The 112,230-nt window shown below is 67.9% G+C and carries 109 protein-coding genes and 3 pseudogenes; 51 read left to right on the top strand and 61 right to left on the bottom strand.

Going from position 1 to position 112,230, the window contains the following annotated elements; all coding sequences use genetic code 11:
* The 3 genes from D2T30_RS05790 to D2T30_RS23025 all read left to right on the top strand — a co-directional run.
* Positions 1-346 (top strand): 4Fe-4S dicluster domain-containing protein (locus D2T30_RS05790; protein ID WP_206612872.1); only part of this gene is annotated, 346 nt, incomplete at its 5' end.
* Between the two features lie 453 nt (positions 347-799).
* Entirely contained in the window at positions 800-991 is a 192-nt protein-coding gene (locus tag D2T30_RS05795; protein WP_164884229.1) for a gluconate 2-dehydrogenase subunit 3 family protein, read from the top strand.
* A gap of 120 nt (positions 992-1,111) precedes the next feature.
* A complete protein-coding gene (locus tag D2T30_RS23025; RefSeq protein ID WP_164884230.1) occupies positions 1,112-1,315 on the top strand; it encodes a hypothetical protein in 204 nt (67 codons plus the stop codon).
* 45 nt (positions 1,316-1,360) lie between these two features.
* On the opposite strand, the gene D2T30_RS05800 is transcribed toward D2T30_RS23025, so the two are convergent.
* The gene (locus D2T30_RS05800) at positions 1,361-2,788 is read right to left on the bottom strand and encodes an FAD/NAD(P)-binding protein (protein ID WP_128208129.1); all 1,428 of its coding nucleotides are present in this window, start codon (positions 2,786-2,788) and stop codon (positions 1,361-1,363) included.
* A gap of 572 nt (positions 2,789-3,360) precedes the next feature.
* Between D2T30_RS05800 and D2T30_RS05805 the strand changes: the two genes are divergently transcribed.
* The 20 genes from D2T30_RS05805 to D2T30_RS05900 all read left to right on the top strand — a co-directional run bounded on the left by D2T30_RS05805 (position 3,361) and on the right by D2T30_RS05900 (position 26,103).
* On the top strand, positions 3,361-4,572 hold the full coding sequence (locus D2T30_RS05805) for an acyl-CoA dehydrogenase family protein (protein WP_241560622.1): 1,212 nt from the start codon (positions 3,361-3,363) through the stop codon (positions 4,570-4,572).
* A 10-nt stretch (positions 4,573-4,582) separates the two neighbouring features.
* On the top strand, positions 4,583-5,689 hold the full coding sequence (locus tag D2T30_RS05810) for an LLM class flavin-dependent oxidoreductase (protein ID WP_128208130.1): 1,107 nt from the start codon (positions 4,583-4,585) through the stop codon (positions 5,687-5,689).
* A gap of 46 nt (positions 5,690-5,735) precedes the next feature.
* Positions 5,736-6,761, top strand: coding sequence for an ABC transporter substrate-binding protein (locus tag D2T30_RS05815; RefSeq protein ID WP_128208131.1), 1,026 nt, complete (start codon positions 5,736-5,738; stop codon positions 6,759-6,761).
* 10 nt (positions 6,762-6,771) lie between these two features.
* Complete coding sequence (locus D2T30_RS05820; protein ID WP_128208132.1) at positions 6,772-7,758, top strand: ABC transporter permease; 987 nt, start codon at positions 6,772-6,774, stop codon at positions 7,756-7,758.
* Complete coding sequence (locus D2T30_RS05825; protein WP_206612873.1) at positions 7,752-8,543, top strand: ABC transporter ATP-binding protein; 792 nt, start codon at positions 7,752-7,754, stop codon at positions 8,541-8,543. The genes D2T30_RS05820 and D2T30_RS05825 overlap by 7 nt, the downstream gene beginning before the upstream one ends.
* Before the next feature lie 164 nt (positions 8,544-8,707).
* Entirely contained in the window at positions 8,708-9,148 is a 441-nt protein-coding gene (locus D2T30_RS05830) for a DUF1775 domain-containing protein (protein ID WP_128208133.1), read from the top strand.
* Positions 9,145-10,707 carry a copper resistance CopC/CopD family protein gene (locus D2T30_RS05835; protein WP_128208134.1) on the top strand — a complete coding sequence of 521 codons (1,563 nt, stop codon included), beginning with the start codon at positions 9,145-9,147 and terminating at the stop codon, positions 10,705-10,707. The genes D2T30_RS05830 and D2T30_RS05835 overlap by 4 nt, the downstream gene beginning before the upstream one ends.
* Positions 10,708-10,857: 150 nt before the next feature.
* On the top strand, positions 10,858-12,186 hold the full coding sequence (locus D2T30_RS05840) for an LLM class flavin-dependent oxidoreductase (RefSeq protein ID WP_128208135.1): 1,329 nt from the start codon (positions 10,858-10,860) through the stop codon (positions 12,184-12,186).
* An 11-nt stretch (positions 12,187-12,197) separates the two neighbouring features.
* Complete coding sequence (locus D2T30_RS05845; RefSeq protein ID WP_128208251.1) at positions 12,198-13,160, top strand: ABC transporter substrate-binding protein; 963 nt, start codon at positions 12,198-12,200, stop codon at positions 13,158-13,160.
* Entirely contained in the window at positions 13,157-14,023 is an 867-nt protein-coding gene (locus D2T30_RS05850) for an ABC transporter permease subunit (RefSeq protein ID WP_128208136.1), read from the top strand. The genes D2T30_RS05845 and D2T30_RS05850 overlap by 4 nt, the downstream gene beginning before the upstream one ends.
* Positions 13,996-14,781 carry an ABC transporter ATP-binding protein gene (locus D2T30_RS05855; RefSeq protein WP_128208137.1) on the top strand — a complete coding sequence of 262 codons (786 nt, stop codon included), beginning with the start codon at positions 13,996-13,998 and terminating at the stop codon, positions 14,779-14,781. Before D2T30_RS05850 ends, D2T30_RS05855 begins: the two co-directional genes overlap by 28 nt.
* Positions 14,778-16,316, top strand: coding sequence for an FAD-dependent oxidoreductase (locus D2T30_RS05860; protein ID WP_128208138.1), 1,539 nt, complete (start codon positions 14,778-14,780; stop codon positions 16,314-16,316). Before D2T30_RS05855 ends, D2T30_RS05860 begins: the two co-directional genes overlap by 4 nt.
* A complete protein-coding gene (locus tag D2T30_RS05865; RefSeq protein ID WP_128208139.1) occupies positions 16,313-16,708 on the top strand; it encodes a 4Fe-4S dicluster domain-containing protein in 396 nt (131 codons plus the stop codon). The genes D2T30_RS05860 and D2T30_RS05865 overlap by 4 nt, the downstream gene beginning before the upstream one ends.
* Positions 16,698-17,204 (top strand): cupin domain-containing protein, encoded by a 507-nt coding sequence (locus tag D2T30_RS05870; RefSeq protein ID WP_128208140.1) that lies wholly within the window; start codon positions 16,698-16,700, stop codon positions 17,202-17,204. Before D2T30_RS05865 ends, D2T30_RS05870 begins: the two co-directional genes overlap by 11 nt.
* A 12-nt stretch (positions 17,205-17,216) precedes the next feature.
* Complete coding sequence (locus D2T30_RS05875; protein ID WP_128208141.1) at positions 17,217-17,534, top strand: rhodanese-like domain-containing protein; 318 nt, start codon at positions 17,217-17,219, stop codon at positions 17,532-17,534.
* Positions 17,535-18,247: 713 nt separating this feature from the next.
* Positions 18,248-19,096: a DMT family transporter gene (locus D2T30_RS05880; RefSeq protein ID WP_128208142.1), complete on the top strand. Its 849-nt coding sequence runs from the start codon at positions 18,248-18,250 to the stop codon at positions 19,094-19,096.
* Positions 19,097-19,179: 83 nt separating this feature from the next.
* Positions 19,180-19,764 carry an ImuA family protein gene (locus D2T30_RS05885; protein WP_241651212.1) on the top strand — a complete coding sequence of 195 codons (585 nt, stop codon included), beginning with the start codon at positions 19,180-19,182 and terminating at the stop codon, positions 19,762-19,764.
* Positions 19,679-21,175: a Y-family DNA polymerase gene (locus D2T30_RS05890; RefSeq protein WP_128208144.1), complete on the top strand. Its 1,497-nt coding sequence runs from the start codon at positions 19,679-19,681 to the stop codon at positions 21,173-21,175. Before D2T30_RS05885 ends, D2T30_RS05890 begins: the two co-directional genes overlap by 86 nt.
* A complete protein-coding gene (locus tag D2T30_RS05895) occupies positions 21,172-24,489 on the top strand; it encodes an error-prone DNA polymerase (protein WP_241651213.1) in 3,318 nt (1,105 codons plus the stop codon). The genes D2T30_RS05890 and D2T30_RS05895 overlap by 4 nt, the downstream gene beginning before the upstream one ends.
* Positions 24,490-24,651: 162 nt before the next feature.
* Positions 24,652-26,103 carry a hypothetical protein gene (locus tag D2T30_RS05900; protein WP_128183292.1) on the top strand — a complete coding sequence of 484 codons (1,452 nt, stop codon included), beginning with the start codon at positions 24,652-24,654 and terminating at the stop codon, positions 26,101-26,103.
* 213 nt (positions 26,104-26,316) lie between these two features.
* Here the strand turns inward: D2T30_RS05900 and rpmB are convergent, their stop codons facing one another.
* Together rpmB and D2T30_RS05910 are read right to left on the bottom strand one after the other, a co-directional pair.
* Positions 26,317-26,604, bottom strand: a complete 288-nt coding sequence (gene rpmB / locus D2T30_RS05905; protein ID WP_128208145.1) for a 50S ribosomal protein L28 — start codon at positions 26,602-26,604, stop codon at positions 26,317-26,319.
* Positions 26,605-26,747: 143 nt separating this feature from the next.
* The gene (locus D2T30_RS05910) at positions 26,748-27,437 is read right to left on the bottom strand and encodes an NAD-dependent deacylase (RefSeq protein WP_128208146.1); all 690 of its coding nucleotides are present in this window, start codon (positions 27,435-27,437) and stop codon (positions 26,748-26,750) included.
* Between the two features lie 27 nt (positions 27,438-27,464).
* Here D2T30_RS05910 and D2T30_RS05915 point away from each other — a divergent pair, with 27 nt between their 5' ends.
* Entirely contained in the window at positions 27,465-27,914 is a 450-nt protein-coding gene (locus D2T30_RS05915; RefSeq protein WP_128183286.1) for a low molecular weight protein-tyrosine-phosphatase, read from the top strand.
* Here the strand turns inward: D2T30_RS05915 and D2T30_RS05920 are convergent.
* On the bottom strand, positions 27,899-28,204 hold the full coding sequence (locus D2T30_RS05920; RefSeq protein ID WP_241560617.1) for a hypothetical protein: 306 nt from the start codon (positions 28,202-28,204) through the stop codon (positions 27,899-27,901). The genes D2T30_RS05915 and D2T30_RS05920 overlap by 16 nt on opposite strands.
* A gap of 184 nt (positions 28,205-28,388) precedes the next feature.
* Positions 28,389-28,577, bottom strand: a complete 189-nt coding sequence (locus D2T30_RS05925; RefSeq protein ID WP_128208147.1) for a heavy-metal-associated domain-containing protein — start codon at positions 28,575-28,577, stop codon at positions 28,389-28,391.
* A gap of 153 nt (positions 28,578-28,730) precedes the next feature.
* Here D2T30_RS05925 and D2T30_RS05930 point away from each other — a divergent pair, with 153 nt between their 5' ends.
* The 5 genes from D2T30_RS05930 (at position 28,731) to D2T30_RS05950 (ending at position 33,034) form a co-directional block, all read left to right on the top strand.
* On the top strand, positions 28,731-29,429 hold the full coding sequence (locus D2T30_RS05930; protein WP_128208148.1) for an energy-coupling factor ABC transporter ATP-binding protein: 699 nt from the start codon (positions 28,731-28,733) through the stop codon (positions 29,427-29,429).
* Positions 29,423-30,040 carry an energy-coupling factor transporter transmembrane component T family protein gene (locus D2T30_RS05935; RefSeq protein WP_128208149.1) on the top strand — a complete coding sequence of 206 codons (618 nt, stop codon included), beginning with the start codon at positions 29,423-29,425 and terminating at the stop codon, positions 30,038-30,040. The genes D2T30_RS05930 and D2T30_RS05935 overlap by 7 nt, the downstream gene beginning before the upstream one ends.
* On the top strand, positions 30,041-30,589 hold the full coding sequence (locus D2T30_RS05940; RefSeq protein WP_128183278.1) for a biotin transporter BioY: 549 nt from the start codon (positions 30,041-30,043) through the stop codon (positions 30,587-30,589).
* Positions 30,590-30,668: 79 nt separating this feature from the next.
* Complete coding sequence (gene lepA, locus D2T30_RS05945) at positions 30,669-32,468, top strand: translation elongation factor 4 (RefSeq protein ID WP_128208150.1); 1,800 nt, start codon at positions 30,669-30,671, stop codon at positions 32,466-32,468.
* Between the two features lie 62 nt (positions 32,469-32,530).
* Positions 32,531-33,034, top strand: a complete 504-nt coding sequence (locus D2T30_RS05950; protein WP_164881738.1) for a pyridoxamine 5'-phosphate oxidase family protein — start codon at positions 32,531-32,533, stop codon at positions 33,032-33,034.
* Positions 33,035-33,383: 349 nt separating this feature from the next.
* Here the strand turns inward: D2T30_RS05950 and D2T30_RS05955 are convergent, their stop codons facing one another.
* The 8 genes from D2T30_RS05955 to D2T30_RS05990 form a co-directional block, all read right to left on the bottom strand.
* Complete coding sequence (locus D2T30_RS05955) at positions 33,384-33,521, bottom strand: entericidin A/B family lipoprotein (protein WP_128183272.1); 138 nt, start codon at positions 33,519-33,521, stop codon at positions 33,384-33,386.
* Positions 33,522-33,590: 69 nt separating this feature from the next.
* Positions 33,591-34,457: an aldose 1-epimerase family protein gene (locus tag D2T30_RS05960; RefSeq protein ID WP_128208152.1), complete on the bottom strand. Its 867-nt coding sequence runs from the start codon at positions 34,455-34,457 to the stop codon at positions 33,591-33,593.
* A 100-nt stretch (positions 34,458-34,557) separates the two neighbouring features.
* A complete protein-coding gene (gene ilvD, locus D2T30_RS05965) occupies positions 34,558-36,393 on the bottom strand; it encodes a dihydroxy-acid dehydratase (RefSeq protein WP_128208153.1) in 1,836 nt (611 codons plus the stop codon).
* A gap of 226 nt (positions 36,394-36,619) precedes the next feature.
* Positions 36,620-37,324 carry an energy-coupling factor ABC transporter ATP-binding protein gene (locus D2T30_RS05970; protein ID WP_128208154.1) on the bottom strand — a complete coding sequence of 235 codons (705 nt, stop codon included), beginning with the start codon at positions 37,322-37,324 and terminating at the stop codon, positions 36,620-36,622.
* Entirely contained in the window at positions 37,321-38,031 is a 711-nt protein-coding gene (cbiQ, locus tag D2T30_RS05975) for a cobalt ECF transporter T component CbiQ (protein WP_128208155.1), read from the bottom strand. The genes D2T30_RS05970 and cbiQ overlap by 4 nt, the downstream gene beginning before the upstream one ends.
* Positions 38,028-38,582, bottom strand: a complete 555-nt coding sequence (locus tag D2T30_RS05980) for a cobalamin biosynthesis protein CbiL (RefSeq protein ID WP_128208156.1) — start codon at positions 38,580-38,582, stop codon at positions 38,028-38,030. The genes cbiQ and D2T30_RS05980 overlap by 4 nt, the downstream gene beginning before the upstream one ends.
* Positions 38,579-39,193, bottom strand: a complete 615-nt coding sequence (gene cbiM / locus D2T30_RS05985) for a cobalt transporter CbiM (protein WP_128208157.1) — start codon at positions 39,191-39,193, stop codon at positions 38,579-38,581. Before cbiM ends, D2T30_RS05980 begins: the two co-directional genes overlap by 4 nt.
* On the bottom strand, positions 39,194-39,961 hold the full coding sequence (locus D2T30_RS05990) for a DUF4198 domain-containing protein (RefSeq protein WP_128208158.1): 768 nt from the start codon (positions 39,959-39,961) through the stop codon (positions 39,194-39,196).
* 102 nt (positions 39,962-40,063) lie between these two features.
* Here D2T30_RS05990 and nikR point away from each other — a divergent pair, with 102 nt between their 5' ends.
* The 3 genes and pseudogenes from nikR to D2T30_RS24090 all read left to right on the top strand — a co-directional run.
* Positions 40,064-40,549: a nickel-responsive transcriptional regulator NikR gene (gene nikR, locus D2T30_RS05995; protein ID WP_128208159.1), complete on the top strand. Its 486-nt coding sequence runs from the start codon at positions 40,064-40,066 to the stop codon at positions 40,547-40,549.
* Positions 40,546-40,755, top strand: a pseudogene (locus D2T30_RS24085) (tyrosine-protein phosphatase); the annotation flags it as partial. The gene nikR and the pseudogene D2T30_RS24085, both read left to right, overlap by 4 nt.
* A 35-nt stretch (positions 40,756-40,790) precedes the next feature.
* Positions 40,791-41,291, top strand: a pseudogene (locus D2T30_RS24090) (tyrosine-protein phosphatase); the annotation flags it as partial.
* Between the two features lie 154 nt (positions 41,292-41,445).
* Here D2T30_RS24090 and D2T30_RS06010 read toward each other — a convergent pair.
* The gene (locus tag D2T30_RS06010; RefSeq protein WP_128208162.1) at positions 41,446-43,623 is read right to left on the bottom strand and encodes a heavy metal translocating P-type ATPase; all 2,178 of its coding nucleotides are present in this window, start codon (positions 43,621-43,623) and stop codon (positions 41,446-41,448) included.
* Positions 43,624-43,699: 76 nt separating this feature from the next.
* On the opposite strand from D2T30_RS06010, the gene D2T30_RS06015 reads away from it, so the two are divergent.
* Positions 43,700-44,128: a MerR family transcriptional regulator gene (locus tag D2T30_RS06015; RefSeq protein WP_128208163.1), complete on the top strand. Its 429-nt coding sequence runs from the start codon at positions 43,700-43,702 to the stop codon at positions 44,126-44,128.
* A gap of 4 nt (positions 44,129-44,132) precedes the next feature.
* On the opposite strand, the gene mnhG is transcribed toward D2T30_RS06015, so the two are convergent.
* The 10 genes from mnhG to choX all read right to left on the bottom strand — a co-directional run bounded on the left by mnhG (position 44,133) and on the right by choX (position 57,372).
* Complete coding sequence (gene mnhG / locus D2T30_RS06020) at positions 44,133-44,486, bottom strand: monovalent cation/H(+) antiporter subunit G (protein ID WP_128208164.1); 354 nt, start codon at positions 44,484-44,486, stop codon at positions 44,133-44,135.
* The gene (locus D2T30_RS06025) at positions 44,483-44,764 is read right to left on the bottom strand and encodes a K+/H+ antiporter subunit F (RefSeq protein ID WP_128183246.1); all 282 of its coding nucleotides are present in this window, start codon (positions 44,762-44,764) and stop codon (positions 44,483-44,485) included. The genes mnhG and D2T30_RS06025 overlap by 4 nt, the downstream gene beginning before the upstream one ends.
* The gene (locus tag D2T30_RS06030; RefSeq protein ID WP_128208165.1) at positions 44,761-45,246 is read right to left on the bottom strand and encodes a Na+/H+ antiporter subunit E; all 486 of its coding nucleotides are present in this window, start codon (positions 45,244-45,246) and stop codon (positions 44,761-44,763) included. The genes D2T30_RS06025 and D2T30_RS06030 overlap by 4 nt, the downstream gene beginning before the upstream one ends.
* Positions 45,243-46,889, bottom strand: coding sequence for a monovalent cation/H+ antiporter subunit D (locus D2T30_RS06035; RefSeq protein ID WP_128208253.1), 1,647 nt, complete (start codon positions 46,887-46,889; stop codon positions 45,243-45,245). The genes D2T30_RS06030 and D2T30_RS06035 overlap by 4 nt, the downstream gene beginning before the upstream one ends.
* A 2-nt stretch (positions 46,890-46,891) precedes the next feature.
* A complete protein-coding gene (locus tag D2T30_RS06040; protein ID WP_128183242.1) occupies positions 46,892-47,233 on the bottom strand; it encodes a Na+/H+ antiporter subunit C in 342 nt (113 codons plus the stop codon).
* Complete coding sequence (locus D2T30_RS06045) at positions 47,233-50,121, bottom strand: monovalent cation/H+ antiporter subunit A (protein ID WP_128208166.1); 2,889 nt, start codon at positions 50,119-50,121, stop codon at positions 47,233-47,235. The genes D2T30_RS06040 and D2T30_RS06045 overlap by 1 nt, the downstream gene beginning before the upstream one ends.
* A 261-nt stretch (positions 50,122-50,382) precedes the next feature.
* Positions 50,383-53,502, bottom strand: coding sequence for a multidrug efflux RND transporter permease subunit (locus tag D2T30_RS06050; RefSeq protein WP_128183238.1), 3,120 nt, complete (start codon positions 53,500-53,502; stop codon positions 50,383-50,385).
* Between the two features lie 2 nt (positions 53,503-53,504).
* Positions 53,505-54,704 (bottom strand): efflux RND transporter periplasmic adaptor subunit, encoded by a 1,200-nt coding sequence (locus D2T30_RS06055; protein ID WP_128208167.1) that lies wholly within the window; start codon positions 54,702-54,704, stop codon positions 53,505-53,507.
* Between the two features lie 207 nt (positions 54,705-54,911).
* Positions 54,912-56,423: a choline-sulfatase gene (gene betC / locus D2T30_RS06060; RefSeq protein ID WP_128208168.1), complete on the bottom strand. Its 1,512-nt coding sequence runs from the start codon at positions 56,421-56,423 to the stop codon at positions 54,912-54,914.
* A 13-nt stretch (positions 56,424-56,436) separates the two neighbouring features.
* The gene (gene choX, locus D2T30_RS06065) at positions 56,437-57,372 is read right to left on the bottom strand and encodes a choline ABC transporter substrate-binding protein (protein WP_128208169.1); all 936 of its coding nucleotides are present in this window, start codon (positions 57,370-57,372) and stop codon (positions 56,437-56,439) included.
* Between the two features lie 101 nt (positions 57,373-57,473).
* On the opposite strand from choX, the gene D2T30_RS06070 reads away from it, so the two are divergent.
* A complete protein-coding gene (locus D2T30_RS06070) occupies positions 57,474-58,367 on the top strand; it encodes a LysR family transcriptional regulator (protein ID WP_128208170.1) in 894 nt (297 codons plus the stop codon).
* Between the two features lie 10 nt (positions 58,368-58,377).
* Here D2T30_RS06070 and D2T30_RS06075 read toward each other — a convergent pair whose 3' ends face one another.
* The 6 genes from D2T30_RS06075 to D2T30_RS06100 all read right to left on the bottom strand — a co-directional run bounded on the left by D2T30_RS06075 (position 58,378) and on the right by D2T30_RS06100 (position 62,845).
* On the bottom strand, positions 58,378-59,097 hold the full coding sequence (locus D2T30_RS06075) for a sulfate/molybdate ABC transporter ATP-binding protein (RefSeq protein ID WP_128183228.1): 720 nt from the start codon (positions 59,095-59,097) through the stop codon (positions 58,378-58,380).
* A gap of 8 nt (positions 59,098-59,105) precedes the next feature.
* Entirely contained in the window at positions 59,106-59,975 is an 870-nt protein-coding gene (gene cysW / locus D2T30_RS06080) for a sulfate ABC transporter permease subunit CysW (RefSeq protein WP_128183226.1), read from the bottom strand.
* On the bottom strand, positions 59,968-60,837 hold the full coding sequence (gene cysT, locus D2T30_RS06085) for a sulfate ABC transporter permease subunit CysT (RefSeq protein WP_128183224.1): 870 nt from the start codon (positions 60,835-60,837) through the stop codon (positions 59,968-59,970). Before cysT ends, cysW begins: the two co-directional genes overlap by 8 nt.
* A 15-nt stretch (positions 60,838-60,852) precedes the next feature.
* A complete protein-coding gene (locus tag D2T30_RS06090) occupies positions 60,853-61,860 on the bottom strand; it encodes a sulfate ABC transporter substrate-binding protein (protein WP_128183222.1) in 1,008 nt (335 codons plus the stop codon).
* Positions 61,861-61,910: 50 nt separating this feature from the next.
* Complete coding sequence (locus tag D2T30_RS06095) at positions 61,911-62,120, bottom strand: hypothetical protein (RefSeq protein WP_128183220.1); 210 nt, start codon at positions 62,118-62,120, stop codon at positions 61,911-61,913.
* Between the two features lie 272 nt (positions 62,121-62,392).
* The gene (locus D2T30_RS06100; protein WP_128183216.1) at positions 62,393-62,845 is read right to left on the bottom strand and encodes an Rrf2 family transcriptional regulator; all 453 of its coding nucleotides are present in this window, start codon (positions 62,843-62,845) and stop codon (positions 62,393-62,395) included.
* Positions 62,846-63,058: 213 nt separating this feature from the next.
* On the opposite strand from D2T30_RS06100, the gene D2T30_RS06105 reads away from it, so the two are divergent.
* The 5 genes from D2T30_RS06105 to D2T30_RS06125 all read left to right on the top strand — a co-directional run bounded on the left by D2T30_RS06105 (position 63,059) and on the right by D2T30_RS06125 (position 67,019).
* Entirely contained in the window at positions 63,059-63,532 is a 474-nt protein-coding gene (locus tag D2T30_RS06105; protein WP_128183214.1) for an Lrp/AsnC family transcriptional regulator, read from the top strand.
* 117 nt (positions 63,533-63,649) lie between these two features.
* Complete coding sequence (locus tag D2T30_RS06110) at positions 63,650-64,225, top strand: RBBP9/YdeN family alpha/beta hydrolase (RefSeq protein ID WP_128183212.1); 576 nt, start codon at positions 63,650-63,652, stop codon at positions 64,223-64,225.
* Positions 64,222-64,422 (top strand): hypothetical protein, encoded by a 201-nt coding sequence (locus D2T30_RS06115; protein ID WP_128183210.1) that lies wholly within the window; start codon positions 64,222-64,224, stop codon positions 64,420-64,422. Before D2T30_RS06110 ends, D2T30_RS06115 begins: the two co-directional genes overlap by 4 nt.
* Positions 64,423-64,691: 269 nt before the next feature.
* Positions 64,692-65,930 (top strand): aromatic ring-hydroxylating oxygenase subunit alpha, encoded by a 1,239-nt coding sequence (locus D2T30_RS06120; protein ID WP_128208171.1) that lies wholly within the window; start codon positions 64,692-64,694, stop codon positions 65,928-65,930.
* Between the two features lie 18 nt (positions 65,931-65,948).
* The gene (locus D2T30_RS06125) at positions 65,949-67,019 is read left to right on the top strand and encodes an FAD-binding oxidoreductase (protein ID WP_128208172.1); all 1,071 of its coding nucleotides are present in this window, start codon (positions 65,949-65,951) and stop codon (positions 67,017-67,019) included.
* 87 nt (positions 67,020-67,106) lie between these two features.
* Here D2T30_RS06125 and metH read toward each other — a convergent pair whose 3' ends face one another.
* The 3 genes from metH to D2T30_RS06140 form a co-directional block, all read right to left on the bottom strand.
* Positions 67,107-69,818 carry a methionine synthase gene (gene metH / locus D2T30_RS06130; RefSeq protein WP_128208173.1) on the bottom strand — a complete coding sequence of 904 codons (2,712 nt, stop codon included), beginning with the start codon at positions 69,816-69,818 and terminating at the stop codon, positions 67,107-67,109.
* A 7-nt stretch (positions 69,819-69,825) separates the two neighbouring features.
* Positions 69,826-70,857 (bottom strand): homocysteine S-methyltransferase family protein, encoded by a 1,032-nt coding sequence (locus D2T30_RS06135; RefSeq protein ID WP_128208174.1) that lies wholly within the window; start codon positions 70,855-70,857, stop codon positions 69,826-69,828.
* 111 nt (positions 70,858-70,968) lie between these two features.
* Positions 70,969-71,958 (bottom strand): GlxA family transcriptional regulator, encoded by a 990-nt coding sequence (locus D2T30_RS06140; RefSeq protein ID WP_241651214.1) that lies wholly within the window; start codon positions 71,956-71,958, stop codon positions 70,969-70,971.
* 133 nt (positions 71,959-72,091) lie between these two features.
* On the opposite strand from D2T30_RS06140, the pseudogene D2T30_RS06145 reads away from it, so the two are divergent.
* From D2T30_RS06145 to D2T30_RS06180, 8 genes and pseudogenes are all read left to right on the top strand, one after another.
* Positions 72,092-73,343: pseudogene (locus D2T30_RS06145) on the top strand (sarcosine oxidase subunit beta family protein).
* An 8-nt stretch (positions 73,344-73,351) separates the two neighbouring features.
* Positions 73,352-73,657 (top strand): sarcosine oxidase subunit delta, encoded by a 306-nt coding sequence (locus D2T30_RS06150; RefSeq protein WP_128208175.1) that lies wholly within the window; start codon positions 73,352-73,354, stop codon positions 73,655-73,657.
* Positions 73,633-76,566: a sarcosine oxidase subunit alpha family protein gene (locus D2T30_RS06155; RefSeq protein ID WP_128208176.1), complete on the top strand. Its 2,934-nt coding sequence runs from the start codon at positions 73,633-73,635 to the stop codon at positions 76,564-76,566. The genes D2T30_RS06150 and D2T30_RS06155 overlap by 25 nt, the downstream gene beginning before the upstream one ends.
* Positions 76,559-77,125 (top strand): sarcosine oxidase subunit gamma, encoded by a 567-nt coding sequence (locus D2T30_RS06160; RefSeq protein WP_206612874.1) that lies wholly within the window; start codon positions 76,559-76,561, stop codon positions 77,123-77,125. The genes D2T30_RS06155 and D2T30_RS06160 overlap by 8 nt, the downstream gene beginning before the upstream one ends.
* A complete protein-coding gene (folD, locus tag D2T30_RS06165) occupies positions 77,122-78,024 on the top strand; it encodes a bifunctional methylenetetrahydrofolate dehydrogenase/methenyltetrahydrofolate cyclohydrolase FolD (protein ID WP_128208177.1) in 903 nt (300 codons plus the stop codon). Before D2T30_RS06160 ends, folD begins: the two co-directional genes overlap by 4 nt.
* Before the next feature lie 70 nt (positions 78,025-78,094).
* Complete coding sequence (purU, locus tag D2T30_RS06170) at positions 78,095-78,979, top strand: formyltetrahydrofolate deformylase (RefSeq protein ID WP_128208178.1); 885 nt, start codon at positions 78,095-78,097, stop codon at positions 78,977-78,979.
* A 518-nt stretch (positions 78,980-79,497) separates the two neighbouring features.
* Complete coding sequence (locus D2T30_RS06175) at positions 79,498-79,911, top strand: Hsp20 family protein (RefSeq protein ID WP_128183188.1); 414 nt, start codon at positions 79,498-79,500, stop codon at positions 79,909-79,911.
* A 26-nt stretch (positions 79,912-79,937) separates the two neighbouring features.
* Positions 79,938-80,177 carry a DUF1150 family protein gene (locus tag D2T30_RS06180; protein WP_128183186.1) on the top strand — a complete coding sequence of 80 codons (240 nt, stop codon included), beginning with the start codon at positions 79,938-79,940 and terminating at the stop codon, positions 80,175-80,177.
* Positions 80,178-80,465: 288 nt separating this feature from the next.
* Here D2T30_RS06180 and trxB read toward each other — a convergent pair whose 3' ends face one another.
* The gene (gene trxB, locus D2T30_RS06185; RefSeq protein ID WP_128183184.1) at positions 80,466-81,413 is read right to left on the bottom strand and encodes a thioredoxin-disulfide reductase; all 948 of its coding nucleotides are present in this window, start codon (positions 81,411-81,413) and stop codon (positions 80,466-80,468) included.
* A gap of 188 nt (positions 81,414-81,601) precedes the next feature.
* Between trxB and D2T30_RS06190 the strand changes: the two genes are divergently transcribed.
* Positions 81,602-82,102 (top strand): Lrp/AsnC family transcriptional regulator, encoded by a 501-nt coding sequence (locus tag D2T30_RS06190; protein ID WP_128183182.1) that lies wholly within the window; start codon positions 81,602-81,604, stop codon positions 82,100-82,102.
* Between the two features lie 170 nt (positions 82,103-82,272).
* Here the strand turns inward: D2T30_RS06190 and D2T30_RS06195 are convergent, their stop codons facing one another.
* Together D2T30_RS06195 and D2T30_RS06200 are read right to left on the bottom strand one after the other, a co-directional pair.
* Positions 82,273-82,917, bottom strand: coding sequence for a hypothetical protein (locus tag D2T30_RS06195; RefSeq protein ID WP_128208179.1), 645 nt, complete (start codon positions 82,915-82,917; stop codon positions 82,273-82,275).
* Positions 82,918-83,067: 150 nt separating this feature from the next.
* Positions 83,068-83,250: a hypothetical protein gene (locus D2T30_RS06200; protein WP_128208180.1), complete on the bottom strand. Its 183-nt coding sequence runs from the start codon at positions 83,248-83,250 to the stop codon at positions 83,068-83,070.
* Positions 83,251-83,724: 474 nt separating this feature from the next.
* Here D2T30_RS06200 and D2T30_RS06205 point away from each other — a divergent pair, with 474 nt between their 5' ends.
* The 3 genes from D2T30_RS06205 to D2T30_RS06215 are packed head-to-tail and all read left to right on the top strand — an operon-like array spanning position 83,725 to position 87,651.
* The gene (locus D2T30_RS06205; protein WP_128208181.1) at positions 83,725-84,378 is read left to right on the top strand and encodes an ABC transporter ATP-binding protein; all 654 of its coding nucleotides are present in this window, start codon (positions 83,725-83,727) and stop codon (positions 84,376-84,378) included.
* Positions 84,372-86,633, top strand: a complete 2,262-nt coding sequence (locus tag D2T30_RS06210) for an FtsX-like permease family protein (protein WP_128208182.1) — start codon at positions 84,372-84,374, stop codon at positions 86,631-86,633. Before D2T30_RS06205 ends, D2T30_RS06210 begins: the two co-directional genes overlap by 7 nt.
* The gene (locus D2T30_RS06215; protein ID WP_128208183.1) at positions 86,623-87,651 is read left to right on the top strand and encodes a lipocalin-like domain-containing protein; all 1,029 of its coding nucleotides are present in this window, start codon (positions 86,623-86,625) and stop codon (positions 87,649-87,651) included. Before D2T30_RS06210 ends, D2T30_RS06215 begins: the two co-directional genes overlap by 11 nt.
* Before the next feature lie 87 nt (positions 87,652-87,738).
* Here the strand turns inward: D2T30_RS06215 and metB are convergent, their stop codons facing one another.
* The 25 genes from metB to truA all read right to left on the bottom strand — a co-directional run bounded on the left by metB (position 87,739) and on the right by truA (position 112,205).
* A complete protein-coding gene (gene metB, locus D2T30_RS06220) occupies positions 87,739-88,890 on the bottom strand; it encodes a cystathionine gamma-synthase (protein ID WP_128208184.1) in 1,152 nt (383 codons plus the stop codon).
* Between the two features lie 17 nt (positions 88,891-88,907).
* A complete protein-coding gene (locus D2T30_RS06225) occupies positions 88,908-89,861 on the bottom strand; it encodes an aldo/keto reductase (protein WP_128208185.1) in 954 nt (317 codons plus the stop codon).
* Between the two features lie 15 nt (positions 89,862-89,876).
* Positions 89,877-90,452 carry a peroxidase-related enzyme gene (locus tag D2T30_RS06230; protein WP_128183169.1) on the bottom strand — a complete coding sequence of 192 codons (576 nt, stop codon included), beginning with the start codon at positions 90,450-90,452 and terminating at the stop codon, positions 89,877-89,879.
* Positions 90,453-90,455: 3 nt separating this feature from the next.
* Positions 90,456-90,947 (bottom strand): carboxymuconolactone decarboxylase family protein, encoded by a 492-nt coding sequence (locus tag D2T30_RS06235; protein ID WP_164884233.1) that lies wholly within the window; start codon positions 90,945-90,947, stop codon positions 90,456-90,458.
* Between the two features lie 26 nt (positions 90,948-90,973).
* Positions 90,974-91,702: an ABC transporter ATP-binding protein gene (locus D2T30_RS06240; protein WP_128208187.1), complete on the bottom strand. Its 729-nt coding sequence runs from the start codon at positions 91,700-91,702 to the stop codon at positions 90,974-90,976.
* Entirely contained in the window at positions 91,699-92,562 is an 864-nt protein-coding gene (locus tag D2T30_RS06245; protein ID WP_128208188.1) for an ABC transporter ATP-binding protein, read from the bottom strand. Before D2T30_RS06245 ends, D2T30_RS06240 begins: the two co-directional genes overlap by 4 nt.
* Position 92,563: 1 nt before the next feature.
* Positions 92,564-94,396: an ABC transporter permease gene (locus D2T30_RS06250; RefSeq protein ID WP_128208189.1), complete on the bottom strand. Its 1,833-nt coding sequence runs from the start codon at positions 94,394-94,396 to the stop codon at positions 92,564-92,566.
* A 195-nt stretch (positions 94,397-94,591) separates the two neighbouring features.
* Entirely contained in the window at positions 94,592-95,740 is a 1,149-nt protein-coding gene (locus D2T30_RS06255) for an ABC transporter substrate-binding protein (RefSeq protein WP_128208190.1), read from the bottom strand.
* A gap of 33 nt (positions 95,741-95,773) precedes the next feature.
* Entirely contained in the window at positions 95,774-97,231 is a 1,458-nt protein-coding gene (locus D2T30_RS06260) for an FAD-dependent oxidoreductase (RefSeq protein ID WP_128208191.1), read from the bottom strand.
* A 263-nt stretch (positions 97,232-97,494) separates the two neighbouring features.
* Positions 97,495-97,890: a VOC family protein gene (locus D2T30_RS06265; protein WP_128208192.1), complete on the bottom strand. Its 396-nt coding sequence runs from the start codon at positions 97,888-97,890 to the stop codon at positions 97,495-97,497.
* 57 nt (positions 97,891-97,947) lie between these two features.
* Complete coding sequence (locus tag D2T30_RS06270; RefSeq protein ID WP_128208193.1) at positions 97,948-99,276, bottom strand: LLM class flavin-dependent oxidoreductase; 1,329 nt, start codon at positions 99,274-99,276, stop codon at positions 97,948-97,950.
* A gap of 472 nt (positions 99,277-99,748) precedes the next feature.
* Complete coding sequence (locus D2T30_RS06275; RefSeq protein ID WP_128208194.1) at positions 99,749-100,516, bottom strand: TIGR02186 family protein; 768 nt, start codon at positions 100,514-100,516, stop codon at positions 99,749-99,751.
* Positions 100,516-101,439 (bottom strand): sulfite exporter TauE/SafE family protein, encoded by a 924-nt coding sequence (locus tag D2T30_RS06280; RefSeq protein ID WP_128183149.1) that lies wholly within the window; start codon positions 101,437-101,439, stop codon positions 100,516-100,518. The genes D2T30_RS06275 and D2T30_RS06280 overlap by 1 nt, the downstream gene beginning before the upstream one ends.
* Before the next feature lie 119 nt (positions 101,440-101,558).
* Complete coding sequence (locus D2T30_RS06285) at positions 101,559-102,350, bottom strand: purine-nucleoside phosphorylase (RefSeq protein ID WP_128208195.1); 792 nt, start codon at positions 102,348-102,350, stop codon at positions 101,559-101,561.
* Position 102,351: 1 nt separating this feature from the next.
* Positions 102,352-103,320, bottom strand: a complete 969-nt coding sequence (locus D2T30_RS06290) for an ABC transporter permease (protein ID WP_128208196.1) — start codon at positions 103,318-103,320, stop codon at positions 102,352-102,354.
* A complete protein-coding gene (locus D2T30_RS06295) occupies positions 103,320-104,414 on the bottom strand; it encodes an ABC transporter permease (protein ID WP_128208197.1) in 1,095 nt (364 codons plus the stop codon). Before D2T30_RS06295 ends, D2T30_RS06290 begins: the two co-directional genes overlap by 1 nt.
* The gene (locus D2T30_RS06300) at positions 104,411-105,955 is read right to left on the bottom strand and encodes an ABC transporter ATP-binding protein (RefSeq protein ID WP_128208256.1); all 1,545 of its coding nucleotides are present in this window, start codon (positions 105,953-105,955) and stop codon (positions 104,411-104,413) included. The genes D2T30_RS06295 and D2T30_RS06300 overlap by 4 nt, the downstream gene beginning before the upstream one ends.
* A 49-nt stretch (positions 105,956-106,004) precedes the next feature.
* Complete coding sequence (locus D2T30_RS06305) at positions 106,005-106,994, bottom strand: BMP family lipoprotein (RefSeq protein WP_128208198.1); 990 nt, start codon at positions 106,992-106,994, stop codon at positions 106,005-106,007.
* Positions 106,995-107,142: 148 nt separating this feature from the next.
* Positions 107,143-107,568: a GNAT family N-acetyltransferase gene (locus tag D2T30_RS06310; protein ID WP_128208199.1), complete on the bottom strand. Its 426-nt coding sequence runs from the start codon at positions 107,566-107,568 to the stop codon at positions 107,143-107,145.
* Complete coding sequence (gene tsaB, locus D2T30_RS06315; protein WP_128208200.1) at positions 107,565-108,185, bottom strand: tRNA (adenosine(37)-N6)-threonylcarbamoyltransferase complex dimerization subunit type 1 TsaB; 621 nt, start codon at positions 108,183-108,185, stop codon at positions 107,565-107,567. The genes D2T30_RS06310 and tsaB overlap by 4 nt, the downstream gene beginning before the upstream one ends.
* Before the next feature lie 19 nt (positions 108,186-108,204).
* Positions 108,205-108,762: a NifU family protein gene (locus D2T30_RS06320; RefSeq protein WP_128208201.1), complete on the bottom strand. Its 558-nt coding sequence runs from the start codon at positions 108,760-108,762 to the stop codon at positions 108,205-108,207.
* Positions 108,763-108,886: 124 nt separating this feature from the next.
* Entirely contained in the window at positions 108,887-109,342 is a 456-nt protein-coding gene (locus D2T30_RS06325) for a universal stress protein (protein ID WP_128183133.1), read from the bottom strand.
* 76 nt (positions 109,343-109,418) lie between these two features.
* Positions 109,419-110,408, bottom strand: coding sequence for a hypothetical protein (locus D2T30_RS06330; RefSeq protein WP_128208202.1), 990 nt, complete (start codon positions 110,406-110,408; stop codon positions 109,419-109,421).
* 61 nt (positions 110,409-110,469) lie between these two features.
* Entirely contained in the window at positions 110,470-111,336 is an 867-nt protein-coding gene (locus tag D2T30_RS06335) for a branched-chain amino acid aminotransferase (protein WP_128183129.1), read from the bottom strand.
* 101 nt (positions 111,337-111,437) lie between these two features.
* Positions 111,438-112,205 carry a tRNA pseudouridine(38-40) synthase TruA gene (truA, locus tag D2T30_RS06340; protein WP_128208203.1) on the bottom strand — a complete coding sequence of 256 codons (768 nt, stop codon included), beginning with the start codon at positions 112,203-112,205 and terminating at the stop codon, positions 111,438-111,440.
* Positions 112,206-112,230: the final 25 nt, after the last annotated feature.

Raw genomic sequence — 112,230 nt, forward strand, 5'->3', positions numbered from 1 at the left:
TTTCAAGCCGATCGACTATCCGAAACCGGACGGGGTGATCAGCTTCGACCGGCTGACCAACGTGGCCTTCAGCTTCACCAACCACGAGGAATCGCAGCCCTGCCACCTGAAGCTGAAGGATCCGACGGTGCCGATCCGGGTGAACCTGCCCGACTACGCCGAGCCCGCGCAACGCTACTGCCCCGCCGGCGTCTACGAGGTGGTCGAGGACGAGGCCGGCCCGCGCTTCCAGATCAACTTCCAGAACTGCGTCCACTGCAAGACCTGCGACATCAAGGACCCCAGCCAGAACATCAACTGGACAACACCTCAGGGCGGCGACGGACCGAATTATCCGAATATGTGACGGGGGCCCATTGCGGGAAAGGCGGCTTGCCGTGGGCGGGTCTTCCTCTGCGATCGGTCGAATATGGCCGATCCGGATTGCGAGATGAACCTGACGGAGACTGGTGGTTCTTCAGGTCGGCCCAGGCGCGCACCATGGGCGCCATCGCCGCATGCCTGATCCCGCGGCGAATGTGTTGTCCCTCTCGGGCGGGAGGGGCCGAATTCATCGCGGACCAGTTGGCCGGCAGCTATGGCACGTCGGAGCGGCTTTACATGTGCGGCCCGTTCCGGAACGGCATGCCCGGGCAGAGCGACCCGCTTCCCCGGGTGATGCGGGACCGCTGCCGCATGGGGCTCGCCCCGCTGTCGCAATATTGCCTGACCATTTGTCAGGGGAATTCGCCGATCCCGGCCGGGATATGCAGATCGCCGTTAAAGGGCAGGGAGGCCGCTGAGCCCGATCCCCTCGAAGGTGCTGTTCACCCATATCCTCGACAATACGATGGAGGGGTTCGTCGCCGAACCTATCTCTGGCGGCAACCGGAACATGGCGTTTTGGCGCAAGACCGGCTTTCCGGCGGTGCACCACGATTGCCCCTGTGCGACCCGTTACAACGAAAAGCTGGATCTGGACCCCTTGTCCATTGCCGGTCGCGCGGCCTGATCGAAAGCGGAGGCCAACCGGCATGGCAGGCACGCCAACACGGCTGCCGCATATAGATGCGGCGGTGTTCGGGCTTGGCTGGGCCGCCGGCGGAGGCAAACGATCCAACCTCAATCATCCGTGCCGTGCTGGCTGGTGGTCGGGCAGGGTGGCGTCCGCCCGCCGACCGGCCCGGAGATGCCGGCCTTCGGCACGATCCTTGACGATGCGCGGGTGGCGGGGATGGCGGGGATGGCGGATTACATCCGCAGCGGTTGGGGAAATTTCGCGCCCGCAGTCGATCCGGGCGCTGTGAGGAAGGTCTGTGAAGAGCTGTCGAAATAAAAGGATAAAGAGCGTCGGAAAACCGGCGCCCTTTCGGATAGGGGATCAGCCCCGCGATACGCCCACGGGGTCCTGCGCCTCGATCGCATGCAGATGGCGCGCCAGTTCTGCGCATTGCACCCGGATGTCGGGGATGGCGGTGATTTCCCATGCCGCGCCGCGCGCGCAGGGGCCGATCGCGAACAGCCGCCGCGAGGGGCGCCCATCGGCCAGCAGCACCTGTGCCCATTCGTTGGTGTCGATGCCCAGCTTCAGCGGGTCGAGCCGGCTTTGCCCGCGCGCCAGCAGATCCTGAATCACCGGGGCGCTGTCCTTGGCCGGATCGCGGCGGATGCCGCGGCAGTCGACGGCGCGCCCCGCGGGCAGCACCCGCTCCCCGCCGGAGGTGCGGATGCGGACGGCGATCAGGCCGTCTTCGCCCATCGTGGCCTCCTCGAACCGGCCGCGCAGGATGCGCAACTGGCCGCGGTCGCGCGCCTCCTGCAGCCAGCGGGCGGAGTCGGGCGGGACGCGGTGGCGGTGCACCTCCCAGAAGCTGGCGGCATGGCGCAGGAAGCGGCGACGCTCGGCCTCGGGCCAGGCGCGCCAGATCGCCGAGACATGCGCCCGGATGCCGTCGACCGCATCGCGCCAGGTGCCGCCCTGCCGTTCCGCATCGGCGGCGAGCCCGCGCATCCAGTGCAGGATGGCGCTGACCGGCGCGCCAAGGGGAACGTGGCCGCGGCTGATCGCCAACGGCTTCGTCTCGGTATGGACCTGCGGCAGCAGCCCCCGGCGCGAGACGCAGGTGATCGTCCCGCGATGGCCGTTGCGCAGCAGCGTGATCAGGTGGTCGATCATCGACAGGCCGGTGCCGATGATGACGACGGGCTGGCCAGGATCGGCGGGCGGGGTGAAATCCCAGCCGCTGGTCAGCACCGCATGCGACTGCACCGGCACGGCATGGCCGGTTGCCAGAATGGCGCGGTCGCCCCGGATGCAGGTGCCGTCGCCCAGATGCGCGATCACCGCCTTCGGCGTTTCCTCGAGCCGCAGGCATTCGTCCTTGACGCAGCGCAGGCGCGAGACCTCGGGCAGGTCGCGTTCCCGCGCGATCAGGTCGTTGAGGTAGCGGCCGTAGATCTGCCGTCCGACGAAGCTTTCGTCCGTCGCGCCGGGGGCCATGCCCGATTGCCGCAGCCAGTCGCGGAAATGTTCCGGCCGGTCGGGATAGGCGCTCATGTTGTGGACGCGGGTGTTCAGCAGATGGCCCGGATCGGTGGTCGAATAGGCGATGCCGCAACCCAGAAGGGCGCTTTTCTCGATCACCGTGACCCGCATGTCGGGCGAGGCGTTCAGCAGGTGCAGGGCCATCAGCGTGCCGCTAGCCCCGCCGCCGATGATCAGCACGTGACAGGCGAAGCCCCGGTTTTCGTCGAGGGGGGCCTCGGCACGTGCGACGGATGTGAATTCTTGCGGCGGAAGGCTGGTCATTCACGTCTCCTGTTGCATCGACAGGACGGGAACGGGCTGCGCGACCTTCGGCCGTGCGACGGCCGGCGGGTCTTGCGACAGAGGGGAAGGGCGCGGTTCCGTTCCGTCATGTTCCTTTTCCGGATGATCCTCTGGTGCCCAACGCCGGCAGAGGCGAGATGGTTTCCCGGGGATCCTTATTCTGTGAAAAGTCTACCATGAGCGTCGTGATTTAAATTCTTTTGCGCGGCGGGGTCGGGGAATAATATTCCTGTTTGGCGGAAAACCGCGGACCGGGCGTTCGGGTTTCACCGGGGAGTGCCGCTGGGGGGGGCCCCGGGGGCCCGGCACCGGGCGCGCGGGCGGTGGGGGCGAAAGGGGGCCAGCCCCCTCGGCGCAAGCGCCTCACCCCCGGGATATTTAGGGAAGAATGAAGGGAGAAGAGTCTTTCGGCGGAAACCGCGGTGGAGGTGGCCGCCGGGCCGGTTGGGGGGCGGAAAGAAACATTGCACTGGCGCGCCGGGGGGCGGGAACCACCTTCTTCTCCTCCGGGCGGGAACATTGGAATGGGTCCTGGCGCCACTGCGCCTAAAATGTCGGTGCAGGATACGACATTGCCCGCGCTGCGCGGGCGCCATTCCGGACCGGACATGCTGATCTCTTCGCTGACACCCGTCGCCTCAGAACCCGAACGCGCCCGGGCGCTTGCCGATCTTTTCGCGGCGGATGCCGGGGCGCTGGATGCCGGGGGGCATTTTCCGCATGATCACATCGCGGCGCTGCGGCGCGCCGGGCTGCTGGCGCTGACGGTGCCGGTGCGGTTCGGCGGCGCGGGCCGGGGGCTGGCCGTCGCCGCCGAGGTGATCCGCGAGATCGGCCGGGGCGATCCCTCGACCGGGCTGGTGCTGGTGATGCAATACGCGCAGCTTGCAACGCTCCACCGCGGGCGCTGGCCCGCCGCGCTGGTCGCCCGTGTCGCCACCGGCGCCGCCGAGCGCGGCGAGTTGGTCAACGCCCTGCGGGTCGAGCCGGATCTGGGCACGCCGCTGCGGGGCGGCCTGCCCGCCACCACCGCGCGATGGGTTGAGGGCGGCTGGCGGCTGTCCGGCCGGAAGATCTATTCCACCGGCAGCGAGGGCCTGAGCTGGGGCATCGTCTGGGCCCGCACCGATGAGGAAACGCCCCGCGTGGGCCAGTTCCTCGTGCCGTTCTCGGCCGAAGGCGTGCGGATCGAGCGGAGCTGGGACACCCTTGGCCTGCGGTCCTCGTCCAGTCATGACGTGATCTTCGAGGATGTCGCGCTGCCCGCGGAATATGCCGCCGACCTGCGCCGGCCCGAGGAATGGGCGGGGCAGGGGGGCGACGCCTCGGCCTGGATCGGCCTGCTGATCGCCGCGCTCTATACCGGCGTGGCCGAGGCGGGGCGGGACTGGATCGCGGGTTTCCTGACCTCGCGGGTGCCTGCGAACCTCGGCAAGCCGCTGGCCGAACTGCCGCGCATGCAGGAAGCCCTTGGCGCGATCGAGGAACGGATCGCCGTGAACCGCCGGCTGATCGGCTCTGCCGCCGCCGAGGTGGATGCCGGGCATCCGCCCGCCGCCAGCGAAACCGGGCTGATCAAGCATGTCGCCACCGAAAACGCGATCGCGGCGGTCGAGGGCGCGGTCAGGCTGGCCGGCAACCATGCCATCGCCCGCCGCAATCCGCTGGAGCGGCACCTGCGCGACGTCCTGTGCGGCCGGATCCACAGCCCGCAGGAAGACACTGCCCTCATCACCGCCGGGCGCGCCGTGCTCGGGCTATAGGAGAAAACGCATGTCCGTGGAATTCATCGGCTTCATCGGCAATCACAACGCCTCCGAGATCATCCCCCGGCAGGGGCCGGTGATCGACCGCGCCTTCATCCGCGCCTCGGCGGCGATCCATGAACGGGGCGGCTTCGACCGGGTGCTGCTCGCCTTTCATTCCGCCACGCCCGACAGCCTGTTCGTCGGCCAGTATGTCGCGCAGGTGACGTCGCGGCTGAAACTGATGCTGGCGCATCGGCCGGGCTTCACCGCACCGACGCTCGCGGCGCGGCAGCTTGCCACGCTCGACCATCTGACGGACGGGCGCGTCGCCGTGCATATCATCACCGGCGGCAACGACCGCGAGCTGGCGCAGGACGGCGACTGGCTGACCAAGGACGAACGCTATGCCCGGACGCAGGAATATCTGGACATCGTGCGGCAGGAATGGACGCGGCGCGAGCCCTTTGACTACAAGGGCGAATTCTATCGGGTCTCGGGCGCCTTCTCGGATGTGAAGCCGCAGGGGCCGGAAGGCATCCCGGTCTATTTCGGCGGCTCTTCGCCGGCGGCGATCGCGGTGGCGGGCAAGCATGCCGATGTCTACGCGCTCTGGGGCGAGACGCAGGCGCAGGTGGCCGAAACCATCGCCGCGGTGCGCGCCGCCGCCGCGCCGCATGGCCGCGCGCCGCGGTTCTCGCTCTCGCTGCGCCCGATCCTTGGCGCCACCGAGGAGGAGGCCTGGGCCAAGGCCGACCGCATCCTCGCGCAGGCCAGGGCGCTGCGCGCCGCCGGGGCCGAACAGCGGCTGGTGAATGCGACCGATCCCGACCGGCCGCAGAACGAGGGCTCGCGCCGCCTGCTGGCCGCCGCGGCGCAGGGCGCGCGGCTCGACAAGCGGCTGTGGACCGAACTCGCCCGGCTGACCGGCGCGAACGGCAATTCGACCTCGCTCGTCGGCACGCCCGATCAGGTGGCGGAGGCGATGCTTGATTATTACCGGCTGGGCATCTCGACCTTCCTGATCCGCGGCTTCGATCCGCTGGCCGACGCGCTGGAATACGGGCGCGACCTGATCCCGCGCGTGCGCGCGCTGGTAGCCGGGGAAACCGCCGGCAGCCGCGCCGCAGAATGACCGAACGCAGAATAACCGTCTCATGGACCGTGAAAGGATTTCCCGCATGACCCGCATCGCCTCTGGCCGACGACATCTTCTGAAGACCGCCCTTGGCGCGACGCTCGCCGCGCCGTTCCTTGGGGCGGGGATCGGCTCGCTCGCCCGCGCGCAGGGCGCCGGCGGGCTGAAACATATCAGGTTCGCCTCCAACGCCTCGTCCATCTGCCTCGCACCGGTCTTCGTCGCCATCGATCAGGGCATCTTCGCCAAGCATGGTCTGGATATCGAGATCGTCAATTTCGGCGCCTCGACCGAAACGCTGCTGGAGGCGATCGCCACCGGCAAGGCGGACGGCGGCGTCGGCATGGCGCTGCGCTGGCTCAAGGCGCTGGAACAGGGATTCGACGTCAAGGTGACGGCGGGCACGCATGGCGGCTGCATGCGGCTTTTGTCGCCGCAGTCGACCGGGATCACCGATCTTGCCGATCTCAAGGGCAAGAGCATCGGCGTCACCGATCTTGCGGCACCGGCGAAGAACTTCTTCTCGATCCAGCTGCACGATATCGGGCTCGACCCCGAAAAGGATGTGAAATGGCGGGCCTTCTCGGCCGAGGTTCTGGAACTCGCGGCGGAGCGGGGCGAGGTGGACGCCATCGCCGACGGCGATCCGAAGGCCTATTTCTGGCTGCACGACACGCCCGGCAAATATGTGCAGGTGGCCTCGAACCTCGACCATGGCTATGAAAACCGCGTCTGCTGCATCGTCGGCATCAGCGGCAATCTGGTGCGCAACGATCCCGAAACGTCGCGGGCGCTGACGCGCGCGCTGCTCGAGGCGCAGGACTGGACCGTGGCGAAGCCCGAGGACGCGGCGAAGGCCTTCCTGCCGAATGCGCCCAAAGGCCGCTCGATCGAGGATCTGGTGGCGGTGCTGGCCGATCAGACGCACGACCACCATCCGACCGGCGCCGACCTGCGCACGGAGATCGCGCAATATGCGTCGGAACTGCGCGAGATCAACATCTTCCGCCGCTCGACCGACCCGCAGGCCTTCGCCGACCGGGTCTATGCCGATGTGCTGAGCGCGTAGGGAGGGACCGATGGCTTCGATCGAATTGCCGCTGGAGGCGGGCCGCGCGCCGGCCCCGGTGCAGGGCTGGACGCTGCTTGCCGCGCTGCCGTGGTTCGCGGCGGTGGCGGTGCTGCTGCTGGTGCCGGACCTGACCTATCAGCCGCTCGGGCGGGAACTCGCGCTGATCTGGGGGGCGGTGGGCGGGGTGCTGACGCTCCTCGGTCTGTTCGGCAACCGGCTTGGCCGCGTCGGACGCTGGAGCGCGCTGCGCGGCCCGTGGCTCTTCGCCATCGGTGCGGCCTCGGTGCTCTGGACCGTGGTGACGGCAAAGACGGGATGGCTGCCGCAGCCCTTCTTCCCGACGCCGCAGGCGATGCTGGAGGTCTTTCTGTATGACTACGGCAAGATCCTGCACAGTGCGGCCTTTTCGATCTGGCTGCTGGCGAAGGGCTTTTTCTTCGGCGCGATCGCGGGGTTCCTGATCGGGGTCGGCATGGGCTGGTCGCGCGCGGTCAGCTACTGGGCGACGCCGCTGCTGCGCTATATCGGGCCGCTGCCGGCGACCGCGTGGCTGCCGCTGGCGTTCTTCATCTTTCCCAGCTCGGGTTCGGCCAGCGTCTTCCTGATCGCCTTTTCGACCGCCTTTCCGGTCGCGGTGCTGACCTGGTCGGGCATCGCCGCGGTCAACCGCGACTATTACGAAATCGCCCGCACGCTTGGCGCCTCGCCGCTGTTCCTGATCGTCAAGGTGGCGATCCCGTCGGCGCTGCCGCATGTCTTCGTCGGGCTGTTCATGGGGCTGTCGACCTCTTTCGCGGTGCTGGTCGTGGCCGAGATGCTGGGCGTCGAGGCCGGTCTTGGCTGGTATCTGCAATGGGCGCAGGGCTGGGCCGCCTATGCCAACATGTATGCGGCGCTTTTCGTGATGGCGGCGATGTGTTCGGGTCTCATCACGCTCCTGTTCCGCATCCGCGACCGGGTGCTTGTCTGGCAGAAGGGGGTTGTCCGGTGGTGACCGCGGCGTTGAAAGAGGACCTGCCGGGCGCGGGTCGGGAAATCTCGATCGAGGCGGTGTCGCACCGCTTCGACCTTGAAGGCGCGCCGCTGCCGGTGCTGGACGACGTGTCCTTCACCATCGAGCCGGGCTCCTTCGTGGCGCTTCTGGGGCCGTCGGGGTGCGGCAAGTCCACCCTGCTGCGGCTGATCGCGGGGCTTGACCATCCGGCCTCGGGCGCGATCCGCGTGGATGGGGCACAGGTCGGCGCCCCCGATCCCTCGCGGATTCTGGTGTTTCAGGATCCGACGCTGTTCCCCTGGCGGACGGTGCGGGCGAATGTCGCCCTTGGGCTCGAGGCGCAGGGCACGCTGAAGACCGAGGGCCACCGCATTGACGCGGCGATCAACCTGGTGGGGTTGCAGGGCTTCGACAAGGCCTATCCGCATCAGCTTTCGGGCGGGATGGCGCAGCGGGTCGCGCTGGCGCGGGCGCTGGTGAACCAGCCGAATGTGCTGCTGCTCGACGAACCGCTGGGCAAGCTCGACAGCCTGACGCGGCTGGCGATGCAGACCGAACTGGTGCGGCTGTGGCAGCAAAGCGGGCTGACCGCGGTGCTGGTGACCCATGATGTCGAGGAGGCGCTGTATCTCGCGCAGCGAGTGATCGTCTTCGGCCCGCGTCCGGCGCAGGTGGTGGCGGACCTGACCGTCGATCTGCCCTATCCCCGCCATCGCGGCCATCCCCGCATCGCCGAGCTGCGCCATGAGGCGCTGCGGCATCTTGGGCTTGAGGCGAGCTGGTAGCGCGGTCGGGTCGGGCCTTGCCGGGATCGTGGCGCGCGCGGATGGGGCGCAGGGGGCCAGCCCCCTCGGCCTGCGGCCTCACCCCCGGGATATTTATGGAAGAATGAAGGAGGAAGATGCGCTTGGGCGATTTTGAAGGCCGCTTTCAGACCGAAGGGAAGAGGATGATCCTGTTCCACCGCCTTGCCCTGCTGGCCGTCGCGGGGCTCGTGCCGCTGCCCGCGGCGGCGCATATCCATCTGCATCCGGACCGGGCGCAGCCCGGTCAGGTGCTGGACATCGGCCTGATCGTGGGCCACGGCTGCGCGGGCGCGGCGACGACCGGGCTGCGCGTCGCGATCCCCGAGGGGCTGGAGGCCGCGGTGCCCGTGCCGAAGGACGGATGGCAGGTTTCGGTGGCCGAGGGCGAGGTCGGCTGGCAGGGCGGTTCGCTGCCGGACGGCACGAAGGCCAGTTTCACCCTGCGCGCCACGGTTGCCGCCGGTGCGCCCGGGGCGATCGCGATCCCGGTGATCCAGATCTGCGGCGACCGCGAAACCCGCTGGATCGGGACGGCGGATGCTGACAGCCCGGCGCCGGTGCTGACGGTCCAGCCGGCGCGATGACCGCCGCCCTGCGGTGCCGCCGCGTGGCGGGCTGGTTTCTGGTGGGGTTTGCCGTGGCTCTGCTGTGGCTGGTTCCGGCGGGGCAGGCCGTTGCGCATGCGAGCCTCGTTTCCGCCGCGCCGCCCGACGGCGTGCTGCTTGAGGCCGCGCCGCGCGACATCACCCTGACCTTCAACGAAAGGGTGCGCCCGTTGGCGGCGCGGCTTTCGGCGCCGGACGGGCGCACGGTCCTGCTGCCCCCGCCGGAGATCGAGGGCCATTCCCTGCGCTTTGCCCTGCCCGAGGGGCTCGCGCGCGGCAGCCATCTGCTGTCATGGCGCGTGACCTCGGCCGACGGGCATCCGCTGGCGGGGGCGCAGCTGTTTTCCGTGGAGGTCGAGACGGCGATCGCCGAGGCGTCGGACGACGCGCCCCTTGCCACGCGCGCCGGGGTCTGGGCGCTGCGGGCGGCGCTGATCGGGGCGCTGCTGTGCGGTGTGGGCGGGGCGGTGTTTCAGGCTTTCGCCGGGCGGCAGGGGACGCGGTTTCCGCAGGCCGCGGCGGGCGCGGGTCTTGCGCTGCTGCTGCCGGTCGCGGGGTTTCAGGGGCTCGACCTGCTGGGCCTGCCGCCCGCCGCACTGCTGACGGGGGCCCCCTGGCGCGAGGGCGCGGCGGGGGCGCCGGGGCTGGCGCTGGCGCTTTCGGCGGGCGCGCTGATCGCGGCGCTGACGCGGCCGGGCCGGGTGATCGCGCTGGTCGGGCTCTTGGCGTGCGGGATGGCCGCGGCGGCGGCCGGGCATGCGGCCACCGCGCCGCCGCAGGCGGTGATGCGCCCGGCCGTCGCCGCCCATGTGATCGCCGCGGCGCTCTGGATCGGGGCGCTGGTGCCGCTGTCGGCGCAGCTCGCACGTGGAGGGGCCGGCGCGCTGGCGGGGTTTTCGCGCGCCATTCCATGGGGTGTCGCGGTGCTTGCCGGGTCCGGCGTGGCGATCGCGGTGGTCCAGCTGGGCGCCGATCCCACCGCCCTGTGGCGGACCGGTTACGGGCGGGTTCTGCTGGCAAAGCTCGCGCTGGTCGCGGTGCTGCTGGCGGTGGCGCTATTCAACCGGCTGCGCCTGACGCCCCGGGCCGAGCGGGGCGACACCCGCCCGCTGCGCCGCGCCATCGCGGTTGAAATCGTGCTGGCCGCCGCGATCATCGGGGTGATCGCGCTCTGGCGCTTTACCCCGCCGCCGCGCGCCATCGTGCCGGTGCCGCCGGCGCTGGCGCAGGAATTCCGCGCGGGCGGGCTGTCGGCGGTGGTGCATGTCGATCCGCCCCGCATGGGCATGGTGCGGGTCCGGGTGTCGGACCTGCGGCTGGACGGCGCGCCCTTCGTGCCGCAATCCGTCGCGATCGAATTCTCCAAGCCCTCCTACGGCCTTGGCCCCTTCCGGCATGAAATGCGGGGCGGCGAAGCCGATGCGGGCCGGTTCCTGCTGCCGCTCGACGGTTATTGGGTGGTGACGGTGACGGTGCTCATCTCCGATTTCCGGGCGGAGGAAATGCGCGACATCATCGAGATCCGGCCCGCGAACTGAACGTCGGGGCGGAATAATCCTGCTCCGCGGGGGGTGCCGGCCATGCGGATGTTCTCCGCCGGGGGCGATCTTTGGAATTCATCCGGGCGGCGGCGGGGGCGTAGATTGCCCGAAGGACCGATGCACGGAACATGGCGCACGGGGGGGAACATGGCCCAAAGACAGATGAAGCTCGGCTTCATGATGCATGGCAACGGCACCGGCTGGGGCGACTGGCGCCATCCCGACGCTCAGCCCGGCGCCTCGACCGATTTCGCCTATTACCGGCGGCAGGCGCAGATCGCCGAGGCGGCGCGCTTCGATTTCCTGTTCGTCGCGGACAGCGTCCACATCACCCCGAAATCGAGCCCGCATTACCTCAACCGTTTCGAGCCGCTGACGATCCTGTCGGCGCTGGCCGCGGTGACGGATCATATCGGCCTCGTCGGCACGCTGACGGTCAGCTACGCCGAGCCGTTCAACGTCGCGCGGCAGTTCGCCTCGCTCGACCAGCTCTCGGGCGGGCGGGCGGGATGGAACGTGGTGACCTCGTGGCTCGAAGGATCGGCGCGCAACTACAGCCGGGAAAAGCATTACGATCACGCGACGCGCTACCGGCTGGCGGCGGAACATCTGGATGTCGTGCAGGGGCTGTGGGATTCGTGGGAAGACGACGCCCTTGTGCATGACAAGGCTTCGGGCCGGTTCTTCGACCCGGACAAGCTGCACCGGCTCGACCACCGGGGCGATTTCTTTCAGGTCGAGGGGCCGCTGAACATCGCGCGCTCGCCGCAGGGGCAGCCGGTGATCTTTCAGGCCGGCGCCTCGGAGGACGGGCGCGACTTCGCCGCCGCGCGCTCGGACGCGATCTTCGTGCAGCCGGGAGATCTGGCGGGGGCGCAGGCCTATTACGCCGATGTCAAACGCCGCGCGGCCGGGTTCGGGCGCGACCCCGATACGCTGTTCGTGCTGCCCGGCCTGCGCCCGGTGATCGGCTCGACCGAGGCGGAGGCCGAACGCAAGTATCAGGCGTTCATCGGCCTGACCTCGATCGAGGACGCGCTGCTGATCATGGCGCGGTCGTTCAACGAACACGACTTTTCGCAATACGACCTCGACGCGCCCTTCCCGGATGTGGCGCATGTCGCGGCGAATTCGAACCGCTCCACCTCGGAGCGGATCATCGCTCTGGCGCGGGCGGAAAACCTGACGCTGCGGCAGACCGCGCAGCGTTTCGCCACGCCGCGCACCGATTTCATCGGCACGCCGGAACAGGTCGCCGACGCCTTCGGACGCTGGTTCACCGGGCGCGGGGCCGATGGCTTCGTCTTCAACAATTCGCTGCCGGACGAGCTTTCGGTCTTTGCCGATACGGTGGTGCCGATCCTGCAGGCGCGCGGCCTGTTCCGCACCGAATACGAAGGCACGACCTTCCGCGACTCTCTCGGGCTGGCGAAGCCCGCCAACCGGAACACCACGCGGCGCCTTGCCGCCGAATAGGGGATCAGATGATGAACGGAATTTCTCGCCGCACCTTCGGGGGATTGCTGGTGGCCGGGCTGGCGGCGACGCGGGTGAACGCGCAGGATCAGGTCGTGCTGCGCGTCGCGGATCAGGTGGGCGAACAGCGCGCCCGGCTGGAGGCCGCGGGGCTTCTGGACGATCTGCCCTACCGCATCGAATGGTCGGTCTATCCGGCCGCCGTCAACCTGCACGAGGCGCTGAAGGCCGATGCCGCCGATATCGGCATGTCCGCCGACAGCCCCGCCGTCAGCGCCATCGCCGGCGGATCGAAGGTGCGCCTCGCGGCGGTCTTTTCCAACGGCGGACTTGGCTCCTCGATCCTCGTGCCGAAGGGCAGCGGGATCGAAACGCTCGCCGATCTGCGCGGCAAGACGATCTCGCCAACGACGCGGGGATCGGTCGCGCATTACCTCGTGCTGGGCGCGCTTAAGAAGGCGGGGGTGGACCCGTCCGAGGTGAAGCTCGCCTTCCTGACGCCGGCCGATGCCTCGGCCGCGTTCCAGTCGGGGTCGATCGACGCCTGGGGCACCTGGGGCGTCTACAAGGCGCGCAGCGTGGGCGTTCTGGGCGCGCGCGAGCTGTTCGACGGGGTGGGCGTGAACACCGGCAACATCGTCTATGCGGTGACCGAAAGGACGCTGGCCGATCCCGCCAAGGTCGCCGCGATCGACGATTTCGTCGGCCGGATCGACAGGAGCTACGACTGGGCGCGGGCGAACCGCGAGGATTTCCTGACCTTCTACGAAGGCTTCAGCAAGCAGGACCGCGCCACGGTCGAACCGCTGTATCCCGAACAGTCGGGCTATCGGCGCAAGCCGGTCGATGACGCCTTCGTTGCCACCTTGCAGAATGTCCACGACACCTGGGTCGGGGCCGGGGTCCTGACTGGTCAGCTGAATCTGGCGGACTACGTTTACCGGGATCTGCCCGTGACGGTGACGAACGGATGAGCGTGACCGAAAGCCCCGGCACCTATGTGCCCCCGGCGCCCGCGCGCCGTGCCGCGCCCGCCGGTCGGGTGCGGCTGGTGCCCGCCCATGCGCGCGGCCGCGGCCTGCCGCGCTGGCTGCGCCGCACGAGCGGGCCGGTCGCGCTGGTGGCCTTGTGGCACATCGCCTCGGTCACCGGGGTTCTGCCGGCCGAGGTTCTGGCCGGGCCGGCGACGGTCGTGTCCAGCGCGGCGCGGCTGATCGCGACCGGCGAGCTGCAACAGGCGATCGTCGTGTCGCTCGGTCGGGCGATGGCGGGGCTGGCGCTTGGCGGGACGGTGGGGGTGCTGCTTGCGCTTGCCTCCGGGCTGACCCGGCTGGGCGAGGATCTGGTCGATGCGCCGATGCAGATGCTGCGCACCGTGCCGAACGTGGCGCTGATCCCGCTGCTGATCATCTGGTTCGGCATCGGCGAGGCGCCGAAGATCGCGCTGATCGCGCTGGCCACGGCCTTTCCGCTGTATCTGAACGTCTATGCGGGCATTCGCGGCGTCGACCAGACGCTGATCGAGGCGGGCCGGACCCTCGGCCTTGGCCGGGCGGGGCTGGTGCGCCATGTCGTGCTGCCCGGGGCGCTGCCCAATGCGCTGGTGGGGCTGCGCTATTCGCTGGGGATCGCCTGGCTCGCGCTGGTCTTCGGCGAACAGATCAACGCCACGGCGGGGGTCGGCTATCTGATGGCCAATGCCCGCGAATTCTTTCAGACCGACGTGATCGTCGTCTGCCTTGTCGTCTATGCGATCCTCGGCCTTGCGGTCGACATGGTCGTGCGCACCCTCGAAAGGATATTCCTCGCATGGCGACCGAGTTTCACCGGGGCGTGACGCCCTCCGCGGATGGCGATCCGGGCCGGGGCCTTGGCGGCCCCGCCGCGGTCGAGGTGCGCGGGCTCAGCCGCAGCTTCGGCGACCGGCGCGTCATCGACAACCTCGACCTGACGATCCGGCCGGGGGAATTCGTGGCGCTGCTGGGGGCCTCGGGCTGCGGCAAGTCCACGCTGCTGCGCATCCTCGGCGATCTCGACCCGGATTTCGAGGGCGAGGTGACACTGCCCCGCAAACGCGCCATCGCCTTTCAGGCGCCGCGGCTGATGCCGTGGAAGCGGGTCTGGCACAATGTCGTGCTGGGGCTGCCGGGCCGGCCGGATCGCGCGCGGGCCGGGCGCGCGCTGGCCGAGGTCGGCATCGGCCACCGCGCCGACGTCTGGCCCAAGGTCCTCTCGGGCGGCGAGGCGCAGCGCGCCGCGCTGGCCCGGGCGCTGGTGCGCGAACCCGATCTGCTGCTGCTGGACGAGCCCTTCGCCGCCCTCGACGCGCTGACGCGGATCAAGGCGCAGGGGCTGGTGGCCGAGCTGTGGGAGCGCCACGGCTGCGCCGTCCTTCTGGTGACGCATGACGTCGAAGAGGCGATCCTGCTGGCCGACCGGGTGCTGGTGATGAAGGACGGCGTCATCGCGCATGAACATGCGGTCGATCTGCCCCGGCCGCGCGATGTGGCGGACCCGAGGGTGGCGCGGGCGCGGGGCGTCCTGCTCGACTGGCTCGGCGTCCGGCACGAAATCCGGCACGGGGCCGAGGCATGAGCGGCGGCTTCCATATCACCACCGATGTGCTGGTCATCGGCGGCGGCATGGCCGGGGCCTGGGCGGCGATCGGCGCACGGCGGGCGGGCGCCTCGGTCGTGCTGGTGGAAAAGGGCTGGCTCGGCACCTCGGGGGTGACGGCGACGGCGGGGCCGGGGCATTGGTGGGTCGCGCCCGCCGACCGTCCGGCCGCGATCGCGCGCCGGCTGGCGCAGTCGGGCGGGTTGAACGAGGCCGACTGGATGGCGCGCATCCTCGACACCACCTGGAACAGCCTGCCCGGCCTGTCCGATGTCTACGATTTCCCCCGCGACGATGCCGGCGTGCCGCGCTACCGGGCGCTGCGCGGACCGGAATACATGCGCGCGCTGCGCCGCCGGCTGCAAGGGATCGGCGTCCGCATCATCGACCACGCGGCGGCGCAGCAGCTGTTGCGGCATGCCGACGGCGCGGTCGCGGGGGCAAGCGGCGTGCGCACCTCGGGCGGGGCCGGCTGGCAGGTGGATGCCGGGGCGGTGGTGCTGGCGACCGGGGGGACGGCGTTCCGCTCGCGCCTGCTCGGATCGTGGAACAATACGGGCGACGGCTACCTGATGGCGGCGGAGGCGGGCGCCGACCTGTCGGGGATGGAATTCACCGCCGTCTATTGCGTCGCGCCCGCCCGCACGACGCTGACGCGCTCGATGTCCTTCGCCTTCGCCACCTATTACGACGAAACGGGGCGGGTGCTGCCGGTCGGCGGGCCGGATATCACCCGGCCGCTGGCGCAGGCGCTGCTGCGCGGGCCGGTCTTTGCCGATCTGTCGCGCACGCCCGCCGATATTCGCGACCGCGTGCCCACCATCTCGCCGAATTTCGTGCTGCCGTTCCACCGCTGGGGGATCGACCCCTACCGGCAGCGGTTCGAGGTCACGCTGCATGGCGAGGGCACGATCCGCGGCATCGGCGGCATCGCGGTCGAGACCGCGGATTGCGCCACCGCCGTTCCGGGCCTGTTCGCGGCGGGCGACGCGGCGACGCGCGAACGGGTCGCGGGGGCGATCTCGGGCGGCGGCAACATCAATTCCGCCTGGGCGCTGTCCTCCGGCCTCTGGTCGGGGGAGGGGGCGGCCCGGATCGCGGCGCGCAGCCCGCGGCGCGGCGGCGGACGGCGCGTCGGACGGGCGGGGCTTGCCGGCGGGCGCGGCATCGACCGGGCGGCGATCCTCGCGCAGGTGCAGGACGCGATGCTGCGCTACGACAAGGTGCTGTTCCGCGAGGAAAAGGCCCTGCGCGCCAGCCTCGCCACGCTCGACACCGCATGGACGGCGGTCTGCGAGGCCGCGCCCGATCCCGCCACGCGCGAGCTGGCGGCGATGGTCGCCACGGCGCGCTGGACGCTGACCGCGGCCCTGGCACGGCGGGAAAGCCGCGGCATCCACCAGCGCACGGATTTCCCCGGCGCCGATCCGGCGCTGGCGCGGCGGATCCGGGTGCGGGGCCTCGACCGGCCGGAGGCCGCGCCCGAGGCGCTGCCGGCGGAGCAGACGGCATGATCGAATTCATCGCCGGGGATCTCTGCACCGCCTGCGGCACCTGCGTCGAGGTCTGCCCGACCGGGGTCTTTGCCGGCGCGCCCGGCACGGTGCCCCGGATCGCGCATCCCGAGGCGTGCCAGACCTGCTTCATGTGCGAACTCTATTGCCGGGCGGATGCGATCTTCGTCGGCCCGGATGCCGGCGGGGTCGAGGGCTTCGATCCGGCAACCACCCGCGCGGCCGGCCTGCTGGGCGAGATGCGCCGCCTGCACGGGTGGGACGAATGGGCGGCGGACCCGCGCTATCCGAACGATCACTGGCGGATGGAAACCGTGTTCGAGCGCGCCCGCAGCGTGATGAACCGCGGCCCCGCGCCGCAGACAGGGAAGGAAGACAGATATGCCTCATGACCACGGCCCCGGGGGCCACAGTCACGAAGATGCGCCGCGCTGGAAACATGACGGCATCCGGGTGATCCGGGGCGATCAGCTCGATGCCAATACGGCGCAGACGCCGGGGATGTTCCGGCAGGCGGCGATCAACCACGCGCGCGTCGGCGCGCAGCGGATCTGGGCCGGGACCGTGGCGATCGAACCCGACGCCAAGACCGGCGTGCATCACCACGGCCCGCTGGAAAGCGTGATCTATGTCGTGCGCGGCCGCGCCCGCCTGCGGTGGGGCGACCGGCTGGAATATGTGGCCGAGGCCGGGCCGGGCGATTTCATCTACGTCCCGCCCTATGTTCCCCACCAGGAAATCAACGCCGACCCGGGACAGGTGCTGGAATGCGTCCTCGTCCGCTCGGACAACGAGGCCGTGGTCGTCAACATCACCGATGTCGACCCGGTCGAGAAACCCGAGAATGTCTACTGGGTCGATCCGATCCATGCCGCTCCCGGCAACTGAAAGGAAGAGAAGATGTCCGTTACCCGTATCACCGCCGCCGACCTGCCCGCCGGTCTGGCCGGGGTCGACCTGCTGATCGACGTGCGCTCGCCCAAGGGCCGGGCCGAAAGCGGCGAGATCGCCTCGGCGATCATCGTGCCGAAGACGCAGGTGGAACCGGCCTTCACCGGCCCCCTCGCCGCCGTGCCGAAGGACGCGCGGATCGTGGTGTTCTGCGGCTCGGTCAAGGGCTCGGGGCCGGTGGTGGAAACACTGACCGGCCTTGGCTTCACCAATGTGGCCGATGTCGAGGGCGGATATGCCGCGCTGAAGGAACAGGGCATTTCCTGATCCCCGAAGGAATCCGCCCCGACCGCATCTCAAGGTGGCGGGGCGGCCTTGCCGGATCGGGCACCGCTTCCCGACCCCGTCCGCCCACGTCCACGCGCGCGCGGACCGCACGACGGTGATGGTTCCGCGACGGCAGATGTCTGCCCACGCGCGCGGACTGTGCTGTCGGACTTCTGACGATCAGTCCTCCGAATAGTGTCTGCCCACGCGCGCGCGGACTGCGCCGGCCACCGTGCCGCCGGAAATCGCCCGTCTGGTGTCTGCCCACGCGCGCGGACTGCGCTGTCGGACTTCCGGCGATCAGTCCTCCGGATAGTGTCCGCCCACACGCACGTGGACTGCGCTGCCGCAAGCCCAGATGCAGATCGCTTATTTGCTGTCTGCCCACACGCGCGGCGCGAGACGCACAGGCGGCACCCGGTCTGTCGGGTCTGCCCGCGCGCGCGGCTCGCGCGCCCTCCCGTCCCCTGAAAACGCAAAAACAGAAACACTTTATCCCTTTCGTGTTTCCATAAATATCCCGGGGGTGAGCCCGGAACGGGCGAGGGGGCTGGCCCCCTGCACCCCCTCCGCCCGCACCCCCCTCTCCGGAGTACGATCCCCCCGGTGAGGAAAAACCGGCTTCCGGCGATTGCCACCGGCGCCTTTCGCACCAGATAGTGTCCCCGCGAATGACGAAGCAGCGACCGGCCCTCCGGTCATCGAAGGTGCATATGTCCGGCTCAAGACTTGCGGCGATGGCGACCGCGATTCTCTGGGGGTTCACTTATCTTCTGACGACAGACATGCTGCCGCACCACCCGGCGCTGGTGGCGGCGGTGCGGGCGCTTGGCGGGGCGGTGTTCCTGCTGGCGATCGGGTGGGAGCTGCCGCCGCGTGACTGGCTCGGGCGGCTGTTCATCCTCGGCACGCTGAATACCGGGGTGTTCTTCGGGCTGTTCTTCATCGGCGTCATGCGCCTGCCCGGCGGCGTCGCCGCGATCTTTCAGGCGCTCGGCCCGATCGCGGTGCTGCTGCTGGCCTGGGGGATCCTGCGCAAGACCCCTTCGGCGATGCAGTTCCTCAGCGTGGCGATGGGCGTGGTGGGGGTGACGCTGGTCGTCCTGCGGGCCGGGGTGCGGATCGACGGGATCGGCGTCGCCGCGGCGCTGGCCAGCACGGTGTCGCTGTCGCTCGGCGGGGTGCTGATGAACCGCTGGGGCAAGGCGCCCATCGGCTTCGCCGCCTTCACCGGCTGGCAGTTGCTGGTCGGCGGGGTGGAGCTTGCGCTGGTGACGCTGCTGATCGGGGATTTCGGCGGCGGGATCACGGTGACGAATGTGGTGGCCTTCGCCATCCTCGCGGTGCTGCTGACGGGCATACCGTTCCTTTTGTGGTTCAAGGCCATCTCGCGGATCGGCGCGGTGAACGTGATGCCCTTCATCCTGCTGACGCCGGTGACGGCGCTGGTGCTCGACGCGGTGTTCAAGGGACTCATCCCGACCGCGATCCAGCTTCTTGGCGTGGCGATCGTGATGGCGGCGCTGGTGGTGAACTATCTGGCCAGCCGCGCGGTCGGGTAAGCGGTCAGATGTGATGTTCCTTGTTCGTTCTGCGTCTTCCCCGCCCGGTTCCGGCGCGGTATCCTGCGCGCATGACCAGCCCGATGCCCTTTCCCCTGCGCCCCGCCCGCGTCCATGAGGTCTGCGGCCCCTCCGCCACGGGTTTCGCCGCGATCTGCTGCGCCGGCACGGCGGGGCCGCTCCTGTGGGTGCGCGAAGGCTGGCAGGGCGACCGGCCCGACCCGTGGGGGCTGGCGGGGATCTTCGATCCCTCCCGCCTGCTGATCGCGCAAAGCCGGGACCAGACCGATACGCTCGCCATCGCGGAAGAGGCGCTGAAGGATGGCGTCCTCGCGCTGGTGGTGATCGGCGTCACCCATCCGCTGAACCTGCGCGAGGGGCGGCGCCTGCAGCTGGCCGCGAAGGAGGGGCGGACCACCGGCTTGTGCCTGATCCCCGAAGGCATGGGCAGCAACGCGGCCGAGACGCGCTGGCATTGCGGGCCCGTGTTCGACCCGCGGCCCTTTGATCCCGAGGGGCCGGACTCGACTCTCATGCGGTGGGAAATTATAAAGAACAAATCAGGAACAACGGGGGCGTGGCATGTTCGATGGAACACCAAGGCGCATCGTCTCGATATGGTTTCCCCGGCTGGCCTCGGACCGGGCGCTGCGGCTGTGCCCGGTTGAGGGGCCCTTCGCGCTGACCGGGCGGGCCGAGAATACCGAACGGATTTTTTGCCTGAACGCGCAGGCCGAGGCGCAGGGGCTGCACCGCGGCATGCCCTTTGCCGAGGCGCGCGCCTTCTGCCCCGACCTGCGCGCCCGGCCCGCCGATCCGGCCGGCGACGCCCGCCAGTTGGAGGGGCTGCGGCGGTGGTCGCTGCGCTATTGTCCCTGGGCGGGGCGCGAGGGGCCGGACGGGCTGGTGCTCGACATCACCGGCGCGGCGCATCTGGCGGGGGGCGAGGCGGCGCTGATCGCCGACATGCGCGCGCGGCTGACACGGGCGGGGTTCGGGGTGCGGCTCGGTCTGGGCGACACGCGCGGCGCCGCCTGGGCGCTGGCGCATCACGGGACGGGACTGGCGATCGCGCCGCCGGGGCAGGGGGCGGCGGTGCTGGCGCCGCTGCCGGTCGCGGCGCTGCGGCTGGACGACGATACCGTCACCGCGCTGCAACGGCTCGGCCTGCGCAGCATCGGCGCGGTGGCGCAGGCGGCGCGCGGGCCGCTTGCTCGCCGCTTCGGCCCGGATCTGCTGGCGCGGCTGGATCAGGCGCTTGGCCGCGCGCCCGAGGCGATCACGCCGCTCGCCGACCCGCCGCATTACGGGGTGCGCCTGACCCTGCCGGAACCGATCGGGCTGACCTCGGATGTGATGGCGGGGCTGGCGCGGCTGCTCGACCGGCTCTGCGTCCGGCTGCGCGCGCAGGAGGCGGGGGCCCGCACCCTGTGCCTGACGCTGCGCCGGGTGGACCGCGAAAGCCGGGAGGTCACGCTGCGGCTGGCCTCGGCGATGCGCGATCCGGCGCGGATCCTGCCGCTCTTCGCGCGTGGGGTGGAGGAGGTGGACGCGGGCTTCGGCATCGACCAGCTGCGGCTTGAGGCTGTGGGGGTGGAGCCGATGCCGGTCGCGCAGATCGGCCCGGCGGCGGAGGCGCCCGACCGGCTGGACAATCTGGTCACCCGCATCGGCACGCGGATCGGGCTGGACAATATCCTGCGCTTTCAGCCCGCCGACAGCCATATTCCGGAGCGGAGCTTCACCCTGATACCCGCCGCCGGGCTGGCCCCGGGCGACCCATGGCCGCACGCCCCCCGGCCGCGCCCAGTGCAGCTTTTCCCGCCCGAGCCGGTTTCCGTGCAGGGACCGACACAGGGACCGGCGCCCCCCGCCACCTTCCGCTGGCGCGGGATGCGGCTGAGCACCGCGCGGGCGACGGGGCCGGAACGCATCGCCCCGGAATGGTGGGTGCCGGATCCGGGCTGGCGGTCGGGCCTGCGCGACTACTGGCGGGTCGAGACCCGGCAGGGGCGCAGGCTGTGGCTGTTCCACACGCCGCAGATGGGGGGATGGTTCGTGCAGGGGGAATTCCTGTGACCGACTCCATCGCCCCGGATTATGCCGAACTCTGCGTGACCTCGAATTTCACCTTCCTCACCGGCGCCTCGCATCCCGAGGAACTGGTCCTGCGCGCCGCCGAACTGGGACTGGGCGCCATCGCCATCACCGACCGCAATTCGGTGGCCGGCGTGGTGCGGGCATGGTCGGCGCTGAGAACCCTGCGGCGCGAGGCCGAGGAGGATCTGCGCGTCCGCTCGACCATCCGCGTCGATACCTCGTCCCGGCAGGAGATGGGCGCCCCGCGCGACCTGCCCCATGCGCCGCAGCTCATTTTGCCGAAGCTGATCGTGGGCGCGCGGCTGGTGCTGCGCGACAGCCCGGTGGAATGGCTGGCGCTGCCCACGGACCGCGCCGCATGGCATCGGCTGTCGCGGCTGTTGACCTTGGGCAAGCGGCGGGCGGAAAAGGGCGACTGCATCCTGACGCAGGCGGATCTTCTGGACGGCTGCCGGGGAATGATCCTGATCGCGCTGCCGCCCGCGGATCTGGCGCTCGACCCCATCCGCAATCTGTCGCGGCGCTTTCCGGGCCATGTCTTCACCGGCGCCGCGCCGCGCTACGACGGATCGGATCAGGCGTGGTTCGACGCCTGCGCGCGGCTGGCGCTTGCGGCCTCGGCGCCGATGGTGGCGGTGGGGGATGTGCTGATGCACCGCGCCGCGCGCCGGCCGCTGGCCGATGTGCTGACCTGCATGCGCGAGGGGATCACCATCGACCGGATCGGCACCAGGGCGCTGCTGAACGGCGAAAAGCGGCTGAAGGGCGCGGGGGACATGGCGCGGCTGTTCCGCCGCCATCCGGCCGCCATCCGCCGCACGCTGGAAATCGCGGCGCGGTGCAGCTTCGACCTTGGCGAGCTCAGCTACGACTACCCCGACGAGGTTTCGGACGGCGAGCCGCCGCAGGCGCGGCTTGAACGGCTGGCGCGGGCGGGGCTGGAACGGCGCTGCCCCGAAGGCATTTCCGCGCGCAACCACGCCCTTTTGGAGAAAGAGATCGCCGTGGTGGGCGAGCTTGGCTATGCCGCCTATTTCCTGACCGTGCACGACATCGTGGCCTATGCGAAATCGCAGGGCATCCTGTGTCAGGGGCGCGGCTCGGCGGCGAATTCGATCATCTGCTGGGCGCTTGGCATCACCGATGTCTCCCCCGACATGATCGGCATGGTGTTCGAGCGTTTCATCTCGCGCCATCGGGGCGAGCCGCCCGACATCGACGTGGATTTCGAGCACGAGCGGCGCGAAGAGGTGATCCAGTGGATCTACGACCGCTACAGCCGCGACCGGGCCGGGCTCTGTGCGACGGTGATCCATTTCCGTTCCCGCGCCGCGATCCGCGAGGTGGGCAAGGTCATGGGGCTGAGCGCGGATGTCATCACCAGCCTGTCGGGGCAGATCTGGGGGCAGTCGAACGACGGCGCCGATCCCGAACAGGTCCGCGCCCTTGGCCTGAACCCCGAGGATGGGCGCCTCGCGCAGACCATCCGTCTGATCGGCGAGATCATCGGCTTTCCACGCCACCTGTCGCAGCATGTCGGCGGCTTCGTCATCACGCGCGGGCGGCTGGACGAGCTTTGCCCGATCGGCAATGCGGCGATGGAGGACCGCACCTCCATCGAATGGGACAAGGACGACATCGACGCGCTTGGCATCCTCAAGGTCGATGTGCTGAGCCTCGGCATGCTGACCTGCATCCGCAAGGCGTTCGATCTGCTGAAGGCGCATGAGGGGCAGGCGCTGACGCTCGCCACCGTCCCGCAGGACGATAAGCCGACCTATGACATGCTCTGTCGGGCGGATGCCATCGGGGTGTTTCAGGTCGAAAGCCGGGCGCAGATGAACTTCCTGCCCCGGATGAAGCCGCGCATCTTCTACGATCTGGTGATCGAGGTCGCCATCGTCCGCCCCGGCCCGATTCAGGGCGGCATGGTCAAGCCCTATATCCGCCGCCGTCAGGGGCTTGAGGAAAACGAGCCCTTTGGCCCCGCGCTGGAAGAGGTGACGCGGAAAACCCTTGGCGTGCCGCTGTTTCAGGAGCAGGCCCTGCAGATCGCGCAGATCGGCGCGGGATACAGTGCCGAGGATGCCGATCAGCTGCGCCGCTCGCTGGCCTCGTTCCGGCGCATGGGCACGATCGGGCTGCACCGGGACCGCTTCATCGCGGGGATGGTGGGCAACGGCTACAGCCCCGAGGTCGCCGCCCGCTGCTTCAGCCAGATCGAGGGCTTCGCCGATTACGGCTTTCCCGAAAGCCATGCGGCGGCCTTTGCCATGCTGACCTATGTGTCCTCCTGGCTGAAATGCCATCATCCGGCGGTCTTTGCCTGCGCGCTCTTGAACAGCCAGCCGATGGGGTTCTACGCTCCGGCGCAGATCGTGCGCGATGCCCGCGAACACGGGGTCGAGGTGCGGCCCGTCTGCGTCAACCAGTCCACCTGGAACAACCGGCTGGAACGGCGTGCCGACGGGCGGCTGGCGCTGCGTCTGGGGTTCCGGCAGATCCGCGGCTTTCGCGAGGCCGAGGCGGACCGGATCGCGGCGGCGCGCGGCAACGGCTATCCCGACCCCGAAAGCCTGTGGCTGCGCGCGGGGATCGCGCCCGCCGTGCTGGAACGTCTGGCCGAGGCGGATGCCTTCGCCGGGATGGGGCTGACGCGGCGCGACGCGCTGTGGGCGGTGCGGGCGATCCGCGCCCCCGCGCCGCTGCCGCTGTTTTCCGATCCGCTGGACGGGGAGGGGCTGCGCGAGCCCGCCGTCACCCTGCCCGCCATGCATCTGGGCGAGGAGGTGGTCGAGGATTACGTCGCCCTGCGCCTGACGCTGCGCGCCCATCCGATGGAGCTGCTGCGCCCCTCGATCCCCGGCCTGACGCCCCATGCGGAGCTGTGCCGCACGCCCGCGCGGCGCCTGACGGTCTGCGGTCTGGTCATCACCCGGCAACGTCCGGGAACGGCCTCCGGGGTGATTTTCCTGACGCTCGAGGATGAAACCGGCGTGTCGAACATCGTCGTCTGGCCGAAGGTCTACCAGCGTTTCCGCCGGATCGTCATGGGCGGGCGGCTGTTGCGCGTGACGGGGCGGCTGGAGCGCGAGGGCATCGTCACCCATCTGATCGCCGAGCGGATCGAGGATCTGTCCCACCGCCTCGCCGATCTGGGCCATCCGCTCGAAGGCATGGTCGGCCTGACCCGGCCCGAGGCCGACGACGCCCCCCGCCCCCGCCCCGCCCCCCGCGCCCGCCACCCGAGGGAACAGGCCAAGCGGCTGTTTCCGAGCCGGGATTTCCACTGATCCTTCCGCGCGGTTCCCCGGCGGCAGACCGCCACCGGAGTGATCCGTGATTGTCGCGCATGGGTGCAATTGCTATCCAAGACCGATTGGCCCCGGCGGGCCGTTGCACGGATCGTTTTCAGAAAGACTGCCTTCAGAAATATCACCTTCAGGGAGAAGCCGATGAACTGGTCGCGTTTTGATAAGGGATACTGGCTTCTGCTTCCCCTGTTCGTTTTCGTGGTGCTGACCATCGCCACGATCATCGAGAACCGCCCGATCGATTTCGTCCTCGACGACGCCTACATCACCATCGCCAACGCCGAGCTGTTGCTGCGCGGCGGGATGGACAGCTACGGAAACGCCGGACCGACCGGGGCGACGAGCCCGGTGCATCTGTTCCTCGTGGCGCTGCTGTCGTTTTTCCTCGATGTCCCGGTGGCGAGCTTCGTGTGGCTTTTCGTGCTGGCCGCGGTCTATGCGGCGGGGCTGTGGCGGCTCTTGATGGCGGTCGGGCGCAGTCCTTTCCTGGCCGCCTGCGGCACGCTCACCGGGCTGATCGCGGGGCTGGCCTGGGTGAACCTGATGAACGGGCTGGAAACCGGGATGGCGATGGCGGTGATCGCCTGGGCGGCCTGCTTCTCGCAGCAGCGGCGGGACATGCCTTTGGCGGTTCTGGCCGGGGTGATGCCTTTCGTGCGGCCCGAACTGGCGGTGCTGGCGCTGTTTCTGGCGCTGTCCACGGCATGGCGCCTGCGGGGCGAGCCGGCGCGCCTGATCCGTCTGGCGGTGGTGGCGGCGCTGGTCGCGGCGGTGCTGGCGGGGCTTGCATGGCATTTCACCGGCCATGTCTTTTCCCCCACCGCCGAGGCCAAGTCGGCCTATTTCGACGAGGCCCCCGCCAATTTCAAGAACCGGCTGGCGATGGCGTTTCATGCCCTCACGCTCAGCGGGATCGTCTGGCCTCTGGTCGGGCTCGCGCTGCTGCCGGCGCTGCGCGACGGCTGGGTCTATCTGGGCTATGTGCTGGCGTTCTTCGTCGCTTCGGCGATTTCCCTGCCGGTCGCGGTCTATCACAACGATTACCGCTATCTTTACCCGTTCCTGCCGCTGGGGATTGCCGGCTGGGTGGCTGTCGCGGCGCAGATCCGGCAGATCACACCGGTTCTGGCTCTGGGGACGCTGTGCTATGTCATCGCCTTTCCCACGGTCGACTGGCGCTACTATCGCAGCGCGGTCAAGTGGAACGCCGCGCAGGAACCGATCGCGCTTTGGGCCGAGCAGAACCTGCCCGATGGCGCGCGCATCCTGATCCATGATGCGGGCTATTTCGCCTGGCATTCGCGGTTCGTCGCCGATCCGCCGCGGGATTTCGTGCTGATCGACGCGGTGGGGCTCAAGACCCCGTCCGCAAGCCGGTTTCACGCGGAATTCACCGCGCCGTCGCGCGGGCGGGACCGCTGGAAGGCCGTCGACCAGATCGCGCGGGAGGGCAGGGCCGAATATGCGATCATCGCCAATGTCGGCTTCTGGGGCGATATCGAGACCTATCTGCGCGACGCCGGGTGGAGCGTCGAGCCGGTCTATCCCAATCCGGGCCGCTATCAGGTCTTTGCCCTGCAACCGCCGCAATGAGGGTGTTTGTCGGGCGAAGAAAGGGGGCCAGCCCCCTCTTTGCGCTGACGCGCAAATTCACCCCCGGGATATTTATGGAAGAATGATGGGCAACAAGGCTCCGCCGGAGCGGCGATGGGGGGCCGGGTCTGGAGGAGGGTGATCCGGAGTCCGGACATGAAAAAACGCCCCACCGAAGGGCGGGGCGTTTTCGATGATCGGGAACCTTCAGGCTCAGGCGGCGGCCTGGGCCTTGACGATCGCCTTCTTGATCTTCAGCGCGGTGGAGGAGAGTTCCTCGTCCGAAGCCTTCAGCAGATAGGCGTCAAGACCGCCGCGGTGGTCGACCGAACGCAGACCGGCGGCCGAGATGCGCAGCTTGAACGACTGGCCGAGCACGTCGGAGATCAGGGTCACTTCATTCAGGTTCGGCAGGAAGCGGCGACGCGTCTTGTTGTTCGCGTGGCTGATGTTGTTGCCCGACATCGGGCCCTTGCCGGTCAGTTCGCAGACGCGCGACATGGCGTTTATCCTTCGTTTCCTCGGGGCGCGTGTCCGCCCTATTCCAACACAACAGGCGCCGCATCCGGCGGCGCCCCGAAATCTGTTTGCGGGGCATAAGGGCAAAGCCACCCGGCGTCAAGCGATTCATGTGCCCTTGCGCGTCAGGGGCAGATCGACGCGACCCATTCGGGAACGATCCGCGTCGCCGGGCCATGCACCGCCCGGTCGAAGAAGCGCGAACCGACCGAGGGCTCGAGGTTCAGCTCCAGCGTCTCGATCCCGGCATGGCGGGCATCGGCGACGAAGCCCGCCGCCGGATAGACATTCCCCGAGGTGCCGATCGAGACGAACAGATCCGCGCGCCGCAGCGCCGCTTCGATCCGCTCCATGTGATGGGGCATCTCGCCGAACCAGACGATATCGGGCCGGCACGAGGCATGGCCGCAGTCGGGGCAGAGGTCGGTCGTGCGCATCACCATCGGCGCGGGCCAGCGATGGCGGCAGCGCGCGCAGAGCGCGCCGAACAGGCTGCCGTGCATGTGGATGACCTCCGGCGCCCCGGCGCGTTCGTGCAGGTCGTCGACGTTCTGGGTGACGAGCGTGACCTGATGGCGCCGGTCCGTCGCCAGCCGCGCCAGCGCCTTGTGGGCGGCATTGGGTTCGGCCGCCGCCGCCGCGGCCCGGCGTTCGTTGTAGAACTGCAGGACCAGCCCGGGATTGCGGTCATAGCCTTCGGGCGTCGCGACATCCTCGATCCGGTGATCCTCCCACAGCCCGTCGGCGGCGCGAAAGGTGCGCAGCCCGCTTTCGGCGGAAATCCCCGCTCCGGTCAGAATCACGATCCTCGTCATCGGCGCCCTCCGCTATAGAATGGTTTCATGCGTATCCTGTTTCTATGCCTTGGCAATATCTGCCGCTCGCCCGCCGCCGAAGGCGTTTTCCGTTCCCTTGCCGCCCGCGCGGATTTCCCGGCCGAAGCCGACAGTGCCGGCACCGGCAACTGGCATGTGGGGGCGCCGCCCTATGGACCGATGCAGGTCGCGGCGCGGGCGCGGGGATACGATCTGTCGGGGCTGCGCGCGCGGCAGATCACGCGGGATGACTTTCACCGCTTTGACCTGATTCTGGCAATGGACGGGCAGAACCTGCGCGATGCGGCGAACCTTACGCCCGAAGGCGCGCGGGCGCGGGTGGAAAAGTTCCTGACCGGGCAGGGCGGGGCCTCGGACGTGCCGGACCCCTATTACACCCGGGATTTCGACACCAGCCTCGACATCATCGAGACCGGCGTGCGCGATCTGCTGGCGCGGCTTCAGCGCGCGCAATAGGCCTCGGCGGTGGCGGCGAAATTCTTGTAGCGCGCCCAGAAATCGTTGTCCGCCTGCCGGTCCGACATGCGGATCTGCTGGGCCTTGTCCGGGTCCTTGAACAGCCCGGCGGCGCGGCGCTGGTCCGCACGGCTGAGCGTGCGGTCCGCGATCTGGTCGATGCAGCCGCAGACTGTCGTGCCCGCGTTGCGCCCCTTCATGCAGGCGCTGCCGATCGGGCCGGCCTGAACCGAACCGGCGAAAACCATGCCCGCACATGCGCAGGCGACCATCATCAGGGATGCTTTCATTCTGCTGCCTCTCGATGCGGGCGAAGTTCATGCCCCGCCCTGTCAATTCGAGGCATTTTTTACACGATCCCGTGCGTTTTCACAACGAAATGCGGCGGAAAGAGGGCATCTTCGGGACCACAACACATCGCGTCCGGCGGATGGCGCACCACCAGCCGTTGGCGCGGCCCGGAAGGGGGCGTTGTCAGGCGATGACCTCGGCCGTGAATCCCGCCGCCTTCAACGCCGCGAGGACGGTTGATTCGGGCAGGCCGTTGACCTCGATCTCGCGGTCTTCGAGGCTGACGATGGCGCGGCCGCCGACCTCGGTGATCGCGGCTTCGACGCTGGCCCTGCTTTGTTCGCAGGTCATGTCCGGAACGGAAAGGATCATGGGTTCCTCCTGATCATGCCGGATTCCCGTGTGCAGAATCCGCCACTCGCGGGGCAAGGTCAATGGTCCCTTTGGGGCGACCGGGGCGGGTTTCGTTTGACCTCGCCCGCGCGAAGCGGCAAGGCTCCGGCGGAAACATCCGGACGGGACGGCATGATCGAGATCGAGGACATCGTCTTCCGGCGCGACGGCGCCCCCGTTTTCGACGGGCTGCGGTTGCGGCTGGACGCGCCGCGGGTGGCGATCGTCGGACGCAACGGATCGGGCAAGTCGACGCTCTTGCGGCTGATCGCGGGGTTGGCCGAGCCGCAGGCGGGGCAGGTCCGGGTCGGCGGAGTCAAGGTGGCGAAGGACCGGGCCGGGGCGCTGGCGACGGTGGGCATCCTGTTCCAGAACCCCGATCATCAGATCATCTTCCCGACGGTGATCGAGGAAATCGCCTTCGGGCTGGAACAGCAGGGCCATCCGCGGGATGAGGCCCGCCGTCTGGCCGGGGCGGCGCTGGCGCGTGCGGGCCATCCCGACTGGGCGGAGCGGCTGTGCCATACGCTTTCGCAAGGCCAGCGGCAGATGGTCTGCCTGACGGCGATTCTGGCGATGGAGCCGCGCTGGATCCTGTTCGACGAGCCGTTCAACAGCCTCGACATCCCGTCGATCCTGCGGACCGAGGCGCGGATCGCCGCGCTGGCACAGAAGGTCGTGACGGTGACGCATGATCCGGCGCGGGTGCGCGACTACGACCGGGTGATCTGGCTGGAACAGGGCGCCGTCGCGGCGGATGGCGCGCCGGGCGAGGTCCTGCCCGCCTATGTCGCGGCGATGGAACGCCTTGCGCGCGAGGCCCCATGCTGAGCCTTGCGCTGCCGGGGACGAGCTGGGCGCACCGCCTGCCGGCCGGGGTGAAGTTCGGCGCGCTGGCGCTGGCGATGGCGGTGCTGGTCGCCTTCGACGACCCTTGGCCGCTGGCGGCGGCGGCGCTGATCGCGGTCGGGCTGCATGCGACGCTTGGCCCGCGCGGGCTGCGGGCGGGCGCGGTGGCGATGCGGCCCATCGCGTGGATCATCGGGCTGATCGTGGTCTGGCAACTGGTCACCGGCACCCCGCGCGAGGCGCTGGTGCTGGCGCTGCGGATCTTTTCCATGGTGGGGCTGGCGACCTTCGTGACGCTGACGACGCCCCTGCCGGACCTGATCGCGCTGGTGGAACGGCTGGCCGCGCCGCTTGCGCGTTTCGGCCTGTCGCCGCGGCTGCCGGCGCTGGCGGTGGCGATGGTGCTGCGCTTTATCCCCGTGCTGCGCGGAAGGATGGAGATGCTGGCCCTTGCATGGCGCGCCCGGTCGCGTAAACGTCCGGGGCCAAGACTGATCGTGCCGATGGTGCTGTCGCTGCTGGATGATTCGGACCATCTGGCCGAGGCGTTGCGGGCACGCGGCGGGCTGACGCCCCCTGTTCGGAGGAATTGAATGGAACGCAACTTTACGCTCGTCATCCTGTTCGCGGCGCTGATCTGCGCGCTCGGCTTCGTGCCGCCGGTGACGCTGGTGTCCGGCGTGCCGATTTCGGCGCAGTCGCTTGGCGTGATGCTGGCGGGGGCGGTGCTGGGCGCGTCGCGCGGGGCGCTGGCCGTGGTGGTGGTGATCGGGCTGGTGGCGCTTGGCCTGCCGGTGCTGGCGGGCGGACGCGGCGGGCTTGGCGTGTTCGCCGGGCCGACGGTGGGCTTCCTGCTCGGCTGGATCCCGGCCGCATGGGTGACGGGCGCGGTCGTGTCGCGGCTGAACACCCGCTATGTGGGGATCGCGGCGGGGATTGCCTCGGTCATCGGGGGGATCGGCGTGCTGTATCTGTGCGGCACGATCGGCATGATGATCGTGCTGAAGAAGACCTTTGCCGAGGCGCTGCTGCTGTCGCTTCCGTTCATTCCGGGCGATCTGATCAAGGCGGTTGTCGCCGGCTGGATCACCACGATGATCGCGCGCTACCGGCCCGGCGCGCTCCTGTCCCGCGCGGGCTGAACCGCGGCCTTCGACGCTGCCGGGCAGGGGCTCGCGAAAGCCCTTCCCGGCCCTTGTTTTTACGGATATACGCGCCGCCATGACCGACCTTGATCACATCCGCAATTTCTCCATCGTGGCGCATATCGACCACGGCAAATCCACGCTGGCCGATCGCCTGATCCAGCTGACGGGCACGGTGGCCGCGCGCGACATGAAGGCGCAGATGCTCGACAGCATGGATATCGAGCGCGAGCGCGGCATCACCATCAAGGCGAACACCGTGCGGATCGAATATCCGGCGAAGGACGGCCAGACCTATATCCTGAACCTGATCGACACGCCCGGCCATGTCGACTTCGCCTATGAGGTCAGCCGGTCGATGCGCGCGGTCGAAGGCTCGCTTCTGGTCGTCGACGCCTCGCAGGGTGTCGAGGCGCAGACGCTCGCCAACGTCTATCAGGCGATCGACGCGGGCCATGAAATCGTGCCGGTGCTGAACAAGATCGACCTGCCCGCCGCCGACCCGGACGCGGTGAAGGCGAATATCGAGGATGTGATCGGCATCGACGCCTCGGACGCGATCCCGATCTCGGCCAAGACCGGCCTTGGCATTCCCGAGGTGCTGGAGGCCATCGTCCACCGCCTGCCGCCGCCCAAGGGCGACCGCAACGCACCGCTCAAGGCGATGCTGGTGGATTCGTGGTATGACCCCTATCTGGGCGTCGTCGTGATGATCCGCGTCATGGACGGCATCGTCCGCAAGGGCGACCGGATCAAGATGATGCAGACCGGCGCCGTCTACGGGATCGACAAGCTCGCCGTGCTGAAACCGCAGATGGTGGATATCCCCGAACTCGGCCCGGGCGAGATCGGCGTCTTCACCGCCTCGATCAAGCAGGTGCGCGATACCCGCGTGGGCGACACGATCACGCATGAGAAGAAGCCCTGCGCCGCCCCCCTGCCGGGGTTCAAGCCGGCGCAGCCGGTGGTGTTCTGCGGCCTCTTCCCCGTCGATGCGGCGGATTTCGAGGCCCTGCGCGACGCGATCGAGAAGCTGGCGCTGAACGACGCCTCGTTCAGCTATGAAATGGAAACCTCGGCCGCGCTCGGCTTCGGCTTCCGCTGCGGCTTCCTCGGGCTTTTGCACCTCGAGGTCGTGCGCGACCGGCTGGAACGGGAATACGACCTCGACCTGATCACCACGGCGCCCTCGGTCGTGTTCAAGATCTACATGCGGGATGGCGAGGTGCGCGAGCTGCACAACCCCGCCGACATGCCCGACCTGACCTATGTCGATCACATCGAGGAACCGCGCATCAAGGCGACGATCATGGTGCCGGACGACTATCTGGGCGATGTGCTGAAGCTGTGTCAGGACCGGCGCGGCATCCAGCTTGACCTGACCTATGCCGGCAGCCGGGCGATGGTGGTCTACGACCTGCCGCTGGCCGAAGTCGTCTTCGACTTCTACGACCGGCTGAAATCGGTGACCAAGGGCTATGCCTCGTTCGACTACCAGCTGAGCGAATACCGCGAGGACCGGCTGGTCAAGATGTCGATTCTGGTGAACGACGAACCCGTGGATGCGCTGTCGATCATGGTCCATGCCGACCGGGCGGAAACGCGCGGCCGCGCCATGGTGGAAAAGCTCAAGGAGCTGATCCCGCGTCACATGTTCAAGATCCCGATCCAGGCGGCGATCGGCGGCCGCGTCATCGCGCGCGAAACGCTGTCGGCGATGCGCAAGGACGTGACGGCGAAATGCTACGGCGGCGACGCCACGCGGAAGAAAAAGCTGCTGGAAAAGCAGAAGGCCGGCAAGAAGAAGATGCGCCAGTTCGGCAAGGTGGAGATCCCGCAATCCGCCTTCATCTCGGCGCTGAAAATGGACGAATGACGACAGGCGGGGCGGATCTTTCCGCCCCGTTTCATGTTATAAGGCGACAGGAGGATCATCCGATGAATGAAACCGATGAAACACTGAATCGCACGCTCTGGGGCCTCGTGACATCCGAACGCACGGTGATGTTGTCGCTGAATGCGGCGGATGCGCTGCCGCGGCCGATGACCGCGCTGATCGAGCCGGGGACCGACGAAAAGGTGAACCCCGTGGCCTGGTTCTATGCCGGGCAGAACGATCCGCTGGTGACCGAACTGCGCCAGAGCGGCGCGGCGAACGCGCCCGCCTTCTTCACCTTCACCTCGCGCGACCATCACCTGTTCGCCACCGTGCGCGGGGCGATTGCCGTTTCCGACGATGCGGCGATCCGCAAACGCTTCAGCACGCCCGAGGCGATGTCATGGTTCCCGGATCCGCAGGAGCCGCCGGTGCTGCTGCGTTTCGATCCGGCGGACGCGGAAATCTGGAACGCGGATTTTTCCTTTGTCGACGGGGTGAAGCTGTTGCTGGGCGCCAAGGCCGAGGATACGCTGGCCGCGAAAGTGGCGAAGATCGCCTATTGATCAGGGATTTCCGGGCGGAGAGGGAGCAGGGGGCCAGCCCCCTCTTTGCGCATTCGCGCAAATTCACCCCCGGGATATTTATGGAAAAACGACGGGCAGTCTCGCGTTCCGGCGTGGGAATGACCGGTCCTTGACAGGCTGCTGAAAAGGATCTTGAGCAGGTATCATTGTGAAAATCGTTTCGTATCTGGCGAAGATCGGGCTGAAATCCAGACATTTCCGGCCAGTTCAAGACAGATTTCCCGGTTTTCGGCCAAACCTGTCCTGTCATACGGGCTTTTTCAGCAGACTGTTAAACAATAAGACCGCGCGGCGATCCGCGCGGTCCGAAGTTCCGTGAGTTGACGGATTACATCTGCGCCTGCGTATGCGCCGCTTCGCGCGAGACGACGGCGCCGCCGGCCTGAATATCCTGCCCCGCACCCTTGACGGTTTCACAGGCGCCAAGCGCCAACAGCAGCAGTGCCGGGATCAGAACCTTATGCATTTGGGTCTCCTTCACAGTTTGAAACAATGCTTTCCAGCCCTCAATGCGCAGGCAGGGCCTTCGGTTCCGTCAGTCGATCACGATTTTGAGACTGAATTTCACGCTGTCACCGGGGGCGAGCGTCAGGCTGTAGGGGCGGTCCGCGATCTGCGGCCCGGCGCCGGCGATCGCGGCCATCCCGTGCCATGGCTCGATACAGATGAACGGCGCGCCGGGTTTTTGCCAGATCGCCAGATTCGGCAGGTTCTCGAAGGAAAACCGCAGTTTCGGCCCGTCCTCGGGGCCATAGCTCAGCCCCGCGCCCGCACCTTCGGGAAAGACCATCGCATCCTTCAGGAACTGGCTCTGATCCAGCACCAGTCTGCCCTTGACGAAGGGGGAGGGGCGCCGTTCCTCCGTCAGCTGTCCACCAGACAGCCGGGCCAGCAGCGGTTCGGCGCCATTGTCGAGTTGGATCACATGCGGCGCATCTTCATGGCCGGGCAGGGGCCAGAGAAACGCCGGATGGAAGCCGAGGCCGAAGGGCATGGGCGCGGTATCGAGGTTCTCGACCCCGGCTGTGATGGTCAGCGTCTTGCCGTCCAGCGCGTGGGTCAGGGTCAGGCGGAAGTCGAAGGGGTAGATGGCGCGCGTCGCCTCGGTCGCCGTCAGTTCGTGGCGGACCCGCGTGGGTTCCGCCGCGACGCGCCGGAACAGGCTGCGGCGGGCGAAGCCGTGGGACTTCATCTCGGCGGTGAAATCGCCGACGGCGATCAGGTCGCCCTCGGCCCGGCCGACGATGGGGAACAGGATCGGGGACCGCCCGGTCCACCACGCGCCGTCGCCGTGCCACAGCAGCGGGCTGCCGTTCGTGGTCAGGGATTGCAGTTCCGCCCCCAGATCGCTGACCACGGCGGTCAGGTGGTCATTGGCAAGGGTGACGATCGGATCTGTCATGGCGCCTCCGGCATGGGTTTGGCCGCATGGAAGCGCAGAATGACGGCGGGGTAAAGCGAAGGCCGCCTCCGGGCGCGGGAAAACGCCGGGAGGCGCCGCATCACTCGGGAATGATCCGCACCCCGCCCTTCGCCGCGGAGGACGCCAGCATCGCATAGGCCCGCAGCGCGGTGGACACCTGACGCGGGCGCGGCGCGGCGGGTTTCCACGGCAGCGGCCCCTTGGCCTTGCGCCGCGCGGCCAGCGTGGCTTCGTCCACGGCAAGGTTGATGGTGCGGTTCGGAATGTCGATCTCGATCCGGTCGCCGGTTTCCACCAGCCCGATCAGCCCGCCTTCCTCGGCCTCCGGCGACACATGCCCGATCGACAGCCCCGAGGTCCCGCCCGAGAACCGCCCGTCCGTCAGCAGCGCGCATTTCTTGCCCAGCCCCTTCGATTTCAGGTAGCTGGTGGGGTAGAGCATTTCCTGCATGCCGGGGCCGCCGCGCGGCCCTTCGAAGCGGATCACCACCACCTCGCCTTCCTGCACCTTGCCGGTGAGGATGCCGGACACCGCATCGTCCTGCGATTCATAGACCTTGGCGAGGCCCGCGAATTTCAGGATCGAATCGTCCACCCCCGCCGTCTTCACGATGCAGCCGTTCAGCGCGATATTCCCGAACAGCACCGCCAGCCCGCCGTCCTTGGAAAACGCATGGTCGGCCGAGCGGATCACGCCCTTGGCGCGGTCGCGGTCGATCTCGCGGTAGCGGTTCTCGGTCGAGAACGCCTGCGTCGTGCGCACGCCCCCCGGCGCGGCGCGGTAGAAGCGGTCCACATCCGGGTCGTTCGCGGTCATCACGTCCCATTTGGCGATCGCCTCGCCAAGCGTGGCGGCATGGACCGTGGACACATCGGTATGGAGCAGCCCGGCGCGGCTCATCTCGCCCAGAATGCCCATGATGCCGCCGGCGCGGTGGACGTCCTCCATATGCACATTGGCGATGGCGGGCGCGACCTTGCACAGCACCGGCACCTTGCGCGACAGCTTGTCGATGTCGTCCATGGTGAAATCGACCTTGCCCTCATAGGCGATGGCGAGCAGGTGCAGCACCGTGTTGGTGGACCCGCCCATCGCGATATCAAGGCTCATGGCATTCTCGAACGCCTCGAAGGTGGCGATGTCGCGCGGCAGCAGGCCCGCTTCCTCGCCCTCGTAATGGCGCTTGGTGATGTCGACGATCCTGCGCCCGGCTTCGAGGAACAGCTCCCGCCGGTCGGCATGCGTGGCCAGCATCGAGCCATTGCCCGGCAGCGCCAGCCCCAGGGCTTCGGCCAGACAGTTCATCGAATTCGCCGTGAACATGCCGGAACAGGATCCGCAGGTCGGGCAGGCGTTCTTTTCGAACTCATCCACCTGCGCGTCGGTGTAATGGTCGTCGGCGGCCACCACCATCGCGTCGACCAGATCGACCGCATGTTCCAGATCGTTCACCGTGACCTTGCCGGCCTCCATAGGGCCGCCGGAGACGAAGATCACCGGGATGTTCAGCCGCATCGCCGCCATCATCATGCCGGGGGTGATCTTGTCGCAGTTGGAAATGCACACCATCGCATCGGCGCAATGCGCATTGACCATGTATTCGACCGAATCCGCGATCACCTCGCGCGAGGGCAGGGAATACAGCATCCCGTCATGCCCCATCGCGATGCCGTCATCGACCGCGATGGTGTTGAACTCCTTCGCGACGCCGCCCGCCTTCTCGATCTCCCGCGCGACCATCTGGCCGAGATCCTTGAGATGGACATGCCCCGGCACGAACTGCGTGAAGGAATTGACGACGGCTATGATCGGCTTGCCGAAATCGCCATCCTTCATGCCGGTCGCACGCCAAAGGCCGCGCGCGCCGGCCATGTTGCGGCCATGCGTGGATTTGCGGGAACGGTAATAGGGCATCGTGGCTCCTCCGGGACTCCGCCCGAGTGGCGGTTTCCGGCCCTCTTACGCGGCAGGCCGGAAAATGCCAAGTTTCATTGGGTCAACAGCCTTGTCCTAAGGACCGCGCCGAAACCGCCCGCCCCCCTTCTTCCCATTCATCTTTCCATAAATATCCCGGGGGTGAATTTGCGCGTCAGCGCAAAGAGGGGGCTGGCCCCCTGCCTCGCCCACCGTTCCGCGCGCCCTAACCTTTCGGATGCAGATGCGGATGGCTGTGCAGATGCGGATGGTCGTGGATTTCCGCCTCGACCAGCGCGCCGTCGCGCATCAGCATCGCGCGGGTGGCAAGCCCGGCGACGAAGCCCGCGTCATGCGACACAAGGATCATCGCCCCGTCGAACGCCTCCAGCGCAGCGCGCAGCCGCGCCATGTTTTCCGCGTCGATGCCGTTCGTCGGTTCATCGAGCAGCAGTACCTCGGGCCGCATCGCCAGCAGCCCGGCCAGACAGACGAGCCGCTTTTCCCCGCCCGAAAGCCGGTGCGTGACCCGTTCCGCCAGATGCGCGATGCCAAGCGCCTCCAGCGCCTCCAGCGCGCGGGCGCGCGCCCCGGCCGCCGTCGCGCCGGTGTTGAGCGGGCCGAAGGCCACATCCTCGGCCACGGTCGGGCAGAACAACTGATCGTCGCTGTCCTGAAACAGAAAGCCGATCCGCGGGCGGAAGGGGCGGAAGTCCCTTTCGCCACCGCAGGCGTTGCCGAACAGCGCGATCCGCCCCGCGACGGGTCGTTCCAGCCCGACGACGCACCGCAAAAGCGTGGTCTTCCCCGCCCCGTTCGGCCCGACGATCGCCAGCCGCTCGCGCGTCCCCAGCCGCAGCGACAGCCCGCGCAGCACCGCCGCACCGCCGCGCGTCACCGTCAGGTCCGACAGGGCGACGACCGGGATCATCCGCGATCCGCCAGCACAAGCACGACGCCCAGCCCCGCCGTCAGCACCACCCCGCGCCAGTCCCGCAGGCCCGGCCGGGGCAGGGCGGCATGGGGAAAGCGGCCGGTGAACCCCCGGCAGCGCATCGCCTCGTCCACCCGGCGGGCGCGGTCCAGCGCGCGCAGGATCACCATCCCGATCAGGTTGCCGTAGCTGCGCCAGCTGTGCCGGTTCGTGCCGGGGCGAAAGCCGCGCGCCCGCATCGCCTCGCGCAGGCGGCGGATCTCGTCGCGGATCAGCGCCAGATAGCGCGGCGTCAGGGCAAAGATCCGCACCAGCGGCTCGGGCAGGCGCAGGGCATGCAGCGCGGCGCCCAGCCGGGCGGGCTCCACCGCGCCCAGAAACGCCAGCAGCACCAGCGCCGAGGCCAGCACCTTGCACGCCAGCAGCGCCGCCCGCGCCAGCCCCTCGCGGCTCATCTCCAGCGGGCCGAGGGTCAGCAGCGGCGTTCCCGGCAGGGTGAAGGGCAGCATGACGAACAGCAGCAGAACGAACCCCTCGACATGGCGCAACCGGCGCAGGGGAACGCGCCCAAGGCTCGCCACCGCCAGCACCGCCAGCGCGGCACCGGCCACCGGCAGGTGGCTCAGTTGCGACAGACACGCCACCAGCACGAAGGCCGCGATCAGCCGCAGCCGCAGATCCCCGGGCACCAGCCGCGCGATCACCGCCGCCCCCGCAGGTAAAGCCCCATCCCCGCCAGCCCGACGATCAGAAACAGGCCCGACAGGACATCGGTGATCCGCATCCGCGAATCCATCGCCTCGATCCGTTCGAGAAGGGGCGCGATCTGGCGTTGCACAGCACGCTCCACGGCTTCGGTGTCGGGTGCGGGCGCGGCGCTCCTCCCGCCGTCGGCCAGCGAGGCCGGGGCAGGCGCCACCGGCGCCACCGGGGGGGCGCCGAACCTCTCGGCTTTCACCACCGCCTCGGCCATATGGCCATCGTGGGTGTCGATCCGCACGGCGATGTCGTCGGTGACTGGATCGGGCGCAGTAAAGCGATAGCGTCCCTCGCCATCCGTCCGGCCCTGCGTGATACGGGCACCACCCGCATCCTGCGCCCACCAGTCCGCTCCCTGCGCTCGCCCGCCGCCGACGAAGAAGGCGTAGCCCGTCACGTCCCCTCCCTCCACCGTCGCGAACAGCCGCAGCTTGTGCGCCTCGGCGGGCAGGGCGAGCGACAGGAACAGGATCAGCGGCAGGATCAGGCGGGTCATCGCACCTCCGGCGCAAGCGCCTCGGGTTCCACCCGCGCAAGGAAGCCGATCACCGTCGCGGTGATCGCCGCTTCGGCCAGCGCCAGCGGCAGGTAAGTCGCCAGCATCACCCGCGCGATGGGCATGTAATCCGAGGACGACAGCCACAGGCACAGCGCCACCATGCCGCCCGTCGCCAGCACCGATCCGCCGCCCGCCAGCGCGGCCAGCGCCGCCCGCTGCCCGGGCCGCACCGCGCGGCGGATCGGCGGACCCAGCACCATTCCCGCGATCACCCCCGGCAGCGCGATGTTCACCGTATTCACCCCCAGCGTCGTCAGCCCGCCGAACCCGAACAGCACCACCTGCAGCACCAGCCCGACCAGCACCGCGACAAAGGCACCGCTGCCCAGCATGATCCCCATCAGCCCGGACAGCAGCAGATGCACGCTCGACGGCCCCATCGGCACCGAAATCAGCGACCCGGCGAAGAAGGCCGCCGACAAGAGCGCCGTGCGCAGGATCGCCCGGTCGTCCAGCCGCCGCAGCGCCAGTCCGATCCCCGCCGCCGCGATCGCCGCCCCGCCGATCAGCACCGGCGCCGCCAGGATGCCGTCCGGGATATGCGCCATCTACTCGGCCCTCATGTCGGTGGCCTTCACCCAGATCAGCCCGCCCTCCTCGACGGGCACCTCGCGCCCGTCGGGGGCGGTCATGGTCCGCTCCGCCTCGGTCAGCGCGGCAAAGCCCCACCATCCGGCGCGCGGCATCGCATAGCTGAAGGTGCCGTTCGCGTCGGCCTTGATGACCTGCGTGATGAAATCGTCGTTCGGCGGGATGACGGAGCCGTCGTTGATGAACTCCACCTCGATCTCGGCAAAGGGCACGGGCGCGCCGTCCCTGCGCACGATGCCGGTGAACAGGTTCCCGGTCCACAGCCCGTTCGGCCGGCTCAGCGGCTCGATCTCCACCGGCAGGCCGACGAGCGCATCCCACCCCTCGCCCGAGGCGAAGCCATCCACCACCACCTTGGCGTAATGCACGATCATCTTGCCCTCGGCCGGTTCCCAATAGGGCTGCGGGGCGACGAAGAAGATCGCGGCGCCGGGCTCGGTCAGGTCGGTGGTCGCGGTCCAGGCCTGCACCCCGTCGATCGGCGCGGGGGTCAGCGCGGGCAGCAGGTCACGCACCGCGCCCTGCGCCAGCATCCCGAACCGCGCGGGGCGCGCCATCTCCATCACCGGGCCGCGCTCGACCGGATGGGTGAAGGTCAGGTCGATCGTCACCGGCCCGCCATCGGCCAGCACATCCGCCAGCGGGATGATCTGCTGGAAATGCGCCTGCGCGGGCAGGGCGGCAAGACAGGCGATCGCCAGTCCGGCGGGCGGCAGAAGGCGCATGGGGACTCCGTATGAATAATTCTCGGATTATTCATACATCGGGGGCGCCCCCGCGCAACCCTTTCGCTTCTCAAGCCCGCGAGCGGCTGCTAGGCTCGCGCCATGCAACGCACGACGATCACGCTCGATGACGATCTCGCCGCCGAACTGGAGGCCTATCTCGCGCGCAACGGCGGGCAGAGCCGGTCCGAGGCGATCCGCGACCTGATCCGCCGCGGTCTTGGCCAAAGCGCCCCGCCGCCCGGGGGCGCGGGCTGCTATGGCATCGTCAGCTATGTGGTCGATCAGTCGGTGCGCAATCTGGCGGCGCGGCTGCCGCAGGGGCGGCTCGACCGGCACGACCAGACGGTGGCGGCGCTGTCGGTGCCGCTCGATCACAGCCATGCGGTCGAGATCTCGGTGATGCGCGGCGCGGCGCGGGACGTTTCGGCCTATGCCGAGGCGCTGTTTCTGGAACGCGGCGTGATGCACGGCGCGCTCGGCCTGATCCCGGTGGCCGAGGATACGGTCTGGCATGTCCACAACGACGGGTCGAGCCATGCCCACAGCCATCCGCGGGTTCTGGCAGGCTTCAGGGGCACCGAATGACACAGACGATCGAAACACAGACCATCGAAACAAGGACCATCGACCTGCCGGGCGTCGCGAACCTGCGCGATCTGGGCGACCTGCCGTCCCCGGGCGGCATGACCCGGCGCGGCAGGCTTTTGCGCTCGGACAGCCTGCACCGGCTCGATGCGGCGGGACAGGGGCGGCTGCGCGACCTCGGCCTGACCACGGTGATCGACCTGCGCGCGGCGAGCGGGCCGCCCGCGCCCCCAACCCCTTCGCCACGATGCCGGGGATCGCCTATCACAACATCTCGCTCTTCGAGGGGATCCTGCCGCGCGCGGAGGCCCCGGATGTCCTGCAGGACATGTATCTGCGGGCGCTGGAGGCGCGCGGCGCGGCCTTCGCGCAGGTCATGACCCTGATCGCCGAAGCACCCGAGGGCGCGGTCCTGTTCCATTGCGCGGCGGGCAAGGATCGGACGGGGATGACGGCGGCGCTGGCCCTGACGATGGCGGGCGTGGCCGAAGAGGCGGTGGTCGCCGATTACGCGCTGACGGCGGACCGGCTGGCGCCGATCCGCGAAACCCTGATCGCCCATGCCGTGGCCGAGGGCTACAGCGCCGAAAGCTTCCGCCCGCTGCTCGCCTGCGCGCCCGAAACCATGGCGGCCACCCTCGCCGCCCTGCGCGCGCGCTTCGGCTCGGTCCCCGACTATCTCGCGGGCATCGGCCTCGGTCGGGCGGCGCTTGCCCGGCTCGAACGGCGCCTGACGGCCTGATCCCGCGAATATCCCGCAAGACAGGCCATCCGGCCTTCCGGGAAAGGGCGCGCCCCGCCGATCACGCGACCCCTTCTCCTTCATTCTTCCCTAAATATCCCGGGGGTGAGCCCGGAACGGGCGAGGGGGCTGGCCCCCTGCGACCTCACCGCCACTACTCCCGCTCCGGATCTACGCGCAACAGCCGCAGCGCGTTCAGCGTGACCAGAACCGTCGCCCCGGTATCCGCGAGGATCGCCAGCCACAGCCCCGTCACCCCAAGGATCGAGGTCAGCAGGAACACCCCCTTCAGTCCAAGCGCCAGCGCGATGTTCTGCCGGATATTCGCCATCGTCCGGCGCGCGAGCAGGATCTGCGCCGCGACATCCGTCACACGGTCGCGCAGGATCGCGGCATCGGCGGTCTCCAGCGCCACGTCGGTGCCCGATCCCATCGCCACGCCCACATCCGCCTGCTTCAGCGCCGGGGCGTCGTTGATGCCGTCGCCGACCATCATCACCCCGCCGGTTGCAGACAATTCGCGGATCGCGGCCAGCTTGTCCTCGGGCAGCATTCCGGCGCGGTAATCCATGCCCAGCCCGCCCGCGATCGCCGCCGCCGTGCGGGGATTGTCGCCGGTCAGGATCGTCGCCCCCAGACCCATCGCCTTCAGCTGCCGCATCGCCTCGGGCGCGTCGTCGCGGGGTTCGTCGCGCAGCGCGATCAGGCCAAGCGCCCGGTCCCCGCGCCAGACCACCACCGTGGTCTTGCCCTGATGTTCGAGCTGCGTGGCTGCCTCGAACCCGGCATCCGACAGCAGACCCGCCTCGCGCGCATGTCGCGGCGAGCAGACGCCGGCGGGGATGCCGTCGACCTCGGCCTCGACCCCCCGGCCGGGGATGGCGCGGGCCGCGCGCGCGGGCAGGGCAGGCGCACCCTGCGCCGCAGCATGAGCCGCAACCGCCACGGCCAGCGGATGGCTGGATCCCGCCTCGACCGCGGCGGCGGCGGCCAGCATCCCGGCTACCGTCGCACCGTCCAGCGCCACCACATCGGTCACCGCCGGGCGGCCGTGGGTCAGCGTGCCGGTCTTGTCGAAGGCGACATGGCGCACCTTTGCCGCCGCCTCGATCACCGCGCCGCCCTTCATCAGCAACCCGCGCCGCGCCCCCGCCGACAGGGCCGAGGCGATCGACGCGGGGACCGAGATCACCAGCGCGCAGGGGCAGCCGATCAGCAGAAGCGCCAGCCCGCGATAGAGCCATGTCCCCCAGTCGGCGCCGAAGGCCAGCGGCGGCACCAGCACCACCAGCGCCGCGAGGCCGGTGATCGCGGGCATGTACCAGCGGCTGAAACGGTCGATGAAACGCTCGGTGGGGGCGCGGGCTTCCTCAGCCTCCTCGACCAGCCGGACGATGCGGGAAATGGTGTTGTCGGCGGCGGCCCTGTCGACGGTGACACGCAGCGCGGCCTCGGTGTTCACCGAACCGGCAAAAACCTTTTCGCCCGGGCCCCGCGTGCGGGGGATGCTCTCGCCGGTGACCGGGCTTTCATCGACGCCCGAGATCCCGTCGAGCACCGTTCCGTCCGCCGGGATCCGCGCGCCCGGGCGCACCAGCACGACCTGCCCGGGCCGCAGGCTGTCGGCCGCGACTTCGTGCACACCGTCGCCGGTTTCCAGCAGCGCGCTGCGCGGCACGAGGCCCGCCAGCGCCCGGATGCCCGCGCGTGCCTTGCCCGCCGCGACGCCTTCCAGCACCTCGCCCACCGCGAAGAGGAAGACGACCAGCGCCGCCTCCGCCGCCGCGCCGATGAACAGCGCGCCGATGGCGGCGATCGTCATCAGGCTTTCGATGGTGAAGGGCTGGCCCATGCGCAGCGCGGCAAAGGCCCGCCGCGCGATGGGGGTGAGCCCGATCAGACAGGCGCCGGCAAAGGCCCATTCGCCCGCCGCCCCGCCGAAAACCCAGCGGACCGCCCAGGCGATCAGCAAGAGCCCCCCGGTGAGCAGCACCAGACGCCCCCCCGCCGTGCGATACCACGACAGGTCGCGGTCGGCCGGATCGCCGTGGGAATGGTGATCGTGGGCAACGTGGCCGGGCGGCGCATCCTTTGCCGCGATCCTGTAGCCAAGCGCCCGCACCGTCGCCTCGACCGCCCGACGCGGGGTCGCGGTTTCGTCGAGCGTCAGCCGCAGCCGTTCCGACATCAGCGCGAGATCCACCCCGGACACGCCGGGCAGCCTGCCGACGGCGTTGCGGACCTTGGCCGCGCAGCCCGCGCAATCCATGCCCGTCACGGTCCATTCGCAGGTTTCCGGGGCGCTTTGCGGCTGTGCGGTGTCTTTCGCCATGATCCTCTCCGTCCGGGCTTGTCTCCGTCGAAGGGGAACCTAATCTCTCTAGTAACTATAGCTTCAAGAGGCCGCGATGCTGACGATCGGAAAACTTGCGCAGGACACGGGCGTGAAGGTGCCCACGATCCGCTATTACGAACAGATCGGGCTGCTGCCCGAACCGGGGCGCAGCGCGGGGAACCAGCGGCTTTACGGACAGGGGCAGCTGGAACGGCTGCGCTTCATCCGCCATGCCCGCGATCTGGGCTTTCCGCTGGAGGCGATCCGGGACCTGCTGTCGCTGTCCGACCGGCCGGACCAGCCCTGTGCGGCGGCGGACGGGATCGCGCGGGCGCAGCTTGACGCCGTGCGGGCGCGGATCCGGCGGCTGAAGGCGCTGGAGGGGGAGCTGGAACGCATGGTCGCGCAATGCGCGCACGGCACGATCCGCGATTGCCGGGTGATCGAGGTGCTGGGCGATCACGCGCTTTGCGCGCAGGACCATCCCGCCGCCGCCGGGTGACGGGTCACTCGGGCTTGTCGGACTGGTTGCCGCCGGGCAGGTCGGGCGTTCCCTCGGCCTGATCGCGCTGCACCGCCGCGCGGGACAGCAGCAGCATCGTCACCGGCGTGGTGATCATGATGAAGATGCCGATGATGATGTCATGCAGCACCGGCTTGCCCGACAGGCCGCTGTAGAACAGCATCGAGGCCAGCACGACCGACCCCGTGCCCCAGCTGGTGATCATCGAGGGCGCGTGCATCCGCTGATAGAAGCTGCCGAGCCGCACCACGCCGCTGGCCCCGATCAGCGACAGCGTCCCGCCGATCACCAGAAGCACCGCCGCCGGAATGGCCAGCCAGAGGGGAATGTCGTTCATTCGATCACCTCGCCGCGGAACAGGAATTTCGCCAGCGCCACCGAGGTCACGAACCCCAGCACCGCCATGATGACCGCCGCCTCGAAAAAGAAGCTGGTGCCCATCCGCATGCCCGAAACCATCACCAGCAGCATGGTCGAGGCGTAAAGCGTATCGAGCGCCATCACCCGGTCCTGCGCGCGCGGACCGCGTATCAGGCGCCAGCAGCACAGGCAGGCGGCGATGGCGATGGCCGTCTGCGCATAGGCAAGGGCATAGGACAGGATCGTGGCGCTCATGCGAAGATCTCCATCAGGGCGGCCTCGTAACGGTCGCGGATGAGGGCGTGCCAGTCGATCCCGCCGCGTTCGAGCACATGCAGCAGCAGCTCGCCCGTATCGGGATCGTAGTTGATCCAGACGCTGCCCGGTGTCGCGGTGACGATCAGCGACAGGATGGCCAGCGGCGCCGGATCGCGCATCCGCAACGGCACGGTGAGGAAGCCGGGGCCTTCGGGTCCCGTCAGCGGCTTGCGCAGGATCACCTTGGCCACGTCGACGTTGCTTTTCGCGATGTCGTAGCCGACGATGAAGAACAGCCGGACCACCTTCCACGGCTTTTTCAGCTTCGGTCCCTCGGGCTCGATCGCGCCAAAGGCCCAGCCGGCGAAAAGCGCGACGATCGTGCCGAGCAGCAGCTGCCCGACCGAAAAGCTGGTCAGCAGCAGCCACATCAGGATCAGCGACAGGGTAATCAGCGGGTGGGGGAGCAGCCGTTTCATTCGGCGGGAACCTCCTCTTGCTGGGCGGCCTCTTCCTCGACCGAGGGGGCGGTCAGCACGCCGTTCGCGTAGATCGTCGGATTGAGCAGCGACTGGGCCGTATCCTCCATGTAGCGCAGGGTGTCCTGCCCCTTGATCGTCATCAGGCAGATCATCCCGATCAGGATCAGCACCGGCGCGAATTCCAGCGCCAGCACCTTGGGGGGCGGGCCCTCGGTCGCCCAGAAGGTCTGGATCCCGATCCGCACGAGGCCGATCAGCGTGGCGAAACCGGAAAACAGCAGCAGCGCCAGGAATCCCCAGCCAAGCGATGGCGTCAGCGCGGTGCTGTCCAGCAGCCCCGACAGGATCGCCACTTTGCCGATGAAGCCGGTCAGCGGCGGCAGGCCCGCGAGCACCAGCACGCAGGCGGCGAAGCTGAGGCCAAGCACGGTCAGCGTCGCGGGGATCGCAAGACCCATTTCCGGCGCGCTGTCATCCTCGGGCTGGTCGAGGCCATAGGCGTCGGCGGTCAGCGCGAGGATCGCGGCGATGCCGCCTTCGCCCCGGCTCAGCGGTTCGACCAGCAGGAACAGCGCCCCCGTCGCAAGGGTGGAACTGACGAGGTAGAACAGCGCCCCGCCCAGCATCTTTTCGCCCCCGCCCATCAGCGCGAAGCCGATCACCGTCAGCAGCGTGCCGGAGGAGACGAGCACCTGATAGGCCGTCATCCGGCCAAGCCCCTGCGACGCCATCGTGCCGAGCACGCCGAAGATCACCGTGGCGAAACCGGCGGCGACCAGCACCTCGGCCCCGAAGCCGGCGGATGGCCCGGCCGCGACCCCGAAGGTCAGCATCGACAGCCGCAGGATCACGTAGATCCCCACCTTGGTCATGAGCGAGAACAGCGCCCCCACCGGCGCCGAGGCCGCCGAATAGGTGCCCGGCAACCAGAAGGACAGCGGCCAGATCCCCGCCTTGACCAGAAACGCCAGCCCCAGCAGCGCCGCCCCGGTGCGGAACAGCGGCAGCTCGCTTTCCGGCAGCATCGGCACCAGTTTCGACAGATGCGCCATGCTCAGCGTGCCGGTGATCCCGTAGATCATGCTGACGCCGATCAGGAACAAGAGCGAGGCGGCAAGGTTGATCGCGATGTAATGCAGCCCGTTGCGCACCCGCACCTGACCAGAGCCATGCAGCACGAGGCCATAGGAGGCGGCCAGCAGCACCTCGAAAAACACGAAGAGGTTGAACAGGTCGCCGGTCAGGAAGGCGCCGTTCAGCCCCATCAGCATGAACTGGAACAGCGCGTGGAAATGCTGCCCCTGCTTGTGCCAGCCGGCGGCGGAATAGATCAGCGCCGGAATGGCCAGCAGCGCCGTCAGCATCAGCATCATCGCCGCCAGCCGGTCCAGCACCAGCGTGATCCCGAAAGGCGCGGTCCAGTCGCCCAGCAGGTAGAAGGCGATCTCGCCCCCCTGTCCGGTCAGACCGGAGCCCTTGGTGCGGCTCATCAGGTCGATCGAGATGATGAGCAGCAGCACCGTCGACACGAGGCTGAGGCCAAGCTTCGCCCGCCGCTGCCGTTCGTCATACAGCAGCGTCAGCGCCCCGGTGATGAACGGGATGACGACCGGCGCAATGATTAGGTGTTGGGCCGCGATCATCAGTCCTTGTCCTTCCCGTCGACGTGGTCGGTGCCGGTCATCCCGCGCGAGGCCATCATGACCACGAGGAACAGCGCCGTTGTGGCAAAGCTGATGACGATCGCCGTCAGCACCAGCGCCTGCGGCAGCGGGTCCGCATAGCGCGTCGGATCAACGAAGCCGCCCTTGGGCATGATCGGCGGCTGGCCCACGGTCAGCCGCCCCATCGAGAAGATGAACAGGTTGACCGCATAGGACAGTAGCGCCAGCCCGATGATCACCTGGAAGGTGCGCGGCCGCAGCAGAAGCCAGATCCCCGAGGCGGACAGGATGCCGATCGCGGCCGACAGGATCAGTTCCATCAGGCGGTCTCCTTCTTTTTCTCGGCCTCTTCCTCGGCCTCGCGCATACGGGCGGCGCGGAGCGACTGGTGCGCGATGGCGATGAGCATCAGCACCGTGGCGCCGACGACCAGCGAGAACACACCTAGGTCGAAGATCAGCGCCGTGGCGGCGGGCGTCTTGCCGATTAGCGGCAGGTCGATATAGCGCGCATGCGCCGTCAGGAACGGATAGCCAAAGGCCCATGCGCCGATGCCGGTGGCCCCGGCGATCAGCAGGCCGAAGCCCATCCAGCGGATCGGCAGCACGGTGATCCGCGCCTCGATCCAGCGCACGTTCGTCGCCAGATATTGCAGCAGCAGCGCCGTCGCGATCGTCACCCCGGCCGAGAAGCCGCCCCCCGGCAGGTCATGGCCGCGGAAGAACAGGTCCGCCGCCACCACGATCAGCACCGGGAACATGTATTTCATGATCATCGAGGCGATGAGCAGGTAGTTGCCCAGCATCTTCGGTGTCGATCCCCGCTGTTGCGCGGGGGCGGCGATGCTTTCCGGGGCAGGGCGGAAGCGGCGCAGCAGCGCGAAGACGGTCAGCCCGACGATCGCCAGAACGGTGATCTCGCCAAACGTATCGAAGGCGCGGAAGTCGACGAGGATGACATTGACCGTATTGGTGCCGCCGCCTTCATAATAGGCATTGCGCAGGAACCAGTCGCCGATATTGGGTACCAGCGGCCGGGTCATCACCGCATAGGCCATCGCGGCCAGACCCGCCCCGGCGACCGAGGCGATCACCAGATCCCATATGCGCCGGATCCGCGCGGGCAGCAGCCTGTCGGCGGCGATTTCCGACCGGCGCCGCGGCAGCCAGCGCAGACCGAGCAGCAGCAACACCGTCGTCACCAGCTCGACCAGCAACTGCGTCACTGCAAGGTCGGGCGCAGAGAACCAGGCGAAGGTCAGGCAGGTGATCGTGCCCGCGCCCCCCAGCAGCACCAGCGCCGCGAAGCGGTGGTATTTCGCCTGCCAGGCCGCCGCGATGGCGCAGGACGCGCCGACCACCCACATCAGCCCGAAGGCCAGATTGGGCGTGTTCCATTTGGCTATCGGCCCGATGAAGCCCGAATTCCACAGCGCCGCGAATCCCACCGCCAGCGCCAGCAGCACCATGATCCGCAACTGCAGCTGCAGCTTTTCGGTGCCGACGAAGCCGTGGATCATCCGCGGCCATTTCCAGCTCAGCCGCAGCATCAGCCATTCGTAGATCTTCTGGCCGCGGATCATGTGGAAGAAGGGCGGGCCCTCGGGCCCGCGCGCCACCCAGCGTCCGGTCAGCGCATACAGAAGCCCCCCCGCGGCAAGGGCAAGAAGGCTCATCATCAACGGCTCGTTGAACCCGTGCCAGAGCGCGATGTCGTAATGTTCCGTCCCGCGCCCCATCACCGAGGCCAGCGCCGCGTTCAGCACCGCGCCAAGCGTCTGGCCCGGCAGGATGCCGACGATCAGGCAGATCAGCACCAAAAGCTCGACCGGGCGGCGCATCCAGTGCGGCGGCTCATGCGGTTTCTTGGGCAGGTCGGTGGCCAGCGGCCCGAAGAAGACCGAGCCGATGAACCGCGCCGAATAGGCCACGGCGAAGATGCTGGCGACGGTGGCAAGCCAGGGCAGCGCATTGTCGAGCCATGTGCCGTTGTGCCAGCCGACCGCCTCGGCCAGGAACATCTCCTTGGAGATGAAGCCGTTGAGCAGCGGCACCCCGGCCATGGCCCCCGCCGCGACGATGGCCAGCGCCCCGGTGATCGGCATCACCCGGATCAGCCCCGACAGGCGGCGCATGTCGCGCGTGCCGGTTTCGTGGTCGATGATCCCCGCCGCCATGAACAGCGAGGCCTTGAACACCGCATGGTTCACGATGTGGAAGATCGCGGCAAGGATGGCGGCCGAGCCGCCGATCCCCGCCAGCGCGGTGATCAGGCCAAGGTGGGAAATGGTCGAATAGGCCAGCAGCCCCTTGAGGTCATGGCGGAACAGCGCGATCACCGCCCCCATGATCAGCGTGATCATGCCGGTGCCGGTGACGACGTAGAACCACGTATCCGTGCCGCCAAGCGCCGGCGAAAAGCGGATCAGCAGGAACACCCCCGCCTTCACCATCGTCGCCGAATGCAGGAAGGCCGAAACCGGCGTCGGCGCGGCCATCGCGCCCGGCAACCAGAAGTGGAACGGGAACTGCGCCGATTTGGTGAAGGCGCCGATCAGGAACAGCACCATCACCGGCAGATACAGCGGATGCGCGCGGATGATGTCGCCCGAATTCAGGATCCGGTCGAGCTGATAGCTGCCGACGATCTGACCCAGCAGCAGCATCGCGGCCAGCAGGCACACTCCGCCGCCCGCGGTGATGACCAGCGCCGTGCGCGCCCCGTCGCGGGCATTCGGATTGCCGTGCCAGTAGCCGATCAGCAGGAAGGAAAAGATCGAGGTCAGTTCCCAGAACACCACCAGCATCAGGGCGTTGCCGGACAGCAGGATGCCCAGCATCGCGCCGGTGAAGGCCATCAGGAAGGAATAGAACCGTGGCACCGGATCGGTCTTGGACAGGTAGTAGCGCGCGTAGAGCACGACCAGAATCCCGATCGACAGCACCAGCGTCACGAAGAGCCATGCGAAGCCGTCCAGCCGGAAGCTGAGGTTCAGCCCGATCGCCGGCACCCATTGCACCGTGCCCCGGATCACCAGCCCCTGCGAGACCGGATCGTAGAACCCGGCAAGGATCGCCAGACCGCCCGCCATCGTCAGACCCGACAGCCATGCCGCCGCACTATGCGCGTTTACCGGAAGGGTCGCCGCCGCGACGGCCCCGACGAAAGGCAGCAGCACGAGGATCAGCAGAAGATTTTGTTCGATCATCGTGCGGCGGACCTTCTCCTTCGTGGTGGTGCGGCGCTTATGGCACGACGAATCAGGAGGCGCAAAGGCATGGATTCCACGCCGCCTGGATGAATCGGACTGCCGTGCAGGAGAGCCACGCTGAAAATGCCCCAATTGCGGGGGCAAGATCAACCGCCCGCAGCCGGAATTTTATGGTTCTTTCGGCATTTATCCGAAGATTTCGGAAACGTGATCACAGTGGGCGCGCGGGACCCGGGCCGCGTGCGGCCCGGGCGCGGATCATTCCGCCGGAACCGCCTGCGACCGGCGCCGGCGCGGGAACCGGCCCACGACGGTCATGACCGCGACATAGAGCACCGGCACCATCACGATGCCGAACAGCGCCGAGAAGGTGATCCCCCCCAGCATGCCGATGCCGATCGAATGCTGTGCCGCCGCGCCCGCGCCGGTGGCGATGGCCAGCGGCAGCACGCCGAGCGCGAAGGCGAAGGTGGTCATCAGGATCGGCCGCAGCCGCAGCCGCCCCGCCATCACCGTCGCCTTGGCGAGGCTGTGGCCCTCTTTCCGCAGGGCTTCGGCAAACTCGACGATCAGGATGGCGTTGCGCGCCGCAAGGCCGATGGTCGTCAGCATGCCCACCTTGAAATAGACATCGTTCGACTGGCCGAAGATCTTGGCCGCGATCATCGCCCCAAGGATCCCCACCGGCACCGACAGCATGACGGAAAACGGCACCGACCAGCTTTCGTAAAGCGCGGCGAGGCACAGGAACACGACCAGCGCCGAAAGGGCATACAGGATCGGCTCCTGCGCGCCGGCGATCCGTTCCTGCAAGGACAGGCCGACCCAGGCGACGCCGTAGTTGCCGGGCAGCTCGCGCACCAGTTCCTCCATCTTCGCCATCGCCTCGCCGGACGAAACGCCCTCGGCGGAATCGCCGGTGATCTCGATCGCGTTGGTGCCGCCGTAGCGCACCAGCCCCGAGGGCATCGGCTGCCAGCTTTGCGTCATCACCGCGGCGAAGGGCACCATCTCGCCCTGCGAATTGCGGGCATACCAGTTGAACACATCCTCTGGCTGCATCCGCCAGGGCGCGTCGCCCTGCACGATGACCTGGCGCAGCTTCTGGTTCAGGGTGAAATCGTTGACGTAATTGCCCGCGAAGATGGTCGAGAGCATCGAGTTCAGCGTCGACAGCGACAGCCCGAAGGCCTGCGCCTTCTGCAGGTCGATGTCGAGCTGCAGCGAGGGCGTGTTGGCCGCGCTGTTGCCGCGCAGCCCGGTGATGATGCCCGAGGCCTCGCCATTCGCGACCAGCGCGTCGGCGGCATCGTGCAGCGCATCGTTGCCGTTCCCCGCCGTGTCGATCAGATACATGGTGAAGCCCGAGGAACTGCCCATCCCCTGAATCGCCGGGGGCTGCATGAAGACCACCTGCCCGAGCCGGTTGTTGCGGTAATGCGCGCCGGCGATCTCGGCCAACTGGCCCGCCGACATATGCGGCCGTTCGGCGTAATCCTTCAGCCGGATGAAGATCTGCGCCCGGTTCTGCCCGGTGCCGCCGAAGCTGAACCCCACCGCCGCGAAGACCGAGGCGACGTAATCCTTCTGTTCCGTCAGCAGGTAGTTCTCGATGTCGCGCACGGCGGCTTCGGTCTGGTCGCGGGTGGCGTTGTCGGGGGTGGTGACCTGCGCCATCAGCGTGCCGCGATCCTCGGGCGGCACGAAGGAACTGGGCAGGTCGCGATAGACATACCAGATGCCGACCCCGACGGCGACGAGGACGAGCACCATCCGGAACGGCCGCCGGATCAGCCGCCCGACAAGGCCCGCATAGCCGTCGGTCAGCTTTGCGACGCCGCGGTTGAAGGCGCGGGCGGGGGGGAATTTCACCTCGCCGTGGTTCGGCTTCAGCAGGCTTGCGCACATCGCGGGCGTCAGGATCAGCGCGACGAACAGCGACAGCACCATGGCCGAGATGATGGTGACCGAGAATTGCCGGTAGATCACCCCGGTCGAGCCGCTCATGAAGGCCATCGGCAGGAACACCGCCGACAGCACCAGCACGATGCCCACAAGGGCCGAAGAAATCTCCCCCATCGACTTTTCCGTGGCGGCCACGGCGTCGAGCTTTTCCTCCTCCATCACGCGCTCGACGTTCTCGACCACGACGATGGCGTCATCGACCAAGAGCCCGATCGCCAGCACCAGCGCGAACATCGACAATGTGTTGATCGACATGCCGAAGACCGACAGCACCCCGAACGTGCCCAGCAGCACGATCGGCACCGCGATCGTCGGGATGATCGTCGCGCGCCAGCTTTGCAGGAAGACGAGGATGACGAGGAAGACCAGAACGACCGCCTCGGCCAGCGTGTGATAGACGCGGTTGATCGACTGTTCGACGAAGGGCGAGGTGTCGAACGGATAGACCACCGTCACCCCATCGGGCAGCGAGGGCTGGATCTGCGCGATGGTGGCGCGCACGTTTTCGGCCGTGCGCACGGCGTTCGCGCCCACCGCGAGGTTCACCCCGAACCCGGCCGAGGGCTGGCCGTTGAACCGCGAGGCGGAGCTGAGATCCTGCGAGTCGATCTCGATCCGCGCGACATCGCCCAGATAGATGGTCGAACCGTCCGCCGCCGTGCTCAACGCGATGCGCTGGAATTCCTCGATCGTCGAAAGCTGGGCGCGGGCGTTCATCGGCACGGTGATCTGCTGACCCCCGACCACCGGAAGCGAGCCGAGGTTGCCCACCGTCACGTTGCGGTTCTGGTCAGAGACCGCGCTGGTCACGTCATCGGGCGTCAGCGCGTATTTGTATAGCTTGGTCGGGTCGAGCCAGATCCGCATCGCATAGGGCGAGGAGAACTGGTTGATCGAACCCACGCCATCGGTGCGCTGGATCGGGTCCTTGATCGTGCGGTCCAGAAGGTCGCCCAGCTGTTGCTGGGTCATCATGCCGTTCTGGTCGATCAGCGCGCCGATCATCAGGATCGACGAGGTTGACCGGGTGACCGAAACCCCGCGCGCGGTCACCGCGCTTGGCAGGTTGCCCTGCACCAGTTGCAGCTTGTTCTGCACCGAGACCTGCGCCATGTCCGGATCGACGGTATTGTCGAAGACCAGCGTGATGCTCGACCGTCCCTGCGTGGAATTCGAGGTCATGTAGGTCAGGCCGTCGAGCCCGGTCAGCCCGTCCTCGATCACCGTGGTGACGGAATTCTGCACGGTCAGGGGGTTCGCCCCGGTATAGGTGGCGGAAATCCGCACCGTGGTGGGGGCGATCTGCGGATATTGCGAAATCGGCAGCGTGGTCAGCCCGAAGAAGCCCGCAAGCATGACGATGAACGCCAGGACCCACGCGAAGACCGGGCGATGGATGAAGAATTTCGCCATGCTCAGTTGACCCCGGTGGCGGGGGCGCTGTCATCGGGGGCGGGCGCGCCGTTCTGCACGAGGCCGAATTCATCGACATGCGCCTCGACGGGGATGACCGCGCGGCCGGCGGTCACGCTTTTGAGCGCGTCGAGAATGACCCGGTCGCCTTCCTGCAGGCCGGCGGTGACGATCCAGTTGTTGCGGTAGGTCCCGGTCGAGGTCAGCGTCACCTGCCGGGCCTTGTCCTCGTTGTCGACGATGAAGGCGGTCAGCTCGCCGGTCGAGGACCGCGCCGTCGCGCGCTGCGGCACGAGGAAGCCCTGCATCGTGCCAAGCGTGACGAAGCCGCGCAGGAACATGCCGGGCATGATCCGGTGATCGGGGTTTTCAAAGGCGAAGCGGACGGTGATCGTGCCGGTCGAGGTCGAGACCACCGCCGAGGGCGTCACCAGCTGGCCCGAACCCGTGTAGACCTCGCCGTTTTCCAGATAGAGCGTCGCCTCGGCCCGCTGGTTCGGGGTCAGGATGCCGTCGTCGATCCGGCGGCGGATGTCGAGGAACCGCATCGAGGGTTCCAGCATGTCGACATAGATCGGGTCGAGCCGCGTCACCGTGGTCATCGCCGTGGCCTGACCCGCGGTGACCAGATCGCCGACGGAGACGGACTGCACCTCGGGGATGCCCTCGATCGGGCTGGTGATCGTGGTCCAGGAAAGCTGCGTCTTCGCATAGTCGAGCGCGGCCCGCGCGGCATCGAGTTCGGCCTTGGCGGCGGCGAGTTCGTATTGCGCGGTTTCGACGTCCACCCGCGTGGCGCCCTGATTGACCAGCCGCGTGGCGCGGTCGAAGGCCGCCTGTTTCACCGGCACGTTGGCCTCGGCGGTGGCAAGCGTCGCCGCATCCGAGGCGACGGCCGCGACATAGGCCGCATCGTCAAGCTGGAACAGCGGCGTGCCCGCCGATACCGGCGTGCCGGGGGTATACAGGATCTTCGTCACGACACCGCCGACGCGGGGCCGCACGGCGACCTGTTCATAGGCGACGGCGCGGCCGGGCAGGTCGAAGCCCTGCGGCACGGGCTGGCGCTTCATCGCCATCACGCCGACCGAGACGGGCGCCTGCTTCCCCGCGGTCTGCGCCCCGGCGACGGGGGCGGAAAGCATCAGTCCCAGACAAAGGCTCGCGCCGATCCCGATCAGTTTTCGCGCCGCGTATGTCATGCCCGGATCCGCCTTGGGTGTTCTGCCACTGGTTGCGGGGAGTGTAACGGCGAACAGGTGCCGGACGTAAGCTGCCGATCGGCGAAATCACGCGAATTTTTCGTGTCCCGCCCTTCAAGCATCCGTGAACGGGATGAAGGATTGCGCGGTTGCCCGGCGGACGGGCAGGACGTGGCACGGGCCGGGCCGGCGCCACGTCTTGGCGGGTCATTCGCCCCGCGGGTAGCGCTGGTTTTCCTCCAGCACGTTCAGGTCCATGTGGTTGCGCATGTAACGCTCGGACGCCTTCTGCAACGGCTGGTAATCCCACGGGAAATAGGCGCCGTTGCGCAGCGCCTCATAGACCACCCGCCGGCGCGCCTGGCTTTCGCGCACGGCCAGATCGAAGGCTTCGAGGTTCCATCGCGCCTCGGCCTGCCGGCGCAGACCGGCGAAGATCCCGGCATGGTCGGGCGAGGCGGCAAGGTTGGTGCGTTCCTGCGGATCGGCCTCGAGATCGAACAGCATCGGCGGATCGGCCGCGCACAGGGTGAGCTTCCAGCGCCCGTCGCGCAGACCGACAAGCGGCGCGACCGAGCCTTCGGCCGCATATTCCATCGGCACCGGCCCGCGTGCGCCGCCCCGCGCCACCGGGGTCAGGTCCGTGCCGTCGGTCCAGCGCGCCAGCGTGCGGATGTCGAGCCCGGCCAGCGCCGCGAGCGTCGGCGTCACGTCGAGCGTCGAGACCGGCGTGTCCACCTTCGCGGGCACCCAGCCGGGGGCCGAGACCATCAGCGGCACCCGCGCCGAGCCCTCGTAGAAGCACATCTTGAACCACAGGCCCCGCTCGCCCAGCATGTCGCCGTGGTCCGAGACGAACAGGATGATCGTATCCTCATCCATCCGGCCGCGGTGCAGGACGTCGAGGATCTCGCCCACCTTTTCGTCGATGTAGGAGATGTTGGCGAAATAGCCCCGCCGCGCGCGACGGATATTCTCGGGCGTGATGTCGAAGGCGCGGAAGTCGCAGGCCTCCAGCAGGCGCTGCGCATGGGGATCCTGCTCCGCGAAGGGCAGGGCGGGGACGTCGGGATCCAGCGCCGGGCAGTCCTCATACAGATCCCAGAACCGGCGCCGCGCCACATAGGGGTCATGCGGATGGGTGAAGCTGACCGTCAGGCACCACGGCCGGTCATCGAGCCTGCGCGACAGGTCATACAGCTTGGCGGTGGCGTGATAGGCGACCTCGTCGTCATATTCCATCTGGTTGGTGATCTCGGCCACGCCCGCGCCGGTGACGGAGCCGAGGTTGTGATACCACCAGTCGATCCGCTCGCCGGGCTTGGTGTAATCGGGCGTCCAGCCGAAATCGGCGGGGTAGATGTCGGTCGTCAGCCGTTCCTCGAACCCGTGCAGCTGGTCCGGGCCGACGAAATGCATCTTGCCCGACAGCATGGTGCGATAGCCCGCCCGGCGCAGGTGATGCGCATAGGTCGGAATGTCCGAGGCGAATTCGGCCGCATTGTCATAGACCCGCGTCCGGCCGGGCAATTGCCCGGACATGAACGAGGCCCGCGCCGGGGCGCAGAGGGGACTTGCCGTATAGGTATTGGCGAAGCGCACGGAGCGCCTCGCCAGAGCCTTGAGATTCGGGGCATGGAGAAAATCGGCAGGGCCATCGGGGAACAGCGTCCCGTTGGCCTGATCCACCATCAGGATCAGGATATTCGGTCGTTTCATTTCGTGTGGTCGATCAAAGCCCGAGTGCCGCCTTCACCGCCGGTTCCGCCGGGGCGCCGTCAAACGTGGTCACGCCGGCAAGCCACGGGGTCAGCGCCTCGGGGTTGGCCTTGAGCCAGGCGGTGGCTGCGTCCTGCGCATCGGTGCCGGACAGGATTTCCCCCATCAGGGTGTTTTCCATGCCGATCTCGAAGGTCATCTGACGCAGCAGCGTCGCCGCATTCGGGCAGGCCTCGGGCCAGCCCTTGCGGGCGAGGGTGTAGACCTCGGCCCCGCCGTAATCCGGGCCGAAATAATCGTCGCCGCCCGCCAGATATTCGATCTGGAACTGCTCGTTCATCGGATGCGGCGCCCATGCAAGGAAGACGATCCCCTGTTTGGCCTTTTCGGCGCGGTCGACCTGCGCGAGCATCGCCTGTTCGCCGGATTCCACCAGCTCCCACCCCGTCAGGCCGAAATCGGGCGACTCGATGATCTTCTGGATGTTCTGGTTGGCGGGCGCGCCGGGCTCGATCCCATAGATCTTGCGGCCGAAATCATCGCCATGGGCGGCAAGGTCGGCAAAGCTGTGGACGCCCTTCTCGGCCATGTAGGCGGGCACGGCGAGGGTGAATTTCGCCCCCGTCAGGTTCTTGTTCAGCACCTCGATCGCATCGGCCTTGGTCAGATCGTCGATGAAGGCCGATTGCGCGGGCATCCAGTTGCCGAGGAAGGCGTCGATCTCGCCGCTTTTCATCGCCTCGTAGCCGATCGGGACGGAGAGGGTCCGCACATCCGCCGTATAGCCAAGCGCATCCAGCACCACCGAGGCGACGCCATTCGTTGCCGTGATGTCGGTCCAGCCGGGATCGGACAGGCGCACGGTCTTGCAGGCGGCATCCTCGGCATGGGCGGCGGTGCCAAGCACGACAAGGGCAAGCGTGCCGCCCAGCATGGTTGCGAATTTCATCGAAAGCTCCCTGTGCCATATTCGATTCTTATGAGAAGATGGCAGATGATCGCTGTAAAGCGCCATTCTCTTCATGCCAACCCAAAAGGATATTTATACCATTGCGCAAGGTCGACCTGGGCTGGACACGCATCTTCGTCGAGGCCGCGCGCTGTGGCAGCCTGTCCGAGGCGGCGGCGCGGCTGAACATCACGCAACCCGCCGTCAGCTATCAGATCCGCCGGGCCGAGGCGGAATTCGGCACGCCGCTTCTGCGCCGGCTGCACCGGGGGGTGGAGCTGACGGATGCGGGGCGGCGGGTGTTCGACATTCTCGCGCGCGAGGTGGATCAGATCGACCGGCTGGCCGAAGACCTGCGCCGCGGTCCGGCCAAGACCATGCTGCGGCTGTTCACCGATTACGCCTTTTCCGCGCTCTGGCTGATCCCGCGGATCGAACGGTTCCGCGCCGCATGGCCGGAGTTCGACCTGCAGGTGATCGCGACGCAACGCACCGATCCGGCGCAGTTGCAGGCGGGCGATCTTGCGGTGATCTTCGGGCGCGGGGCGGATCTGGGGCGGGGGGCCGTGCCGCTCCTGCCCGAGGTGGTGGTGCCGGTCCGCGCCGCGGGCTTTGCCGCCGGGCTGGCGCAGGCGCCGCTGATCCATCTGGACAGCCAGCAGCATCCCCCGCCGTGGTTCACATGGGCGGATTACTTCGCCGCCTTCGGGATGGAGCGGGAGCCGCGCACCGACCGGGGCGACCTGCGCTTCAACACCTATTCGCTGGTGATCGAGGCGGCGCTGGCAGGCCAAGGGGTGGCGCTTGGCTGGCGCGGGCTGATCGAACCCTTCGTGGAGCGCGGCCTGCTGATCCCGGCCGGGCCGGAGCTGGCGGCGCGGGATGCAGGGGCGGGGGACCGCGGCTATCACATGCTGCCCGGCGGCGGCGATACCGAGGGCCTGCAACGCTGGCTGCTGGCCGAATGCGCCGCGCATGTCATGGCCCGGCGATGAGGCGGCGCCGTCAGGCGGTGATGAACTCCCGCACGAAGGGCGTCGCGGGCCGGGCGCGGATGTCCTGCGGGCGGCCGATCTGCTCGATCCGGCCCATCGACATGACGACGACCAGATCGGCAAGCTCCATCGCCTCTTCCTGATCGTGGGTGACGAAGACGGTGGTGAGGCCGGTGGTGTCGTGGATCTCGCGCAGGCCGTGGCGCAATTCGCGCCGCACCTTGGCGTCGAGCGCGCCGAAGGGTTCGTCGAGCAGCAGCATCCGCGGCTCGATCGCCAGCGCCCGGGCCAGCGCCACCCGCTGCCGCTGCCCGCCCGAAAGCTGGCTCGGATAGCGCGCGGCGATGTCGGGCAACTGGATCAGGTCCAGCAGCTTGGCCACCCGGCGGGCGATTTCCTCTTTCGTCGGGCGCAGCTTGCGCGGGCGGGCGCGCAGGCCGTAGGCGATGTTTTCAAACACCGTCATATGGCGGAAGAGCGCATAGCTCTGGAACATGAAGCCCGCGCGGCGTTGCTGCACGCTCATGCCGGTGGCGTCCTGCCCGTCGAACAGCACCCGGCCCGAGGTCGGATATTCCAGACCGCCGAGGATGCGCAGCAATGTCGTCTTGCCCGAGCCGGACGGCCCCAGCAGCGCCACCAGCGCCCCCGAGGGGATCGCCAGCGAAACCGGATGCAGCGCCGCCGTGGTGCCGAAGCTCTTGGCGATTTCGTCGATGTCGATATGCATGGGAAACCTCAATGACGGCGGGTTGCGGCAAGCTGGTCGGCGAAGCGCAGTTCCAGCAGGGTCTTGAGCAGCAGCGTCAGCAGCGCCAGCGCCGTCAGCACGGCGGCCAGCGAGAAGGCCGCGACCGACAGATATTCGTTATACATCATCTCGATGGTGATCGGCATGGTGGCGGTCTGGCCGCGGATCTTGCCCGACACCACCGCGACGGCGCCGAATTCGCCCATCGCGCGGGCGTTGCACAGCAGCACCCCGTAGAGCAGCGCCCAACGGATGTTGGGCAGCGTCACGGTGAAGAACACCCGCCAGCCCGAAGCCCCCAGCGTCAGCGCCGCCTCTTCCTCGGCCCGGCCCTGTTCGACCATCACCGGAATCAGCTCGCGCGCGACGAAGGGGAAGGTGACGAACATCGTCGCCATCACGATGCCGGGCAGGGCGAAGACGATGGGAAAGCCATGCGCGACGAGCCAGCCGCCCACCGCGGTATTCGCCCCGAAGGCCAGCACGAAGCACAGCCCCGCCACGACCGGCGAGATGGAGAACGGCAGGTCGATCAGCGTGATCAGGAAGGCCTTGCCGCGGAAGTCGAACTTGGTGATGAACCAGGCGGCCGCGATGCCGAACACCGCCGTCAGCGGCACCGAGATCGCCGCGATCAGCAGTGTCAGCCGGATCGCCGATTGCGCGTCGCGGGTGCCAAGGGCGTTCAGCGCCGCCTGCCAGCCGCGGGCCAGCGCCTCGGCGAAGACCACGATGAGCGGCGCGAAGACGAGGATCACGATCCCGAAGACCGCGATCGCGATCAGCACGACCTTGACCCAGAGCCGTTCATCGGTGGCGGAGCGGAAGCGGATCCGCGACAGGGTTGTGTCAGACATTTCCGATCCTCCGCCGGCTCCAGATATGGATCAGGTTGATCGCCAGCAGCGCCACGAAGGAAATCACCAGCATGGCGATGCCGATGGCGGCGGCGCCGTCGTAGTTGAATTCCTCAAGCTGGATCACGATCAGCAGGGGGGCGATCTCGGTCCGCATCGGGATGTTGCCGGCGATGAAGATGACCGAGCCGTATTCCCCCACGGCCCGTGCGAGCGCGAGCGCGAAGCCCGTCAGCGCGGCGGGGGCGAGCGTCGGCCAGATCACCCGGCGCAGGGTGTAAAGCCGCGAGGCGCCGAGCGTGGCCGAGGCTTCCTCGACCTCGCGCTCGACCTCCTCGATCACCGGCTGCACGGTGCGGGTTACGAAGGGCAGGCCGACGAAAACCAGCGCGATGAAAATCCCCCATTGGGTATAGGCGATCTTCCAGCCGGTGCCGGTCAGCGCGAGGCCGATGTCGCGCGCATATTGGCCGAAGAGCCCGTTCGGGGCATAGAGCGCGGTCAGCGCGATGCCCGCGACGGCTGTGGGCAGCGCGAAGGGCAGGTCCACCGCCGCGTCAAGCAGCCGCCGCCCCGGAAAGCGGTAACGCGCCAGAACCCAGGCCAGCAGCACCCCGAAGACGAGGTTGAACACCGCCGCCAGGAACGACAGCCGGAACGACAGGTAAAGCGCGGCCCAGACCCGGTCGCGGTTGATGACGCCCCACATGTTCTCCGGGCCGAACAGGGCGCCCCGCGTCAGCAGGGCGCCGATCGGGATCAGCACGACGATGGAGAGCATGGCGATGGTGATGCCCATGCTCAGCCCGAGGCCGGGCATGGGGGATCGCTGGATCAGGGGCTTGCGCGGCGTGCTGGCCATGACCGTGCCTTTCGGTTACTTCGGCGCGTAGATCTGGTCGAAGAAGCCGCCGTCACCGAAATGCTCGGACTGCACTTTGCCCCAGCCGCCGAAATCCGCAATCGTCACGAGGTCGATTTCCGGAAAGCGGGCCACATCCTCCGGATCGGCCTGCGAGGTATCCCAGGCGCGGTAGAAGTATTTGAACGCCAGCGCCTGCGCCTCGGGCGAATAGAGGTAGTTCAGGTATTCGTCGGCCAGCTTCTGCTGTTCGGGCGAGCCGATGTTGCCCGGCACCAGCGCCACCGGCGGCTCCGCCAGAACCGAGACCGAGGGCACCACGATGTCGAACTGATCCTCGCCCAGCTCTTCGAGCGCCAGATAGGCCTCGTTCTCCCAGGCGAGCAGCACGTCGCCGATGCCGCGCTGCGCGAAAGTAGTGGTCGAGCCGCGCGCCCCGGTATCCAGAACCGGCACATGCTGGAACAGCTCGGTCAGGAATTCCTTCGGATCGCGGTCGTTCTTTTCGGCCCAGGCCCAGGCGGCCAGATAGTTCCAGCGCGCCCCGCCCGAGGTTTTCGGGTTCGGCGTGATGACCTCGACCCCGTCCTGGGTCAGATCGCCCCAGTCCTTGATCCCCTTCGGGTTCCCCTCGCGCACGAGGAAGACGATCGTCGAGGTATAGGGCGAGGAATTGTGCGGCAGCCTCGACTGCCAGTCGGTCGGCAGCTTGCCGGTTTCCGCGATGCGGTCGATGTCGGCGGCAAGCGCCAGCGTCACCACCTGCGCCGAAAGCCCGTCGACCACGGCCCGCGCCTGCGCGCCGGAACCGCCGTGCGAGGTTTCGATCTGGACGCGGGAATTGCCCTCGGCCAGCCAGTGCTTCTCGAACAGCTCGTTATAGGCGCGGTAGAGTTCGCGGGTCGGGTCGTAGCTGACATTCAGCAGCGATTGCGCATGGGCGACCGGGGCAAAGCCCAGAAGGGCCACGGTCAGCGCCGAAAGGGTGCCTCGCAGGCGCGGGCGAAGAAACGGTGTGGACATGGAAATCTCCTGTTGGAAACTGCCGGCCGCGGCGGGCGCGGCCGGGCAGGTCAATGCGGTTGCGCGGCGGACGAACGCGCGGCGGGCCGGGTCGCAAGGGCGTCGATGCGGATGTCCCACAGCGACTTGTCCCGGTCCCGCAGGAATTCGGCGGCGACGGCCTGCGGGTCGCGGGTCAGCACGGACTGCGCCATGCCATTGACCCGGTGCAGGCTGCCGGTGCGACGGTCGATCAGGCTGACGGCGTAGGTTTGCGACATGGTCAGTCTCCGATCCGGGCAAAGCGGGCCATCATGCAGGCGTGCCCTGGGCAGGTCTGGCGCGTGACGGGGTTGTCTGACGTCATTGCAACATCTCCTTCCATGGCGGTGCAACATCTGATGCGAGTAATATCGACCGGGTTTGTCGTCTTTGGCAATGAAAAATCCGCACCGTATTTCGCCGCCTGCAAGAACGACATTCTCCTTTCGGAGGATAAAACACCATTTGCGGAGAAGAAAATACTCTCTGCCGATACCATCCGGACAGGAAATCAGGCGCCGATGACGCTTTCGCGGGTGGAGCCCGAGCGCAGCATGTCGTCCAGCGTGAGCGAGTCGATCAGCACCAGATAGGACCAGAACACCTCGGCAAAGACCTTGCGGATGCGGCAGGTCGCCTCGTCGGTGCAATCCTCGCAGCGCTGATAGGCGGAGCGCGACAGGCAGGGCAGGGGTGCGATCGGCCCGTCGATCCGGCGCAGCAGCTCCGAGATGGAAATCTCGGACGGCTTCTTGAGCAGGTTGTAGCCGCCCGAGCGCCCGCGGCTTGATGTGATCACGCCAAGCTTGCGGATATCCAGCAGGATATGTTCGAGGAACCTTTTCGGCGTGCCGGAACGACGGGCGATCTCTTCGATCGTCAGCGCCTGCGGTTCCTCTCGCGCGGCCTCGTCGGCCAGCACCAGAAGGGCCTTGAGCGCGTATTTCATCTTCTGCGTGATCATGGGTCAGACTTACGGGGGGAAAATGATGGAATCAATGGGGCGGCGGCGGTCTGTCCCGCATCCGGTCTCGGGCGCGGGCGGGCGTCTTCGGCAAAAAGTTACGTGTCGTCAGGGCAATGCGCGGATTTCGACCTTAACACGACAAAGACGGTAGACAAAAAGATTTTTTGCGGCAGTCTTAGGGCGCCGACCGGCATCAAGGAGGATCCAGAGGTGGCGGAACTAGATTTGATCGATCGCAAGATCGTGTCCGAACTGATGCGCGACGCCACGCAACCCGTCGCGCAGATCGCGGATCGCGTGGGATTGTCGCAGACACCCTGCTGGAAACGCATCCAGAAACTGGAGGCTGCGGGGGTGCTGATCCGACGGGTGGCGATCGCCGATCCGGGCAAGCTCGGCTTCGACCTGACCGTCTTCGTCGAGATCGAGGCGCCCGACCATTCCGCGGAATGGCGCGATTCCTTCGCCAAGGCCGTCGCCAGCATCCCCGAGGTGATGGAGGTCTACCGCATGGCCGGCGAGATGGACTACCTGCTGCGCGTCTCGGTGCCCGACATGCCGGCCTATGACCTGCTCTACCGCAAGCTGACCGACGCGGTGGCGATCAAGAACGTCACCTCGCATTTCTCGATGGAGCGGATGAAGTTCACCACCGCCTATCCGGTAGATACGCGCAACTGGTGAGGGGCGGAAAAGAGAAGGGATTTTTCCTCCGGCCCCCGGTCTTTGGAAACATAATCACGATGAATGCGGTAGATTTTGTTTCATCGGATTTCACCTCTCGAACGGAAGGAACATGACATGGCCCGCACCCTGCTTGTTGCCGGACTGGATGGCTCGCCCGCGCCGCACTGGCAGCACTGGTGGGCGATGACGGATCCCACCGCCCTGCCGGTCGAGTTGAGCACGCCGCATCGTCCGGTCCGGGCGTTGTGGGAAACCGAACTGGCCGGGATGATCCTGCAGCATCCGGATTCGGTGCTGGTGGGGCACAGCCTCGGCGCGATCCTGATCGCGCGGGTGCTGACCAACTGGCCGCAGCTGCGGGTCCGGGCGGCGCTGCTGGTGGCGCCGGCCGAGACGCGCGGCAACGACCGGATCGGGCATTTCGGCCCGGTGCCGGAAACCCCGCTGCCGGTCCCCGCGACGGTGGTGGCAAGCCGCAACGATCCGTGGATGGATTACCGGCGCGCCTGCGATCTGGCGGCGCTCTGGGGGGCGGACTGCGTCGATCTGGGGAATGCGGGGCATATCAACGTCGCGGCGGGCTATGGCCCCTGGCCGCTGGGAAAGGTGCTGCGCGACCGTCTGCTGCGGCGCGCCGTCCCGGCCTGGCCGGCAGTCTCGCGCAGTGAAGGGAAGGGGATACGCACATGAAGGCGCTGTTGTTCTATCGCAAGGAACCGCAACTGTCGGACTATCTGGGGCTCGCGCTGTTTCTGGTGGCCTATCTGGCGGTGATCGGGCTGATCTTCCTGCCGCGGGTCTATCACAGCGCCGCGGCGACGCCGCAAAGCTCCTTCGCCGTCGAGGCGACTCACCTCGCGGTGGGGGCGGGGCAGGTGATCCGCTGATCCCGCGTCCATGACTTTCGACACCTTCGGGGCCGCGCCTGTGCAGGGCGCGGCCCCGTCCGTTCCGGCACCTTTCGGGCGTGGAAATCGGGCCGCGTCTCTTTCACGTCATCCGAGGTCGCAAACGATCTACAGCCCGCGCGCGGGACGTGGCTAGACTGGACGGATACAGCCCCCGTCAGAGGGGCCGATCCAGCCGCGACGGACTTCCCCCGCCGCATTCGCCATGATCCCGCCCGGTATGCGCGCGGATGACAAGGAGGTGCCAGATGCTGAGCCAAAGCGAAATCCAAGCGCTGCTTGCGGCGCGTCGCCCGAATTTCTCGCTTGAGCGGGACCTGTATTGCGACGAGGGGGTCTACCAGACCGACCTCGAACAGATCTTCTACAAGGAATGGCTGTTCGCCATTCCGCTGGCGGAACTGACCAAGACCGGCGCCTATGCGACGCTGCAGGTCGGCGCCTATCCGGTCATCATCGTGCGCGGTCAGAACGGCGCGGTGCGGGCCTTCCACAACGTTTGCCGCCACCGCGGCCAGCGGCTTTGCGCCAAGGAAAACGGCACGACGCCGAAGCTTGTCTGTCCCTACCACCAGTGGACCTATGAACTGGATGGCCGGCTGCTTTACGCGCGCGACATGCAGGAAGGGTTCGACAAGGCGGATTACGGGCTGAAGGAGGTCGCCTGCAAGGAAGTGGGCGGCATGGTCTTCATCTGCCTGAATCAGGATCCGCCCGATTTCGCGCTGCTGGAGGAAAAGCTGTCCACCTACCTCGCCCCGGCCGGGCTGCGGGAGGCGAAGGTGGCCCATAGCTCGACCATCATCGAGAAGGGCAACTGGAAGCTGGTGATCGAGAACAACCGCGAATGCTATCACTGCGGCGGCTCGCATCCCTCGCTGTGCCGGACCTATTCCGACAGCCCGACGATGACGGCGATGGAAGGCCCCGATGCCGCGGCGCCCGAGATCCTCGAACACTGGAAACGGTGCGAGGGGGTCGGCCTGCCGTCGCGCTTCACCAACCATCCGAAGATGCAATGGCGTCTGGCGCGGATCCCGCTGCTGAACAACGCCGAAAGCTACACGATGAGCACGAAGCGCGCGGTGACGAAGCTGATGGGGCAGATGCCGTTCTTCGATGCGGGCAGCCTGCTGTTCTACCATTACCCGAACACCTGGAACCATTTCCTGGCGGATCACGCCATCGTCTTCCGCGTGCTGCCGCTGTCGCCGACCGAGACGCAGGTGACGACCACATGGCTGGTGCCCAAGGATGCGGTCGAGGGGGTGGATTACGACCTCAACGCCCTGACCGAGGTCTGGATCAACACCAATGACGAAGACCGCCGCGTGGTCGAGGAAAACCAGAAGGGCATCCTGTCCCCCGCCTATGAACCCGGCCCCTATTCCACGATCCAGGAAGAGGGCGTGATCCAGTTCGTCGACTGGTATGCGGATTTCATGCTCGAACGTCTGAACCCGCGCCCCGCGCTGGCCGCCGAATAGGATCGGAGAACAGAAGGAATGGCGAAATCGCGCCTGAACTGGACCGCCGAACCGTGGGACGATGCCGAGCTTCTTGAATGCGCCATGGTGGTGCCCGAGACGGCCGATTCAGCCACCTTCACCTTCCGCGCGCCTTCGGGCGCGTGGTTCGACTATCAGCCGGGGCAGTTCGTGACGCTCGATCTGCCGGTGCCCGGCGGGAATGTGCAGCGCACCTATACGATCTCCTCCTCGCCCTCGCGGCCGCTGTCGATCTCGCTGACGGTGAAGGCGCAGGAAGGGTCGATCGGCACGCGCTGGATGCTCGACCATCTGAAGCCGGGGATGCGGGTCCGGGCCTACGGGCCGTCGGGCGTGTTCACCAGCCATCGGCACCCGGCGCGGAAATACCTGTTCATCTCGGCCGGGTCGGGCATCACGCCGATGATGTCGATGACCACATGGGCCTGGGATTCGGGCGAGATGCCGGACATCGCCTTCGTCCATGCGGCGCGCTCGCCCTCGGACATCATCTTCCGCGAAAGGCTGGAGCTGATGGCGAACCGGGTGCCGGGGCTGCAGCTGCGGTTCACCGTCTCGCGCCCCGATCCGTTCCGGGCGTGGCACGGCTATCTCGGCCGGCTGAACCAGATCATGCTGGGCCTGATGGCGCCCGATTATCTGGAACGCGAGGTGTTCTGCTGCGGGCCCGACGCCTTCATGACCAGCGTGCGCGAGATGCTGATCGCGCTCGGCTATGACATGGACCGCTACCATCAGGAAAGCTTCGGCGCGCCTTTGGGCGAGGAAACCGATGTGCCGCTGGATATCACGCCCGAGGAAAGCACGACGGCCGAGGTGGTCTTCGCCGACAGCGGCGTGACGGCAAGCTGCGCCGAGACGGATACGATCCTCGCCGTGGCGAAGCGTTCGGGGCTGAACATCCCCTCGGGCTGCACCTTCGGGCTGTGCGGAACCTGCAAGATCCGCAAGATCTCGGGCGAGGTGCATATGGTCCACAACGGCGGCATCACCGACGAGGATATCGACGAAGGCTACATCCTCGCCTGCTGTTCCAATCCCATGGGGCGGGTCGAGATCGAACTGTGACCAAGCGGAAACGCCCGGCCGGAACGGCCGGGCGTTGACCTATGTGCAGCCACCTGACGCCGCAAGCGGCGGCAGGTGTCCGCCGGATTACGCGGCTTCGGTCTGGCCGGGCGTATAGTTGAGGATCGGCGCGAGCCAGCGTTCCGCCTCTTCGACGGTCATGCCCTTGCGCCGTGCGTAATCCGCGACCTGATCGCGCTCGACCTTGGCGACGCCGAAGTAATAGGCCTCCGGATGGCCGATGTAGATGCCCGACACCGACGATCCCGGCCACATCGCCATGCTTTCGGTCAGCGTCACGCCCGTCGTCGCCTCGGCGTCGAGCAGTTTGAACAGCGTCACCTTTTCCGTATGGTCGGGCTGGGCCGGATAGCCTGGCGCCGGGCGGATGCCGCGATAGGGCTCGCCCACCAGATCGGTGGGGGCGAAGGTCTCGTCCGCCGCATAGCCCCAGTAGTCCTTGCGCACCCGTTCATGCAGCAGTTCCGCCATCGCCTCGGCGAAGCGGTCGGCCAGCGCCTTGACCATGATCGCGGCGTAATCGTCGTTCGCGCGTTCGTAGCGGGCGGCGATCTCGGCCTCCTCCGGGCCTGCCGTCACCACGAAGGCGCCGACCCAATCCTTCACCGTGCCCTCGGGCGCGACGAAATCCGACAGCGCCACGTTCGGCCGCCCGTCGCGCTTCATCGTCTGCTGGCGCAGGGTGTGCAGCGTGGCGAGGGGATGCACCCGGTCCTCGCCGGAATACAGGACGATATCGTCGCCCACCGTATTCGCCGGCCAGAAGCCCACCGCGGCGCGGGGGTGGAACCATTTCTCGGCGATGATCCGCGCCAGCATCGCCTGCGCGTCCTCATAGAGCTGCCGCGCCGCCGCGCCCTGCTTTTCGTCGTCGAGGATACGCGGGAAGACGCCCTTCAGCTCCCATGTCTGGAAGAACGGGGTCCAGTCGATGTAGCGCGCGATTTCCGCCAGATCCCAGTCCGCGATCGCGCGGCAACCGGTGAAGCCAGGTGCCGGGACCGAATAGCCGGACCAGTCCACCTTGTAGGCGTTGCGCCGCGCCTCGGCGATGGCAAGGCGGCGCTTGGCGGCCTCGGCGCGTTCGTGGCGCTCGGCCACGTCCTTGTATTCGGCGCGGATCTGGTCGATGTAGGCGACCTTCCGTTCCGGGCTGAGCAGTTCCCCCACCACGCCCACGGCGCGGCTGGCATCCGTCACATAGACCGCCTGACTGTGGGTGTAGCGCGGTGCGATCTTCACCGCCGTATGCACCCGCGAGGTCGTCGCCCCGCCGATCAGCAGCGGAATGTCGAACCCCTCGCGTTCCATCTCGGACGCCATATGCACCATTTCGTCGAGCGAGGGGGTGATGAGCCCCGACAGGCCGATCGCATCGACCTTTTCGGCCCGGGCGACGTCGATGATCTTCTGCGAGGGTACCATGACGCCCAGATCGATGATCTCGTAATTGTTGCACGCCAGCACGACGCCGACGATGTTCTTGCCGATGTCGTGGACGTCGCCCTTGACCGTCGCCATCAGGATCTTGCCGGCGCTTTCGCGTTCGGTCCCGCCATTCAGGCGCTTTTCCTCTTCCATGAAGGGCAGCAGCACGGCCACCGCCTGCTTCATGACGCGCGCGGATTTCACCACCTGCGGCAGGAACATCTTGCCCGCGCCGAAAAGATCGCCGACCACGTTCATCCCGGCCATCAGCGGGCCTTCGATCACATGCAGCGGGCGTTCCGCGGCAAGGCGCGCCTCTTCGGTATCCGCCTCGATGAATTCGGTGATGCCGTTGACCAGCGCATGTTCCAGCCGCTTTTCCACCGGCCATTCGCGCCAGCTCAGATCGCGGGCCTTTTCCTCGCGCGCGCCGCCCTTGAAGCGTTCGGCGATCTCCAGCATCCGTTCCGTCGCCTCGGGCGTGCGGTTCAGCACCACATCCTCGCAGGCCTCGCGCAGGTCCGGGTCGATCTGGTCGTAGACGGCCAGCTGCCCGGCGTTGACGATGCCCATGTCCATCCCCGCCTGAATGGCGTGGTAGAGGAAGACGGCATGCATCGCCTCCCGCACGGGTTCGTTGCCGCGGAAGCTGAACGACAGGTTCGACACCCCGCCCGAGATATGGGCATGGGGCAGGTTCTGCCGGATCCAGCGGGTCGCCTCGATGAAATCGACGCCGTAGTTGTTGTGTTCCTCGATCCCCGTCGCGATGGCGAAGATGTTCGGGTCGAAGATGATGTCCTCGGGCGGGAAGCCGACCTTTTCCGTCAGCACCTTGTAGGCGCGGGCGCAGATGTCGATCTTGCGCTGGTAGCTGTCGGCCTGCCCCTGTTCGTCAAAGGCCATGACCACCGCCGCCGCGCCATAGGCAAGGCACAGCGTCGCATGGTGGATGAAGGCTTCCTCGCCTTCCTTCAGGCTGATCGAATTGACGATCGGCTTGCCCTGCACGCATTTCAGCCCAGCCTCGATCACCTCCCATTTGGAGCTGTCGATCATCACCGGCACGCGGGCGATATCGGGTTCGGCGGCGACCAGGTTGAGGAACTCGACCATCGCCGCCTTGCTGTCGATCAGCCCCTCGTCCATGTTGACATCGATCACCTGCGCACCGTTTTCCACCTGACTGCGCGCGACTTCCAGCGCGGCGGCGTAATCGCGGTTGGTGATAAGCTTGCGGAAACGGGCGGAGCCGGTGACGTTCGTCCGTTCGCCCACGTTCACAAAGGGAATGTCGGCGGTCAGCGTGAAGGGTTCGAGCCCCGAAAGCCGCAGCAGGTGTTCTTTCATCGTATCCTCAGATCTGGCGGGGCGCGAAGGGGCGGACGGCCTCGGCGATGGCGCGGATATGGTCGGGCGTGGTGCCGCAGCAGCCGCCGACCACGTTCACCAGCCCCTCGCGGGCGAAATCGGCCACCTGTTTCGCCGTGTCGTCGGGGCCTTCGTCATACTGGCCGAAGGCGTTCGGCAGGCCGGCGTTCGGATAGGCGCAGATGCGCGTATCGGCGACGGATGCCAACTCGCTCAGATGCGGGCGCATGGCGGCGGCGCCAAGCGCGCAATTGAGCCCGACGGTGAAGGGTTGCGCGTGTTTGACCGAATACCAGAAGGCGGTGGGCGTCTGCCCCGACAGCGTGCGCCCCGAGGCATCGGTGATCGTGCCCGAGATCATCAGCGGCAGCCGTTCGCCATGTTCGGCGAAGGCCTCGAGACAGGCGAAGATCGCCGCCTTGGCGTTCAGCGTGTCGAAGATCGTCTCGATCAGGATCAGATCCGCCCCACCCGCAATCAGCCCGCGCACCTGTTCGCCATAGGCGATGCGCAGATCGTCGAAGGTCACCGCGCGGTAGCCCGGATCGTTCACGTCCGGACTGATCGAGGCGGTGCGGTTCGTCGGCCCGACCGCGCCCGCGACGAAACGGGGCCTGCCATCCGCGGCGGTCGCCCGGTCCATCGCGCGCCGCGCGATCCGCGCGCCCTCGACGTTCAGCTCGAACACCTTGTCTTCCATCGCGTAATCGGCCTGCGCGATGGTGGTCGAGGAAAAGGTATTGGTCTCGACGATATCCGCCCCGGCCATGGCGTAGCGGTAATGGATATCCTCGATCGCCTGTGGCTGGGTCAGGATCAGCAGGTCGTTGTTGCCCTTCTGCGGGTGGTCCGAATGGATATGGCAGGCGCAGCCGCTGTGGCCGGCGTAATCCTCTTCGCTCAGGCCAAGGTTCTGGATCTGCGTTCCCATCGCCCCGTCGAGAATCACGATGCGCTCGCGCGCGATCTTTTCCAGCGCGTCGAAGGTCTTGGAGCGGGGCAGGCGGAAACTGAGCATGTCGGGGCCTCTTCAATAGACCCTGCAAGGTAATGATTCCGGCAACTCAGATCAAACTCATAGTTCTCCTGAAGATCATGCGCCGGATCGAATATCCCAGCCATCACGGAGTCAGCCGCCACGGATCTTGCGCCGCCGCCGGGCGGGGGGCTCGCCGAAGCGGGCGGCGAAACCGCGGGTGAAATGCGCCACGCTGGAAAAACCCGTCGACAGCGCGATGTCGAGAATGCCGAGCGAGCTTTGTTCCAGCAACTCCTCGGCCTTGTCGAGCCGCAGCTCGCGGTAGAACTGCATCATCGGACGGTCCAGATGATCGCGGAACAGGCGCTGCAACTGCCGCAGGCTGGCGCCGGACAGCTGCGCCAGCTGCGCGGGCGAGAGCGGATCGGCTAGGTGGCTCGACATCATGCCCACCACGGATTCCAGCACGGGGTGGTGCAGGTTGTAGCGCCGCGCCGGGTCGAGCTGCTGCGGCTCGCCCGCCGCGCGCAGGCGCGGATGGATGAACCAGTCGCTGACCGAACGGGCGAAATCGGCGCCATGCCGGGCGGCGATGATCGCGCACATCATGTCCATCGCCGCGACGCCGCCCGCGCAGGTGAAGCGGTCGCGGTCGATCACGAACAGCGCGCGTTCGACCGCCAGATCGGGGTGCAGTTCCTGCAAGGCGTCGATATGCAGCCAGTGGACGGTAAAGCGGCGGTTCGCCATCAGCCCGTGCCGCGCAAGGATCGCCGCGCCGCCCGAAATCCCGCCAAGCGGCACCTTGCGGGCGTGAAGCCCGCGCAGCGCCCGCGCCAGCGCCGGATCCTCGTAGCGCAGCGGATTTCCGCCCGCGACGACGAAGGCGATGTCGAAATCCGCCGTCGCGGCAGTCAGATTCTCGCAGGGGAAGCCGCCGCCCGCCGTCGAGGCGGCGAACCCCCCGCCCGCCGACAGAAAGCGGATGCGGTAGAGTTCGCGCCCCGCCAGCAGATTGGCCGCGCGCAGCGGCTCCACCGCCGAGGCGAGAGACATCAGCGCATAGCCGGGCGTCAGCACGAAGGCGATGACCCGCGGCGGGGAGGTGTCGTGCTGCGGTGCGGCGGGCATGTCGGGCATGTTCGGCTCCGTCCGTTTCGGCGAAACTAGCCGCTGCGGCGCCTGCGGGCAAGAAACTGGCGCCTGCGTGCAAAAATGCCGCGCCGCAGTGATGTAACCTGCCTCTCGCAAGATCTGACGAAGGATGCCGAAGGTGCGTTTCTCCGCTTTCAAAGTCGTGGCCGAGGCCCTGACGGGCCACAAGGGCTGGGGGCCGTTATGGCGCAACCCCGAGCCCAAGCCCGAATATGACTACATCATCATCGGCGGCGGCGGGCACGGGCTTTCGACCGCCTATTACCTGTCGAACACGTTCAGGCAGGCGCGGATTGCGGTGCTGGAACGCGGCTGGCTGGGGCAGGGGAACATCGGGCGGAACACCACGATCATCCGCTCCAACTACCTGCTGCCGGGGAACGAGCCGTTCTACGAGCTGTCGATGAAGCTGTGGGAGGGGCTGGAACAGGCGTTCAACTTCAACGCCATGGTCAGCCAGCGCGGCATCGTCAACCTGATCCACAGCGACGGCCAGCGCGACGCCTATCGCCGCCGGGGCAATGCGATGTTGCTGGCGGGGGCGGATGCGGAACTGCTGAGCCGCGAACAGGTGCGCGGGATGTGCCCGTTCCTGAACTTCGACAATGCCCGCTTCCCGATCAAGGGCGGCCTGATGCAGCGTCGCGCCGGCACCGCGCGCCATGACGGCGTCGCTTGGGGCTATGCGCGGGGCGCCGACCAGAAGGGCGTCGACCTGATCCAGAACTGCGAGGTCACCGGATTCCGCATCGAGAACGGCCGCGTGCTCGGGGTCGAAACCTCGCGCGGCTACATCGGCGCCCGCAAGGTCGGCGTCGCCGTTGCCGGCATGTCCGGCAAGGTCATGGGCATGGCGGGGATGCGTCTGCCGATCGAAAGCCACGTTTTGCAGGCCTTCGTGTCGGAGGGGCTGAAGCCGGTCATTCCGGGCGTCATCACCTTCGGCGCCGGGCATTTCTACGTCAGCCAGTCGGACAAGGGCGGTCTGGTCTTTGGCGGCGACATCGACGGCTACAACAGCTACGCCCAACGCGGCAACCTGCCGGTGATCGAGGACGTGGCCGAGAGCGGCATGGCGCTGATGCCGATGATCGGGCGGGCGCGGCTGTTGCGCACATGGGGCGGCATCATGGACATGTCGATGGACGGCACGCCGATCATCGACCGGACGCCCATCGAGGGGCTCTACCTGAACGCGGGCTGGTGCTACGGCGGGTTCAAGGCGACGCCGGGCCTCGGGCTATTGCTTCGCGCATCTGCTGGCGACCGACACGCCGCATGAAACGGCGCGGCTGATGCGGCTCGACCGGTTCGAGCGCGGTTATGTGATCGATGAAAAGGGTGTCGGTGCGACCCCGAACCTGCACTGAGGCAAAACATGCTGATCCCCCATCCCCTGCTTGGCCTGCGCGATGCGCAGGAATTCACCTATCTTGGCGACGCATCCCTGCTGAACCGTCCCGACGGCATGGCCGAAGGCGCCGACAGGGCCTTTTTCGACTATGCCTATCTGCGCGACAATCCGGCGGGCGTGCATCGGGAACTGTGGTTCCACGAACAGGGCGACCGCTCGTGGCTGGTCGTGACGCGCGACACCACCACGCATGAAATCCTTGGCGCCGAACTCGCCCGCGATGTGGCGCTGAAGGGAGGCGCGCGATGGCCCGGCTGTCCGGCGGCCTGATCGACCGCACGAAAACCCTCTCCTTCAGCTTCGACGGCAGGGGCTACACCGGCCATCCGGGCGACACGCTGGCCTCGGCGCTGTTCGCCAATGACGTGCGGCTGATGGGGCGCAGCTTCAAATACCACCGCCCGCGCGGCCCCGTCTCGGCCGGGTCGGAAGAGCCGAACGCGCTGGTCGAACTGCGCGGGGGCGCGCGGCAGGAACCGAACACCCGCGCCACGGTGGCCGAGCTTTACGACGGCCTTGTGGCGAAAAGCCAGAACCGCAAGGGCTCGCTGTCCTTCGACTGGCTCGCGGTGAACGACCTGCTGGCGCCGTTCTTCGCGGCGGGGTTCTACTACAAGACCTTCATGTGGCCGAAGGCGTTCTGGGAAAGGCTGTATGAGCCGATGATCCGCAAGGCGGCGGGCTTGGGCAGCCTGACCGGGCTGCCGGACCCGGACAGCTACGACAAGGGCTTTCTGCATTGCGACCTGCTGGTGATCGGCGGCGGCGCGGCGGGGCTGGCGGCGGCGCTGACGGCGGGGCGCGCCGGGGCGCGGGTGATCCTCGCGGATGAGGATTTCCGGCTGGGCGGGCGGCTGCTGGCCGAAAGCCACAGCCTGAACGATGCCCCCGCGACGGACTGGGTCGCCGCGGCGGAGGCCGAGCTGGACGCCCTGCCCAATGTGCGGATCCTGCGCCGCACCACCGTCTGGGGCGCTTTCGACCACGGCATCTACGGTGCGCTCGAACGAGTGTCCGACCATCTGGCCGTGCCCAGGGGCGTGCGCCAGACATTGTGGCGCATCACGGCAAAGCGGATCGTGCTGGCCGCCGGCGCGACCGAGCGGCATATCCCGTTTCGCAACAACGACCGGCCGGGGATCATGCTGGCCGGCGCGCTGCGCGCCTATGCCAACCGTTGGGCCGTCTGCCCCGCCGACCGCGTCGCGGTCTTCACCAACAATGACGACGGGCACCGCACCGCGCTCGACCTGATGGCGAAGGGCGTGGGGATCGCGGCGGTGATCGACAGCCGCCCGGACGTGCGCGCGCAGGGGGATTATCCGCTGTTCGCCGGGGCCGTCGTGTCGGACAGCCGCGGGCGCCTTGGCCTGAACCGCATCGCGGTGGCGCGGGACGGGCGGGAAACCTGGATCGAATGCGGCGCACTTGGGGTTTCGGGGGGCTGGAACCCGAATGTCCATCTGGCCTCGCACCATCGCGGCCGGCCGGTCTGGTCCGAGGTGCTGCACGCCTTCGTGCCGGCGCCGGCGGGCGGGCCGCCCGGCCTGACGGCGGCGGGGGCGGCGGCGGGCGAAGGCTCGACGGCGGGTGCGCTGGCTTCGGGCGCGCGGGTCGCGGCGGCGGCGCTGTCCGATCTGGGCTTCGCCGCGACGCTGCCCGACCTGCCAAGGGCCGAGGACGCGGCGCAGACCCTGACGCCTCTGTGGCATGTGCCGGGCGAGGGGCGCGCCTGGGTCGATTTCCAGAACGACGTGACCGTCAAGGACATCGGGCTGGCCTATCAGGAAAACATGCGGCCCGTCGAGCATCTGAAACGCTGGACCACGCTTGGCATGGCGACGGATCAGGGCAAGACGGCAAATGTCACCGCACTGGCCGTGATGGCGGAGCTGACGGGCAAGGCGATCCCCGAGACCGGCACGACGATCTTCCGCCCGCCCTATACGGCTGTGCCGATCGCGGCGCTTGGCGGCGGCGATTCGGGCGAACATTTCCGCCCGCGCCGGCTGACGCCCACGCATGAATGGGCCGCGTCGCGGGGCGCCGCCTTCGTCGAGGTGGGCCAATGGATGCGGGCGCAATACTTCCCCCGCCCCGGCGAGACGGAGTGGCGCCAGACGGTCGACCGCGAGGTGCTGGCCACCCGCAGGGGCGTCGGCATCTGCGATGTGACGACGCTCGGCAAGGTCGATGTGCAGGGCGCCGACGCGGGGGCCTTCCTCGATCGGATCTACTGCAACGCGATGGCCAGCCTGAAGGTGGGCATGGTCCGCTACGGGCTGATGCTGCGCGAGGACGGCTTTGCCTGGGATGACGGCACCTGCGCCCGTCTGGCCGAGGATCACTACGTCGTCACCACCACCACCGCCCATGCCGGGACGATCTACCGGCATATGGAGTTCTGCCGCCAGTGCCTCTGGCCGGATCTGGACGTGCAGCTCATCTCGACGACCGACGCCTGGGCGCAGCTGTCCGTCGCCGGGCCGCAGGCGCGCGCGCTGCTGGAACGGGTGGTGGACGGGGTCGACCTGTCGAACGCCGCTTTCCCCTTCATGGCCTGCGCGGATCTGACGATCTGCGGCGGCATCCGGGCGCGGCTGTTCCGCATTTCCTTCTCGGGCGAACTGGCCTATGAAATCGCGGTGCCTGCCCGTTACGGCAATGCGCTGATGGCGCGGCTGGTCGATCTGGGTGCGGATCTGGGCGCCACCCCCTACGGGACCGAGGCGCTTGGCGTGCTCCGGATCGAAAAGGGTCACGCGGCGGGCAATGAACTGAACGGCCAGACCACGGCGCGGATGCTGGGCATGGGGCGGATGGTATCGGTGAAGAAGGATTCGATCGGGGCGGTGCTGTCGCGCCGCGAGGGGCTGGAGGCGGAAACCCGCGTCCTGGTCGGGCTGCAACCCGTCGATGCCGGGGATCCGGTCGTCGCCGGATCGCATCTGTTCGCCGCCGGGGCCGCCCGCAACACCTGGACCGATCAGGGCTGGATCACCTCGGCCTGTCATTCGCCGCATGTCGGATCCGCGATCGGGCTGGGCTTTCTGGAAAATGGCGCAAACCGGATGGGCGAGGTGATCACCGCCGCCAATCCGTTGCAGGGGCAGGAGATCGCCCTGCGTGTCGTGTCGCCGCATTTCGTCGATCCTGAAGGAGGACGCCTCCGTGCCTGATCTTACCCCTCTCACCGCGCTTGGCCAGACGGCGCCGATGGTCCTGACACGGGGGGCGCTGACGGTTACCGAACATCCGGCGTTGGCGCTTGCCTCGCTGGCGCTGGGCCGGGGGGCGGTGGCGCCATGCCCCTTTGGCGTGCAACTGCCCGAGCCGGGCCTGTGGGCCGCGGGGCAGGGGATCGCGGCCTTCTGGACCGGCCCGAACCAGTGGATGATCGAGGCCGAGGGTCGCGCCGAAGAGGATTTCGCCAGGGATCTGACGGTTCACGCCCCCGGTTGTTCGGTGACGGAACAGACCGACGGCTGGGTCTGCTATGAAATCACCTCGTCAAAAGGCGCGACCCCCATCCTCAACCTGCTGGAGAAACTGGTGAATATCGACGTGGCATCCTTCGGGCCGGGGCGTGCGACACGGACGGGGCTTGAACATATGTCCGTCTTCGTGATCCGTCGGGCCGAGGACCGGCTGGCGATTCTGGGCATGCGGTCCTCGGCGGCGTCGCTGTGGCATGCGATCGGAACCGCCGCCGGGCGCTTGGAAGAGGTGTTGGAATGACAGCGACGATCATTGACGGAAAGGCTTTCGCGGCGGGGATCCGGGCGCGGGTCGCGGAACATGTGACGCGGCTGAAAGAGGAAAGCGGCATCACCCCCGGTCTTGCGGTGGTGCTGGTCGGCGAGGATCCGGCCTCCGCGGTCTATGTGCGCAACAAGGGCCGACAGACGGTCGAAGTCGGCATGAACAGCTATGAACACAAGCTGCCGGCCGAGACCTCGGAAGGGGACTTGCTGGCGCTGATCGAACGGCTGAATGCCGACCCTGCGGTGCACGGGATCCTCGTGCAGCTGCCGCTGCCGAAACATCTGAACGCCGATCTGGTGATCAATGCGATCGATCCGGCGAAGGATGTGGACGGGTTCCACATCTCGAACGTCGGGCTTCTGGGCACGGGGCAGAAGGCGATGGTGCCCTGCACACCGCTTGGCTGCCTGATGATGCTGCGCGACCGGCTGGGGGATCTGAGCGGGCTCGACGCCGTGGTGGTGGGGCGCTCGAACATCGTCGGCAAGCCGATGGCGCAGCTCCTGCTCGGGGACAACTGCACCGTGACCATCGCGCATTCGCGCACGAAGAACCTCGCCGAAGTCTGCCGCCGCGCCGATATCCTCGTCGCCGCCGTCGGCCGGCCGGGGATGATCCCGGGCGACTGGGTGAAGCCCGGCGCGACGGTGATCGACGTGGGCATCAACCGCATCCCCGCCCCCGAAAAGGGCGAGGGCAAGACGCGGCTGGTGGGCGACGTGGACTTCGCCTCGGCGGTCGAGGTCGCGGGCGCGATCACCCCGGTGCCCGGCGGCGTCGGCCCGATGACCATCGCCTGCCTTCTGGCGAACACCCTGACCGCCTGCTGCCGCGCGCATGGCCTGACCGAGCCCGAGGGCCTGACCGCCTGACACCCGCAACCGCGACCAGAACGAAATCCCCGGCCTTCGCCGGACCAATCGACATATCGGGAGACGACACATGACGAAATACTGCCTGACCGTGACCTGCCCGACGCGCCGGGGCATCGTTGCGGCGATCTCGGGCTATCTGGCCGAGAAGGGATGCAACATCACCGACAGCTCGCAGTTCGACGACACCGCCACGGGGCGGTTCTTCATGCGGGTCAGCTTCGCCTCGGAAGAGGGGCTGGGAATCGCCGAGCTGGAAGGCGATTTCGCCGCGACGGCGAAGGGCCTGAACATGGAGGCGAAATTCCATGACGAGGCGTCCAAGATGAAGGTCATCATCATGGTCTCGCGCTTCGGCCATTGCCTGAACGACCTCTTGTATCGCTGGCGGATCGGGGCGCTGCCGATCGACATCGTGGCGGTGATCTCGAACCACATGGATTACCAGAAGGTCGTGGTGAACCACGACATCCCCTATTACTGCATCCGCGTGACGAAAGAGAACAAGCCGCAGGCCGAGGCCGAACAGATGCGGATCGTGCATGAAACCGGGGCCGAGCTGATCGTTCTGGCGCGCTACATGCAGGTCCTGTCGGATGAGATGTGCCGCGAGATGTCGGGCCGGATCATCAACATCCACCATTCCTTCCTGCCCTCGTTCAAGGGCGCGAACCCCTACCGGCAGGCCTATGAACGGGGGGTGAAGCTGATCGGCGCGACCTCGCATTACGTCACCACCGACCTCGACGAAGGCCCGATCATCGAGCAGGACACGATCCGCGTCACCCATGCGCAATCGGCCGACGATTACGTTTCCCTCGGCCGCGACGTGGAAAGCCAGGTGCTCGCCCGCGCCATCCACGCCCACATCCACCGCCGCTCCTTCCTCAACGGCAACAAGACCGTCGTCTTCCCCGCATCGCCCGGCTCCTACGCCTCCGAACGCATGGGCTGAGGCGGACGGGTTCAAGGAGCGGGTCAGGACGATCCGCGGCATCTCCTCTCTTCTTCCATTCATCTTTCCGAAAATATCCCGGGATGAGGCGGATCAGACATCCTTCCAGTGGAAGGATGTCCCGCCGAATGCGCAGGACACGCGCGAGGGGGCTGGCCCCCTTGCCCCCCTCCGCCCGCGCCCGGGATTTCGTTTTGAAACCTGTCCCTGCGGTCCCCGAGGCATCGGGTGGCCCCGTCAAAGGGTCATGCGCCGGATCCGGCCCCGTGTTTCCCGCGCATACGGAAGACCGGAACCGATGCCATCCTTCGCAGGCACGACGCCTTCACCGGACCCTCAACCCGCATCCTTGAAAATGCCTGCCGATCGCGGAAGGCGCGCCCGCTCGGGAAAGATCGGTGCAAGCCGATCACCGGGAGCCTCTTGCAGGCGCGGTTTCGTCTGCCCATATTCATCGCAACGGGTTGCTGCCGGCGCGGGACCCGAAACCGCAATGTCGCTATCACAGGACTTGCCCGATGACGAAACTGAGCTTTGGCGCCCATCCCTATCTGTTGGGCTTCGATCAGCTTGAAAGGCTGGTCGAGCGCACCGCGAAAAGCGGGTCGGATGCCTATCCTCCCTACAACATCGAACAATCCGGCCCCGATGCCTTCCGCATCACGCTGGCCGTGGCGGGTTTTGCCGAAGGCGATCTGGCGATCACCATGGAGGATCGCGCCCTGGTGATCCGCGGCCGTCAGGCCGAGGATCAGGGGGAACGGATCTTCCTGCACCGCGGCATCGCCGCCCGGGCCTTCCAGCGCAGTTTCGTGCTGGCGGACGGGGTGGAGGTGTCGGGCGCGGCGCTGGAAAACGGGTTGCTGCATGTCGAGCTGAAACGCGCGATGCCGCAAACCGTGGTCCAGTCGATTCCGATCCGGCGGCGCTGAAGGCAACAGGTTTCAAGGAGGCTGAGATGAACGCAGAATATGATTTCGGCACGGAAGCGGGCGAACAGACGGGCGAGCGGATCGTCTATGTCCGTCCCGTGGCGGTGAGCGATCTTCCGCAGGAAGTGCAGACGCAACTGGGCGGACTGGACCATCTTTACGCGGTCCATGCGCCGAACGGCGATCGGCTCGCGCTGGTGAAGGACCGCTGGATGGCCTTCGCGCTGGCGCGCCAGAACGACATGGCGCCGGTCAGCGTCCACTGATCGTCGCGCATGATGAACCGGAAAGAGGGGGCTTCGCGCCCCCTCTTTGCATCTGCGCCCGGCGCAGCCACGGCCGCATCCCACCGGAAGGCCGCTTTTCCCGGCTCCCCAGGGGAAATTCAGGGCATTTTTCAAAGCCGGAGATCGCGCGCCGGCGGAGGGGTGGCAAGGGGGCGCTGCCCCCTCGGGCCTTCGGCCCTCACCCCCGGGATATTTATGGAAAAACGACGGCAGGAAGGCCGGTTGTGGCGGGTGTCGAAACAGGCTCTTCTGAAAGACGAGGGGGGATCAGGCGTCCTGCTCGGCCAGCCATCTTTCGGCGTCGAGCGCCGCCATGCAGCCCATGCCCGCCGAGGTGATCGCCTGCCGATAGGTATGGTCCGTCAGGTCGCCCGCTGCAAAGACCCCGGGGACCGAGGTATGGGTGGTGCCCGGCTCGACCTTCACATAGCCGCCGTGGTGCAGTTCCAACTGGTCCTTCACCAGTTCCGAGGCTGGCGCATGGCCGATCGCCACGAAGAAGCCGTGGCAGGGCACCACGCTGGTCGCGCCGGTGACGGTGTTGCGCACGCGCACGCCGCTGACCGACAGATGCGGGGTCTCTTCGCCGAGGATCTCCTCGACGGTGTGGTTCCACAGCACCTCGACCTTGGGGTTCTTGAACAGGCGGTCCTGCAGGATCTTTTCGGCGCGGAAGCCTTCGCGGCGGTGGATGACCGTGACCTTCGAGGCGAAATTGGTCAGGAACAGCGCCTCCTCGACCGCGGTATTGCCGCCGCCGATCACCACGACCTCCTTGCCGCGATAGAAGAAGCCGTCGCAGGTGGCGCAGGCCGAGACGCCGAAGCCCTTGAACGTCTCTTCCGATTCGAGGCCGAGCCAGCGCGCCTGCGCCCCGGTGGCCAGAATCACCGCATCCGCCACATATTCGGTGCCGGAATCGCCATGTGCGACAAAGGGACGCTGCGACAGGTCGAGATCGGTGATCGTGTCGAAGACGACCTCGGCCCCCATGGCGCGGGCGTGTTCCTCCATCTGAACCATCAACTCGGGGCCCTGCACCTCGGTGCGGCCGGGCCAGTTCTCGACCTCGGTGGTGATGGTCAGTTGCCCGCCCGGCTGCATGCCCTGCACGAGCACCGGATTCAGCATCGCGCGCGCCGAATAGACGGCCGCGGTATAGCCTGCGGGACCCGACCCGATGATCAGAACACGTGTCTTTTTCGTCTCGCTCATGCGGGTGTCTCCCTGATTTTACGGGGCAGATATATGCGCCCGGACCGTTCGGGGGAACCCCCGTCGGCATCGCGCAAAGCGGGTCTGCTTGCGCGGGCGGATTTCCCTTGCGGATGAATTTCCGAAAGAATATTGCGCCACCCTGGGCCTAACGATAAGTTCTGCACGACTGCGGAGGAAAACAAGCCATGGCGACGACGAAGCTTGACGAAATCGACCGGAAGATTCTGGCCGAGCTTCAGGCAGACGGACGGATGACCAATGTCGAATTGGCGAAGCGGGTGGGGATATCCGCGCCGCCCTGCCTGCGCCGGGTCAGGACGCTGGAGGAAGCGGGCTATATCGTCGGCTATCATGCCGATGTGGACCCGCGCGAACTGGGCTTCGAGGTGCAGGTTTTCGCGATGGTGCGCCTGCAAAGCCAGGCCGAGGCCGATCTGAGCGCCTTCGAGAACCGCTGCCGCGCCTGGCCTCTGGTTCGGGAATGCCACATGCTGAACGGCGAGATCGACTTCGTGCTGAAATGCGTGGCGCCGGATCTGTCGACGTTCCAGAATTTCCTGATGGGCGAACTGACACCCGCCGAGAACGTTGCCAGCGTCAAGACCTCGCTGGTCATCCGCTGCGCGAAGGACGAGCCGGGCGTGCCGTTCGACGTGCTCGAGGAGCGGATCGCCAGACTCGCCTGAGCCGGGCCTCTTCTCCCATCATCTTTCCGTAAATATCCCGGGATAAGGCGGATCAGGGGCCTTCCGGTGGAAGGACGTCCCGCCGAATGGGGGACACGCGCGGGGGCAGCGCCCCTGCCACGCTCGTGGGCAAGGCCCGCTCTGGTGATCCGCGCAGAGGAACCCGTCCGTCAGGCCCGGGACAGGTCACGCGCCGGATGAGGCAAGCCCACTATCGGCACGGCCGCATGCACCCGCGCCTGCGCCGACAGCAGGAACACATAGGCCGCCAGCTCCGCCATTTCCTCGATCACCTGCGCCTCTCCCCAGCTGCCGAGCGACAGCCCCATATGCCCCTCGGCGGCGGCGGAGGCGAGCATGGCCACCACGAAGGCGACGATGTCCCGGACCGGGAACAGGCGATGGCTGAAGAGCCGGGCAAAGATCCCGAACCCGCCGCCCTTCGCGAAGCTGGCCACCGACAGGATCAGCAGGGTCAGCAGGACCGGCTTGATATAGGGCTTGTACCAGAGCTGCGAGGCGGAAAACTGCGGGCCGTGATCGGTCATGCCCATCGGGGGCAGGAACACGGCGCCCCAGCTGAGTTCGCGCGCGCACATGGCGAACCAGACCGGCACCACCGCGAGCCAGATCAGCTTCTGCCGCCCCTGTCCCCGGGCGGCATAGGCCAGCGCGATGATCCCGCCGATCAGCAGCACCAGGGTCTGCGCATCCTCGATCGGGCCGTTCTCCCAACTCGTCCAGTCGGGCAGGAAGAGGGAGAGCGGCAGGCTCGCGACCAGAATGGCAAGACCCAGCCAGCGCAGGTATCTCATGACTTCAAACCTTTGTCTTGTCGGAAAACGCCGACCCTGTTGCCGCCTCTGCAGGCGCGGGGCTGCGGCCGGAGTCCGGTCCGGCGACGTTGTTACAAAACCGTCATATTGGCAAGGGCCGTCTTAGCGACCCCGGGAGCTGACGTTAAGTCACGGATTTCCGGACTGGCGCGTTCCGCCGCACCCGACGCGCCGGAGCGGTAATGGCCGGATTGGGGGCGGGCGATCGAGGTCGAGCGTGTGCGCCTGACCCTTGTCCCCATCCCGCAGGATGGCGATCAGGTCAGGATTGGTCATGTCCTCGAAGCCGGCCAGCGTGGGCATGTCACCCATGACGACGGCTTCACCTGCAACCGCATTGTCGGCGCTCGGGCGGGGCCTGTGACGGTGACATGGGCGACACCGGCCGTTTCGCAGCGAAAACAGGCCGCGCAGGGGGCGAGGTAGACGTTTCACATCCGCTGGAAACGGTCGTCGAAGCCGATGCGCGAGATATCCTTCCGCCCGTCGGACCAGCGGCGCAGCGTCTCCGAATGGCTTTGGCTGAAGCTCACGCCTCCGACTGGCGCCAGCCCGGTCCGGTGTCTCCTCCGTCATCCGAAACGCCTCCATTCTGGATGGTTTCTGCCACTGTGGCCCCGGCTGGCGCGGCCATCAGGCGCGTGGCGCGGCGACGGAAAGGCGGCGGGCCGCTTCCGGTGGCGCGGGTCCGGCGGTCGGGTTTGCCGCGGGCGCATACTCCCGCTAGAACGATGTGGCGGGGATCGCCCGATCGCCCCCGATCGCCTTTGTCGCAGAGGAACCGCCATGCTGTCGCTGACCGACGTCTGCAAAGGCTATGCCACCTCCGAAGGCCGGGTCGCGGTGCTGGATGGCGTCAGCCTGTCTCTGGCGGCGGGCGAGACGCTGGCGCTGACGGGCGAGTCGGGCAGCGGCAAGAGCACGCTTCTGCACCTCTGCGCCGGGCTGGACGCGCCCGATTCCGGGCGGATCGAGGTCGCCGGCCGCCCGATGGGCCGCTCCGATGCCGAACGCGCGGCGCTGCGGCGGGGCACGGTGGGGCTGGTGTTCCAGCAGTTCAACCTGATCCCGTCGCTCGACGTGGCGGCGAACCTCGCCTTTCAGGCGCGGCTGGCCGGGCGGCTCGATCCGCGCTGGCTGGCGGATCTGGTCGCGGCACTGGATCTGGACCCGCTGATGGCGCGCTATCCCGAAGAGCTGTCCGGCGGTCAGCAGCAGCGCGTCGCCATCGGCCGCACGCTGGCCGTGCGCCCGGCGCTGGTGCTGGCGGATGAGCCGACGGGAAATCTTGACGAGGCCTCGGGCGACCGGGTGATGGCGCTGATGCTGCGGCTGGTGGCCGAGACCGGCACGGCCTTGCTGATGGTGACGCATTCGCCGCGCCTTGCCGCGGCGCTGGACCGGCGGGTGCACCTGCGCGGCGGGCGGCTGACGTGCTGACGGGCCTGTCCGCGCTGCTGTCGCATTGGGCGCGCCACAGGGTGCAGGCGGCGCTGCTGCTGATCGGGCTGGCGCTGGCGACCGCGCTCTGGACCGGGGTGCAGGCGATCAACGCCGAGGCGCGGGCGAGCTATGACCGCGCCGCCTCGGCCCTGTCGCAGGACCGGCTGCCACGGCTGGTGGCCGGGCGCATCACCCTCGCCGATTACGTCGCGCTGCGCCGCGCGGGTTGGCCGGTGTCCCCGGTGATCGAGGGCGAAGCGACGATCGGCGGCCACCCCCTGCGCCTGATCGGGATCGAGCCGCTGACCCTGCCGCCCGGCGCGGCCGCGGCGGGCGATCCGGGCGATTTCCTGACGGGCGGGGTGATCCTGTCCGCCGAACCGCTCGATGATCCCCGCGCGCGCCGGGCCGATCTGCCACTCGGCACCGCGCTGACCGATATCGGCGTCGCGGCGGGCCTTCTGGGGCCGGACATCTCCTACCTGCTGCTGACCGAAGACCGCGCCCCGCCACCGGGTTACGCGCTGATCCATCCCTCGACCACCGATCTCTCGCAACTGACCGAGAGCTTTCATCTGAACCTCGCGGCCTTCGGCTACCTCGCCTTTGGGGTCGGGCTGTTCATCGTGCATTCCGCCATCGGTCTGGCGTTCGAGCAGCGCCGCGCGATGTTCCGCACCCTCAGGGCGCTTGGCCTGTCGGCGCGGGCGCTGACCGGGTTGTTGCTGGCCGAGCTGCTGGTCTTTGCGCTGGTGGCGGGGGCGGCGGGCGTGGCTCTGGGCTGGCTGATCGCGGCGGCGCTGCTGCCCGACGTGGCGGCGACGCTGCGCGGGCTTTACGGGGCCGGGGTCGGTTCGGAGCTGACGCTGCGGCCGGTCTGGTGGCTGTCGGGGCTGGGGATCGCCGTGCTGGGGATGCTGGCTTCGGCGGGGCAAAGCCTCTGGCGGTTGTGGCGGTTGCCGCCGCTGACGCCGGCGCAGCCCCGGGCATGGGCGCGGGAATCGGCGCGCGCGATGCGGGGGCAGGCGCTGGCCGGTGCCCTGCTGCTTGGCGGTGCCGCCGGGTTGCTGGCGGTGCCCGGGCTCTGGCCGGGATTCGGCGTGCTGGCGGGGCTGCTGCTGGGCGGGGCGGCCCTTCTGCCGATGCTGATGGCATGGCTGACGCGGGTGGGGCAGCGGCTGTCGCGCGGGCCGGTGGCGCAATGGTTCTGGGCCGACACGCGCCAGCAGCTGCCCGGCCTGTCGCTGGCGCTGATGGCGCTGTTGCTGGCGCTGGCGGCCAATATCGGCGTCGGCACGATGGTGGGCAGCTTCCGCAGCACCTTCACCGCCTGGATCGACCAGCGCCTTGCCGCCGACCTCTATGTCGAGGCGGCGGACGAGGCCGATGCCGCCCGGCTGCTGGACTGGCTCGGCCCCGGCGCCACCGCGCTGCCGATGATCCGCACCACCGATGGCGGGACCGAGGTCGTGGGGATGGTGGACCATCCGCTGTTCCGCCGCGCCTGGCCGCTGTTGCGGGCGCTGCCCGACCCCTGGGCGCGGCTCGACGCGGGGGATGTCTTCGTCAACGAACAGATGGCGCTGCGCCGTGGCCTTTCGCCCGGCGACCGGGTGGAACAGGGCGTGGTCGCCGGGATCTACGCCGATTACGGCAATCCGATGCCGCAGGTCATCCTGTCGTTCGACCGGCACCGTGCGCTCTATCCCCTGCCGGTCCTGCGTTATGCGCTGATCACCGACATCCCCGCCGCCGCGATCCGCGCCGCCTTCCCGCGGCTGGTGGTCGAGGACCGCGCCGCGATCCGCCGGGCCTCGGTCGCGGTGTTCGAGCGGACCTTTGCCGTCACCGCCGCGCTGAACGTGCTGACGCTGGGGGTCGCGGCGCTGGCGATGTTCGCCAGCCTGCTCACGCTGTCCGCGCTGCGCCTGCCGCAGATCGCGCCGGTCTGGGCGATGGGGCTGGGGCGCGGGCGGCTCGCCCAGCTTGAATTCCTGCGCACGCTGGCGCTGGCCGCGCTGGTCTGCGGGCTGGCGCTGCCGCTGGGGCTGGCGCTCGCCTGGGTGCTGCTGGCGGTGGTCAATGTCGAGGCCTTCGGCTGGCGGCTGCCGATGCTGCTGTTCCCGGGCGACTGGCTGCGTCTGGGAATGCTGTCGTTGCTGGCGGCGGGGCTGGCCGCCGCGCTGCCGGTGCGCCGGCTGGCGCGCATGGCGCCCGGCGCATTGCTGAAGGTCTTTGCCCATGAACGTTAAGGCGATCGCGCTGATCCTGATGGCCGCCGCCGTCCCCGCCTCCGGTCAGGGCTTCGCCGGGCTGGGATCCGACGCCGAGGGGTTCGAGATCCCGCGCCCGGGCCCCTTCGACTTCCCCGCCGATCACGGGCCGCATCCCGCCTTCCGCATCGAGTGGTGGTATGTCACCGCGAACCTGACCGCCGCCGACGGCACGGAATACGGCGCGCAATGGACGCTGTTCCGCAGCGCCCTTGCGCCCCATGAGGCCGAGGGCTGGGCCAGCCCGCAGATCTGGCTTGGCCATGCGGCGCTGACCAGCGCGACCCGGCACCTCGCGGCGGAAAAGCTGGCGCGCGGCGGCATCGGACAGGCGGGGGCCACAGCCGATCCGTTCGAGGCGTGGATCGACGACTGGGACCTGTCCGACCGGATGGTCGCGCGGGGGGAGGGCTTTGCCTATGACCTCGCGCTCAGCGCCACCGGGCCGATCGTCGCGCAGGGTGACGGCGGCTATTCGGTCAAATCCGCCGCCGGTCAGGCCAGCCGCTACTATTCGCAACCCTTCTATGCCGCCTCGGGCGTGGTCGAGCTGGACGGGCGGCGCATCCCGGTGACCGGCACGGCGTGGATGGACCGCGAATGGTCCTCGCAGCCGCTGGCCGGGGACCAGACGGGATGGGACTGGTTCAGCCTGTCCTTCGACGACGGCGCGCGGCTGATGGGCTTCCGGCTGCGCGGCGCCGGGGATTTCGTCAGCGCCACCTGGATCGCCGCCGATGGCCGCCCCGAGCCGCAGCCGCCCGGCGCGCTGCGCTTGACGCCCCTGCGCCGCGCCACCGTCGCGGGGCGCGAGATGCCGGTGGAATGGCGCCTCGAACTGCCGGCCAAGGGGCTGGACATCACCACCCGCGCGCTGAACGATCACGCTTGGAACGCCCTGTCGGTGCCCTATTGGGAAGGCCCGATCCGCGCCGAGGGCAGCCATCCGGGGCATGGCTATCTGGAGATGACGGGCTACGGCGAGGCCGGACGATAGCAAGGGCATCCCTGCGGCCCGGGTGACGGACAGTTGCGTCCCAACGGGTTGGACGCCGGCAGCGCCCTGATCCGGCCTGCTGTCCGTTCACGCGATCGCGGCGAAAGCGCGGCGCAGATCGCCCAGAAGGTCATCCGCATCCTCGAGCCCCACCGAAAGCCGCAGCAGGCCGTCGCCGATGCCGGCGGCCGCGCGCGCCTCGGCCCCCATGGCGGCATGGGTCATCGTGGCAGGATGGGCGACAAGGCTTTCGACCCCGCCGAGCGATTCCGCCAGCGTGAAGATCCGGATCGCGGCGACGAAGGCCTGCACCGCCGGGATGCCACCTTCGAGTTCGAAGCTCAGCATCGCGCCGAAGCCGTTTTGCTGCGAGGCGGCCAGCGCGTGCGAGGAGTCGTCGGGCAGGCCGGGGTAATGCACCGCCTTCACCTGCGGCTGCGCGCGGAGGAACCCGGCCACGGCGGCGGCATTCCTTTCCTGCTGCGCGATGCGCACGAACAGGGTGCGCAGGCCGCGCAGCGTCATGTAGGCGTCGAAAGGCGCACCGATGGTGCCCGTGGTATTCGCCCAGGCGACCAGCGGGGCCAGATCATCTTCGCGCGCGGCGATGACCGCGCCACCGACCACATCGGAATGGCCGTTGATGAATTTCGTTGTCGAATGCACCACGAAATCCGCGCCAAGCGTCAGCGGCCGTTGCAGCGCGGGCGACAGGAAAGTGTTGTCCACGATCACCTTCGCCCCCGCCCGATGCGCCAGATCGCAGGCGCTTCGGATGTCCGTCACCCGCATGAGCGGATTGCTCGGCGTTTCGAGGAACAGCAGCGCGGCTCCCTTCAGCGCGGCCTCCAGCGCCGCCGCGTCGCCCTGATCGACGAAGGCGACGCGGAAATCGCCGCGCCGGGCGCGCTCGGCCAGCAGCCGGTAGGTGCCGCCGTAACAGTCATGCGGCGCGACGACCGTATCGCCCCGCCCAAGCTGCGACAGCGCCAGATCGACGGCTGCCATCCCCGAGGCGGTGACGACGGCGCCGGCCCCCTGTTCCAGCTTCGCCAGCGTCTCGGCCAGCAGGTCGCGGTTCGGATTGGCCGAGCGGGAATAGTCGTAGCCCGAGGTCTTGTCATAGCCCTCAAAGGCATAGGTGCTGCTCAGTTGCAGTGGCGGGACGATGGCGCCGTAGCGATCCCATTGCGCGACGCCATTGGTCGCGGCGATGGTTGCGGGCTTCTTGGTGGTCATGGCGTTGCTCCTTGGGTTCAGGCGCCGGGCAGGGGATGGATCAGGCCGCGGTCCAGACAGGCCTGCCAGAAGGCGGCGGGGACGGGTTCGCGCAGGGCGGCAGCGGTCGCGGCGACCTTGGCGGGGTCCTTGGTGGACCACAGGACGCTCAGCGTTTCCGGCACCCGCAGGCCGAACTGTATCAGCGCCGCCGTCTCGCTGACCGAAAATTCCGCGCACAGATCCAGAAGGCGGCGGCGCGGGGCGGCGTTCCCGGCCCCGAACCAGCCGCCGTTGCCAAAGGGGGAGGCGGCGATGATGCCGATGTTCCGGCTGCGGCAGGCGGCGATCACCGGCCCCGCCGCCGCGTGATCGGCAAGGGAAAAGCCGCCTGCGAACAGCAGGATGTCGATGTCATACCGCTCGATCCAGGCCATGGCGATGTCTGGCGTGTTCGCGCCGACGCCGACAAGGGAAACCAGCCCCTCGTCCCGCAGCTTCAGCAATTCCGGCGCCCCGGTGTTCAGCGAGGCCTCAAGCCCGCCGTCGCAGATCGATAGCCCGTGCATATAGGCGATGTCGGCCGAGGGGATGCCCATCCGGTGCAGCGAGGTTTCAAACGCATGGCGGATGCCGCCGGCCGAATAATCGCAGACCGGGGTGAAATCCGCGTGGAAGGGATAGTGCCGCGTCACGCCCGGGCGTCGGTGAAACGGGTCCAGATCGACCCCCACCTTGGTCGACAGCAGGAATTCGCCCCGCTCCTTCCACGCCAGCGCCGCGCCAAGCCGGCGTTCGCACAATCCGCTGCCGTAATAGGGCGCGGTGTCGAAATAGCGGATGCCCGCCGCCCATGCGGCATCCGCGACGGCGCGGCAGGTTTCGTCGCCCGCCGCCCCGTCCAGATCGCTCCACCGCGATGTGCCAAGCGACAGCGTGGTGAAGCGGGCGCCGGTGCGCGGATGGCGGCGAGTCGGCAGCGGGCCGGACATGGGGGCTCCTCGGGGTCAGGCTTTGCGTTCCGGTTCGCCCAGGGTCAGCATCAGCCGGTTGGCCCAGGCGAACATGGCGACGGCATTGCCGATATCGCCGATCTCGGCATCGGAATAGCCGACCTCGCGCAGCGCGGCGACATGTTCCGGCCCCGCGGCGGGCGGCACGGCGGCCAGCGCCGCAGCGAAATCCGCGATCGCGCGCAGCTTCGGCGGCAGCTCGGCGCCGATCCCCTCGTCCAGCAGCGCCGCCATCGAGGGGCGGTCCTTGCCGAAGGTCACGAACAGCCGCGCATGGACCGAGGCGCAGAAGACGCAGCCGTTCACCCGGCTTTCGGCGGTGGCGGCGAATTCGCGGTCGGCGCGGCGGGCGCCCTCGCGCGGATACATGATGGCGTTGTAAAGCTGCGACCGGGCCTTGAGCGCCTGTTCGTCGCGGATCAGCGTCAGGTAATATTCGTTGGTCTTGGCGGAAGGATCGCTTTCTTCCAGCACGGCGATCTGCGCGGGGGTGCAATCCTCCAGCCGGGCCGGATGGCTCCAGGATTTCCAGACCAGTTCCTCGAAGGTGAAGGGGATCTTGTCGGACATTTCTCAGGCTCCGATCAGGCGCAGGACATGGGCGGCGCGCAGCTGGTGGGCGACATAGGCGATGAGCTGCGATGCCGAGATGATCCCGTCTTCCGAAATCCCGGCGTCGCGCAGCGATTGCAGCGCGGCGGGGCTGGCTTCGGCGGGCGCGAAGGTCAGCAGATGCGCATGCGCAAGCAGCGCGGCCAGACGTTCCGCCCCGCCCTGACCCGCGCGGGCGGCGGCGCGGGCGGCGGCCAGATCGGTATCCGTCGCGCCCGCGTCCAGCGCCGCCGTGGCATAAAAGGACGCCGCCGGTTCATCCGCGTGCCAGACCGAAACGGCCAGCGCCACCAGCGCCCGTTCCGCGGGCGTGATGTCCGCGATCGCATCCGGCCCGAACAGCGCCTGATGCGAGGCTTCGAGCCCGGCCCAGACGGTCCCGCGCGCGGCCTTCAGGTCCGCGCCCTTGCCGCCGGTCAGCCGGTCGATCGTATCGGGAGTGTGTTCCGACATGCTGCTTCCTTTCGTTGCTGCCGCCGTCATTCGATGGTTTCGCCCAGATAAGCGGTGCGGATGCGGGGATCGGCCAGCAGATCCCTGGCCGGGCCTTCCAGTGCGATCCGCCCCGATTGCAGCACATACCCGTAATCGGCGATCCGCAAGGCCATCGAGGCGTTCTGTTCCACCATCAGCACCGATACGCCGGTTTTGTTCACCGTGGCGATCAGCTCCAGCACCCGGTCGACGAACAGCGGCGACAGGCCCATCGTCGGCTCGTCCATGCAGATGAGCTTTGGGCGCCCCATCAGCGCGCGGGCCATGGCGACCATCTGCTGTTCGCCGCCCGACATCGTGCCGGCCTTCTGCCGCAGCCGTTCGCGGAGGCGGGGGAACAGCTCCAGCACGCGGTCGTAATCCTCGGCGATGGCGGCCTTGTCGGCGCGGACATAGGCGCCCATCAGCAGATTTTCCCGCACCGTCATTTCGCCGAAAAGACGCCGCGCCTCGGGCACGACCGAAATCCCGGCGCGCACGATTTCCGCCGTGGGCGCGCCGGTGATGTCGCGCCCCTCCAGCAGCACATGGCCCGATTGCGGCGTCTTGAGCCCGAGGATCGTCTTCATCGTCGTGGACTTGCCCGAGGCGTTGCCGCCCAGAAGGCAGACGATCGCCTTTTCCGGCACCGTCAGCGACAGGTCGAAATGGACCTGCACGGGGCCGTAGAAGGAATTGATCCGGTCAAGGACCAGAAGCGGTTTGCCGGTCATTGCGCGCCCTCCGTCAGGCTTTTGGCCGCGGGGGCGGTGCCGCCGATGCTGGAATGGCCCAGATAGGCCTCGATCACGCGGGGGTCGTTGCGCACCTGCGCGGGCGTGCCCTCGGCGATCACCTTGCCGTTGTCCATCGCCATGATCCGGTCGGACAGCTGCATCACCATGTTCAGCTTGTGCTCGATCAGCAGGATGGTGCGGCCCTGCGCCTTCAGATCGCCGATGATCTGCTGCATCTCGGCGGTTTCGCTTTCGTTCATCCCGGCGGTGGGTTCGTCGAGGATGAGGATGCGCGGATGCAGCGCCAGCGCGCGGGCGATCTCCACCCGGCGGCGGTTGGCGTAGGACAGCGAATAGGTCGGCTGGTCGATCCGGGGGGTCAGCCTGTCGCCGAAGGTGGCGATGATGTCGCGCGCCTCCGCCCGCATCGCCGCATCCTCGGCCCGGACCGGGGCGGGGCGGATCAGCGCGCGCAGGATCTCGATCACCGGGGCGAGGACGGGCACCCGCGACCGCGCCGCCCGGAGCCGCGTGTGGCAACCGATCAGCACATTGTCCATCACCGTCAGGTTGCCGAACACCCGCCCGTGCTGGAACGTCCGGGCGATGCCGTTTTCCGCGATCCGGTGCGGGGTGAGGTTGGTGATGTCGCGCCCTTCCAGCGTGACCCGCCCGGCATCCATCCGGTCCTGCCCGGAAATCAGGTTGAACAGCGTCGTCTTGCCCGCGCCGTTCGGTCCGATGACGGACAGGAACTCGCCTTCCCGCACATGGAGATCGACCCCGTCGACCGCCGTGATCCCGCCAAAGCGGCGGGTGATGCCGGTTGCACTCAGCAATGCGCCTTCGGTGGCCATGTCAGTCGCTCCCCATCAAGCCCTGCGGACGGAACCGGATCAGCAGCAGCAGGGCCATGCCGTAGAACAGCATCCGGTATTCGGCGAGGGTGCGGAAGACCTCGGGCAGGCCGGCGACGATGATCGCCGCGACGATCGCCCCCGTCACATTGCCGAGCCCGCCAAGGATGACGATGGTCAGGATCAGCACCGAGGTCAGAAGGTTGAAGGTGTCGTAGTTGATGTAGCTGAACTGATGCGCCGAAACCGCGCCCGAGATCCCGGCGACGAAGCCCGCGAAGCCGAAGGCCAGCCCCTTGTAGTAGTTCGAGGCGACGCCGTAGGTTTCCGCCGCGATCGTGTCCTCGCGGATCGCGCGCCATGTGCGGCCGAGGTGCGACGACAGGAGCCGCATCTGCAAAAGCGCGAAGACGATCACCAGCGCCAGCACGAACCAGTAGCTCGCATTGGTGGAAAACAGCGGGATGCCGAAGAGTTCCAGCGGCGGGATCCCGTAAAGCCCCATCGAGCCGTGGGTGAGCGAGGTCCAGTTCAGGATCACCAGCGCGACGATCTCGCCGATCGCGAGGGTGCCGATGGCGACGTAATGGCCGCGCAGGCGGAAGGCCGGATAGGTCAGCGCCGCGCCCAGCACCGCGGTGATCGCCGCCGCGAGGACGAGGCCGAGCGCCACCGGCAGCCCCGCCATGGTCAGCAGCGCCGAGGCATAGGCCCCGACCGCCAGAAGCGCGGCATGGCCGATCGAGATCAGCCCGAGCGTCCCCGCCACCAGCGTCAGCGACATCGCCGCCAGCGCGTAAAGCAGCGCATTGGTCATCACCTGCGTCAGATAGGGCTGGCCGAGCGCGGGCACGAGCGCGATCAGCACCGCCCCCGCGACCAGCGCCCAAGCGGGGATCCGCACCGGCTTGGCCCGGGTGACGAAGGTGCCGGTCATCGGCTCGGCCTCGCGCGCATGGGCGCGGGCGAAAAGCCCGTTCGGACGCAGAAGCAGCATCAGCAGCAGCACGGCGAAGGCGAAGAGGTCGCGGTAGCTGGCCCCGAACAGCGCGATCCCGTAGCTTTCGATCAGCCCGAGGATCAGCCCGCCGCCGATCGCGCCGGGGACGTTGCTCATCCCGCCGATCACGATCGCCACCATGCCCTTGAGCATGATCTCGAACGAGGCGTTGGGGTCGATCGAATTGTAGTAGATCCCGACCAGCAGCCCCGCGATCGCGCCAAGCGCCCCGGCGATGCCGAAAACGGTCATGTTGATCGCGTTGATGCCGACCCCCATCTGCCGGGCGGCGTCGCCATCCTGCGCGGTGGCGCGCACCGCCATGCCGAGCTTGCTGTGGAACAGGAAGAGATACAGCGCTAGCGCCGAGATCACTCCGGTGACGAAGATGGTGATGTCGATGGCGCCGATGGTGCCGCTGCCGATGCTGAACCGCAAGTTCGGCAGCGAAACGGGCAGGGCGCGCGGATTGGCGCCGAAGATGATATGCACGATCTGGTCGAGGATCAGCCCCACCCCGATCGTCGCGAGCAGTGGCGCGATCCGCGACTGGTGGTTGAGCGGCCGGATCGCCAGCAGCTCGATCAGCGCGCCGACGATGCCGCCCGCCGCCGCGACGACCAGCACCGTGGCCCAGAGCGGCAGGCCAAGCGCCACCGCGCAGGTCCAGCCGATATAGGATCCAACCGTGAAGACCGAGCCATGCGCGAAGTTGATCAGGTTCGCCACGCCGAAGATCAGCGCCAGACCGACCGCCATCAGCGCATAGATGGACCCGATCACCACGCCGGAAATGGTGAAGTCGAACCAGGGCAGGGAAAGGAGGGACTCCATGCAGGATCTCCGGTGGGTGACGGCGGTGCCCTGCGGGCGGTGCGTCTGTGGGTTGGAACGGGTTTCAGAACCCGGACAGGGGCGAGCGCGGAGAGGGAGGAGGGGGCCAGCCCCCTCGCGCGTTCCGCGCTCACCCCCGGGATATTTATGGAAGAATGAAGGGGAAAGTTTCGTTCGGCGGAACCCGGATGCGTCTTATTGCTCGTAGAGCGTGAAGGCGCCGTCCCTGACCACGAGGCCCGTCATCTGCGGCCCCGAGACGCGCCGGGTTTCCGGATCGAAGGAGACATCCGGGAAGATCACGCTGCTGAACCCCGAGATCTGGCCGAGGCCGGATTTGATGTCCTCGCGCGTGGTGCCGTATTGGCGCATCACCGCTGCAAGGGTGTTGATCGTGTCATAGGCCATGGCGTTGAAGCTGTTGGGTTCCTGGCCGAATTTCTTTTCAAACCCCTCGACGAATTCGCGGACCTCGGGGCGCGGCGAATTGGGGGTGAAATAGACCGTGGTATAGACGCCCTCGGCCGCATCGCCGGCGAGGCTGAGGAAGTCCGGCGAATAGACCGACCCGGTCGCGACGACCGGCAGGTCGATCCCCAGATCGCGCAATTGCCGCACGATCAGCGCGCCATCGGCATAATAGCTTTCAAGGATGATCCCGTCCGGATTGGCGGCCCGCACGCGGGTCAGCGTCGCGCGGAAATCCTTTTCGTCGGGCAGATAGCCTTCGGTCGCCACGACCTCGGCGCCATTCGCCTTGGCGGCATCGACGAACAGGTTCTTGGCCGTGGTGCCCCAGTCGGTGTTGAGATGCAGCACCGCGAGCCGTTTCAGCCCCAGCGTCTTGGTCGCGAAATCCGCCATCAGCGGTTGTTCCTGCGTCTGCGGAACGGTGTTCGACCACATGTAATCGCCGGTCTTGGTGAAATCCGGGTGCGAATTGGTGAAGCCGAACTGCACCAGCCTGCCGCGCTGGTAAAGCGGCGAGGCCGCCATCGACGCGGTTGACGAGAAATCGCCGACCTCGACCACGATCTTCGGGTCCGAGATGAATTTCTGCGCGATGGCGATCGACTGGCGCGGATCGTTCTGGCTGTCCTGGAAGACATATTGCAGCGGGCGGCCGTTGATCCCGCCCTCGGCGTTGATCTTGTCGAGCGCGAGGTCGAAGCCCTGTTTCCACTGCGCGCCATATTGCGCCTGCGGTCCGGTGAGGGGGCCGGACACGCCGATGAGCACGGGTTCGCCCGAGGTCTGGCCGAAGGCCGCGCCGCTCAGCGCCGCCACCGTGCCGGCGAGGGTCATCGCCGCGAACGACCGGCGGGTGAGGGAGAGGATGGTCATGGCGTTTCTCCTTGTGCTGCCGCGATCTTCGGATCAGCGGCCGGTCCTGTTGACGTACTCCGGCGCGTAGAACGCCGTATCCTGCAATTCGTGTTCTTCTTCCCAGGCGACGAGCCGGTCGAAGATCGGCTCGAAATTCTCGGCAAAGAGCCGCGCGGTGAGGGCCGCGGCCAGACGGTCCGGGCCGACCTCGAGCGTCGGCACATCCGCGGCGAGCGTCCCGGCGCTGAGCCAGCTTGCCATGTTGAACAGGTGGATGCGGCCAAGCCCCTCGGGCGCGCCGGGGGATTTCGGCAACAGCTCGAACGCATCGCCGAGGTAGGGGAACCGCCCCAGATGCGGACGCGCCAGATCCGGCGGCGGCGCATAGCGGTCGGACCAGAGCGCGATCTGCCCGGCGACGGAGCTAAACAGCGGCTCCTGCGCGAGATCGACGCGAAAGCCCGTGCCGAGGATCAGGAAGTCGTAATCGCCCGAGGGACCGTGTTCCGCCGCGATCCGCACCCTGTCGCCCTGCCGCGTGGCGGACACGATCCGCGTGCCGAAATGCACCGAAATCCCGGGATGGGCGAGCGCACGCTGGATCGTTTCATGCGGCGGCGGCGATTGCATGTCGTCCAGATAGGCGCCAAGCCGCCAGCGGTCGGCGTCGGGCAGGCTCTGCCAGCCCTCGAAAAAGCCGATCCCGGTCGAGGCACGCCCCTTGTTGAGCTGCGGCAGCGCGCTTCGTCGGGCGAACATGGTGACGCTGGCGGCGCCCGCCTCGATCGCCGTCGCGGCATTGTCCCAGGCCGAGGCGCCGGCGCCGATCACCGCGATCCGGCGTCCGCGCAGGGCGGCGAAATCGATGGCGTCCGAGGTATGGGCGACCAGATCGGGGCCGAGATCGGCCCCCGTGCCCGGAACCGGCACCGTGCCGCCGGTCGCGCCGCGCCCCGTCGCCACGACGACATGGCGCGCCCTTTGCGCCGAGCCGTCCGCAAAGCGGATCGTGACGTGATCCGCCGCCGGGATCAGGTCAACCGCATCGCGCCCGTTGCGGACATCGAGGCCAAGGACCTTGCGGATCCACAGGATGTAATCCTGCCATTCGCCGTTCCAGACCTTGTAAAGATCCTCCCACGCCGCATCGCCATAAGCCGCGCGATACCACGACCGGAAGGTCAGCGACGGGATGCCGAAGGACAGGCCCGGCAGGGTCTTGGGCGACCGGAGCGTCGGCATCCGGGCATAGGTGACCCAGGGGCCTTCCCGTCCCTCGCCGGCCCGGTCGAAGACCCGCACGTTGCGGATGCCGCGCAGCTTCAGCGCGCCGGCGACGCCGATGCCGAACTGGCCCGCGCCGAGGATCGCGACATCGAGGATGTCCTCCTCCGCCGGCACCCAGTCCCGCCACGGCAGGTTCAGCGCGCCGAGGTCATCGGCGACCTGCCGTTCCAGCCGGGCAAGTCCCGTTTCGTGTGTCGTTCCCGTCGCCGCATCGCTGCGCATCTTGTCCGTTCCCGTCAGATATCTGCCGCCGACGATCCTGGTGCCGGGGCCATTGCTTGCGCGGAATCTCCAACCCTATTCGGGGACTTGCAAGTAGGGTGCGCGGGCCACCCGTCCCGGAAACGGGGCAATGGCCGATATTTAGGATCGGTTTTCGCCATTTGCCCATTGCGTGGAAGGAAGATGGCGAAATTGCCGTGAAAACGATATCCCGAGTCTACGCCGGCGCCGGGCCCGTCTGCGCCATTTCACCGCATCCGCCGTCAGTCCCTGCCGAAGACCACGCAGATCTTGTTGCCCTCGGGGTCGCGGAAATAGGCGCCGTAATAGTTAGGGCCGTAGTCGGGGCGCAGGCCCGGCCCGCCTTCGTCGAAGCCGCCCGCGCGCATCGCCGCCGCATGGGCGCGGTCCACCTCATCGCGCGAGGCGGCAAGGAAGCTCACCTGCGTCCCGTTCCCCCATGTGGCGGGCAGCCCGTTCCACGGTATCTGCACCCAGAATTCCGGCAGGGGCTTGCCCGGCACGGTCCACAGCAGGCCCGGAGGGCCGCCGTCATCCCCGGCCGGTTGCCGGTGCCAGCCGATCTCGGCCAATACCGGGTCGTAGAAGCGCCCCAGCAAATCCAGATCCCGCGCGCCGAGGATGATATGGCTGAACATCTGCGATCTCCTGTTTGCGGCGAGGCTATCACGGAATATCGCGGGCCGTCTTGTGGATCACTCCGGGAAGAAGCGGTTTTCCGGACGCCGCAGGCCCAGATGGTCGCGCAATGTCGTCCCCTCGTATTCGCGGCGAAAGATCCCGCGCCGCTGCAGTTCCGGCACCACCCGGTCGACGAAGGCATCGAGCCCGCCCGGCTGCCAGGGGAAGGTGACGTTGAACCCGTCCGAGCCCTCTTCCTCCAGCCATTGCTGCATGTCATCCGCGATGGTCTCGGGCGTGCCGACAAAGGCAAGCCCGGCATAGCCGCCAAGCCGCTGCGCGAGCTGGCGCACGGTCAGCCCTTCGTTGCGGGCCAGCGCGATCACCCGCTCGCGGCTCGACTTGCTCTGGTTGGTTTCCGGGATTTCGGGCAGCGGCCCGTCGGGATCGAAGCCCGAGGCGTCGACGCCCAACGCCACGGATAGCGAGGCAAGCGCGCTTTCGTAATGCACCAGACTGTCCAGATGGGCGCGCTTCGCCCGCGCCTCGTCCACCGTGTCGCCCACCACGACGAAGGCGCCGGGCAGGATGGCGATATCGTCGCGCGACCGCCCGGCCGCGACGGCGCGGCCCTTCACATCGGCATAGAAGGCCTTGCCGGCCGCAAGCGTCGGCGTCGCGGCAAAGACCACCTCGGCGGTTTCGGCGGCCAGCTGGCGGCCGGGCTCGGACGCGCCGGCCTGCACGATCACCGGCCAGCCCTGCACCGGACGCGCGATGTTCAGCGGACCGCGGACCGACAGGTATTCGCCCTTGTGGTTCAGCACATGCATCCGCTCCGGGTCGAAGAACTGCCCCGATGCCGCGTCGCGCGCGAAGGCGTCATCGGCGAAGCTGTCCCACAATCCGGTGACGACATCGTAGAATTCCCGCGCCCGCGCATAGCGTTCCGCATGGTCGGGCTGTTCGGTGCGGCCGAAGTTCAGCGCCGCGTCCGGGTTCGAGGTGGTGACGATGTTCCACCCCGCGCGCCCCCGGCTGAGATGATCGAGCGAGGCGAACCGCCGCGCGATGTGATACGGCTCGTCGAAAGTGGTCGAGGCGGTGGCGACCAGCCCGATCCGGTCGGTGACGACCGACAGCGCCGACAGCAGGGTGAACGGCTCGAACGAGGTCACGGTCTGGCTGCGGCGCAGCGCCTCGATGGGCATGTTCAGCACGGCCAGATGATCGGCCATGAAGAAGGCGTCGAACTTCGCCGCCTCCAGCCGCTTCGCCAGATAGCTCAGCCGGTCGAAGTTGAAATTCGCATCCGCCCAGGCGGCCTCGTGCCGCCATGCGCCGGTGTGCAGGCTGACCGGCCGCATGAAGGCGCCAAGGTGCAGTTTTCCGTCCGCGCTCATCTCGCGCCTCCCTGTTTTTGCGCGGGATGCGCGAAGCCTTCCGGCCCGGCCGCGTCACGGCTCCGCGGCGGGTCGATCGGGTGATGTCTGGTCATGGTCGTCTCTTTCCGGAAATGGCATGGGCGGAGCCCGGTGACCTCAAAGCCTTGGGCGCCTCTCCGGCATGGGGCTGAAAAGGGCATCGGCCTGTCCTTCGATGGGATCGCGGGCCGTCCGGCCCGCGTGGGCGCCAGTCTAGCGGCTTTGCCGCGAATGTTCTTTCAAGATCCGGGTATCGCGCAACAGTCTGCTGGCCGCGCGCGCCCCCAAAAGAACAGGATTTTCCCCGACCGCCGCCCCCAGCAATCCCCGAAGTCCGAAACAGCCTTCTTTCCCGTCGTTTTTCCATAAATATCCCGGGGGGTGAATTTGCGCGTCAGCGCAAAGAGGGGGCTGGCCCCCTGCGCCCCCCGACAGGCGCGCACCGGACCCCTTAATTGCGGATCAGCCGGAACAGGGTCGAGGCGCCCCAGCCCGCCAGCACCGCGATCGCCAGCGCCATCACCCCATAGATCGGCGCATGTTCGCGCGCAAGCATGTAGAGCCAGCGTTCCAGCCCGACCCGGCGCACATAGATCGCGACGGATTTGGTGTCGATCACCTCGCCGCCGCGCAGCAGGAAGATGCGGGTCTTGTAATCGCCCTCGACCAGATTGGCGGGCAGGCTGAAATCGGCGCGGAAGAGCGTGTCCTCCACCAGATGCACCGCGCCCTCGTGGACGGAGAAGGTGCCGTTCTCTTCGCGCAGGCGCATCATGGCGGCGGTGTAGGGGCGGGCGTCCTCGACCTCGATCGGGCCTTCGAAGGCGCGCATCGACAGCGGCACGCTGATCCGGTGGGTGACGTCGGATTTCAGGCTCAGCACCGATTCCAGCGGGCCGCTGGTCGCCACGGAATAATAGCTCGGCACGCCCGAGACGCGCACCTTGGAGCTGTTGATCCAGATCCCGTATTCGCGGCTTTTCTGCCGGATCGTCACCCTTTGCGCCGGGCCTTCGAGCGTGACGATCACCGCGAGCGGCAGGGCGGTGTCTTCGGGCGCGTCGCGCTTGACCGCGCCGTAGATCAGCACCTCGGAGCCGTTGAAGGCGGCGGTGATGCCGATGTTGTCATGGCTCAGCCCGGCCACGATCTCTTCCATCGCGGCCCGGGCGGGCAGGGCCGCGCAGATCAGCGCGAGGATGAGGGCAAGACCGCGCATCACCGCCGCTCCACGAAGATGCTGTAAAGCTCGCTTGGCGGCAGCAGCAGGTCGAGCGCGAGCTTCAGCGCCACCGCGACGACCAGCAGCGCCAGCAGGATGCGCAGCTGTTCCGCCTTCAGCCGCCCGCCGAGGATGGTGCCGATCTGCGCCCCGATCACGCCGCCAAGGATCAGGAACAGCGCCAGCATGACATCCACCGACTGGTTGGTGATCGCATGCATCAGCGTGGTGAAGGCGGACACGGTGATGACCTGAAACAGCGACGTTCCGATCACCACCTTGGTCGGCATGCCCAGCAGGTAGATCATCGCGGGCACCATGATGAAGCCGCCGCCCACCCCCATGATCGCGGCAAGGATCCCCACGCCCATCCCGATCAGGATCGGCGGAATGACCGAGATATAGAGCCCCGAGGCGCGGAACTTCATCTTGACCGGCAGCCGGTGGACCCAGCCGTGATGATGGCTGCGCCGCCTTGGCCGGATCTGCGCCGAGCGCCGCGCGCGATAGATGGCGCGCAGGGATTCCATCAGCATCAGCGATCCGACCGTGCCCAGCAGGATCACATAGGCCAGTTGCACGGCCACGTCGATCAGCCCCAGCACCGTCAGCCGGTTGAACAGCCACACACCGATCCCCGATCCCGCAAGGCCGCCCGCCTGCAGCACCAGCCCCATCGGCACGTCCACCGCCTTGCGCTTGAACTGCGTCAGCACGCCTGAAACCGACGAGGCCACCACCTGATTGGCCCCCGTCGCCACCGCCACGCCGGGCGGCACGCCGATGAAGAACAGAAGCGGCGTGATCAGGAACCCGCCGCCGACGCCGAACAGCCCCGACAGCAGCCCGACGATGCCGCCAAGCCCCAGAAGCAGGAAGAGATTGACCGAGACCTCGGCAATGGGAAGATAGATCTGCATCGGCGATCCGCGGGTGAAAGGCTGCCGGTCTGGTCGTCGGTCCGCACACTCTTGCCCGACGCCGCGTCCAAGTCAAATGACGCTTTGCGTCACGGACTTCGTGAGGATGACGCCTTGCGTCACAGGGTGCGCAGATATCGTCGCAGGATGCGTTCGAGCTTGGCGGCGCCAAGCGGCGCCATCGCCTTGGTGTGGTCGTGGCTGATCGCCTCGCTGGACAGGCCCGCGCCCATGTTGGTGATGACAGAGACCGCCGCGACCCGCAGGCCGAGGAAGCGCGCGAGGATCACCTCGGGCACCGTCGACATGCCCACCGCATCGGCGCCAAGGATGCGCGCGGCGCGGATCTCGGCCGGGGTCTCGAACGAGGGGCCGGAGAACCAGCAATAGACGCCCTCGGGCAGGGGGAGGCCCTCGGCCGCGGCGGCGGCGCGCAGCCCGGCGCGGATCGCCGGGTCATGCGCCTGCGTCATGGGCACGAAGCGGGCGTCGGAGGGTTCACCGATCAGCGGATTGGTCCCGGCGAAGGCGATGTGGTCGGACAGCAGCATCAGCCCGCCGGGGGGAATATCCTCGCGCAGGCTTCCGGCGGCATTGGTCAGCAGCAGATCGCCGCAACCGAGATCGCGCAGCACCTCAAGCGCCACGCGCATCTCGGCCGGATTGCCGCGTTCGTAGTAATGCGCGCGGCCGCCGAAGACCGCGACGCGCTGGCCTTCCAGCTGGCCGATAACCAGCTTGGGGTCGTGACCCGACACCCCGGCATGGGGAAAGCCGGGCAGGTCGCTGTAGGGGATGGCGATCCCCTCCACCTGATCCGTAAGCCCCGCGAGCCCCGAGCCCAGCACGAGGCCAAGGCGCGGCGGCTCTGCCCCTGCACGGTCGCGGATCAGGGAAACGAGGTCGCGCATCTCAGCGTTCCTTCACATAGGGCTGGCCGCCGGCGCGGGGGCCGACCGCCTTGCCGACGAAACCCGCCAGAACGATGACGGTCAGGACATAGGGCAGGGCGTCCAAAGCGGGGACGGGAATCGAGACATGGGCCACCCCCTCGATCACGTCGGGGCGCAGCGCCAGCGCCTGAAGGAAGCCGAACAGCATCGTCGCCCAAAGCGCGTGCCACGGCCGCCATTTGGCGAAGATCAGCGCGGCAAGGGCGATATAGCCGCGCCCGGCCGTCATTTCGCGCCCGAAACCGGCCTGCAGCGCGGTCGCCATATAGGTGCCCGCCAGCCCGCACAGGATGCCGGTGACAAGAACCGCCATGTAGCGCAGCCGCACCACGGAAATCCCCGCCGTATCGACCGATTCCGGGTTTTCCCCCACCGCCCGCAGCCGCAGCCCGAAGCGCGTGGCGTAAAGGAGCCACCAGCTCAGCGGCACGCAGGCGAGCGCGGCATAGACAAGGATCGACTGCCCCGACAGAACCTGCTGGTAGATCGGGCCGATCACCGGCACCGCGCCGATCTCGGCCGCCCAGGGCAGGTGGATCGGGCCGAAGCGCGCGGCCCCGGACAGGGGCGGGGTGCGCCCGCCCTGCTGGAACAGCGCCTGCGCGATCAGCACCGTGGCCCCCGAAGCCACGAAGTTCAGCGCCACGCCCGAAATCAGCTGGTTGCCGCGGAAGGTGATCGAGGCCAGCCCGTGCAGCAACGCCATCACCAGCGCGGCACAGATCCCGGCGGACAGCCCGACCCAGGCCGAGCCGGTGATCGCCGCCGTTGCGCCCGAGGCCATCGCGGCCATCAGCATCTTGCCTTCCAGCCCGATGTCGAAGATCCCGGCGCGTTCCGAAAACAGCCCCGCGAGGCAGGCGAACAAAAGCGGCGTGCCAAGTCGCAGGGTCGAGGCCAGAAGCTGCATCAGCGTTTCGTAATCCATCACCGCACCCCCGCCGATGCCCGGGTGCGGAAGAACGGCGCGACCATCATCCGCACCATGTTGTCGAGCGCGCCGGTGAACAGGATCACGAGGCCCTGCAACAGCAGGCGCAGCTCGATCGGGATATTGGTCCAGAGCCCCATTTCCGCCCCGCCCTGATAGAGAAACCCGAACAGCAGCGCCGCAAGGAAGACGCCAAGCGGATGGTTGCGCCCCATCAGAGCCACGGCGATGCCGATGAACCCCGCGCCCTCGGAGGAGTTCTGCAGCAGGCGCCCGGCCTCGCCCATCACGTTGTTGATCGACATCATCCCGCACAGGGCACCGGAGATCAGCATCGCCGACATGATGACCTTGGTCGAGGAAATCCCCGCATAGCGCGCGGCGCTTTCGGAATGGCCGAAGGCGCGGATCTGATAGCCGAGGCGTGAACGCCACAGCAGCAGCCAGACCGCGAAACAGGCGAGGATCGCCACGAAGAAGGTGACATTCGCCGGAACCTTGCGGGTGAAGATCAGGTCGAGCCCCGGGATCTGGTGAAAGCCCGGCAGCGTGGTGCCCGCGCCGAAGCGCGCCGTCGCCGGGTCCATCTGGCCGGTGGGGCGCATCACCTCGACCAGCAGCCAGACGATCAGCGCGGCGGCGATGTAGTTGAACATGATCGTGGTGATGACGATATGGCTGCCGCGTTTGGCGGCGAGCCATGCGGGCACGGCGGCCCAGGCCGCGCCGAACACCGCCGCGCCGACGATCGCTGCGGGCAGCGCCATCCACCATGCGGGCCACGGAAACGCCAGACAGACCAGCGCCACGCCAAGCCCGCCGATCTGGGCCTGTCCCTCGCCGCCGATGTTGAACTGTCCGGCGTGATAGGCGACCGTCACGCCAAGCCCGGTGAAGATGAAGGAGGTGGCGTAATACAGCGTATAGCCCCAGCCGTAGGGCGAGCCGAGCGCGCCATCCACCATGACCTTGACCGCCTCGACCGGATCGCCGCCGATCAGCAGGATCACCACCGCCGAGATCGCCGCCGCGAGCAACAGCGAGATCACCGGCACCAGCACCATATCGGCCCATTTCGGGAGCTTGGTCACGTCGCGGCCTCCGTCTCGACGCCCGCCATGAGCAGCCCCAGTTCGCGTTCGTCGGTGCGCGCGGGCAGGCGCTCGCCCATGATACGGCCGTCGAACATCACCGCGATCCGGTCGGACAGCGACATGATCTCATCCAGTTCGACCGAGACGAGCAGCACCGCCTTGCCCGCGTCGCGCAGTTCCACGATGCGCTTGTGGATGAACTCGATCGCGCCGATGTCGACCCCGCGCGTCGGCTGGCCGATCAGCAGCAGGTCGGGATTGCGCTCGATCTCGCGGGCCAGAACGATCTTTTGCTGGTTGCCGCCGGAAAAGCCCCGCGCGGGCAGGAAGGGATCTGGTGGGCGGACATCGAAGCGGTCCATCTTGCCGCGCGTGTCGGCGATGATCGCGCCATTGTCCATCAGCGGCCCCCTGCGGTATTCCGGCGCGTCGTCATAGCCGAGCGCGACGTTTTCCCAAGCCGTGAAGTCGAGGATCAGGCCCAGCCGGTGCCGGTCCTCGGGCACATGGGCGATACCCGCCGCGCGCCGCGTCCGCCCGGCCGAGGCCTGCCCGCCAAGGTCGAGCGGCGTGTCGTTGATGGTGATCGAGCCGGTGGCTTTGGCGAAGCCGCCAAGCGCCTCCAGCAGCTCCGACTGGCCATTGCCCGCGACGCCGGCGATGCCGACGATCTCGCCCGCGCGGAGCGTCAGGTCGATGCCTTTCAGCCGTTCGACCCCGGCCTCGTCGGTGACGCGCAGGTCGCGGATGCGGGCCACCAGCCGGCCGGGCCGGGCAGGGGCCTTGTCCACCCGCAGCAGCACCTTGCGCCCCACCATCAGTTCGGCAAGCTGTTCGGGGGTGGTTTCGGCGGTCTGCACCGTCGCCGTCATCTCGCCCCGGCGCATCACGCTGACGGTATCGGTGATCTCCATGATCTCGCGCAGCTTGTGGGTGATCAGCAGCACCGTCTTGCCCTGCTTGCGCAGATGGTCGAGGATGCGGAACAGGTGGTCCGCCTCGGGCGGGGTCAGCACGCCCGTCGGCTCGTCGAGGATCAGGATATCCGCCTGCCGATACAGCGCCTTGAGGATTTCGACCCGCTGCTGATGGCCGACGGACAGATCCTCGATCCGGGCGTCGGGATTGACGTCCAGTTCGTATTCCCGCGCCAGCCGCGCCAGTTCCGTGCGCGCCTTCGCCTTGGACGGCCGCAGGAGCGCGCCGCTTTCCGCCCCGAGGATGATGTTTTCCAGCACGGTGAAATTCTGCACCAGCTTGAAATGCTGGAACACCATGCCGATGCCCGCCCGGATCGCCGCCTGACTGTCGGGGATCTGGGTTTCCCGGCCGTGGATCAGGATTTCGCCCGAATCCGCCTTGTAGAAGCCGTAAAGGATGGACATCAGCGTGGATTTGCCCGCGCCGTTTTCGCCGATGATGCCGTGGATCGTGCCGGGCATCACCCGGATCGAGATGTCCCTGTTCGCCTGCACCGCGCCGAAGGCCTTGGAAATGCCGCGCAATTCGATCGCGGCTGGGGCGTTCGGCGGCGGCATGTCCGGCGTGGCAGTCTCCTGCCGCGCCGTTTCGTGCCGGTTGGTCATGTCATTCGACCGGGCAGGTATTGTCCGTCATGTAGTCATGGACCACGATCTCGCCCGATTTGATCCTGCCCGCGGCGGCGTCCACCGCGTCCTTCATTTCCGGCGTGATGAGGTCCTTGTTGTTGTCGTCGAGCGCATAGCCCACGCCTTCGTCCGACAGGCCGGAAACGACGGTGCCGGTCTTCAGCTCGACCCCTTCGAGGAAGGCTTCGTAGACGGAATTGTCGACGCGCTTGAGCATCGAGGTCAGCACCTGCCCGGGATGCAGGTGGTTCTGGTTCGAATCGACGCCGATCGACAGGATCCCCTCATCCGCCGCCGCCTGCAGCACGCCGATGCCGGTCGCCCCCGCCGCGGCATAGATCACGTCGGCGCCCTGCGCCTTCTGCGCCTTGGCGAGTTCCCCGCCCTTGACCGGGTCGTTCCAGGCGGCGGGCGTGGTGCCGGTGAAGCTGGTCAGGATCTTGGCGTCCGGCTTGACCGACTTCACCCCCTGCGCATAGCCGCAGCCGAACTTGCGGATCAGCGGAATGTCCATCCCCCCGACAAAGCCCACGGTGTCGGTCTTGGACGCCATCGCCGCCAGCAGGCCGACGAGGTAGGAGCCCTCTTCCTCCTTGAACACCACGGAGCGCACGTTCGGCTGATCGACCACCGCGTCGATGATGGCGAATTTCGTGTCCGGATAATCGGGGGCGACGCCGTTCAGCACGTCGCCAAAGGCGAATCCGGTCATCACGATCGGATTGGCGCCCGATTCCGCCAGCCGCCGCAGCGCCTGTTCGCGCTGCGCCTCGGACTGCATTTCCAGTTCCTTGTAGCTGCCGCCGGTTTCCTTGGCCCATTTCTCGGCGCCGACATAGGCGGCCTCGTTGAAGGATTTGTCGAACTTGCCGCCAAGATCGTAGATCAGCGCGGGTTCCGCCAGCGCGGCGCCGGTCATCAGCGCGAGCGCCGCCGAGGCACCAAGGAAGTTTTTCAGCATGGTCATGGTTGACTCCCGGTCGTTGGGCGTTCTGCGCGAACGCATCTTGCGGGTTGGGTCCGCATTGTCGTCAAGAATAGCGAACAGAACTCCGCGAGGGTCAAGGAGGATTCATCGCGCATGGCCCGATGCTTGCCGGAAATTGATCTGCCGGTCAATTCCCGGGCGGCACCAGCACGTGGCGCAGCACCAGCGCATCGACATGGTTACCGCCGGGCGTCCGGTAATAGGCCCGGCGCCGTCCCGCGGGCTGCCAGCCGGTCGCGGCGTATAGCGCGCGGGCGGGCAGGTTGTCCTCGGCGACCTCCAGAAAGGCGCTGTCCGCCGCGCGGTCGGTGGCCCCGCGCAGGAAGTCGGCCATCAGCCGCCGCCCCGTGCCCCGGCGCCGCGCATCGGGGGCGACGGCAAGGGTCAGCAGCTCCGCCTCGCCGGCGATGACGCGGCCGAGCAGGAAGCCTTCGGGCGCGGTCAGCAGGAAGCAGAAACGCGAGGCGAGCAGATCGGCGAATTCCGCCGCCGACCAGGGCCGGGGTGTGGTGAAGCAGCGCGCGTGCAGCGCGGCGAGGGCGTCGGGCGTCATCCGTCGATCAGCACGGGCGGCGGGTCGGAGGGCGGCGCCGCATCCGCGCCGCGCAGATAAAGGGGCGCGGGGCGGGGCTGCGGCGTCCGGGCCTTGGTCGCCGCGATCCGCCCGATGGCGACGGCCAGCGGCAGGGCGGGGGGCAGCACCTCGACCCCCGGCGCGGGTTGCGCAGCCGATCCGGTCCGCCGCGCGCCGGTGATCTGGTCGACGGGCATCAGTTGCGGGGCGTCGGCCCCGGTTTCGGTGAAATGCTGCACATAGGCCTCGCCCCGGCGGGCATCCTCGGCCACCGTGAGGGGGCGGGGGGTGCCTTCGGCCAAGGCTTCCAGCGTGCTCACCCCGATGGCCGGGATCCGCAGCGCCAGCGCCAGCCCGCGCGCGGCGGCGACGGAAATCCGCACCCCGGTGAAATTGCCCGGCCCGATGCCGACGCCGATCGCGTCGAGATCGCGCCAACCCAGACCCGCCTCTGCCAGCAGCTCTTCCAGCAGCGGCATCAGGCGTTCGGCCTGTCCCTTTGCCATCTCTTCGCGGCGCGCGGCGATCACCGCCCCGTCGCGCAGCAAAGCGGCCGCGCAATGCGCGGCCGATGTGTCGAAAGCCAGAACCAGCATTCCGTCAGCCCCCCTGTCGTCAGAGCGAGACAGGGCGCACCTCGGTCACTTCGGGGATGTAGTGACGCAAGAGGTTCTCGATCCCCATCTTCAGCGTCAGGGTCGAGGAGGGGCAGCCCGCGCAGGCGCCCTTCATGTTCAGGTAGACGACGCCGCGTTCAAACCCCTGAAAGGTGATGTCGCCGCCGTCCTGCGCCACGGCCGGGCGCACGCGGGTGTCGAGCAGTTCCTTGATCTGCGCGACGATGGCGCCATCCTCGCCGTCATGATCGGCATGGGCGGGGGCGGAATCGCCCTCGATCACCGGGGCGCCGGACTGGAAATGTTCCATGATCGCGCCGAGGATCGCCGGTTTCGCATGGCTCCAGTCCGTCGCGTCATCCTTGGTGACGGTGACGAAATCGGAACCGAAGAACACGCCGGTGATGCCCGGAACCGCAAAGATGCGCCGCGCGAGCGGGGATTTCGCCGAGGCGTCGGGCGTCGGGAAATCGGCGGTGCCTGCGTCCAGAACGGTCTGGCCGGGCAGGAATTTCAGCGTGGCGGGGTTTGGGGTCGTTTCGGTCTGGATGAACATCGGCGCCTCCTTGGCGTGGACGGGGCGTTGCGGAACAGGCGCGGCCAGGCCACACCCTTTGCGGCAGATATGGGCTTGCCGGGCCGGGGCGTCAAGCGGCGCGGCCCCGGTCAGGCAAATGATGTCAGGTGATGGATTCCAGCCGTTCCTTGGACATGTCGCCCGGCACCACGGTCAGCGGGCAGGGGAGGGAGCCGGAATTGCGGCTCATCTGCGTCACCAGCGGGCCGGGGCCGGATTTGTCGGTGCCCGCGCCCAGCACCAGCACGCCGATCTGCGGATCGCGGGAGACGACATCGAGGATCTCGGCTACCGGCTCACCCTCGCGGATCACCAGTTCGGGGTTCACGCCCTGCTTGTCGCGCATCCATTTCGCAAAAACCTCGAAATGCGATTCGATGCGGTCGCGGGCTTCGGCGCGCATGATGTCTCCGACGCCGATCCAGTGCTGGAACTCCTCGGGCGGGATGACGGCGACGATGATCACGCCGCCGCCGGTATGCGCGGCGCGGAGCGCGGCGTAGCGCATGGCATTCAGACATTCGCGGGTGTCATCGAGGACGACGAGGAACTTGCGCATCGGATCTCCTTCGCGCGATTCATCGCCCGAAATCGCCGGGCGGGCAAGACCGTTTGCGCGCCGTCATCTGGCCATGTCATCTGGCGAGCCGGCGCAGCATCAGTTTCAGCATCGCCGCCGCCAGCGCGCCAAGCTGCGCGCAGAGGCTGAGGATCAGCCCGATGGTCAGGGCCAGAAGGTCGCTGACCCGGTGCAGAAGCCGCAGGCTGCGCGCCTTGCCCAGAACCTCGAGCGCGCGGCCCGTTTCCGGACCAGCCGCCTCGGACAGGCGCGCAAGACGGCGCAGGTCCTGTGCATCATCGGCGTGGCGCAGGATGTCGAGCGTCTGCGCCGGACCGGCCTTGACCGCGATCCGCGTGGCGTCCGCCGCGATCTCGCCCACCCGCGCGGCCCCGCCGCTTTCGCGCGCGGCGCGGGCGAGATCGGCGGTCAGGCGCGGCGACAGCGCATCGGCCCGGCGCGCCAGCCGCAGCGCCGTGGCCCCGGCCTTCACCGGGACCGAGGCGCCCATCGACGGGATCGCCACCACCGTCGCCGCAAGGCCGAGCGATGCGAGCGCGGTCGAGACCTCATCGACATCGCCGCCCTCCCACCATGTCACGCCCTGACGGCGCAGTTCGTTGACGTCACCGGCGGGCGACAGCTCGAAGGGCAGGGCGCAGGCACCGATCAGTGACAGGCGCGGGCAATGGGCGATGTCGATCATGCAGGCACCGCATTCGCGCCCCGTCGCCAGCCAGCCGTCATGCGCGGTCAGCAGGGCTTCGGCCCGGGCGCGCAGATCTTCGGGCAGGGGGGCGTCATGTTCGCGCGACAGATCCAGCAGCATCTCCACCCGGTCCGGGTCATCGGCGGTGATTGCGGTTTCCAGACGGGGGATGAGCCATTCGGGCGTCACCTCGCGCGCCATGGCGCGGGTCAGCGCGGTGCGGATCTGGGCATCGGTGCGGTTGATGAACGGCTGGGCGAGGGGATGATGCGACAGCGTCCAGACCGTCGCCGCGATCGTGCCCAAGGCCCACAGCAGCAGCGTCAGGCGGGCGATACGGCGGAGGAACGAGGACATCGCGGGCACTTTCCTACAAGCGCCCGAAAGGAAAGGGCAGGCGCGCGGCCTGCCCCTTCTATCACAGCGGGCAGGAGACCGCCCAGTCCATGTAAAGCTCGCGCGCCTTGCGGGTGAACTTGCGGTCCTCGTAGGTTACGTCGTCGAACGCCTTGACCGGCGTCACCTTGGAGAAGTTCCCGGTCAGGAACACCTCGTCCGCGGCGCGGAAATCATCGAGCGTCAGCACCGCCTCATGCACCGTGTAACCGGCTTCGCGCAGGTTCTTCATGTGGCGCTTGCGGGTCAGGCCGGCGAGGAAGGTGCCGTTGGCGATGGGGGTGAAATACTCGCCGTCCTTCACCATCCAGACGTTCGCCGTGGCGGTTTCGGCGACATTGCCCATGGCATCCTGCACCAGCGCGTTGCCAAAGCCCTTGCGCTGCGCCTCGACCAGCATCCGGGCGTTGTTCGGATACAGACAGCCCGCCTTGGCGTTGCAGACGTTGTCGGCCATCACCGGGCGGCGGAAGCTGGTGGTGGTCAGCGTGGTCGCCGCCTCCGGATCGGGCATCGGCACCTCTTCGAGGCAGAGCGCGAAATTCGTCGAATTCGGCGCGGGCGAAACGCCGAGTTCCGAGGCGTTCACCGCCCAGTACATCGGCCGCACATAGACCGCCGCACCCTTTTCGTATTTGCGCAGACCCTCGCGGGCGAATTCCACCATCGCCTCGGTTTCGATCGTCGGCGTGATCATCAGCGCCGCGGCCGAACGGTTCACCCGCGCCATGTGGCTGTCGAGATCGGGAATCAGCCCGTCGAAAAGCCGCGCGCCGTCGAAGACGTTGGATCCCTGCCAAAGGCCGTGATCGGCCGCGCGCATGACGGGAATGTCCCCTTCGTGCCACTGACCTTCGAACCAGGTGCGGATATTCTTACCAAACGACATGACTGGCCTCCTTGGCCCCTCTTTCAACGGCGCTGTCTAAATCACTCCGGAAGCGAAAGGTCCAGACATGGAATTGTAATTATGTCAATGTTTTTCTGGCGTCAGGCGAAAGGATCTTGCGCGTAGCCCACGCCGCACAGATACAGCCCCTGCGGCGGGCAGACCGGGCCGCAGGCGGCGCGGTCGCGGGCGTCCAGCGCCGCGCGCACGTCCCCGGGCGCCCAGGAGCCGGCGCCCACCCGTTCCAGCGTGCCGACGATGGACCGCACCTGATTGTGCAGGAAGCTGCGCGCGCGCAGGTGAAACCGGTATTCGCGGCCATGCGGGAGGGCGATTTCCTCGATCCGGATCTCGTCCAGCGTTTTCACCGGGCTTTTCGCCTGACAGAGCGAGGAGCGGAAGGTGGTGAAGTCGTGATGCCCGATCAGATGCGCAGCCCCCGCCCGCATCGCATCTGCGTCGAGCGGGTTCAGCACCTGCCACACCAGCCCGCGGTCATGCGTCACCGGCGCGCGCCGCGCGATCAGGCGGAACAGGTAGCGCCGTTCGAGCGCGGAAAACCGGGCATGGAAATCATCCTCCACGCGCGCGGCGGCCAGAATCGCGACAGGTGCGGGCTTCAGGTGGTAGTTCAGCGCCTCGGACAGGCGGAACGGATCCCAGTCGCGCGTCAGATCCGCATGGGCGACCTGCGCCGTCGCATGGACCCCGGCATCGGTGCGCCCCGCCGCCGCGATCGTATGCGGCCCGGGTTCGAGCCGCGCCAGCGCCGCCTCGATCGCGCCCTGAACCGAGGGTTGCTCGGCCTGCCTCTGCCACCCGGCGAAGGGCGCGCCGTCATATTCGATCTTCAGGGCGTAACGGGGCATGATGTTCCTCGGTTTCGGCGCTGCC

Origin of the sequence: Paenirhodobacter populi, assembly GCF_004022215.1 — a bacterium.
Lineage (GTDB): Bacteria > Pseudomonadota > Alphaproteobacteria > Rhodobacterales > Rhodobacteraceae > Rhodobacter > Rhodobacter populi.

Coding starts and splice junctions, on each gene's coding strand:
- D2T30_RS05800 (WP_128208129.1), bottom strand. CDS start 2,788: ATGACCAGCCTTCCGCCGCAAGAATTCACATCCGTCGCACGTGCCGAG.
- D2T30_RS05805 (WP_241560622.1), top strand. CDS start 3,361: ATGTCGGTGCAGGATACGACATTGCCCGCGCTGCGCGGGCGCCATTCC.
- D2T30_RS05810 (WP_128208130.1), top strand. CDS start 4,583: ATGTCCGTGGAATTCATCGGCTTCATCGGCAATCACAACGCCTCCGAG.
- D2T30_RS05815 (WP_128208131.1), top strand. CDS start 5,736: ATGACCCGCATCGCCTCTGGCCGACGACATCTTCTGAAGACCGCCCTT.
- D2T30_RS05820 (WP_128208132.1), top strand. CDS start 6,772: ATGGCTTCGATCGAATTGCCGCTGGAGGCGGGCCGCGCGCCGGCCCCG.
- D2T30_RS05830 (WP_128208133.1), top strand. CDS start 8,708: ATGATCCTGTTCCACCGCCTTGCCCTGCTGGCCGTCGCGGGGCTCGTG.
- D2T30_RS05835 (WP_128208134.1), top strand. CDS start 9,145: ATGACCGCCGCCCTGCGGTGCCGCCGCGTGGCGGGCTGGTTTCTGGTG.
- D2T30_RS05840 (WP_128208135.1), top strand. CDS start 10,858: ATGGCCCAAAGACAGATGAAGCTCGGCTTCATGATGCATGGCAACGGC.
- D2T30_RS05845 (WP_128208251.1), top strand. CDS start 12,198: ATGAACGGAATTTCTCGCCGCACCTTCGGGGGATTGCTGGTGGCCGGG.
- D2T30_RS05850 (WP_128208136.1), top strand. CDS start 13,157: ATGAGCGTGACCGAAAGCCCCGGCACCTATGTGCCCCCGGCGCCCGCG.
- D2T30_RS05855 (WP_128208137.1), top strand. CDS start 13,996: ATGGCGACCGAGTTTCACCGGGGCGTGACGCCCTCCGCGGATGGCGAT.
- D2T30_RS05860 (WP_128208138.1), top strand. CDS start 14,778: ATGAGCGGCGGCTTCCATATCACCACCGATGTGCTGGTCATCGGCGGC.
- D2T30_RS05865 (WP_128208139.1), top strand. CDS start 16,313: ATGATCGAATTCATCGCCGGGGATCTCTGCACCGCCTGCGGCACCTGC.
- D2T30_RS05870 (WP_128208140.1), top strand. CDS start 16,698: ATGCCTCATGACCACGGCCCCGGGGGCCACAGTCACGAAGATGCGCCG.
- D2T30_RS05875 (WP_128208141.1), top strand. CDS start 17,217: ATGTCCGTTACCCGTATCACCGCCGCCGACCTGCCCGCCGGTCTGGCC.
- D2T30_RS05880 (WP_128208142.1), top strand. CDS start 18,248: ATGTCCGGCTCAAGACTTGCGGCGATGGCGACCGCGATTCTCTGGGGG.
- D2T30_RS05885 (WP_241651212.1), top strand. CDS start 19,180: ATGCCCTTTCCCCTGCGCCCCGCCCGCGTCCATGAGGTCTGCGGCCCC.
- D2T30_RS05890 (WP_128208144.1), top strand. CDS start 19,679: ATGTTCGATGGAACACCAAGGCGCATCGTCTCGATATGGTTTCCCCGG.
- D2T30_RS05900 (WP_128183292.1), top strand. CDS start 24,652: ATGAACTGGTCGCGTTTTGATAAGGGATACTGGCTTCTGCTTCCCCTG.
- rpmB (WP_128208145.1), bottom strand. CDS start 26,604: ATGTCGCGCGTCTGCGAACTGACCGGCAAGGGCCCGATGTCGGGCAAC.
- D2T30_RS05910 (WP_128208146.1), bottom strand. CDS start 27,437: ATGACGAGGATCGTGATTCTGACCGGAGCGGGGATTTCCGCCGAAAGC.
- D2T30_RS05915 (WP_128183286.1), top strand. CDS start 27,465: ATGCGTATCCTGTTTCTATGCCTTGGCAATATCTGCCGCTCGCCCGCC.
- D2T30_RS05920 (WP_241560617.1), bottom strand. CDS start 28,204: ATGAAAGCATCCCTGATGATGGTCGCCTGCGCATGTGCGGGCATGGTT.
- D2T30_RS05925 (WP_128208147.1), bottom strand. CDS start 28,577: ATGATCCTTTCCGTTCCGGACATGACCTGCGAACAAAGCAGGGCCAGC.
- D2T30_RS05930 (WP_128208148.1), top strand. CDS start 28,731: ATGATCGAGATCGAGGACATCGTCTTCCGGCGCGACGGCGCCCCCGTT.
- D2T30_RS05935 (WP_128208149.1), top strand. CDS start 29,423: ATGCTGAGCCTTGCGCTGCCGGGGACGAGCTGGGCGCACCGCCTGCCG.
- D2T30_RS05940 (WP_128183278.1), top strand. CDS start 30,041: ATGGAACGCAACTTTACGCTCGTCATCCTGTTCGCGGCGCTGATCTGC.
- lepA (WP_128208150.1), top strand. CDS start 30,669: ATGACCGACCTTGATCACATCCGCAATTTCTCCATCGTGGCGCATATC.
- D2T30_RS05950 (WP_164881738.1), top strand. CDS start 32,531: ATGAATGAAACCGATGAAACACTGAATCGCACGCTCTGGGGCCTCGTG.
- D2T30_RS05955 (WP_128183272.1), bottom strand. CDS start 33,521: ATGCATAAGGTTCTGATCCCGGCACTGCTGCTGTTGGCGCTTGGCGCC.
- D2T30_RS05960 (WP_128208152.1), bottom strand. CDS start 34,457: ATGACAGATCCGATCGTCACCCTTGCCAATGACCACCTGACCGCCGTG.
- ilvD (WP_128208153.1), bottom strand. CDS start 36,393: ATGCCCTATTACCGTTCCCGCAAATCCACGCATGGCCGCAACATGGCC.
- D2T30_RS05970 (WP_128208154.1), bottom strand. CDS start 37,324: ATGATCCCGGTCGTCGCCCTGTCGGACCTGACGGTGACGCGCGGCGGT.
- D2T30_RS05980 (WP_128208156.1), bottom strand. CDS start 38,582: ATGACCCGCCTGATCCTGCCGCTGATCCTGTTCCTGTCGCTCGCCCTG.
- cbiM (WP_128208157.1), bottom strand. CDS start 39,193: ATGGCGCATATCCCGGACGGCATCCTGGCGGCGCCGGTGCTGATCGGC.
- D2T30_RS05990 (WP_128208158.1), bottom strand. CDS start 39,961: ATGCGCCTTCTGCCGCCCGCCGGACTGGCGATCGCCTGTCTTGCCGCC.
- nikR (WP_128208159.1), top strand. CDS start 40,064: ATGCAACGCACGACGATCACGCTCGATGACGATCTCGCCGCCGAACTG.
- D2T30_RS06010 (WP_128208162.1), bottom strand. CDS start 43,623: ATGGCGAAAGACACCGCACAGCCGCAAAGCGCCCCGGAAACCTGCGAA.
- D2T30_RS06015 (WP_128208163.1), top strand. CDS start 43,700: ATGCTGACGATCGGAAAACTTGCGCAGGACACGGGCGTGAAGGTGCCC.
- mnhG (WP_128208164.1), bottom strand. CDS start 44,486: ATGAACGACATTCCCCTCTGGCTGGCCATTCCGGCGGCGGTGCTTCTG.
- D2T30_RS06025 (WP_128183246.1), bottom strand. CDS start 44,764: ATGAGCGCCACGATCCTGTCCTATGCCCTTGCCTATGCGCAGACGGCC.
- D2T30_RS06030 (WP_128208165.1), bottom strand. CDS start 45,246: ATGAAACGGCTGCTCCCCCACCCGCTGATTACCCTGTCGCTGATCCTG.
- D2T30_RS06040 (WP_128183242.1), bottom strand. CDS start 47,233: ATGGAACTGATCCTGTCGGCCGCGATCGGCATCCTGTCCGCCTCGGGG.
- D2T30_RS06045 (WP_128208166.1), bottom strand. CDS start 50,121: ATGATCGAACAAAATCTTCTGCTGATCCTCGTGCTGCTGCCTTTCGTC.
- D2T30_RS06050 (WP_128183238.1), bottom strand. CDS start 53,502: ATGGCGAAATTCTTCATCCATCGCCCGGTCTTCGCGTGGGTCCTGGCG.
- D2T30_RS06055 (WP_128208167.1), bottom strand. CDS start 54,704: ATGACATACGCGGCGCGAAAACTGATCGGGATCGGCGCGAGCCTTTGT.
- betC (WP_128208168.1), bottom strand. CDS start 56,423: ATGAAACGACCGAATATCCTGATCCTGATGGTGGATCAGGCCAACGGG.
- choX (WP_128208169.1), bottom strand. CDS start 57,372: ATGAAATTCGCAACCATGCTGGGCGGCACGCTTGCCCTTGTCGTGCTT.
- D2T30_RS06075 (WP_128183228.1), bottom strand. CDS start 59,097: ATGCATATCGACATCGACGAAATCGCCAAGAGCTTCGGCACCACGGCG.
- cysW (WP_128183226.1), bottom strand. CDS start 59,975: ATGTCTGACACAACCCTGTCGCGGATCCGCTTCCGCTCCGCCACCGAT.
- cysT (WP_128183224.1), bottom strand. CDS start 60,837: ATGGCCAGCACGCCGCGCAAGCCCCTGATCCAGCGATCCCCCATGCCC.
- D2T30_RS06090 (WP_128183222.1), bottom strand. CDS start 61,860: ATGTCCACACCGTTTCTTCGCCCGCGCCTGCGAGGCACCCTTTCGGCG.
- D2T30_RS06095 (WP_128183220.1), bottom strand. CDS start 62,120: ATGTCGCAAACCTACGCCGTCAGCCTGATCGACCGTCGCACCGGCAGC.
- D2T30_RS06100 (WP_128183216.1), bottom strand. CDS start 62,845: ATGATCACGCAGAAGATGAAATACGCGCTCAAGGCCCTTCTGGTGCTG.
- D2T30_RS06110 (WP_128183212.1), top strand. CDS start 63,650: ATGGCCCGCACCCTGCTTGTTGCCGGACTGGATGGCTCGCCCGCGCCG.
- D2T30_RS06115 (WP_128183210.1), top strand. CDS start 64,222: ATGAAGGCGCTGTTGTTCTATCGCAAGGAACCGCAACTGTCGGACTAT.
- D2T30_RS06120 (WP_128208171.1), top strand. CDS start 64,692: ATGCTGAGCCAAAGCGAAATCCAAGCGCTGCTTGCGGCGCGTCGCCCG.
- D2T30_RS06125 (WP_128208172.1), top strand. CDS start 65,949: ATGGCGAAATCGCGCCTGAACTGGACCGCCGAACCGTGGGACGATGCC.
- metH (WP_128208173.1), bottom strand. CDS start 69,818: ATGAAAGAACACCTGCTGCGGCTTTCGGGGCTCGAACCCTTCACGCTG.
- D2T30_RS06135 (WP_128208174.1), bottom strand. CDS start 70,857: ATGCTCAGTTTCCGCCTGCCCCGCTCCAAGACCTTCGACGCGCTGGAA.
- D2T30_RS06140 (WP_241651214.1), bottom strand. CDS start 71,958: ATGCCCGACATGCCCGCCGCACCGCAGCACGACACCTCCCCGCCGCGG.
- D2T30_RS06150 (WP_128208175.1), top strand. CDS start 73,352: ATGCTGATCCCCCATCCCCTGCTTGGCCTGCGCGATGCGCAGGAATTC.
- D2T30_RS06155 (WP_128208176.1), top strand. CDS start 73,633: ATGGCCCGGCTGTCCGGCGGCCTGATCGACCGCACGAAAACCCTCTCC.
- folD (WP_128208177.1), top strand. CDS start 77,122: ATGACAGCGACGATCATTGACGGAAAGGCTTTCGCGGCGGGGATCCGG.
- purU (WP_128208178.1), top strand. CDS start 78,095: ATGACGAAATACTGCCTGACCGTGACCTGCCCGACGCGCCGGGGCATC.
- D2T30_RS06175 (WP_128183188.1), top strand. CDS start 79,498: ATGACGAAACTGAGCTTTGGCGCCCATCCCTATCTGTTGGGCTTCGAT.
- D2T30_RS06180 (WP_128183186.1), top strand. CDS start 79,938: ATGAACGCAGAATATGATTTCGGCACGGAAGCGGGCGAACAGACGGGC.
- trxB (WP_128183184.1), bottom strand. CDS start 81,413: ATGAGCGAGACGAAAAAGACACGTGTTCTGATCATCGGGTCGGGTCCC.
- D2T30_RS06190 (WP_128183182.1), top strand. CDS start 81,602: ATGGCGACGACGAAGCTTGACGAAATCGACCGGAAGATTCTGGCCGAG.
- D2T30_RS06195 (WP_128208179.1), bottom strand. CDS start 82,917: ATGAGATACCTGCGCTGGCTGGGTCTTGCCATTCTGGTCGCGAGCCTG.
- D2T30_RS06200 (WP_128208180.1), bottom strand. CDS start 83,250: ATGGGTGACATGCCCACGCTGGCCGGCTTCGAGGACATGACCAATCCT.
- D2T30_RS06205 (WP_128208181.1), top strand. CDS start 83,725: ATGCTGTCGCTGACCGACGTCTGCAAAGGCTATGCCACCTCCGAAGGC.
- D2T30_RS06215 (WP_128208183.1), top strand. CDS start 86,623: ATGAACGTTAAGGCGATCGCGCTGATCCTGATGGCCGCCGCCGTCCCC.
- metB (WP_128208184.1), bottom strand. CDS start 88,890: ATGACCACCAAGAAGCCCGCAACCATCGCCGCGACCAATGGCGTCGCG.
- D2T30_RS06225 (WP_128208185.1), bottom strand. CDS start 89,861: ATGTCCGGCCCGCTGCCGACTCGCCGCCATCCGCGCACCGGCGCCCGC.
- D2T30_RS06230 (WP_128183169.1), bottom strand. CDS start 90,452: ATGTCCGACAAGATCCCCTTCACCTTCGAGGAACTGGTCTGGAAATCC.
- D2T30_RS06235 (WP_164884233.1), bottom strand. CDS start 90,947: ATGTCGGAACACACTCCCGATACGATCGACCGGCTGACCGGCGGCAAG.
- D2T30_RS06240 (WP_128208187.1), bottom strand. CDS start 91,702: ATGACCGGCAAACCGCTTCTGGTCCTTGACCGGATCAATTCCTTCTAC.
- D2T30_RS06245 (WP_128208188.1), bottom strand. CDS start 92,562: ATGGCCACCGAAGGCGCATTGCTGAGTGCAACCGGCATCACCCGCCGC.
- D2T30_RS06250 (WP_128208189.1), bottom strand. CDS start 94,396: ATGGAGTCCCTCCTTTCCCTGCCCTGGTTCGACTTCACCATTTCCGGC.
- D2T30_RS06255 (WP_128208190.1), bottom strand. CDS start 95,740: ATGACCATCCTCTCCCTCACCCGCCGGTCGTTCGCGGCGATGACCCTC.
- D2T30_RS06260 (WP_128208191.1), bottom strand. CDS start 97,231: ATGCGCAGCGATGCGGCGACGGGAACGACACACGAAACGGGACTTGCC.
- D2T30_RS06265 (WP_128208192.1), bottom strand. CDS start 97,890: ATGTTCAGCCATATCATCCTCGGCGCGCGGGATCTGGATTTGCTGGGG.
- D2T30_RS06270 (WP_128208193.1), bottom strand. CDS start 99,276: ATGAGCGCGGACGGAAAACTGCACCTTGGCGCCTTCATGCGGCCGGTC.
- D2T30_RS06275 (WP_128208194.1), bottom strand. CDS start 100,516: ATGCGCGGTCTTGCCCTCATCCTCGCGCTGATCTGCGCGGCCCTGCCC.
- D2T30_RS06280 (WP_128183149.1), bottom strand. CDS start 101,439: ATGCAGATCTATCTTCCCATTGCCGAGGTCTCGGTCAATCTCTTCCTG.
- D2T30_RS06285 (WP_128208195.1), bottom strand. CDS start 102,350: ATGCGCGACCTCGTTTCCCTGATCCGCGACCGTGCAGGGGCAGAGCCG.
- D2T30_RS06290 (WP_128208196.1), bottom strand. CDS start 103,320: ATGGATTACGAAACGCTGATGCAGCTTCTGGCCTCGACCCTGCGACTT.
- D2T30_RS06300 (WP_128208256.1), bottom strand. CDS start 105,955: ATGCCGCCGCCGAACGCCCCAGCCGCGATCGAATTGCGCGGCATTTCC.
- D2T30_RS06305 (WP_128208198.1), bottom strand. CDS start 106,994: ATGACCATGCTGAAAAACTTCCTTGGTGCCTCGGCGGCGCTCGCGCTG.
- D2T30_RS06310 (WP_128208199.1), bottom strand. CDS start 107,568: ATGACGCCCGACGCCCTCGCCGCGCTGCACGCGCGCTGCTTCACCACA.
- tsaB (WP_128208200.1), bottom strand. CDS start 108,185: ATGCTGGTTCTGGCTTTCGACACATCGGCCGCGCATTGCGCGGCCGCT.
- D2T30_RS06320 (WP_128208201.1), bottom strand. CDS start 108,762: ATGTTCATCCAGACCGAAACGACCCCAAACCCCGCCACGCTGAAATTC.
- D2T30_RS06325 (WP_128183133.1), bottom strand. CDS start 109,342: ATGCGCAAGTTCCTCGTCGTCCTCGATGACACCCGCGAATGTCTGAAT.
- D2T30_RS06330 (WP_128208202.1), bottom strand. CDS start 110,408: ATGTCCTCGTTCCTCCGCCGTATCGCCCGCCTGACGCTGCTGCTGTGG.
- D2T30_RS06335 (WP_128183129.1), bottom strand. CDS start 111,336: ATGTCGTTTGGTAAGAATATCCGCACCTGGTTCGAAGGTCAGTGGCAC.
- truA (WP_128208203.1), bottom strand. CDS start 112,205: ATGCCCCGTTACGCCCTGAAGATCGAATATGACGGCGCGCCCTTCGCC.